Genomic DNA, 112,767 nt, shown 5'->3' with positions numbered 1-112,767 from the left:
CACCCCACACCGCCCGGCCGCCGGCGTGCTCCAGCAGGTAGCCGCCGGCCGCCGGGCCGACGAACGAGGCCAGCGACCAGGAGAGCGAGTACACGCCCTGGTAGCGGCCGCGGGCGCGAGCCGGCGACAGCTCCGCGACCAGGCCCATCATGGTCGGCGCCGCCATGATCTCGCCGATCGTCCAGACGGCCACGGTGAAGGCGTAGAAGCCGGCCGACCCGCCCGCCAGCGCGGTCAGGCCGAAGCCCCAGCCGGTGAGCAGGGCGCTCGCCACCAGCAGGCCGGTCCGGCTGCGGCCCTGCATGGCGCGGGTCAGCGGCAGCTGCAGGACCACGATGAGCACGCCGTTCAGGCCGATCACCAGGCCGTACTGGGCCGCCGAGATGCCCGCCAGCCCCATGTCCACCGCCAGCGTGGTGCTGCCCTGCTGGGCGACCACCGCCAGCAGCAGGTTCACCGCGACCAGCGCCATGAAGCGGCCGTCGCGGAACACCGTGCCGAGGCCGGTCCGCGGCTCCGCGGCGGACGCACCGGCCGGTGCCTCCGGCCGCTCCGGGCGCGACTCGGGGATGCGGACGAAGACCACGACCGCGCAGGCCAGCGTGGAGGCCGCGTCCAGCAGGAAGAGTGCGAGGTAGCCGTGCGCGGCGATCAGGCCGGCGACCGCCGCCGAGACGCCGAAGCCGATGTTGATCGCCCAGTAGTTCAGCGAGTACGCCCGCACCCGGTGCTCGGCCGGGACGATGTCCGCGATGATCGCCGAGACGGCGGGCCGCGAGGCGTTGCTCGCCAGGCCCACCAGGAAGGCCGTCACCGCGATCGCCACCCGGCCCTCGCAGAAGCCCAGCACCGCCGTGGACACCGCGGTGCCCAGCTGCGCGGCCAGCAGGGTCGGGCGCCGGCCCCAGCGGTCGGCGAGCACGCCGCCCGCCACCGCGGCGATCGCCGAACCCAGGCCGAACAGCGAGGCCACCAGACCCGCGTACGCGGGGGAGAACCCCCGGTCGCCGGTCAGATAGAGCGCCAGGAAGGTCACCACGAAGCCGCCGAGGCGGTTCACCAGGGTCGACGTCCAGAGCCACCAGAACGGGCGGGGCAGCCCGCCCACCGCCTCCGAGACGGTGCTGCGCAGACGGACGGCGGCGGACATCGGCGGCTCCCGGGCAGGGCTGACCGGCGCACGGAGGCAGGCAGGACGGGCCGGCCGACCGTGGCGGTAAGTGGCACAAGTGACAGCTGGACATTACCTGGGATGAGACGGTCCGACCAGCGGATAACCGCCTCCTCTAAACTGGCGCCCATGGCTGACACGACCTACCGACTCATCCTGCTCCGCCACGGCGAGAGCCAGTGGAACCAGAAGAACCTCTTCACCGGCTGGGTCGACGTCGACCTCAACGAGAAGGGCGAGAAGGAGGCGGCCCGCGGCGGCGAGCTCCTTCTCGCCGAGGGCCTCCTCCCCGACGTGGTGCACACCTCGCTGCTGCGCCGCGCCATCCGCACCTCCCAGATCGCGCTCGACAAGGCCGAGCGCCACTGGATCCCGGTCAGCCGCAGCTGGCGCCTCAACGAGCGCCACTACGGCGCCCTGCAGGGCAAGGACAAGGCCCAGACCCTCGCCGAGTTCGGCGAGGAGCAGTTCCAGCTCTGGCGCCGCTCGTACGACACCCCGCCGCCGGTGCTGGCCGACGACAACGAGTACTCGCAGGCCGGCGACGCCCGCTACGCCGAGATCCCGAGCGAGCTGCGTCCGCGCACCGAGTGCCTCAAGGACGTCGTCGAGCGGATGCTCCCGTACTGGTACGACGCGATCGTCCCTGACCTCGCCGCCGGCCGCACCGTCCTGGTCACCGCCCACGGCAACAGCCTCCGCGCGCTGGTCAAGCACCTGGACGGCATCTCCGACGAGGCCATCGCCGGCCTGAACATCCCCACCGGCATCCCGCTCGTCTACGAGCTCGACGCCGACTTCAAGCCGGTCACCCCGGGCGGCCGCTACCTCGACGCCGAGGCCGCCGCCGCCGCCATCGAGGCGGTCAAGAACCAGGGCAAGAAGTAGTAGAGATCGTGACCATGCCCCCGACCTGCGCATACGGCGCGGGGTGGGGGCATTTTCACGGCCTGGGCCCTCTGCGGGACCTCGGCGCGGTGGGCCCTGCGACGCCCGGTGGCACGCCGGAGGGGCGCAGGCCGCAGCCCACGCCCCTCCGGACCGGTGGAACAGCTCAGTTGACGGTGAAGAAGTAGTAGGCGGGAGCCGTCCGGGCCCCGTCCTTGGTGGTGCCGTAGACCTCCAGGGCGTACCAGCCGCTCTCGGTCGGGGTCCACGAGATCTGCGCCTCGCCGCGGCCGCCGGCCTTCACCGTGGTGCCCTCGCCCCAGTTGACGGAGTACGTGTAGCTGACCGCACCCTTGATCTTCGGGGTGAAGGCGAAGGTGCCGGGCACGCCCGCGCCGCCGCCCGAGCCGTTCTCGGGATAGACGTCCGAGGTCACGGTCGGGGAGGTGTCGGTGCCGCCGGTGCTCCACCACTGCTGCTGGCTCACCCAGCCGTTCGCGCTGGTGGAGGTGACGAGCAGCACGTCACCGTACGGGTCGTCCAGCGTGAGGTTCAGCTCGGCGATTCCGCTCGCGGACGCCTTGACGGTGGTCTTCGACTGGTTCTGCCCGAGGTGCTCGACGGTGTAGCCGATCACGGGGCTCACCGCCTGGAGACCCGGGTCGGGGGTGAGCTTGAAGGTCGCCTGCTTGCCGTACTGCGGCGAGTTGGAGACCTTGGTGACCGTCGGCGCATCCGGCTTGACCCAGATGTAGTAGGTCGTGGGCCGGGACATGTTGAACGCCCGGTCCAGGCCGGCCACCTGCAGGACCAGGAACCCGCTGTGCGGCGGCATCAGGTTCACCGTGGCCGAGCCGCCGAGGGAGTCCGCCCGGGCGAAGTAGTTCGGGCTGGTCTCGTACGGGTCGTGGTACTCCGGGATTCCGTGCTCCCCGATCGACGCGCCCCCGGCGACCGGGAACGTGCCGAACCAGGTGAACACGTAGCCGGCGATGTCACTCACACCGTTGGCACCGAACGTGAGCTTGATCGGGGAGCCGCCCTGGTTCTGCTGCCCCGCCGGGTAGTTCGGCGAGCTGACGGTCGGCTCCGCGCTCGGGAAGGTGTCGTCGGTGGCCACGTAGCACGGCGCCGACCAGTCGGAGGCGGCACTGCCGTCCGCGTCCACGCTCCGCGCCTGCCAGGCGTAGGTCTCGCCGTCGAGCAGCGGGGCGTTGTAGCCGCCCAGGGTGGCCGTCGCCTCGTTGCCCAGGTAGGAGTACGTCCGCTCGGCGGTGACGACCTGCGACGGGTCGGAGACCGGCCAGGCCCGGAACTGCGCGGTGACCCACCGGACGCCGGGATCGGTGTGGCCCGGGATGCCCTCCACGGTGAGACCGGCGCGCCCCGCGACGTACACGGGCTCGGTCTGGTCGGTGGAGCACGCCTGGTACGCGTTGTACAGGTCGGTCGGCGTCGTCGGCGTGCCGCCGGCCGCGTGCGCGGGCGCGGCAACGGCGAGCAGCGCGAGGCCGGCCGCGGCGACCGAGGCGAAGGCCGCACGGATGCGTGCGGCCGGGGTTCTGTTCACGTGGTGCCTCCCCTTGGAGCCCCGCCGGTGGCGTTCCGGTCGAACGCCGCTCGACGGGCGCGGGGAATGCTAGTGCACACGTACGAACGACTGTACGGGTTATCCGGGGCGGCGGTGACGGGGGGTCACGCTGCGGCCGACGGGTCGCCAGATCGGTTGTGGCGCAGACTGGTTCAGACCATTGACGGTCGGCGGCGGCGCTTCTAGCGTAGTGGTCCAGACCTGGCGCGGGCACGCCAAACCCCACACTGCGCGCTGCCCGCCGGGTGTTCCAGCACGTCCACGCACACGCACACTCCATCCACCCCCACGGAGGGAGCACCATGCGCAAGCGTCACATCCTCGCGGCCGTTGCCGCGGCCGTCGCCGTCCCGTTCGCCACCGCGATCCCCGCGCACTCGCACGGCTGGGTCACCACCCCGCCCGGCCGGGCCGCCCTGTGCGCGGCCGGCACCGTCGCCAACTGCGGCGACATCCGGTGGGAGCCGCAGAGCGTCGAGGGCCCCAAGGGCTTCCCGTCGCGCGGCCCGGCCGACGGCACCCTCTGCGCCGGCGGCAACAGCCGGTTCGCCCAGCTCGACGACCCGCGCGGCGGCGGCTGGCCCAGCACGAAGGTCAGCGCCGGCCAGCGGCTCACCTTCACCTGGAAGTTCACCGCCCGCCACGCGACCACGCAGTTCCGCTACTACCTCACCAAGCCCGGCTACAGCGCGAGCACCAAGCTGACCCGAGCCAACCTGGACGCCACGCCCTTCCTGACCGTCCCCTACAACGGCGCCCAGCCGCCCGCCACGCTGAGCCACACCGCCACCCTGCCGTCCGGCCGCACCGGCCACCAGGTGGTCCTGGCGATCTGGGACATCGCCGACACCGGCAACGCCTTCTACCAGTGCATGGACGTCACCTTCTGACCCGAGCTCCGAGGTCGTAGACGGAACTGCCCCGCCCGGACTGCACGGCCGGGCGGGGCAGTGTTGTCGCCCGCTCGCCTCCGGGCCCTCTGAACCCGGCGCCGACGGTCGTCGCTCCGTCGCTGCGCTCCCTCGCTCCTCACTTTCGGCACCGGCGGGCCCTACGGCTCGGGCGGTGTTTTCGCCGCTCGCAGGAGCCGTCAGTGGCCGCCGCAGCAGCCCCCGTCGGCGCCGCCGCACTGGCACGGTGCTCCGGACTGGCAGCCGCAGCCGCAGCCCGGCCCGCAGCCGCAGCCCGCGGCGACGACCGGCAGCAGCTTCGCGGAGGGCGGTGCGGCGGTGCCCGCCTCGGGCGTGGTCTGGGTCCGGGTTGCCTTCATCGCGCTGGCCTCCTCATCGACGGCGGTCGACGGCACGAGCGCAGTCGACGGCGCACCACGGCACGCGACACACGTCGGCATGCCTGGTACGAGTGAAGACCGGCCCCGGCCGGGGCGTCAACGGGCGCGCAGGGACAGGGCGCCCGCGCACGCGTGCGCCCCCGCCCCCGCACCGGCCCGTCCGACCACGGCCGGACGACCGCAACCGACGGGCCGCGACCGGCAGGCCGCGGGGAAGCCGTCAGTCCAGCTGGACGGCGGCGGCCGCAGCCACCTCCGCGGCGAACTCGGCCGCGTGCTCACCGGTCACCAGGTAGACCACCCGCTTGGCCACCGACACCGCATGGTCCGCGAACCGCTCGTAGTACCGGCCGACCAGGGTGACGTCCACCGCGGTCTCGATGCCGTGCTGCCAGCGGTCGTCCAGCAGGTGCGAGAACAGCTCGCGGTGCAGCGCGTCGATCGCGTCGTCGTCCCGCTCCAGCTCCAGCGCGGCGTCCACGTCCTTGGTGGAGATCACCAGGCCGGCCTTGGCGACCAGGCGCTGCGCCAGCTGCCCCATCTCCAGCACGATCGAGTGCAGGTCGTTGGGCACCGCCGACTCGGGGTAGCGCAGCCGGGCCACCTTGGCCACGTGCCGGGCCAGGTCGCCGCAGCGCTCCAGGTCGGCGCTCATCCGCAGGCTGGTGACCACGATGCGCAGGTCGGTCGCGACGGGCTGCTGCCGGGCCAGCAGGTCGATGGCCCGGTTCTCCAGGTCGTGGTGGAGGTTGTTGACCTTCTCGTCCGCGGCGATGACGCTCTCCGCCAGCGCCAGGTCGGCGTCGAGCAGCGCGGTGGTGGCCCGGCCCATGGCCGAGCCGACCAGCCGGGCGAGCTCGACCAGGCCGTCGCTGATCGAGTCGAGTTCCTCGTGGTACGCGTCGCGCATGCTTCTTCTCCTCCTGGCCGCCCGCCCCCGCTACAAGGGTCGGCCGGTCCGTCAGTAGCTCTGTCGGTGGCGGTGCCGACCGGTCCGTCCGGGGACGGCCGCTGCTGGTGGCGCGAATGGTAGCCGCGTCACCGCCCGCACGGGCTTGCACCGACCACACTGGCCCGTTCGGGCGACCGCGCACGACCTCCGCAGTGAACCGGCAGAGGACTGAAGGTGAATTCTCGGCAACGCGTGGCCGATCCCTTGATCGCACCCTTGGGGAGCCCTCCCACCTTGCGCTTAGGCTGAATGGCATGGACGTGAATGTGGCCACCGCCGCTGCCTGCGCCATAGCCGGGCTCGGCGTCGGTCTCACGGCCGCCATCGCCTTCCGCTGGAGCGAGCGCGAGCAGGCCCGCGGTTTCACCCCCAGGGGCGGCACCGCCGGCAGGGCCGGGAGCAGCGGGCTCCTGGCGTACGACACCCCTCTTCCACCCGGTGTGGACACCGTGCTCTCCGTGCTGCGCTCCTGCGCGATCGTGCTCGGGGAGGGGGACGAAGTGGTCAAGGCCAGCTCCGCCGCGTACGCGATGGGCCTGGTCCGCGGCGGCGCGATGGCCGTCGACCCGATGCTCTCGCTGGCCCGCGCGACACGCAGGGACGGCGAGATCCGCCAGGTCGAACTGGAGGTGCCCCGGCCGGGCGGCGCCAGAGCGGCCGAACCGCTGGCAGTCTCCGTCCGGGTCGCCCCGCTCGGCTCCCGGCTGGTGCTGGTGCTCGTCGAGGACCTCACCGAGCGCCGCCGGATCGAGGCGATCCGCCGCGACTTCGTGGCCAACGTCTCGCACGAGCTCAAGACCCCGGTCGGCGCGCTCTCCCTGCTCTCCGAGGCCGTCGCGGACGCCTCCGACGACCCGGAGGCCGTCCAGCGCTTCGCCGGCCGGATGCAGATCGAGGCGACCCGGCTGGCCAGCCTCGTCCAGGAGATCATCGACCTGTCCCGGGTCCAGGACGACCAGCGGCTGGTCGATCCCGAGCCGGTGCCGGTCGACGAGCTGATCGCCGAGGCGATCGACCGCTGCCGCCAGCCCGCCGCCGCCAAGCAGATCCTCATCGCCGCCGGCGGCACCGGCGGCCTCTACCTGCACGGCAACCGCGGCCAGCTTGCAGCCGCGCTCGGCAACCTCGTGGAGAACGCCGTCAACTACAGCCCGCCGCGGACCAGGGTGGCCATCGCCACCCGCCGCATCTCCAGCGCCGCCGTCCTCGGCGAGGCCGACGGCGAGCTGATCGAGATCTCGGTGACCGACCAGGGCATCGGCATCTCGGAGAAGGATCGCGAGCGCATCTTCGAACGCTTCTACCGGGTGGACCCGGCCCGCTCGCGGGCCACCGGCGGAACCGGCCTCGGCCTCTCCATCGTCAAGCACGTCGCGGCCTCGCACCGCGGCACCGTGGCGGTGTGGAGCGTCGAGGGCCAGGGTTCCACCTTCACCCTGCGGCTCCCGGCCGGGCAGGCCCCGGCCGGCGACCGCGAGACCGTCCCGCCCGCCGAGGCGGGCGGGACGACCGAACAGACCGCACCAACCCCCCTTCCTGCCCCGGAGGCCCGATCGTGACCCGAGTACTGGTGGTCGAGGACGAGGAGTCGTTCAGCGACGCCCTCTCGTACATGCTCCGCAAGGAGGGATTCGAGGTGGCCGTCGCGGCCACCGGCCCCGACGCGCTGGAACAGTTCGAGCGCAACGGCGCCGACCTGGTGCTGCTCGACCTGATGCTGCCGGGCCTGCCGGGCACCGAGGTCTGCCGCCAGCTGCGGGTCCGCTCCAGCGTCCCGGTGATCATGGTCACCGCCAAGGACAGCGAGATCGACAAGGTCGTCGGGCTGGAGATAGGGGCGGACGACTACGTCACCAAGCCCTACTCCACCCGTGAGCTGGTCGCCCGCATCCGCGCGGTGCTGCGCCGCCGCGGCGAGGACGGCAACGGCAACGGCGACGGCAGCGGCCCGGGCGCGCTGGAGGCGGGCCCGGTCCGGATGGACGTCGACCGGCACGTGGTGACGGTGGACGGCGCCAAGGTCGACCTTCCGCTCAAGGAGTTCGACCTGCTGGAGATGCTGCTCCGCAACGCCGGCCGGGTGCTCACCCGGATGCAGCTGATCGACCGGGTCTGGGGCGCGGACTACGTCGGCGACACCAAGACCCTGGACGTCCACGTCAAGCGCCTGCGCGCCAAGATCGAGCCGGACCCGGGCGCGCCGCGCTACCTGGTGACCGTCCGCGGCCTGGGCTACAAGTTCGAGCCGTAGGCCGGCCCGGACGGAGCAGGACGACCGACGGCCGAGGGCCCCGCACGGTGCGGGGCCCTCGGCCGTTTCGCGGAGTGCGCGGCTGCGCGGCGGCTCAGTGGGCCGCGGCGGCCGTCGTGGTCGGCGAACCGGTGGCGGTGGCCGAACCGGTCGCCGTGGCGGTCGGGCTCGCCGAGCCGGTGGCCGTGGCGGTGGCCGAGGCCGAGCCGGTCGGGGAGGCGGTGGCCGAGCCGGAGGGCTTGGCGGTCGGCTCGGCCGTGTGCTCGGCCTTGGGGCCGAAGGAGGCGTACAGACCGGCGGCCGGGACCACGCCGACCGGGACGCCGACCTTGCCGTTGGTCTTGAAGGTGAAGTCGGTCGCGGCGTAGCCGCCCACCGGCAGCTTGGCCGACTTGAGGTGGACGGCCGGCTGGCCCTCGCCGCCGAGCAGCACCGCGCCGCCGGCCGGGATGACGATCTCGGAGACGGCCGCGCCCTTGGCGTCGGTGAAGGTGGCGGCGCCCGCGCCCTCCACCGAGACGGCCTGCAGCACCTCGGGGGCGGAGCCGGTGTTGGCGATGTTGACCGTCAGGTTGGCCGGGCCGGCCTCGTCCGAGGAGGCGCCCTTCTCGGTCACCAGCACGATGTTGTTGAGGCGGAGGTCCTGGCCGATGGAGGTGGCCGCGGTGTCCGGCTTGATCTGCAGGGTCTCCGCGTCGTTGCCGGCCGCGCAGGCGGACAGCGGAACAACGGTGGCGAGGACGAGGGCGGCGATCGCGCCGCGTCGAAGGCTCCGGCTCACGGCGGCGGATTCTCCTTGGATGTGGATCACGGATGTGGATCACGTGGCGGTGGTCAGCGATCAGACTACCGACCGCTTACGCCCGCCTCCCACGGGGTGGCCCCGTGTCGCGGAGCGCCGTCCGTACGCACGCGCAGCACGCTCCGCCCGTGGTCCGGGACGCCCACGAACCGGCGCAGGTCACACGGGTCCGGTCGGGCGGTGTGACGGATAACGGTTCGGACACGGCGGCGGATCGGACGAAAACTCAAGATCCAATCATGGTTTCGGCGGTGTTGCCAGAGGTTTCGCGGAGCTGTCGTACCGCCTCCGACCTGCGGGAAGCCCCCCTCGAACACCGGTCGCAGCACGTAATGGGGGTGCTTGTCAAGCCCTGAGACCCGCCCTGACCTGCGAAAACGCCCTTCGGGTGCGCCGAGAAGCGTGTTATTCTGGAAAGCCACGGAAGGGGTCCTGTCACATGACGTTCAAGGTTGGCGACACGGTGGTCTACCCCCATCACGGGGCCGCGCTGATCGAGGCCATCGAAACTCGCCAGATCAAAGGTGTGGACAAGACCTACCTGGTGCTCAAGGTGCAGCAGGGAGACCTGACGCTGCGTGTGCCCGCCGAGAACGCAGAGTTCGTCGGCGTGCGCGACGTGGTCGGTCAGGAAGGTCTCGACCGGGTCTTCGAGGTGCTGCGCGCGCCGTACACCGAGGAGCCCACCAACTGGTCCCGTCGCTACAAGGCGAATCTCGAGAAGCTCGCCTCGGGCGATGTCATCAAGGTCGCCGAGGTGGTTCGCGACCTCTGGCGGCGCGAGCGCGAGCGCGGGCTGTCGGCCGGTGAGAAGCGGATGCTCGCCAAGGCCCGTCAGATCCTGGTCAGCGAGCTCGCGCTGGCCGAGAACACCAACGAGGACAAGGCGGAGACGCTGCTCGACGAGGTCCTCGCCTCCTAAGCGGCTTCGCAACGCTCGGCGCCCGATGTCGGTGCGCGATCCCGGTCACACGGCTGTCCGGGTCGCTCTCCGACACCTCGGGCGCTTCGGCGTGCCCGCACACAGCCCGGGCGCCGACCCGGGGCGAGCGGTGTGCCGCGTCACGCCCCGGCGGGGTCGGGCCGGGCCGTGCAGGCGCACGCGCTCGTACGACCGCCCCGCGCGGGTGGCCGCGCCCCTGGCCGCGCGTCGGTCTGGCACGCGCGGGGGTCGCGGACTCGTCGGAGCGGTTCGACCAGCGGTTTGACTAACGTGCAGTCGGAAGGGGTCCTCGGCGTACGCCGCACGGCGCACGCCAAGGCCATACCCACTTCGCCGAAGGAGCGAAACCTGAACGGGTCAGCAGCAGTTGCAGCGGCGGTGGTGCCCGCCGCCGGGCGCGGGGAGCGGTTGGGGCCCGGCGCCCCCAAGGCCCTGCGCGAACTCGGCGGGGTGCCCCTGCTCGTCCACGCCGTCCGGGCCCTCGCCCGCAGCCGGGCGGTCGGCCTGGTGGTGGTCGCCGCGCCGCCGGACGGCGTCGCCGAGGTGGTCGCCCTGCTGGACAGCCACGGGCTGGACGGCAAGGACGTCCGGGTGGTCGCCGGCGGCGCCACCCGCCAGGAGTCCGTCCGTCTCGGGCTGGCCGCCGTCCCGGCCGAGGTCGGGACGGTGCTGGTGCACGACGCGGCCCGCCCCCTCGTCCCGGTCGAGGTGGTGGACGCGGTGGTCGCCGCCGTCCGGGCCGGCGCCGACGCCGTGGTGCCCGCCCTCCCGCTCGCGGACACCGTGAAGCGGGTCGAGCCGCAGGCCGCCGGTGTGCCCGAGCCCGTCCTGGAGACCCCGGACCGGGCCGCGCTGCGCGCGGTGCAGACCCCGCAGGGGTTCCGCCGCGCGGTGCTGCACGAGGTCCACGAGAAGGCGGTCGCCGAGGAATCGGCGGGCGGCCTGCCGCCGGTCACCGACGACGCCGGGCTGGTCGAGCGCTTCGGCGGCCGGGTGGTCGTGGTGCCCGGCCACGAGGAGGCGTTCAAGGTCACCCGTCCGCTCGACCTCGTGCTCGCCGAGGCCGTGCTCGCCCGCAGGAGGGCCTCCGATGGCTTCTGAGCAGACCGCACCCGCCGCCCCCGTCATTCCGCTGGTCGGCATCGGCACCGACGTGCACGCCTTCGAGGCCGGCCGCCCGCTGAGGGTCGCCGGACTCGACTGGCCGGACGCCGGCGACGGCCTGGCCGGCCACTCGGACGCCGACGTCGCCGCGCACGCCGCCTGCGACGCGCTGTTCTCCGCGGCCGGCGTCGGCGACCTCGGCGCGCACTTCGGCACCGACCGCCCGGAGTGGTCCGGCGCCGCCGGCACCGTCCTGCTGGCCGAGGCCGCCCGCATCGTCCGCGCCGCCGGGTTCGAGATCGGCAACGTGGCGATCCAGGTCGTCGGCGTCCGCCCGAAGATCGGCAAGCGCCGGGCCGAGGCGCAGGCCGCGCTCTCGGCCGCGGTGGGCGCACCGGTCTCGGTCTCCGGCACCACCACCGACGGGCTCGGCCTGACCGGCCGCGGCGAGGGCCTGGCGGCCATCGCCACCGCGCTGGTCTACCGGGTCGGCTGACGCCGCACCGGCCGGCCCCGCGCGGCGGGAGCCGGCCGGCGGGCGGGCAGGGGGTTCTGACCGGCCGTCAACCGGGCGGCCCGGCACCCGCCCCCCGCCCACCGCAAGATCGTCGGCCCCCGACGGGCCGACACCCGGCCCCGGAGGCCGGGCAGTGGCGGATGTCGCGGGCGCCAAAGGTGGCGGGGCACCCCCTCGCGCCCACTACGCTTGACGCTGTGAGCCTTCGCCTGTACGACACCAGCACCCGCCAGGTACGCGACTTTGTCCCGCTTGTACCGGGCTGTGTCTCGATCTACCTGTGCGGCGCTACCGTCCAGGCCCCGCCGCACATCGGGCACATCCGGTCCGGCCTCAACTTCGACGTGATGCGCCGGTGGTTCGCCTACCGCGGCTACGACGTCACCTTCGTGCGCAACGTCACCGACATCGACGACAAGGTGATCGCCAAGGGCCGCGAGTTCGGCATCCCGTGGTGGCAGATCGCCTACGCCAACGAGCGCGCCTTCAACGACGGCTACACGGCGCTCGGCTGCCTGCCGCCGACCATCGAGCCGCGCGCCACCGGCCACGTGCCCGAGATGATCGAGATGATGCGCGGCCTCATCGAGCGCGGCCACGCCTACGCCTCCGAGGGCAACGTCTACTTCGACGTGAAGTCCTACCCGGACTACCTGGAGCTCTCCAACCAGCAGCTGGAGAACCTCCTGCAGCCGGAGAGCGAGGGCGAGACCGGCAAGCGGGACGCACGCGACTTCGCCATGTGGAAGCGGGCCAAGGAGGGCGAGCCCAGCTGGGAGACCCCCTGGGGCCGCGGCCGCCCCGGCTGGCACCTGGAGTGCTCGGCCATGGCGCACAAGTACCTCGGCCGCGCCTTCGACGTCCACGGCGGCGGGATCGACCTGATCTTCCCGCACCACGAGAACGAGATCGCGCAGTCCAAGGCCTACGGCGACGACTTCGCGGCGTTCTGGGTGCACAACGCCTGGGTCACCATGAGCGGCGAGAAGATGAGCAAGTCGCTCGGCAACTCGGTGCTGGTCTCCGACATGGTGCAGCGCTGGCGCCCGATCGTGCTCCGCTACTACCTGGCCTCCCCGCACTACCGCTCGATGATCGAGTACAGCGAGGAGTCGCTGCGCGAGGCCGAGACCGGCTTCGCCCGCATCGAGGGCTTCATCGAGCGCGCCGTCGAGCGCTGCGGCCCGGTGGACGCGGCCCCCGAGGTGCCGCTCGCCTTCGCCGAGGCGATGGACGACGACCTCGGCGTCCCGCAGGCGCTGGCCGTCGTGCACACCGCCGTCCGCCAGGGCAACAGCGCGCTGACCGCGGACGACAAGGACAGCGCGGTGGCGCGTCTCGCCGAGGTCCGTGCGATGCTCGGAGTGCTGGGCCTCGACCCGCTCGACGAGTTCTGGGCCGGCACCGGCCGCGGCGACGACCTGCACGGCGTGGTCGACTCGCTCGTCCGCCTCGTCCTGGAGCAGCGCCAGGCGGCCCGGGAGCGCAAGGACTACGCGACCGCGGACGCCATCCGCGACCAGCTCGGCCTCGCCGGGCTGGCCATCGAGGACACCCCGTCCGGCCCCCGCTGGACGATCAACCAGTAGGCCCCGCCCCACGGGCGGGACCGACCGACAAGTAGCCCCGACCGCCGGGGCGAGCGTGGGCCGCAGCCGGAACCCGACCGGCTACGGCCCATCCTCATGACGAACCTCAAGACGTAGAAGAGACAGGAAGTACAGCCATGGCCGGCAACAGCCAGCGCAGGAACCGCCGCAACCCCGGGTCGAAGAAGGGCGCGAGTGTCGGTACCGGCGGCCACAGCCGGAAGGCACTGCAGGGCAAGGGCCCGACCCCGCCCGGCGAGGAGCGCAAGGGGCACCCCAAGCAGCGCGCCGCCAACGCCGCGCTCAAGCGCGAGCGCGACGCCAAGTCCCGGGCCGGCATGCGCCGCGCCGGTGCCGGCCGGGGCGGGCGCGGCGGCGCCGGTGCCGCCGAGCTGGTGGTCGGCCGCAACTCGGTGGTCGAGGCCCTGCAGGGCGGCGTGCCGGCCAGCGCGCTGTACGTGATGCAGTTCATCGACACCGACGACCGGGTCCGCGACGCGTTCCAGGCCGCCAACGAGCGCGGCATCCCGCTCATGGAGGCCCCGCGCGCCCAGCTCGACCAGATGACCGGCGGCCTCAACCACCAGGGCCTGGTGCTGCAGGTCCCGCCGTACGAGTACGCGCACCCGGACGACCTGGTCGCCGAGGCCGCCGACGCCGGCGAGGACGCCCTGATCATGGCCCTGGACGGGGTCACCGACTCGCGCAACCTCGGCGCCGTGGTCCGCTCCGCCGCTGCCTTCGGCGCGCACGGCGTGGTCATCCCCGAGCGTCGCGCCGCCGGCATGACCGCCGGAGCCTGGAAGACCTCCTCCGGTGCCGCCGCCCGGCTGCCCGTGGCCCGTGCGACCAACCTGACCCGCGCCCTGGAGTCCTACCAGAAGGCCGGTCTGATGGTCGTCGGCCTGGCCGCCGACGGCGAGACCGAGATCGGCGACCTCGACGCGCTCACCGGCCCGGTGGTCATCGTCGCCGGCTCCGAGGGCAAGGGCCTCTCACGGCTGGTCTCCGAGACCTGCGACATCCGGGTCCGCATCCCCATGCCCGGCGAGACGGAGTCGCTGAACGCCGGCGTCGCCGCGGGCATCGTGCTCTACGAGGCCGCGCGGCTGCGCGCCCGCCGCGGCTGAGCCGGCCCCCGAGGGGGTCTGCTCGTCCGGAACGGACAGCTTCATGGGAGGAACCGATCGGGTCCGGCCGGGCCCGATCGGTTTTCTCATGATCACTTCAAATCCACGCCGCGAGTCCACCCGGGAGAGTGTCCTCCGGGGCCGTCACCCGGTTAGAGGGGTGTGGACACCAGAACACCTCGGCGCCCGGGACAGGGCGGCACGGCCGGAATAGATTCCGGTCCGGGCCTCAGCACGGTCAGGGTGCCGTCCGATCCCGCGAAGCTCAGCAGCACCCAGGCCAGCTTCCGCGTCCGGCTCGCCGCACCGGTGGCCCCCATGATCGACGTGCCGCTCGGCGCGGCCTTCGGCGACCCGTACGGCATCCAGACCGGCGCGTCCGGCCTCGGCGCCCGTCCGCTGGTCACGCCCCAGGTCGTGGTGCCGAGCGCGCAGATCCCCGCCCTCGCGGGGGTCGGTGCGGCGGTGCCGCGGCGCAAGGGCAGGGTCACCACCGTCACCTGGAGCGGCCAGGCGGCACCCGGCGACGTCGCCGCCACCCGGCTGCTGGAGGCCGCCCGGCTCACCACCGTGCCCGCCCCGGCGGGCGCCCCCGGCTCGGCAGCCCTCGGCGGCGGTACGGGCAACGGCCTGGGCGGCGGATTCGGCCACGGCGGCCGTAGCTCCTCCGTGCTCGACGAGACCCAGCCGCTGCACGCCGTGCCGCGGCAGTCCGGCCCGCCCCCGCTGCCGTACGAGCCGGTCACCCGGGGCTGGGCGCCGAGCGGCGAACTGCCCGAGGTGTCCGCCACCGCAGGGCCCGCCGACGCCAAGCACGCCTGGTACCCGGGCCGCCGGGTCGACCTCGGCCTCGTCCTGCTGCCGCTGCGGGTGGTGCTGGGCTCGCTCTCGGTCTACGCCGGCTTCAGCAAGCTCTGCGACCCGGTCTACTTCGACGGCGGCGAGCGCGGCTCGATGATGCGCTGGCTGTCCTCGCTGCACCCGTGGAAGGCCGCCGAACCACTGCTCGCGTTCGCGATGAACCACCCGGTCGGTGCCGGGCTGGGCGTCGCGTTCACCGAGATCGTGGTCGGCGTGCTCACCGTCCTCGGCCTCTGGCAGCGGCTCGCCGCCGGTGCGGCGATGACCCTCTCCGCGGCGCTGCTGTTCACCGTCAGCTGGCGGTCGGTGCCGGTCTACGACACCCCCGACCTGATCTTCCTGGCGGCCTGGAGCCCACTGCTCATCGCCGGGGCGCCGTTCGGCTCGCTGGACGGCCGGATCGCCCTGGACGCCTGGCGGCAGTACGGGCCCGACGCGCCCGGGGCCGTCCGCCGCCGGGTGCAGCGCCGCGGTTCGGTGGTGGCCGCGGTGGTCGTCGGGTTGACCCTGCTGGTCGGGTCGATGCTCGGCGCGGCCGTCCGCACCGGCACGGGCACCGGCCCCGGGCCGGTCAAGCAGCCCACCGACTACGGCTCGCCGATGTGGCCGGGCAACGGCAGCACCCCGCCGTCCCCGACGCCGAGCACCACGCCGTCGCCCAGCCGCTCCGCCTCCCCGTCCGCCTCGCCGTCGGCCTCGTCCTCGTCGAGCAAGGGTTCCAAGGCGAGGTCGTCCAAGACCGGCAGCGCCGGGGGCGGCACGGGCACCCCGGGCGGCCGGTCCACCAGCACCCGCAGTACCACCGGCGGCAGCCACGGCAGCGGGGGTTCGACCCCGGGGCCGGGCAGCTCGGGCCTGATCGGCGGCGTGCTCGGCAGCGGCCCGCTGGGCGGACTCTCCGAGCTCGGGATGGACCGCCCCACCGGCCCGGCGCCGGCGGCCTGACGGCGGTCGACCGGGTGCCCCCGACGGGGCTTCCGGGCGGCAGGAGGGGCCTCCCACCGCGATGGTGGGAGGCCCCTCCTGCCGTTCCGTCAGGAGCGGTCGGCGGTGCGGGCGGGGTGGCGGTCGGCGGCCGCCGCGGTCAGCCGGACGACCGGCCGGCGGCGAGCTCCTTGGCGGCCTCGGTGAGGTCCTTCGCGGTGTCGATCGCCCGCCAGTAGCAGCCCTGCGGCAGCTGGTAGCCGGCCAGCTTCTTGGCCCGGGCCAGCTGCGGGAAGGTGGTGCGCTCGTGGTCGCCGACGTCGGGCAGCAGCGCGCGGAACGAGGGTCCGAAGACGTACAGGCCCGCATTGATGAGGAAGGGCGACGGCGGGGCCTCGATGAAGTCCAGCACGTTGCCGAAGCGGTCGGTCTCCACCGCGCCCCACGGGATGCGCGGCCGGGCCAGGGCCAGGGTGGCCACGGCGGCCCGCTCGTGGTGGAAGGCGGCCATCTCGCGCAGGCTGAAGCGCGTCCAGATGTCGCCGTTGGTGGCGAACCAGGGCTCGTCCGGGCGGGGGAGCGAGGCCGAGGCGTACTTGAGGCCGCCGCCCCGGCCCAGCGGCTCGCTCTCCACGACGGTGCGGACGCTCAGCGGCAGCTCGGTCGTGTCCAGCCACTTTTGCAGCACCTCGGCGAGGTGGCCGCAGGAGATCACCACGTCGGTGACGCCCTCAGCGGCCAGCCAGGCCAACTGGTGGCCGACGATCGGGGTGCCCGTGCCGGGGATCTCCACCAGCGGCTTGGGGCGGTCGTCGGTGTAGGGGCGGAGCCGGGAGCCCTGCCCTCCGGCCAGGATCACCGCCTGGGTGACGGCGGGAGCGGCGGCCAGGGCCACGGGATCGTGCGCGGCCGCGAGCTCCGCGGCCATCTCGGCGGGCGTCTGATCAGCGGTCATAGCCAGAACAATAGGGTCCGCGCGGAGCGGACCCCATGGGTTCGACAGCACCGGGCCCGCCGTGCGCCCGGTTTCCGCCCGCCGCACGCCCGGTTTTCCGGGCGTGTCGCGGCAGCCGGGTGGGCCCGTTCTGCCGATCAGGCCGCCGTACCGGGCGGCCCGCGGCTGTCAGGAGGTGGCGCCGGCGGCGAAGGAGCCGTCGCAGACCGGGCGGGCGAAGGAACGGGCGCGCTGCACGTCCCCCTGGTACTTGCGGACCGCGGCGCGGCCCAGCTCCGAGGCGAGCTCGGTGCAGTACGGGGTGAGCGAGGGCTTCTCCCGCATGGTGCGCTCCAGCAGGTCCAGCGCGGTGCCGGGGTTGTGGGCGTCCAGTTCGCCCAGCAGGTCGGCGCGGAGCGCATCCTGCGGGGTGCCCGGGGTGGCGGGGCTGCGGCCGATGGTGCCGTCGCTGCTGGACGCCGCGACCACCTGCTGGTCGAGCCCGGTCGGCGGCGCCCACGGGACCCGGGTCACGGCAAGGGTGCCGGTGGTCACCAGGAGCACCGGCAGGGTGAGGGCCATGGTCTGGCCGATACGGCGTACGAGCTGTTTCACGCACAGGAGCGTAGCGGTGGGTGGTGGCAACGGCGCTCTCCGTTACACCAATGAGTGACCGGTGTCCCGTTTTGTTCCGTCATGTGGTTGACGCCGCCGCCCGCGCGGCGGGGGAGGGGGGACGCGCAGGGGCCCCGGCGGACGCATTCCGCCGGGGCCCCTGGTGCGGCCTCGTGGCGCGGCCCGCGGGTGCGGGCCGCGCATCGGGTCACTTGCTCAGGCGCAGGCCCGTGCTGGTGGAGAAGACGTGGGTCTCGCCGCCGGTCGGGACCACGTGGATCGTCTCGCCCTTCTGCGGGACCTGGCGGCCGTGGACGCGCACGACGATGTCGGTGTCGTCGCCGCCGATCTTGGTGGTGCCGTAGACGTAGCCGTCGGCGCCGAGCTCCTCGACGACGTTGACGGTGACCGCGACGCCCTCGATGCCGCCGCCGGAGACGATCTCGAAGTGCTCCGGGCGGATGCCGACCGTGACGGTCTTGTCGGTGCCGGCGCCGGTCAGGTCCTCGCGGGAGATGTTGATGACCGAGCCGCCGAACTTCACGCCGCCGTCGACCAGCGGGACCTCGACCAGGTTCATCGCGGGCGAGCCGATGAAGCCGGCGACGAAGACGTTGGCGGGCTTGTCGTACATGTGGCGCGGGGAGTCGACCTGCTGCAGCAGACCGTCCTTGAGGACCGCGACGCGGTCACCCATGGTCATGGCCTCGGTCTGGTCGTGGGTGACGTAGACCGTGGTGATGCCCAGGCGGCGCTGCAGGCCGGCGATCTGGGTACGGGTGGAGACGCGGAGCTTGGCGTCCAGGTTGGACAGCGGCTCGTCCATGAGGAAGACCTGCGGCTCGCGGACGATCGCGCGGCCCATGGCGACACGCTGGCGCTGACCGCCGGAGAGCGCCTTCGGCTTGCGGTCCAGGTACTGGGTGAGGTCGAGGATCTTCGCGGCCTCTTCGACCTTCTGGCGGATCTCGGCCTTCGACACGCCGGCGATCTTGAGCGCGAAGCCCATGTTGTCGGCGACGGTCATGTGCGGGTAGAGCGCGTAGTTCTGGAACACCATGGCGATGTCCCGGTCCTTCGGCGGCAGGTGGGTGACGTCGCGGTCGCCGATGCGGATGGCGCCGCCGTTCACGTCCTCCAGACCGGCCAGCATGCGGAGGCTGGTCGACTTGCCGCAGCCGGACGGGCCGACCAGGACGAGGAACTCGCCGTCCTCGACGTGCAGGTCCAGGGCGTCGACGGCGGGCTTGGTGCCGCCCGGGTAGAGGCGGGTCGCCTTGTCGAACGTGACAGAAGCCATGGCTGTGCTCTCCTTCACCGGCAGGAACGTGCCGGACGATCCGAGTAAAGGTTGGATTGTCGGAACCCGGCCCACTCCGTTCAGGAGTCGAACGGGGCAGGGCTCTCCGCGACCGTACCCGGACGTTCGTCCGGTTGTCAGCCCCCGCCGGTGGCCGAATTCGGCATCAGTCGGATCACAAGCCGGACACATCGCCCAAATCACCCGCCCGGCACCCCGTCCCACCGGCCAAAACAGACGGCGCCGCCCCGCATCCGCCCGCTACACTTCCCGTGGTACCGCCGTGGTCCACCGCGGACGGTCACCGTGCCTCCTTAGCTCAGCTGGCCAGAGCACCGCTCTTGTAAAGCGGGGGTCGTCGGTTCGAACCCGACAGGGGGCTCGCCCATATCGGCAGGTCAACGGCCTGCCGAACGCGAAAGGCCCCGGACCGGCGACGGTCCGGGGCCTTTCGACATCTCAAAGTGACATCAGCGGGCGGGGCGGCGGCGCTTCAACAGCCGGTCCATGTGGCTCATGGCCTCCCGCTGGTGCGCCTGCACCACGTGCGCGTAGATCTCCATCGTGACCGCGATCTGGCTGTGCCCGAGGATCGCCATCAGGTCCCGCGGCTGCACGCCGGCCGCGGCGAGCAGGGTCGCGCAGCCGTGCCGGGTGTCGTGCAGCCGGACCGGCGGCAGCGCCTCGGCCGCCGAGATCCGGGTGAACGACCGGCTGAGGTTCCGCGGCTCCACCGGCCGCCCGCTCGCGGTGGTGAACACGAAGTCCGACACCTGCCAGTCCTGCCTGTTGGCGAGGCGCCGGCGCTGCTGCTCGGCCTGCCGCATCCGCTGCCACCGGAGCGGCGCCACGCACATCAGCGGCAGCGGGATCACCCGCATCCGCCGGGACTTCGGGCTGTCCGCGTACAGCTCGCCGCCGACCCGCTGAAGCTGCTGGCGGACCGTCAGGGTGCGGTTCTCCAAGTCAATGTCGCGCCAGTGCAGTCCCAGGATCTCGCCGCGCCGCAGACCGAGCGCCACGGCCAGGACGAACGCTGGATACAGCGGATCGGTGCGGGCTCCCTCCAGGAACAGCAGGGTGTCGTCGAGGCTCCACGGCCGGGTCTCGCGGTACTGAACTCGTGGAGCCTGCACCAGCTTGGCGACGTTGCGCGTGATCAGCTCGTCCCGTACCGCCGCCGACAGGGCAGTCCGCAGCACCAGGTGCGACTCCTTGGCGGTGGCCGCCGACACCTTCTTGGTCACCGTGGCGATCAACCGGCGGACGTCGGCCGTCCCAACTCCCTCCAGGGACTTGGAGCCGAGCACCGGCAGCAGGTGCAGCCGGATGTGCATGTCGTACTTGTCGTAGGTGGTGCGCTTCCGGTTGGGCTTGATGAAGTGCTCCAGCCAGTACGGTAGCCACTCGGAGAGCTTGGCCGAGCGGGTCGGGGTGGGGACGTTCTGGCGGTCGCGCCGCACCAGTTCCTGGCGCTTCTCGTCGCACTCCAGCCAGGTCTTGCCGTAGACGTACTTGCGGGCCCGGGTGCCGTCGGGCTGCGGCACGTAGACGGCCGCCTGGTAGCGGCCGTCCTTGCGCTTGGTCACCGTGCCGGAGCCGTTGGGGTTCCGCTTCTTCGCCATCAGGCGTTTTCCTCCATCTTGGTGCGGATGTAAGCGGCGAGGGAGTCGGCCGGGATGCGCCGGCTGCGGCCTTCGGTGAAGGTGGCGAGCTTCTTGGCGCGGATGAGGTCGTAGACCTTGCTGCGGCTCATCCGGAGTGCGGCCATGACCTCGGGGACGGTGAGGACTTCGGGGATGGCGGTGGCCAAGGGTGGGTCCTTCCCGGTGTAGGGCGGAGGGCGGAAGGGCGCGCGTGTGTCCCAGGTAGGGATTTCTGCGTCACCGCGTCATCAGCGTCATTCGGGCCTCTGACCTGGGGTTTTAGGTGTCGCAGTGGCCGGGGCCTGCGTCACCGGTGCGTCACCGGCTGCGTCACCGTGACGCAGCCGGTGACGCAGGTGACGCAGGATGACGCAGAGCCGGCCGTCTGCGTCACCCCCAAAGCCGCAGGTCAGGGGCCGTTTTCTGGCGCGGGTGACGCAGGTGACGCAGCGTCTTCTCTCTTAGGAAAAAAAGAGGGGCGTCTGTAGGTACTTGGGCGTCGCTCAGAGCGAAAAGAGGAGCCGCTGCGCGGCGCGCTCTGGGGCGGCGCCGCCGCCGAACTGCAAGAGGAGCACCCCCTTCGCGGAGGCCGGTGCTCTTCTTGCTGTTCGGGGCGGCGGCCCGGTCACTGCAGCGGCGGCTGCTTGTGCGGTGGGGTGGGTGCCGGGCGGGTCATTTCGAGGTAGCGGCCCTCTTTTGTCCGGCCCGCCTCGATGAGCACCTGCCGCGCCGCCAGGGTGGGCTGGAGGCGCTTGAGCCGGTCGGAAAGCACCTTGCCGGTGGTCGGCCAGCCCTTGGGCAGGGCCCGGAGCTCCTCCCCGGCGTAGACGCGGCCGAGGCACGCCAGCCACTCGGTCGAGGTCATGCGCTGCGCGGTGCCCGGGGCGATGGTCTCGGCGTGCTGCAGGACGGTCTGCGCGAGCAGGTCACCCTCGATCACGTCGTCGTTCAAGTCGTCCAGACTCGCCCGGTACGCGGCCAGCGCCCCCAGGCCGGTCGCCGCGTCGAGCTGCGCACACAGGTGCGCGAAGTCCGCCATCCGCAGGTCCGTGGGCGTCTCCGCCTCCACCGCCCGGACCTTCACCGTCAGATCGAGCAGCGACCCGAGCACGACCGGCAGGGCTTCCTCGTAGTCCGCCCACAACTGCGCCTCGGTGACCCGGACGCCGGGCCGCTCCAGCCGCAGCGGCAGGAGCCGCTCGGCGAGGTCGGGCCGGATGACGCCGACGTCGATGCCGGTCAGCAGCAGGGGCCGCCGGTAGCCGACCCGGAACACGTCGCCGTCGGTGAACAGGGCGCGCTTGACGCTCTCGGCCCCGGTCACGATGCAGCACATCGCGTCCGACAGGTCGGGGGTCATGTGGGAGAGGTTGTCCAGGGCGGTCACCCATCCGGCCGCGACCGCCGCGATCAGGTTCTCCTCGTCCTTCGGGGCGCGGCGCAGGTCACCGCTCATCCCCTCGATGATCCGCACCAGCATCCGGCCGCCGGTCGACTTGCCCGCGCCCTGCGGACCGGTCAGGAACGGGGCCGGGACCGGCACGGACGGGCCGAGGCAGCCGATCAGCCACGCCATCGCCAGGCACTCGGAGCTGGCGTTGGCGAAGTTGCACAGACCGAACAGCAGGTCGATCCCCTTGCCGTCGGTGTCCTTCTCGGGCACCGGGAGTTCGCCGGTGAGCTGGGTGCGCCGCCAGCACACCTCCCGCGGGTCCGGGACGGCGGTGTCCCAGCCGTCCGGGTGGATCCGCACCGACAGGCCGTCCGCGCGGCCCAGGTCCAGCCACGTCGCCCCGCCGAACCCGGGGGCCACACGGATGTGGACCGGCTGCACCTCCTCCGACAGAGCGAGCGCCTCGATCAGGTCCAGCGCCTCCTTCAACGCGGTCCCGTTGAACACCCCGACGCCGTCCTTGAACAGGTTGACCATGAGTTCCTGGCGGTGGCTGCCGGTCGTGCCCTGCGAGCGGATCGGACGGGCCACCGGGTGGCCGTTGCGCTGCGCGTACACGGTGCCGTCCGCGGTGCGGAAGTACCGGAAGTGGGCTTGGGCGTAGTCGGCGATGACCTCGCGGGCCGGGGTCTTCTCCTCGTCGGCCATGGCTACATCCCCAGCCTGGTCAGGGCGTTGGTCCATGCGTCGGTGCAGTGCCGGAGCGATTCGCCCTTGGCCTGTGCGGCGGCGAACAGCCTGGCGGTGTGTGCCTCGGTCAGGCAGCCGCACTGGCCGTGCGTGGACAGCACCGCGAGGAACGCCCCGAATACGGTCGCGTGTACCGCGCTGGCCGCCTCGGTGATGCGCTGCTCGGCCATGGCAATGCCCCGCTCCAGGTAGGTGGGCGTGCGGTGCGGGCACCTTCCGCCCCGGGCCGGGGCGGGCACGGTGACCGAGGTCGGCCGGACCGGGGTGGGCTCCTTGACCAGCAAGGCGCGGACGGCGTCGGGAAGGGTGGTGAGGGGGCCGGTGCCGGGTCCGAGCCACCGGGCATAGGACATCGCGGACTTGATGTCCACGCCGGGCCGCACGCCGTTGGCGGAGGGCATGACGCCCCGGTAGATCCAGTGCTCGCCTCGGGCAGTGGGTACGGTCCGGGTGGCGGGCAGGTTGGCGTCTGCCCAGGCGATGGCGTCCTCGTTGTCGAGGTCCACGACGGTGAGGCCGGCGCCGCCGGGGTGGTAGGCCACTCCGGCGGACTGGCGCCAGGCCCGGCCCCACACGCGGGAGTTGAGGATGTCGGGGTCGGTGGTGGCGGCGGCCCAGCCGTGGCAGGGGGCCAGGCAGGTGCAGGGGCCGGGGGTCTTCATGTTCGGCCGACCGCCGCACGCGTTGTCCGCGCAGTCCCGGCAGTTGCCGAACGGCACCTTCCCGGCGCGCAACGGCATCGCGGGCAGCCCGGAGGCACCCAGGGAGAGCGCCACGTGCAGGTGCTCTCCCCGAATGTGGGTGGGTTGGGTCATGCTGGAGGTCTCCAGTTCTCTATGAGCGTGCTGGATTGGCGGCGGCCCCCTCCGGCCAGGAATCGGGGCCGCCGTTGTCGTGCGGTGCTAGGCCGCGCTGGAGCAGGGCCAGCAGGTGCCGAGCGAGGTCGGGATGACGTATCCGGCGTCGCGGCGGCAGGCGGGGCAGGTGCGGCGGGCGGCCATGGCGGCGGCGAGGGCGCGGGCCCGGCCGGGGGTCATCGGCCGGACGGGCTGGGCGAGGTCGACGCGGTAGAGGTAGCCGACCATGGTCCCGCCGGTGCGGCGGGCGAGGCGGGAGCGGCAGGTGATCTCGGCGACGGGGTCCTGTCCGCCGGGCCGCAGCCCGCGGGCGCGGAGCTGGCGGCGGGTGGCGAGACCGGCCGGTGCGCAACGCCATCGGTAGGTCGGCACGGTCGCCGCGGGGGTGTCCGGGGCGGTGGTCATCGGCCGGTGGGGGTGAGTTCGTGGGTGTGGCACAGGACGGGGCCGATGAGCCAGCCGATCCGGTCGACGGTCCAGCGGCCGCCGGTGAGGGGGCCGGGCGGGACCTCGTCGACGATCCGGCCGGTGCGGCCGACGGCGCGGGGGTCGTCCTCGCAGGAGGTGATCAGGACCTCGGCGTCAGCGGTGAACACGGTTGCCTCCAGGTGGTGGCCGGGAGGGAGGCAGGGGGCACCCCGCCGGGCCCGTTTCCGGGCCCGGCGGGGCACCTCGTAGCAGTGGGTCCCTGCCTCCCTGTCAGGGAGTCTTTGCAGATCAGGGCAGGTGGAAGGGGTCAGGGAGGGGGCGAGGGAGATCTCCCTGCCTCCCTGCCGGCTCCCTCTACGCGAAGCCGCCGTCGGCGCTGTCGTCGGCGGCCTGCTCGTCCCGCTTGGCGATGGCGTCGGCGACGCGCTGCCGGGCGACGACCATCTGTCCGTCGGACTTGTACGGCGCCGCCCCGGCAGCCTCCAGCAGCGCCTTGAGGTCGGCGAAGGTCCACTCCCGGTACTCGCCGGGGTTGCGGGCGGCGAGAGCGGCGAGGACCTCCTGGGTGCGCATCCGCGGGGCGTCGCCGATCACGGCGGCGACGTCCGCGAGCGCGTCGACCTCCTGCTCGGGCCGGTCGACGGCGGTGAGGGTGGTGACGCCGGCGCGGCGGGCCTTGGCGCGGTCGGCGACCTCGATGGCCTGCTCGCCGGAGATGAAGTGCGTGCGGATGGTGATGGACGACTGGCCCGGGGCCAGCTTCACCCCGTCACCGGCGACGACCACGGTGCCCTTGTCGAGGCCCTGGCGGAGCTTGTGCGGGGCGGCGCCGCCGTTGACGGCCTTGTCGCCGAGCGCCATCCGGGCCTGCTCCTCCGTGCCGAGCACGAGCGAGGCGCGGATGTGCGCGCCCTCGCGGACCAGCTTGGGGAGGTTCTGGTCGGTGGGGTCCTGGGTGCCCTGCCACAGGATGACGTTGACGGCCCGTCCCTGGTTGTGGAGCTTGCGAGCAGCCATGAAGTAGCGGCTGGTGGCCTTCGTCCCGCCGTACGGGCGCTTGTCCTCGCCGACCGCCGGGCACATGAACGCCACCTGCGCCTCGTCCACCAGCAGCACGATCGGCCGGAACCTCGGGTCGGTGCGCGCCATGTCGCGGGTGACGCCGTCGGTCGCGCCGGACTGCTCCAGCAGTGCGATCCGCCGCTCCATCTCCCGCACGCCCGCCTCCAGCATGTGGGTGGCCTCGATGACGTGCTGGTCGGTGGGGCCCTGGATCAGGACGGTGGCGAGGCCGTCGAACATCCGCCAGTCGCCGACACCCTTGAGGTCGGCGAGCCGGAACTCCACCGACGTGTCCAGCGCCAGCCACAGGGCCAGCGCCCGCAGGCTCGCGGTCTTGCCCTGGTTGGACAGGCCGGTGATGAGCAGGTGCCGCTGCAGCAGGCTCAACAGGGCGGCATCGCCGCGCAGGTCCTGACCCCACGGCGCCCGGCCGGTGTACAGGTCGGCCGTGACGTCGGGGTCGGTGACCAGCGGGGACGGGCCGATCGGCTCGTCCAGCGCCCCGGAGTCGGCGATCCACAGCCGGACGGTGCGGGCAGCCTGCGGGATCGTCACGAACACCTCGTGCTCGTGCCGGGACAGGTTCTCCGCGAGCTTCCGGCGGCGCTTCTGCACCTCGTCGGTGGAAACGCCGGAGGGGAGGGTGACGTCGACCTCGACACCGCATCCGGCAATCCGGATCGGGCCGAGCATCGCCGCCCCGGCGTCGCCCATCTCCTTGATGGCGTTCCGCAGCGGTGCCACGCCGAGGTCCCGCAGCGCGGTGACCACGACGGACGGGGTGATGGGGGCGCCGTCGGTGGTGGTCTTCCCGGCGGGCATCGCCCATGCCGGGGCGGCCTGCCGGTGTCGGCCGATCGCCCACAGCGAGGCGAGGAACAGCCACGGCCCGGCGACCGTGACCGGCCCCCAGATGATGCCGATCAGGACGACCACCCACCGGATCAGGTCGATCACGGTCATGGTCGGCACCACGATCTGGGAGATGTCCTTCTCCGCGATCGCCAGCACCACGCCGAGGGCGAGCAGGGCGCCCTCCGCGGTCGCGACCCCGACCGCGGCCCCCTTCGCCACCGCGATCGGGGAGGTGATGAGGTCCATGCGCCGCTTGTGCCGGGCGGCGCGGAACGCGGCGGCGCGGGTCTCCCACTCCAGCACCTGTTCCGGCTGGCCGGCGGCCTCGGCGGCGCGCATCATCCGCTCGTAGCGGGCCAGCGTCCGGCCGTCCCACGCCCGCCGCGCGGCGATACCCCCACCAGCGAGGACGTAGGAGCCATGCCGGACCACGAACCGGCCCGTGGTGCGGGTGCGCTCGTGCGTGGCGACGACCCGCACCGCGCGGCCCCCGCGCACCCACACCGGCACCCGCGGCACCATCGGCGCGGACGGGGCGGCCTGCGTCGTGGTGGTGGGCGGCTGATCGGTGTCGGGCTTGAGCAGGTGCACCTGCGGCCGGGTGGCGCGGTGCTCGTTGAGGTCGTGGACGGTCCCGAGGACGGGCCCGGTGGCGGAGCTGTCGGTCATGATGGGACTTCTCCTGTCTGCTACTGCGGGTCAGGGGGCCCGGGGCGGCCGGTCGATGCTTGGCGGCTTGGCGGCCGCCCCGGGGCGCTGCTACTTGCGGCGCTTGGCGTCGCGTTCGACCTGCCGGGCCTCGGCCCGCACCCGGGAGTCCTCCTGGATGCGGTCCATCTGGGCCTCGATGCGGGCGGTGGACTTGCCCCGCTGTTCCAGCCGGTTGGCCTTCGCGCACAGCCGGAACAGACGGGCGGCGTCGGCGACGTTGTCGGCGCCGAACTTCTCGTGGTCCAGCTCGAAGAACGACATGCTGTGGATCTCCCGTCAGGGGCGGGCCGGGGCTGTCCCGGCTCCCCACCCCCTCCCGGCATCCCGGGCGAGGGCGGGCAGCCGTCAGCCGCGGTGCATGTCGCGGATGATCCAGCGGATCACCAGAGCCGTCACCGCCAGCGACAGGGCGGCCATACCGGCGGCGACCAGGGCCGCGGTCGTCGCGAGCAGCACCGGGATCAGCACCGCGGCCGCCCCGGCACCGGCGGCCACGTACTGGCCGACCGGCCGCGCCGCGGGCGGGGCGGCCTGCTGGGGGACCGGCAGCGGGGCCGGGTGGCGGTGGGCGTTGATCTCTGCGACCAGGGCGGCGAGCCGTTCCAGGTCGGCGGCGGGAAGGTGCTCGTTCACGGTGACCTCCGGTCAGTTCGCCGCGGCCGCAGGATCATCGGCCACAGGGTCGGGGACGGCGGCGAGGCCGGGCCGGGAGACCGCGGCCCGCTCCGCCTTGAGCACGTCGCGCAGGAAGCGGGCCCGGTCGGCAGAGGTGCGGAGCGTGGTACGCAGTCGGTCCGCGGTCAGGTCCGACTCGGGCCAGTCGGCCGTGACCGTACGGGCCTCGACCAACAGCTCCTCCGGGGTGCGAGTCGGTCGGGTGGTGCGGGCCGACTTCGGCACCGTGCCGGTCGTCCGACGCGGCCGACTCTCAACCGCCGCCACCACCCGCACCGGACGCACCGGCGCCGCCTCGACCGTGGGCGAAGTCGGCTCCGTGAGAGACGCTGCGGCGGGTGCCAGGTCGGGCGACTCGTAGACCGACTCCGCCGTACCCGGGGCGGCCGATCCGCGCAGGTCAGACCCCGACCGATTTGCAGTGGTCTGGGTGTTTTCTGCGGGTTCGGGCTTGTGGTGGAGGACCTTGGCGACCAGGTCCGATCCGAAGTAGATCGACCCGACCGGCAGGCAACTGGCGAGCAGGACCAGGGCGTAGTGGGCGGGCGGCCAGTCGGCCAACCGGGCCCGGCCGCCGTCGTGCAGGGCGGGCACCAGACCGTGGACGTAGTTGAGGACCAGACTGGCGACGGTGTAGCCAGCCAGCACGCGGAGGGCGAACTTGCGGTCGGGTCCGGTGAGCATGAGGGCGGCGACCAGGGCGAGGGCCATCAGGCCGTCGACGACCATCGGGTAGACGAACGCGGCCTGCGGGTCGGCGCCGATCGCGGCGACCACGTCCCGCAGCGCGTTCCACGAGACGCGGAACGCCATGCCGACCACCGTGAGCAGGCCGAGGACCATCCAAAACTTGCCTGCTCGGCTCACCGGAACCACCTCCGGCGCGGCTTGTCGCCGTCCGTGGTGAAGCCGGCGTATCCGCCCTCGGGCGGCTCCGGGTAGCCCACCGCCTGTCCGGCGGCGAGCGCCGTGGCGGCGAGGACGGACGCCGCGACGGCGGCAGCCGGGTGGCCCTGGTTCGCGGCGGCGGACGACAGCAGGCCGCCGAGCGTCGCCGCGCGGCGGTCGCCGGCCGGGTTCCCGTTCCCGTCCATGCAGAACGAGATGGCCGCTCGCTTGGCGGCCTCACGCAGACGCCCCATCAGGCCGCCACCCCCAGCACCCGCCGCGGGCGGTTGACCGTGCGGCGGGTCGTGGTGAGGGGCACCGGGGCGGCGGCCATCAGACGCTCCGCGTAGGCGGCCAGCTCCGGGTCCTCCCGGCGCAGGTCCGCCAGCACCGCGGCGGCGGCGTCCATCCGGGCGGTGCGGTCGATCGCCGACTCACCGGACACGCCGGCGAACAGCTCCGAGTCCACGCCCAACGCCAGCTCCGCGAACTCCTCCGAGTTCGCGGCACACTGGCCTGCAACAATCGACTTCACGGGTCTACCTCTTCCAATGGCGGGTGGGCCCGTGAGGGGCTGCCGCGATCCCGGCCAGGAACGCGCGGCAGCCCCACCTCACGGGCCCGATGGCGACAGCCCGGCGCATCCGACGCCGTGGCTGTCCGTGGACGGGGAGGGAGTCGCACCCTCACCCCCGCAGGGGCCCACTACGGGCCGCCCAACTCGGTCTGCCTCCGCCTCACCCCGATCACCTCCTCGTGCGCTGCCGCGCAGGGTTCTCGGCGGGACCTATGGAGTTCTCAAGCAACACGCGCTTCCATCGGGGGGCTGTCACACCACCCCTCCGGGCGCATCGGCGCAGCTCAGGGCAGCCCAAAGAAGGGCTAAGGATTGCCTAGGGGGGATATCCCCTTGCCGCGATACCCAAGGTAGGCAGGCCGGTCCTTTGCGTCAAGCCCCCCTGGCGGTAGCCTTGCTATGCCCCCTAAGCAGAGAAGAGATCATCGTGCACGAGGAACTGGAGCGGGTGGCGGGCATCGCCCCGCCCGTCGACAGGGCCAAGGCGGCGATCGACCTGATGGCGGACTATCAGGGCCGCGTGGTCGAGCTGTCCCGAATCCGCAGGGAAGCCATCGAGGAAGCCTCAGCGTCTGGCATGACTCAGGCGGAAATCGCCGCCCTTCTCGGCGTGAGCCGCGGCAGGGTCGGTCAACTCGCCGCCGCCGGTCCACCCCCCGAGCGCGCGTTCTTCGGTGTCGGGCCCGTCACCATCCCGGTCGCAGGCAAGTACGAGGCCAGCAAGACCCCGGACCAGAACCCGAGCGAGGTCGTCACACGGGAAGACCTCAAGAACTTCGAGCACCTGCGGAAGCTCATGGCGGGCATGAAGCTCGAAGCCGACTACGAGGTGATCCCTCCCACTGGCATTGTGAACCTCAACCGCGAACACCTGGTGGTCATCTGTGGGCCCCGGTTGTCGCCGATCATCGCGCAGGTACTCGAAGGTGACGATTACCTCCGCTTCCGCAAAGACACCGCCTGGCACCTGGTAGACCTGAAGACCAACACCGAGTTCAGGTCACCACTGGACACGGACGGCACGGCTGGCGACGTGGGCTACCTGGCGCGTCTTCCGCGGTTGGATGGGAAGGGCACCTTCCTGTACATCGCCGGCATCCACGCGATCGGCGCCAACGGCGTCGTGCACTATCTGGAGAACCACTTGGCCGACCTGTACCGAGAGGTCAAGACGCGGCGCTTCTCCACGTTGATCTCGTGCCGATATGACCCCGAGACTCTGGACGTACTGGAGAGCACCCGCGTGACTCCGATCTACCGGCACGAGGCCTGACATGCGAGTCTCGCTCGCAACAGAACCCGGCGGAACCGGGCCGAATGAGGACTGGGTCGCCGCGACACCGTCAGTTGCTGTGGTGCTAGACGGGCTAAGCACGGCAGGGCTCGATACGGGATGTGAACACGGTGTGCCCTGGTACGTGGCCAGCCTTGGCGGTCGCATCATCGCCGAACTGGCAGCACCCGACAGGTCTCTCGTCGAGGGACTGGCGCGGGCGCTCGATCAGGTGGCGCAGCTACATCCCCAGTGCGACTTGAAGAACCCGGGCACGCCGTCCGCCACCGTGTCCATCCTGCGAGAAGAAGCGGACCAGTACAGTCACCTGATCCTCGCGGACTCCCCTGTGGTCTACGAAGGTGTCGACGGCTACTCCGTTCACACTGATCTCCGCGTGGACTCGGTGGTGCCGGATCTCCGGGCGGAGACCGAGCGCTACGCGACAGGATCACCCGAGCACCTCGATAGCGTCAGACGCATGATCACGGCTCAGCGGCTTACTCGGAACACCCTGGGTGGCTACTGGGTCGCAGCTGGAGGCCCCGAAGCTGCTGAGCATGCATTGACGGGCTCTGTGCTGCGGGAGAGTGTGCGCTCCGCGGCCGTCATGTCGGACGGTGTGTCCCGACTGGTAACTGAATACAGGATGGTCGGGTGGGACGACGCGTTTGCCATGCTCCGTGAGGGCGGTCCCGCCCGCCTGATCAGCAAGGTGAGGGAAGTCGAAGCGACAGATCCCGACGGCCAGCGATGGCCACGTTACAAGGCCGGGGATGATGCTGCCCTCGCCTACTGCGAGATCTAATTTAATTCAGATCAGACACTCCCGGGACGGCGCCCGGTCGATGAGCCAGTGCTGGGCAAGCGAGACAAGGCCTGGTAGGTCATGGCGGCGCGGACAGTCCCGGCGGATCGGTAGCGGCGTGACCACGGCGCGAAGTCGAGCCCTCTCCCGCTCATGGGGAGGGGGCTCGACGGTTGGGCGTGGGTCTATCCGACTGCGATGTGGATGTTGCCGGTGCCGATCGGGTCGGGGGTGGCGTGGAAGGTGTTGCCGGTTGCGTCCGAGACATTCGTCCCGGTGTAGGTAACCGACTGCAGGTACAGGGTCTGGCCGTTCGGGCAACTGAAGCTACCCGGGCCAGGCGGGCCGACCGTCAGGCTCCCGGTGGTCTGTCCGTTGCGCACAGGGAAGGTGCCTGTGGTGTTGAGGGATTGCGACACGGTTGTCTTGTTGCCGGCCTTCGGGTGGTTGCCTCCGTTGTTGAAGCACTGGTAGACGGCGGACGCGTTGTCCACCGTGAGTGAGATCTGGACACTGCTCGTGCCGGTGCCGAGGCCGGCGTCCTTGAACGCGGTCGTCAGGGCGCCTGTCGTGCTGCTGACACTGTTGTTGGCGAACAGGAAGTGCGGGCTGTCGGCGAATGCCGGAGCGACGCCCAGAGCGATTCCGAAGGTCGCGGCAGCAAGCACGGTAGCGATACGTCGCATGGTTTTCTCCTCGGTGGCTCAATTCAGATCGAGAAGTGTTGATCCATCACCTCCTTCGGGATCAATAATTGCATTGTGAACCAGGCGCCCTGTTTTCCGGTCATGGACTACGCTAGGTATTGACGGAAAATGTCACAAGGGGTAGCGGCTCTTGAAATAGAATTGGGGATCGTAGTCAGGAGCCGTCGGCTCTCCTGCGCTCGTGTTCACCAATGGCGCGACGGGGCTGGCGTGTTGCTTGCCCAGTGCTATGGGCACAACGTCTCGGAGCGTCCCGCGAGGAGGTCGCACCGTGGGTCGTCGACACGCCCCGTAAGCGAAAGGAGACGGCGCTGCGGCAGATGCGCGACTCCCTTCTGCCCGCCGCGGACGCCGCCGGCAGGGCGATCCGCAGCGGGTGCTCGACTATGTGGGCGCCGCCGCGCACCGGCACCCGGCCCGCTGGGGCGTCAAGCGGCGACACGGCGGGCTCCACGACCAGGTGCACCCCGAGCGCCGGTCGAGTCGCCGACATCGGCATCCGACATCAACGGCAACGCACGTTGCCAAGCAGCCCCATCCGTAGCTGCGATGGTTTCCTGCCTGCTGAGACCGGTGCTGCACCAGGGCGAAGTGGCATGTCGAGCTTGTAAAGCGGGGGTCGTCGGTTCGAACCCGACAGGGGGCTCCAGAACGGACATAATTCCGGGGCATGTCGGACACTGGTCCGGGTATGACCCAGCGCTCTGAAAAGCGGTGCTCACGGATCTTGGAGGCCGTTGGCCTGCACGGGAGTGCAGGCCAACGGCCTCCTTCGTCGCCTGCGCTGAAGCTGCCGGGGCGTGGGTCGATGGTTGAATGTCTGGCTCGCCGAGGCGCGCTCACCTTGTGGGCGCCGTCGTGGCGCGGGTCAAGGGCGCCACAGCCCGCACTGGCCGGTGGGCCGGTGGCGCGCCTGCCCTCGGAGCCGGGCGTGCTACCGGCGGGTCTCTGCTTGCGCGCGGAACTGGCGGACGTGGTCCGCGGCCTTGGCGAGCCCGGTCGTGCTGTCGCCGTCGACGACGGTCACGTAGGTGTTTCCGTCCAGCCACGCACAGATGGTCGAGCTGAACTGGTGGTTGCCGAACGCGTCCGTCGATTCGATCTTCGTGAAGGTGACCTTGCATTTCATGACGCCGCCCAGCGGTCCCGGGTCCGCGTCCTTGACCTCGCCATGGGTCACCTTCATGCCCGGCACGTCCGCCGAGCCGTCATTCATGTCGGTCAGCGCCTCGGTGCGGTCCTCCTCGGAGAACGGGACGTCGCTCTCGACCGCGAAGACCTCCATGTGGTTCTCCCCGAACTGGCCGCTCTTGTACGTGGTCACGATGACGTGCTTGTGCGGGTCGTCCTGCGCTATGGCCTCGGCCCGCTGCCGCATCGCCGCGGTCCCGGGGGCATCGTCGTCGCGCTTCATCCCGAGGAAGGTGTCGGGCAGGTGGAGGCGACCCATCGTCTGGTTCCCCGCGCCCGGCGCCTGCTTGCCCGAACCCGCCCCTGCGTCGCCCACCGCCGGTGGGGCCGCACCTCCGGCCGGAGTCGCCGCAGCACCCGCCGGGGCCGTGCCGGGTTGCGTGGTGTCCCCCGACCTCGTCACGGCGAACGCCGCGCCGGCCAGGACGATCGCGCCGACGATCCCCAGCGCGATCCACGGCCCGGTGCGGGAGGGCCGGGCCGGTGCCGGCTGGTTCCCCCCGACCGGCGGTGGCCCGTACGCGTGCGGAGGCGGACCGTAGGCGGGTGGGAACGAGGGTGGTGGCGGGACGTTCCCGTCCGGCGGCTGTGCGGGTAACCCGGATGGCTGCTCGTGCATCTGCGAACTCCTGGACGTCGAGTGGCGATGTGGTGGAGGAACTGTGGGTCTGGAGGGAATATGCCTCAGCCGTGGGTGCCCCCGCACAGCCCGGACGATCACTGTTTCCGATCTGTAGCACACGCCGCCCCGGCGTTCCTGACCATCAGTCAGTACTCGTCCAGTCAGTACTCGTCGTTGCGGTGTCCTGCTCGGCGCTCCGGTCACCGCCTCAGCGACGGCCGCGGCCACCTGTAGCTGCACACCGTCCACGCTGTCGTGGTGTTCACCCTGATATTCCAGGGGGCGCCTTCGTCAGTACCAGCGAGTCGACGGTGGTACCGCCGTCGATCATCGTGTACCGCAGGGTGCCGTCCGGAAGGAGCTCCAGCTCCCGCTGTCCGGCGGCGCTGCATTTCACGCCCTTGGACTCGATCAGCCGCGAGGTGAAGCGCAGCTTGGTGCTGGACGCGGAGGTCAGCGTCCATGCCGCGTCGCAGTGGCCGCCTGCGGTGATCACATAGCCCTCGGCGGCGTTCGGGTCGTTGACCCGGGTGTTGTGGACTGTCACGGTGACCGCGTCCGTGCGGCCCACCTGCGCTCCCCAGATGCCGATGAAGGCGGCCCGGTCGCCGTTCGCCTCCGGGTCTCCGGACGGCGACTTCGACGCGGGCGGGTCCGACGCGCGGTCGGTCGCCTCGTCGCTGCCCGGAGTGGCCGAGCCCGGTGGGGCGGCTCCGGCCGAGGAGGTGGCCTTGGCGCCCGAGGTGCCGCCGGACCGGTCCAGTCGGGTGATGCCGTAGCCGACCGCGGCCGCCACCAACAGCGTGCCGACCGTGATCCCCGCGATCGGCCGACCGCGCCGCCCGGGCGCCGGTGGCGGGGCCGGTGGGCCGTAGGGCAGTGGTTCGGCGGGGCCGTAGACGCCCGGGGCCGGCGGCCCGAACCCCGGCGGCGGGGGCGGGGTGGTGACGGTGTCGTGGGTCCGGTGGCCGGAGAGCGGGGCGGGGGGCGTCGGGGCGGGGGCCGGGCCGTCGGTCTCCAGGTCGAGCAGGCGGACGGCGGTACGCCCGACGGAGGCGGCGAGGTCGGCGGGCAGCCAACTGCTGCTGCCGAGTCGGCCGGCGGCGCTGGCGTCGGGGTCGAGGCGTTCGCGCAGCTGCTGCGGGGTGGGCCTGGCCTCGGGGTTCTTGGCCATGCAGGCGAGGATGACGGCGCGCAACGGATAGTCGAGCGTGGACAGGTCGGGCTGTTCGTGCAGCACCCGGTAGAGAAGGACAGCGCCGCTGACGCCGTCTCCGAAGGGCGGGCGGCCGCTGGCGGCGAGGGCGAGCACCGCGCCGAGCGAGAACATGTCGCTGGCCGGTCCGGCGGGTTGCCCCTGGGCCTGTTCGGGGGACATGAAGCCGGGTGAGCCGACCACGTGCCCGGTTCGGGTGAAGCCGGTGGAGGCGTCCAGGGCGCGGGCGATGCCGAAGTCGATCAGCCGGGGGCCGTCCAGGGTGAGCAGCACGTTGGACGGTTTGACGTCGCGGTGGACCAGGCCCAGGGCGTGGACGTGGGCGAGCGCCTCGGCGAGGCCGACGCCGAGCAGCCGGGTGGTGGGTTCGGGCAGTGCGCCGTGCTCGTTCACGGCGGCGGCCAGCGAGGGGCCGGCCACGAAGCCGGTGGCGACCCAGGGCTGGGGGCCCTCGGTGTCGGTGTCCAGAACGGGGGCGGTCCACGCTCCGCCGACCCGGCGGGCGGCGGCGACCTCCCGGCGGAACCGCTCCCGGAACTCGGCGTCCCGGGCCAGGTCCGGCCGGACCGCCTTCACTGCCACCGTGCGGCCGCCGGGAGTCCGCCCCAGGTAGACCCGGCCCATGCCACCGGCGCCGAGCCGCCCCAGCAGTCGGTAGTCGCCCAGCTCCTGCGGATCGTCCGGCTCCAGCGGCTGCATGCTCTCACTCCATCGGCCGAAAACTTGTTCCCGTGCAGAAGGTAGCGGTTGTGGGGTCGTACGGAGGAGAAACTGAGGTTGCCGCAGAATGGGCCGCCGGACGTCCGGTGCCGGTGATGCCGGCTCCTTCGAGTGGGTCGTCCATGCTGCGCGCGCCGCCCCTGGCGACGTTCGTGGCCGTTCGGGCTTCCTCAGGCGTGGAGCTGCGTGAGCGGATGGCGCAGCGGGAGTCATCCAGGGGTGGATCACGAAACCAGGCGCATGGCGCTGACCTGCAGGTCGGTTCGAACCCGACAGGGGGCTCAGCGCCAAGAACGCCGGAAGGGCCGGCTCGACATGGCTCTTCCTTCCGGACCGGGATCAAGGAAACGCGCTTGTCGGACAGTTGTGCGGGCGGTAGCGGCGCGCGAGATGCCGCTCGGTTCGGCAATCCTGCGACAGGTCCCCCCAGGGCAAGAAGCATGCCGGCGGCTTGACTTGGTCGTTGAGATTCCACCGCCGGGTGGGCGACCTCGGCCGAGCGTTCGGTCGAAGTGCGGCACGAGTGGCCCACCCATAGCGTGAAGGCGTCGGGAGAAACCACTTCGAACGGTTTGTCCCCATCCTCCAGGGAGTCATCGTGCTCTACGTCATGACCCTCAGCTGGCAGCCCGGGCTCACCCCGGAGCAACGCGACGGTGCGCTGGCCCGCCGCGCCCAGTGGCAGTACCCGGACGGTCTCACGGTGCTGGGTGAGTACTGGACCGCGGCCGAGAATCCCGCGCTCGTGGCGGTGTTCGAGGCCGAGAACTTCTCCCCGTTCATGGACATCGGCCTGACTTGGGGTGACGTCTTCCAGATCAATACGTATCCGGCGGTCACCGCCGAGGAGGGGATGAAGCTCGGTCTTGCGGCGATGGAGCGGCGAGGTGCGTGAATCCACCGCCCACGCAGGGTGATCACGTCCTGCCGTCCGGAGGCGGTTGCCTCAACCAGTGCATCGGTCATCGTCCCCAGGGCGGGCGAGGTGCCCCACGCCAATCCCTGTGAAGCGGGGTCGTCGGTCCGAACCCGGCAGGGGGCTCAGCTCCATGAACACCGGAAGGGCCGGCTCACGAGGGTGATCCTCGGGAGCCGGCCTTCCTGGCTGTTCGAGCGGTACGGACGGCCGGCCAGGGCATCCCCGCTCACGTGCCGGACGGAGCTGCGCTTCCGGTGCTCCGGCGGGGAGCCGGTCAGTGGTGCCAGGCGCTCCAGCGGCCGGCGGCGTTGCGGTCGCGCTGCCAGTGCATGCCGACGTTGTCCCGGATGATGACGCCGAAGGCGTCCCTGCCCTGGCGGACGAGCGTGGGGCGGATCGTCGAGTAGCCGTCCAGCGTGGTCCAACGGCTCAGCCCGCCACCGGGGTTGGTCCAGCGGGTCCAGACGGCGCGGTCGGTCCCGATGGCGAAGATCTCCCGGGTGCCGTTGCCGAACTCGAAGAGCGCCTTGCCGTTCTCGTACTCGCCGCCGCAGTAGAACGTGCACCCGAAGAATTCGTCGGTGCAGGTGCTCACTCCCGGGCCGCCAGGGCGGGCGCCGGCGCGGAGACCAGCCCTGCGGTGGCCAGTGCTGCCGCGGCGAGGAGGGCGGGACGGGTCGTCTTCACGGTCTTCTCCGGATCGGTCTGCGGGTGGAGGGGGGCTGCCTGCTCTGCGGGCCGGCCGGTCATCCGGCCTGGGCGGGGGTCTGCTTGATCCGGTCGACGATCGCGCGGGTCATGACGGCATGGGTGAACACCACCGTGCCGGGCTTGATCAGGCCCTCACCGGAGGTTCCCTCCACCTGGACGGTGCGCTCGCCGAGGAAAGCGAGGGTCTTGTCGTCGAAGATCCATTCGGTGCGCTGGCCGGAGGTCTCGTCCAGGCGGGCGACCGCGACCCCGTGCCGGCCGGCGGCGTCGACCGCGTCGTCCACCTTGACCACCCCGGGGATCTTCGCTGCGGCCTTGTAGAGCGCGACCGTGAGCGCGGCCGGCGGGTAGCTCTCGCGCAGCAGGTCACCGATCGTGGTGAACGCCTCCTGGTCGGGGGTGCGGCCCTTGCCCCGGGTCTCCGTGTAGATCTTCCGCAGCAGCACGTCGGGGTCGGTGGGCAGAGCGGCGAGGTAGTTGTACGTGGGGGCGTTGAGGGTCGCCTTCGGCATCTGGCCCGTCTCGGTGGGCCCCGCCAGGGTGATGCCCCCGGGACCGGTGGTGCCGGCCTCGATCAGCCAGCCCTTGGTGCCGTCCGGGGAGTTCCAGGTCTGGCGCAGGTGCAGCTCGTCGCCGACCAGGCTGCTCTTGCCGTTCACGCTCTGCACGTGGGAGCCGGCCGACTTGGTACCGATGTAGACGAACTGGTCCTCGCGCACCGGCGACGGACCGGAGACGGTCGCGGCGGCCAGCGAGATGCGGTCCAGGAGCTGCGTGGCACCCTTGGGGTCGGCGGTGCCGATCCGGGTGGTCAGCACCGGGCCGGAGGCGACCCCGGAGCCGTTGTCGGCGGCGCCCCGGTCGCCGAGGACCTGGACGCCGGTCGCGATGGTGCCGGCCAGCACGCAGGCTGCCGCGGGCAGGAGGAACGCACGGCGAAGGAACGGGCTGCGCGGGTTCGTGGTGGAACCGGGCCGGGCGGGGGCCGCGGCGGAGCGAAGGTCGTCGTGGATCCGGGTCATGAGGCGCTCCTTGTGGAACTGGTGGCGGCCCGCCGGCAGTTCCCGCTCCGCGGACGGCAGGAGGTGCTCGATCTCCCCCCGCTCGGCCGGGTGGGGCTGGGAAAGGTTGGCGTTCATCGGATTCCTTCCTGTGCGGGCCGGACCGCGTTCGCGCGGTCGCCATGTGTCTGTCGCGGGCGACCGGCGAGTTCCCACCTGTTCTTCTTCAGTTCCGCGTCGGCGAGCTTGCGCAGCTTCGTGCGGGCCCGGGACAGCCTGGAGCGAACGGTGCCGAGCGGGACGCCGAGGACCTGAGCGGCTTCGGCGTACTCCAGGCCCTCCCACAGGCACAGGAGGAGGACTTCGCGTTCGGGCCGCCGCAGCGCACCCAGTTGCCTCAGCGTGACGGCGATGCGCAGCCGGTCGTCGAGCCGGCCGGCGACCTCCTCGGCGTGGTCGGGTACGAGTGGTACCGCCGCGGCGGCGGCAGCGGCCGCGGCCCGGTAGCGCCGATTGCTGCGGCAGTGGTTGCGCGCGAGATTGGTCGCAACGCCCAGCAGCCACGGCCGGAGTGAGCCCCCTTCGGGTTCCACCGCGTCGTGCAGCCGCCACGCCTCCAGGAAGGTCGCCGACATGACGTCCTCGGCCACGGACCAGTCCCCGGTCAGGCGGAACGCATGGTTGTAGACGGTGCGGGCGTAACTGTCGAAGAGCTCCGCGAAGGCATCGGGGTCCCCGGCCCGCACCCGGGTTCGCATGTCTGTGGTCACCCCTGTCGGCTGTCCGGCATCACGGGCGGGTTCCCGTGACGCGCATCACAGCCGGCCCCGGCGGGAGCGGAAGGGCCCGGCCAACCCCCGTTGGCCGGACGGAAACTGTGCACGGCGCAGGCTACGCCGCGCCGAACTCGAACAGGACGAAGCCTGCGTACCAGCCGGAGGCGGCTGCCGCGACGGCCAGCACGACGGTCAGCGAGGGCAGTGCGAGGCGGCGCAACGCCGTGGCGATCGGAATGACCAGGGGGAAGGCCACCAGCAGGTAGCCGGGGGCGTGCTCGAAGAGCCGACCGGTGCCGAGGCCCAGGATCAGGACCAGCGCAGCGTAGAGGGTGAGCACCAGCGGCGGACGCAGCCGGAGCAGCAGCAGTAGCAGGCAGGGGGCGGCGAGAAGCGTCAGCAGGCCGAGCAGATCTGCTGTGGGGTGGGAGGACGTGCCGCGGTCGAGCAGTAGATCGGTGACGGCGTGCCGGGTGTTGTGGCCGAAGTGGCTCAGCCATGCGTCCTGCTTCGCCTCGGCGTAGCCGAACAACTCGCCCGTGCGGTCGCCGACCCGGAGGAGGTGGCCGAGCAGGCCGAGCGGCGCGATCAGGAGCGCGACCAGCGGGCCGGTGATCTTCTGGCGGCGGACCAGCGCGCCCAGGGCGGACAGGCCGACGACCGCGATCAGCGCGGCGGCAGCGGGGTGGCTGAGACCGGCGAGGAGGGCCAGTGCTCCGGCCGTGAACCAGCGCCGGGTCATCAGCGCGTAGCAGGTCCAGGCGGCCAGCGCGACGAACAGGGACTCGCCGAAGACGGCCCACTCGAGACCGGAGCCGGGGAACACCGCCCAGAGGCCGGCCGCGATCACACCCGCCCGGTTGCCGCGCAGCCGTGCGGTGACCGCGAAGACGCCGGCGGCGGCGGCGAACGAGAAGGCCACGGAGAGCAGCATCCCGGCGCCGTAGGTACCCGGGCCGGTGAGGGACACCAGCCGGATCAGACCGGGGTAGAGCGGGAGGAAGGCGGCGGAGTCCCACTGGCCGGCCGGTGGGAGCAGGTGGAACTGGTAGCCGTGGGCCGCGATCTGCTGGTACCACCAGCCGTCCCAGGAGCCGACGACGTCCCAGACGTGGGTGCCGCCGCCGAAGCGGGAGTCCTTGGTGCGGTACCGGCCGGAGGCGGCCAGGAGTTCCATGAGCACCGCGAAACCGATCAGCTTCAGCATGCCGTAGGCGATCAGCGCGGACAGGTAGCCGCTGGGTCTCGCGGAGGGGCCGGTGGGTGCCCCGTCGGAGTCGGGGCCGGCTCCCCGGCTGCCCGTGGTCTCGGAGGTCCCGGTCGTCGCGTCCCTGGGCTTGAGGATGCCGGCGCCGGGGCTCAGGCGATCGGGGTCCACGCGCTCGGGGTCCGGGCTCGTGGGGCTCTTGCGCCGGGGTCCGGTGACTCCGGAGCCCGGACCGGGAGGACGGTTCCGTTCGGGGTTCGTGAACCGGGAATCCCTGTTCGTCGGTGGGCTGGACCTGGTGGGCTCGTCCAGCCGTCTGCCTGGTGTCGAGTTCATGGCGCCGCAGGCTAGCGGCAGGTTCTCCGACAGCCCGTTCCCGCACCGATTCCGCCCACTACCCGACCACCGCCGCCACAACGCAGCTGCGTCCGTCCCGACCGGCGCATCGGCTTATGTGCAGGTCAACGGCCTGCCGGTGCGGAGGGCCGTGCGGTGGACCGGCACGTCGGCCACCGACCCGGGGTCGGCGGCCGACCGGTGCAGTGCGGTCAGGCGCACTTCACCGCGGTGTTGAACAGCGACATCGCGGTGACCTTGCCGCCGTCGACCGCGAAGACCAGCTCCCAGTCCTGTGCGCCGTCGACCGGCAGAGTGTAGCCGCCCTCGATGGCCTTGACCGCGGGGTGCGCCTTCTTCAGGTCGTCCTCGGTGGAGCCGGTGCCGAGGCCTTCGGCGGTACGGGCCTTCGGCGGGGCGACCAGCTGCTTGAGCTGCCCGGTGGTGCCGAACTTGGCGCCGCCGACCGCCTCGAAGGCCTTCTCGCGGGCGACCAGGAGCTTGGTCTCGTCGGCGATGGCGGTGGTGGAGTCGGCGAGCAGCTGTGCGACCTCCGCCGAGCGCTTGGCGTCCTCGGCGTACTCCTGCGCCGAGGCGCCGGCACCGGCCCGCTTGGCGTCCGCATCGGCCTTGGCCTTGTCCGCCTTGTCGCCGGCCTCCTTCGTCTTCGCCGCGGCCGCCTTCTCCGCGGCGATCACGGCGGGGTCGGGGGCCGGGCCGTCGTGGTACGCGAAGACCGTGCAGCCGGTCAGGGCGGACATCGGCGCGCTCTGCAGGGCGCCGCTGCCCAGCGCGGCGTCCTTGGTCGTGCCCGGGCCGAGGCCGCGGTAGCCCTTCGGGCCGAACACCTCTGCCCGGGCCGAGGCGGAGCCCTTGCCGGCTCCCTTGTCGGAGCCGGCGCAGGCGGTACCGCCCACGGCCACCGCGGCGGCGACCAGGGCGGCGCACAGCAGCCGGGTGCGGCCGCCGCGGTACCCGGCCCGTCGTGCCGGTGCCTGCGACGGCTGCTCGAACCGGGCCTGCTGCTGTGCATTCGTCATGTAAGAACCTCGTGTTGCGCAAAAGACGGTGACGATCGTGGGCGGGGACGCCCGGTGCGGCGCTGCAGCGCCGACACGCTGCTCCGTACCTCTGCGGTGCCATGGGCCCGCTGCCCCCTGGCCGCCCGTCCAGCGGACAGCCGGCCGACAGCATGTCAGGTGCTTCGCAGGCGCTCAAACGGTTATCCGACCATCCGTCAGTCTGTGAGGAGTGCTCCGCGCGCCCGGGACGGCACGGACCGCCGCACTCGGCTCCGGCCAAGCTGCTCGGGGCGTCCCGTGGCCTCTGCCGGCAGCAGGACGCACTCTCCGGCCCGCGCCCTGCCGCCGGGCGCTGCGGCCACCCGCCGTGTGTCCCGTTCACTGCGTGACGGGCGCGCCGGAGCCGGGCGGCGGTCGTACGGTGGACAGGGGGTCGGAGACGCCTGGCGGCAGGCGTGAGACCCGCGGGAGGCCGCGATGCCCGGTTCTGTCACGATCGGCCACACCGATGCGCTGGTGATGCTCAGCCACGACGATGCCAAGCGGCTGTCGGCGATGCTCGGGGAGATGGCGCACATGTTGGAGGCGTCCGGCGCGAGCCGGCTCGGTGATGCCCAGGTCGCCGGGCTGTGCGAGGGCAAGGCGCAGTCCCGCGGCGAACTCACCGAATGGTGCCGGCACCTTTCGCAGTACCTGGCCGAGCACCTGTGAGGTGAGGCTGCTCAGCGCGGGGTACGGGCCGCGAGGCCGTCGAGCAGGGCGTCGACCTCGGCGGTGATCAGGTCCAGGGCGGCGGTCGGGTCGGCCGCCCTGGCCAGCAGCATGCCCGCTTCGCAGAGCGCGCCGAGCAGCAGGTGGGTGCGGATCGTGGGGTCGTCGGCCGGCGCCGCCCTGGTGAGGCCCTGGCGCAGCAGGGCGGTGGAGTGCGCCTCCTCGACGGCGCGGACCTCGTCCCAGCCGAGGACGGCGGGCCCGTCGAGCAGCAGGATCTGCCGTACCGCGGGGTCGAGGCAGCTGCGGAGGAAGGCGTGACAGCCGGCCCGTACGGCGGCCCAGGGTTCGAGGCCGGCGGCGGCCTCGGCGAGGCGGCGGGCGCGCTGTTCCTCGGCGCCGGTGAAGACGGCCCGGAGCAGGGCGGGCTTGCCGTCGAAGTGGTGGTAGACGGCGCCCTTGGTGAGGCCCGCGGTGCGGGCGATGTCGTCGATGGAGGTGGCGGCGTACCCCGAGGTGCCGAAGTGCTCGGCGGCCGCGGCGACGATCTGCCGCGTAGTGGTCTCGGACCTGTCCGCCTGGGTGCGCCGTGCCATGCCGTCCGCCGTCTTCCGCTGCCGGTGTTGACACGCATACTAGCGGTACGTAACTTGCATACCCGAAGTACGTACTCAAGGTATGCAACTGGACAGGGGTGGCGGGCATGGCCGATGCACATGGGGACTTCGTGGCGCGCTGGGCGGACTTCTGGGACGCGCCGGACCCGGCCCGGCTGGGCGGGCTGAGCGCGCCGGACATCGTGCTGCGCTGGCCCGGGCGGGCCGAGCCGATCCGGGGCCTGGAGAGCTGGTCGCAGCAGGTCGCCGGTGCGCTGGCGCGCTTCCCCGACCTGCGGCTCGAGGTCGTCGCGGACGCCGGGAACGGCTCGGTCTCCTTCATCGCCTGGCGGGCCGGGGCAACGGTGGAGGGCCGGCCGGTGCAGTGGGAGGGCGTGGACCGGATGGAACTGCGCGACGGCCTGGTCGTCGATTCGACGGTCGTTTTCGACACCGCGGCCCTGCGGGCGGCCGCGACGGAGTAGGTTCCGGGGTATGGAGCAGTTGTCCTGGGTCGCGGTGCCGACGCCCCTGCCCAGCGGGCCGATGCGCTTCGCCGTCACGCCGGTCGGCGTCGCCGCGGCCTCGTACTCCGGCGAGTCGGTGGCGGGGCTGCAGGCCGGCGTGCCGGAGTGCACCGAGCAGCGGGTGGTCGACATGCTGACCGGGCGGCTCGAGGAGTACTTCGGCGGCCGGCGCAGAGAGTTGGGCCTGCCGATCGACTGGAGGTTCGCCTCCGGCCCGCACCGGGTGGTGCTGGAGCGGCTGTTGGCGGACACCGGCTACGGGCACACCATCACCTATGGCGAACTCGCGGCCCGCAGCGGCGTCTTCGAGGACGTGTCGGAGCCCGGCCTGGCAGCCAGGACGGTGGGGCAGATGATGGGTGCCAACCCGCTCGCGCTGCTGGTGCCCTGCCACCGGGTGGTGGCCGCGGACGGCCTGGGCGGCTTCGGCGGCGGCCCGCACGGGATCGAGATCAAGCGCTGGCTGCTGACCCTGGAGGGCGTGCTGCCGCCCACGCTGGACTGGGACGGACCGGCCGGCTGACCGGGCCGTTCTGTCGCCCGCTCGCCTCCGGGCGCTGTGTTGTCGCCCGCTCGCCTCCGGGCCCTCCTGACCCGGCGCCGACACTCGTCGCTCCGTCGCTGCGCTCCCTCGCTCCTCCCTTTCGGCACCGGCGGGCCCTTCGGCTCGGGGCGGGTGTCGCCCTCGCGTCGGCGGGCCCTTCGGCTCGGGGCGGGTGTTGCCCTCGCGTCGGCGGGCCCTTCGGCTCGGGGCGGGTGTTGCCCTCGCGTCGGCGGGCCCTTCGGCTCGGGGCGGGTGTTGCCCTCGCGTCGGCGGGCCCTTCGGCTCGGGGCGGGTGTCGCCCTCGCTCCTCGCTTTCGGCACCGGCGGGCCCGCCCGCGCGTCGGGAGTCCGTGCGCTGTGGGCGGGCCGGTGCCTCAGACGGCGGCGGCCGGGGTGCGCTCCCAGTCGCGGGTGCGCTGCCGCGGCAGCACCGGCTGGATGCCGGAGACCAGGGTGTACTCGGTGTCGAGCAGGTCCGCGGGGAACGCGGTGACCGGCGACTCGCCGAGTGCGAGCTGCACCGCGGTCCACGGCAGGTTCAGACCGCAGAGCCGCAGCTGGTGCAGCCCGCCGGAGGGCCGGGTGTTGACGTCGAGGACGACCGGGCGGCCGTGGTGGTGCCGGTACTGGACGTTGGACAGGTAGGAGACCTGGAAGGTCTCGATCAGCCGGCGGGTGGGCTCCAGGTAGCGGGGGTCGGTGGTGAACGTCCGGCGTCGGCGGGTCTTGGTGCGGCCGACCGCGGCGAGCAGACGGCCGTCCGGGGCGGCGAGGCAGTCGACGGAGATCTCGGGGCCCTCCAGCAGCGGCATCACCAGCAGGTCGGCGGGCTCCGGGCTCTGCTCCAGGGCGTGCAGGACGAGGTCGAGCTGGACGCTGGCGTCCGGGAAGCCGGAGAGTCGGCGCAGGCTGAACGGCTCCCGGGTGAGCACCCGGAAGCCCTCGCCGCCGGCCCCGGAGGCGGGCTTGAGGCAGGCGGTGGAGCCGTCCGCCTCGATCTCCTCGACGGCGGCGACCAGCTCGTCCGCGGTGCGGACGTGCCGCCACAGCGGCACCGGGAGGCCGGCCGCGGCCATCGCGGCGTAGCCGTCCGCCTTGCTCTCGAAGGCGGCGATGGCGGGCGCGGTCGGGCACACCAGGGCGGTGCCGATCGCCTCGAAGTCGCGGCGGCGCAGGGATATCGCGAGCTGGCCCAGGCGGGGGAGGAAAACGTCTATGCTGTGGCGGGCGCAGAATTCCAGGGCGAATTCCACATAGGCCTCGGGGGAGAGGCCATCGGGTTCGAGCGACCCGAAGTCCGCGGCAGCGAGCACCGGGGAGTCCGGGTCGACGTGCGTCGCGTGGATCTCGACCGGGCGCGGGGCGGCGCGCAACAGGTCGATGAAGAAGACGTTCTCGGCGTAGGTACGGTTCAACCAGACGCGAACGGGGGCGCTCACGGAGTTCTCCCTGGAAAAGGGCGCAGCAGTGGGAGGGCGCGGTCGGGGGCGGCCTGCCTGCCGGCGTCATGCCGCGCTCTTGAGGTGGCACCTTAGCGCTCTGGCCGGGCCGGGTGTACGGGGGGTGGGGGGTCGACGTGGCGGTCGATCAACATGCGTGGGCATCAGGGTAGTTGGTGGTCGATGACAGGACTGTGACGGCAACTTCCGGCATGTTGCGATCAGATGAAATCGCGATCGGTCGGAGTGTGCGCACGGGTGCCGGACCCGGGAATGATGGACGTGCTCATGGCAGGCGGCGGACGACGTGCGGGCGGCCCGGGACGGACGGGCGCTGCCGGCGGCGGGTCGTGCCGCTCCGCGCGGTTTTCCGCGGGGATTTTTCGGTCGGTTCCGTCATTTTCGAGCACGCACTCTATTCGTACTATTTGCAGGCTTCAATTGACCACTCGTACGAGTGATTGCGGGCGGGGCCGAACGGGCGTCAGCATTGTTCGACAAAGCGGCGCGTCCGGCGCGCGCATGTCTCGTGCGAAGGGTCCGCGATTCTCGATGTCGACCGATACCAGCATCGGTGTTCCTGTGCAGGGGGGCGAGCCGCAAACGCGGCAGCAGTCCAGCCTGAGCACGGCCGGTGCGCGGAATCTGGCCAGCACCACCAAGTCGGCCCCGCAGATGCGGGAGATCAGCTCGCGCTGGCTGCTGCGGATGCTCCCCTGGGTGCAGGTCTCCGGCGGCACGTACCGGGTGAACCGGCGGCTGAGCTTCGCGGCCGGCCGGGGCAGGGTCGCCTTCGAGCGCACGGGCTCCCGGGTGCAGGTCTTCCCGCCCTCACTGTGCGAGCTGCCGCTGCTGCGCGGCATCGAGGACGGCGCGCTGCTGGCCGCCCTGGCCGGCGGCTTCGTCCAACGGGAGTTCCGGGCCGGCGAGCAGCTGGCCGCCGAGGGCGGCCCGGTCGACGAGCTGCTGCTGATCGCGCACGGCAAGGTGGAGCGGCACGGCACCGGGCCGTACGGCGAGCCCACCGTGCTGGGCTCCCACGCGGACGGGGACCACCTCGGCGACGAGGCCCTGCTCGGCAGCGGCGCGGTCTGGCCGGCCGGCCTCCGGGCCGCGACCGCCGGCACCCTGCTCTCCCTCCCGCGTGCGGTCTTCGAGCGGCTGGCCGACGGCGCCCCGGAGCTGCGCGAGCGCGCCCGGGCCCTCGCCGAGAGCGCCGGCCGCCCGCAGAACAAGCATGGCGAGGCCGCGATCGAGCTCTCCGCCGGCCACGTCGGCGAGCACGAGCTGCCCACCACCTTCGTCGACTACGAACTCGCGCCCCGCGAGTACGAGCTGAGCATCGCGCAGACGGCGCTCCGGGTGCACACCCGCGTCGCCGACCTCTACAACCAGCCGATGGACCAGACCGAGCACCAGCTCCGGCTGACCGTCGAGGCGCTGCGCGAGCGCCAGGAGCACGAGCTGGTCAACAACCCGGAGTTCGGCCTGCTGGCCAACGCCGACCACGGCCAGCGCATCCAGACCCACTCCGGGCCGCCCACCCCCGACGACATGGACAACCTGCTCAGCCGCCGCCGCGGCACCAAGTTCTACCTGGCCCACCCGCGGGCCATCGCCGCCTTCGGCCACGAGTGCAACAGGCGCGGTGTCTACCCCGGCTCGCTGGAGGTGCAGGGCAGCCGGGTGCCCGCCTGGCGCGGTGTGCCGATCTTCAGCTGCAACAAGATCCCGATCATCGGCGGCGACACCAGCTCGATCCTCGCCATGCGCACCGGCGAGGACAACCAGGGCGTCATCGGCCTCCACCAGACCGGGATTCCCGACGAGTACGAGCCCGGCCTCTCGGTGCGCTTCGCCGGCATCGACGAGAAGGCGGTCATCTCGTACCTGGTCACCGCCTACTACTCCGCGGCGATCCTCGTGCCCGATGCGGTCGGCGTCCTGGAGAACGTCGCCCTGTCCGGCCCGCGCGACTGACGGCCCGCCGGGCCGCCGAACAACAGCAGCACCGAGCAGTACCAACGGCACGGACGGGGGCAGGCCGCCGCCCGTGCCGCCACACCGAGGGGGAGGACCACATGGCGATCTTCGCGCCCGAGCGCGACCACACCGACGGGCACGAGACGGGCAACGTCCTGGCCCGCGCCCGCAGCACCGTCGACCCGGGCCTGCGCGCCGCCGTCGACACCCTGCCGGGCATGATGCGCCGCATCGCGGGCTACCACTTCGGCTGGTGGGAGGCGGACGGCACTCCCAGTGCCGCGGGCTCCGGCAAGGCCATCAGGCCCGCCCTCGTGCTCGCCGCCACCCAGGCCGCCGGAGGCGCCCCGGGCAGCGCCGTCCGGGCCGCCGCCGCCGTCGAGCTGGTGCACAACTTCACCCTGCTCCACGACGACGTCATCGACCGCGACCGCACCAGGCGCCACCGCCCCACCGCCTGGCGGGTGTTCGGCACCACCGAGGCCATCCTCGCGGGGGACGCCATGCACTCCCTCGCCCTCCGCGTCCTGGCGGAGGACACCCACCCCGCCGCACCGGCAGCCGTCCGGCGGCTCGCCGACTGCGTGGTCGAGCTCTGTGCCGGCCAGCAGGCCGACTGCAGCTTCGAGCAGCGCAGCGACGTCACCCTCGCCGAATGCCTCGCCATGGCCGAGGGCAAGACCGGCGCCCTGCTCGGCTGCGCCTGCGCCCTGGGCGCGCTCTACGCCGGGGCCGGGGAGGCCGCCGCCGACGTCCTGGACGCCTTCGGCCGGGAGATCGGCCTGGCCTTCCAGCTGATCGACGACCTGATCGGGATCTGGGGCGACCCGGCCGTCACCGGCAAGCCGGTCGGCGCCGATCTCGCCGCCCGGAAGAAGTCCCTCCCGGTGGTGTACGCGCTGAGTTCCGGCACACCGGCCGCGGCCGAGCTCGCCGCGCTCTACTCACTGGACCGCCCACTGAACGCTGCCGAGCTCGAGCAGGCAGCAGCAGCGGTGGAGCGGGCCGGCGGCCGCAGCTGGGCCCAGGGCGAGTCCTGCGAGGGGATGGCCTCGGCGATCGCTCACCTCGCCGAGGCCATCCCCGATCCGTCCGCGGCCGACGACCTGCTCGCCCTCGCCGAGCTGGTCACCCGCCGCTCGCACTGATCGGGGCGAGCCCGCGGACGTACCGCCGGCCGCAGTGCCCCTCTCCTCGGCGACGCCCAGCGGCGGGCCGATCCGGGTGTGCGGGGTGGCCCAGGGCCGCGTTCGCCGCCGGGCAACGGTTGCCGCGCCGCGGCCCGGGCAGGACCTAGTCTCGCTTCATACCGATTTGTCCCGAACAGGCAGCGTTGGGGAGTGAGACGGCATGGGTAACCCGGTCCTGGTGGATGCGGACACGGTGCGCGGCACGGCGGCGGAGGCCTGGATCTGGGGGCTGCCCCTGCTGGAGAACTACCGGACGCTCTACGCACAGGCCGTCGACGACGCCGACCCCCGCTACACCGGCGGCTTCGGTGTCTTCCGCCACTACCCGCACCCGGCCGCCCAGGACGACACCGACGCCGCCGCGCCCGACCACGACACCCCGTACTCCTGGGCCTGGCTCGACCTGCGGGCCGAGCCCTGGATCCTGGAGGTCCCGGCCACCGACCGGTACCACGTGCTGCCGGTGCACGACCTCGACACCTGCTACGTCGGGTTCGTCGGCTCCCGCACCACCGGCGGCCGGGCCGGCCGCCACCTGATCGCCGGGCCGGGCCGCCACGGCACGTCGGCCGAGGGCTTCGACAGCGTCCTGCGCGCCGACACCGAACTGGTCGGCATCGTCGGCCGGACGCACCTGGCCGGCCCGGAGGACGTCGACGCCCTGGAACAGGTCCAGGCCGGCTACCGGCTCCGCCCGCTGAGCGCCGACCGCGGCACCGCACCGCCCCCGCCCGCGCCGGACCCGGTCTGGCCGGTCTGGCGCGAGGAGGTCCTCGACAGCCTGGAGTTCTTCTCCTTCCTCGACTTCCTGCTCGGCTTCTTCCCGGTGCTCCCGGCCGATGCCGACCTCCGCCGCCGCCTCGCCGAACTCGGCGTCGGCACCGGCGACTTCGAGCAGGCCGCGCTGCCACTGGAGATCCGGGACGCCATGGTCCACGGCATCGCCGACGCACACGCCCAGCTGGCCGCGGAGGCCGCCGACAGCCGTGACTCCACCGGCCTCTTCGGCACCCGCGCCCAGCTCGGCACCGACCACCTCGGCCGGGCGATCGGGGTGTCCACCGGCCTGTACGGGCTGCCGGCCGAGGAAGCCTGGTACACCGCCTGGGTCTCCACCGGTGAGTCCGGGCCGGACGAGGGGACCGGGGAGCCGCTGGACGGCTCGGCCCACGCCTACGTTCTGCGCTTCCCGCCCGGCGGCCGCCCGCCCGCACGCTACTTCTGGTCGGTCGCCGTGTACGGGCTCCCCGAGCGGCTGCCCGTCGACAACCCGATCGACCGGTACGCCGTCGGCGACCGCACCCCCGGCCTGGTGGAGGACGAGGACGGCGCACTCACCCTCCACCTCCGGCGCGACCGCCCCGAGGAGCCGCAGGAGCAGGCCAACTGGCTGCCCGTCCCGCCCGGCCCCTTCACCGTCCTGCTGCGGGTGTACGGGCCCGAGCCGACCGTCCTCGACGGCCGCTGGCAGCGTCCCCCGCTGACCGTGCGGCCCTGACCGGGCCGCCCCGCCGACGCGGCGTCAGCCCCCGGCAGCCGGAAGAATCCCGGCCGGCCTGTAACGCCATGCCCTGCCGACCGCGTCGTACAGGCAGGGACGTGCAGGGACGGACGGGACGCAAGGGGCGGGGGCGACGGTATGGCCAGGGGTGGGCCCGGGCACAGCATCAGGGACGAGGAGTTCCTCGACTTCGCGGCCACGCGCTCCAGTCACCTGTACCGGTCGGCCTGCCTGCTGACCGGCGGCGACACCCATCTCGCCGAGGATCTCGTCCAGGAGACCCTCGGCAAGATGTACGCCGTGTGGCGGCCGGGCGGCGGCCGGCGGCCAGGCACCCGGCGGATCGACAACCCCGCCGCGTACGCCCAGGGCGTCCTCTACCGCCTGTTCCTCACCCACGTCCGGCGGCGCAGCAGTTCCGAGCGGCCCGTCGGCGAGTTGCCGGACCGGCCCGGGCCGGACCGCGACTCCTCGCTGCGGCTCACCCTGATCGAGGCACTGGCCGACCTGTCCCCGCGGGACCGCGCCGTACTGGTGCTGCGCTACTGGGAGGACGTCAGCGTGGAGGAGACCGCCGAACTCCTCGACGCCAGCCCCGGTGCCGTCCGCACCCAGACCTCGCGCGCCCTCGGCCGCCTCCGCCTGCTGCTCGGCGATGCCCTGCCCGACCTCGCCCTGCGCTGACGCCCTGCACCGCCCGCCCCGAGCCCTGCATTCCGAGACCTGCCCGAGCCGACCGCAGAGACGGTGAACCAGTCATGTCCGAACCACCCGAGGCCCTTCCCGAGGAGGAGCTCGTCCAGCTCTTCCGGGAGGCCGGTGACGGATTCGTGCCCGACCTCCCGCGGATCGCGCTCGGCGCCGTCGAGCGCGGTCGGGTGCTGCGCCGCCGCAGAGCCTCCGCCGTCGTCGGCGGGGCGGCGGCGCTCGTCCTGATCGCCGGCGGAGGCGCGCTGGTCAGGGCGCTCCCGGAGTTCCATCAGTCCGGCGGGCGGACGGTGATCGGGGCCTCGCCGACCCTCGGGCTGCCCGCCGGCATGACGGACCAGGAGATGGTGACCGCACTGCGGCCGCACCTGACGGGCTGGCGGATCGTCGACGTCCAGGGCACCGGGACGGCCGGTGCGGCCCGGACCGGGGCCGTCCCGCTGGCGGAGGTCACCGTGGACGACGGCAGCGGGCCGGCCGGGCTCCGGACGGCGGTGTGGCGCGATCCCTCCCGGGCGGTGCTGCAGACGATCGTCTGCACGAAGCAGCAGCCCGAGGTGTCGTGCAGCTGGGAGACACTGCCGGACGGCTCCGCCGCGATGACCTGGAAGTCGAGCGACCGGGGGACGGGCGCGAAGACCTGGTGGTGCCTGCTGGCCACGCCGTCCGGCAAGCGGGTGTCGGTGACGGAGTGGAACTCGGTCCAGCCGGGCGGCGCGATCAACCGCCCGGATCCGCCGCTGAGCATCGAGAAGCTCCGGGCGATCGCCGTCGACCCGGTGTGGGACCGGGCCGTGGACGCCTCCGCCGACTGGTCCTCCCACCACTCGGCAGGCTCCGGCGACCGGGGCTGATCCGGCCCTGCCGGCCCTGCCCCGACCCGGATCGGTGCCCGGTCGGGGCAGGACCGGCCGGTCACGGCTTCGCGCCGCCGCCTGTGCCGGGGCCGCCTCCGGAACCGCCGTCCGCACCGCGGTGGCCCGTGCCGTGCGAGGGGCCGCCCGCGTCGCCGTCGGCCGGCGGCGGGGAGGCCGAGCCCTGAGCGGGAGTCGGGTCGCCGCCCGGCGCCGGGTTCGACGGACTGCCGTTGGACGGACTGCCGCCCGGGGCCCGGTCACCGCTCGACTGGCCACCGCTCGACTGGCCCCCGCCCGGCGTACTCCCGTCCGACGGCGTCCCGCTCCCGGACGGCGGCTCGGGGCTCCGGCTCCCGCCGGTACCGCCCGCACCGCCGTCCGAGGGCTCGGCGGGGGCGGAGGAGCCGCCCGCGGGGTCGCCGGACTGTCCGCCGCGCTGGGTGGGCCCGCCCTCCAGAGTGACCACGGCCTCGGACGGCGGCAGCGCGATCCGCGCCGTCCAGTGCCCGGCGGGCACCCGCTCCTCGTCCACGGTCACCGTCACGGTGATACGCCGGCCCGGCTCCAGGGTGCCCTCGTCGCGGCTGAGCCGGAGCCAGTCGACCCCGACCTCCGTGTGCCAGTGGATGGTGGTGCCGCCGGAGTTGGTGAGGGTGATCACCGTACGGCTGCCCCACTCGCTGGCCTCCACGGTCAGCTGTCCGGGCTTCGCGGGCGGTGCCGACGGGACGGGGGCGAGGTCGGCGGCGGCCAGCGCCTGCGAGCCGTGCGACGGCACGGGGACGACCGCACCCTCGAAAGCCGGGAGCAACGTTTCTGCACCGACCGACCCGGCCAGCTGCAGCCCGTCGGACGCCGCATCCTGCCCACCGGCACCCGGCAGGCCCGACCCGTCCGGCTGCTCCGCCCCGGAGGCGTCCGGCGCCCCGGTCAGCGAGTCCACCCGGACGGAGGAGACCGGCGTCGCGGCGCCGACGTTCTCCCCGCCGCGGTAGGCCGCCCACAGCGCCGCCACCGGTGCCGTCAGCACCGCCGCCAGCACGCCCGTGGTCACCACCCGCTGCCGGACCATGGCGAGCCCGGCGGAGGGGGCGCGGTGCCGGGGGAAGCCGCGCTGGTCGAAGCGGATCGGTGCCGCGCCCTGCTCGGGCGAGACCAGCCGCCGTCCGGCCGCGGCACCCGCCAGGAAGGCCGCGCCCGCCGCACCGCCCGGCACCTGCGCCGCCGTGGTGCCCACCCGCACCGTCACCGGGGCGGTCAGCAGCGGCAGGCCCGCCGGGCCCGCCGGCCCGGGCTCCAGCTCGCCCGCCACCCGCCCGGCGGTGCCGCGGCAGGTCGGGCAGTCCACCACGTGCTGCACCAGCTCGCGGCGGAGCGCCGGGCCGAGCACCCAGCCGCTTCGGCCCTCGGCGCCCGTCCCGCCGAGCTGGGCGAGCTCGGGGCAGGTGTTCGCGCCCAGCACCAGCAGGGCCGCCCGGGTGCGGGCGACCTCGGCGCCCGCGGACTCCAGCAGTTCCTCGGCGGTCGGCGCCGGCAGCCCCAGGACGGCGGCGACCTCCGCCGCAGCGAGCCCGTGACGGACCGCCAGCTCCAGTGCCTCCCGCTGCTCCGGGCCGGTGCCGGCCGCCTCCGGCCAGGCCAGTTTGGCCAGCTCCGTACGCCGCTGGGCGACCACTGCCGCGCCGGGAGCACCGCCCGTGCCGATCGGGCCGGCACCGGCCGCACCGCCGCCGGCAGGACCGGAGCCGGCGGGGCCGGAGCCGCCCGAGCGGGCCCTGCCGCCTCGGGCGGCCGAACCCCTCCCGCCGGCCCGGCGCGCCGCCGCGGACGCGCTCCGGCGCACGGTGTCGACCGCCCGCGCGGGGCCGGCCGCGTCACGGCCGTGCCGGGCGCCCCCGGTCTCGCGGGTGGGGGAGGGGTCGGCGGTGTCGGAGGTGTCGAAGGCGGCGTCCGCCCCGTGCTCCAGGCGGCGCAGGCAGCAGTGCCGCGCCAGTGCGTACAGCCAGGCCCGGCGCAGGGCGGGGTCGGCCAGTCGGTCGCCGTGGCGCAGGGCCAGGTCGCGGACCTCGCCGACGGCGGCCACGGCCGCGTCGTGCTCGCACAGGACGGAGAGGCAGTAGGTGAACAGCCCGTCCACGTGCCGGCCGTAGGCGTGCAGGACCGGTGACCCGGCAGCCACCGGGCTTTCAAGCAAGCTCGTCACGCGTTCGACGGTAGGGACGGTGCCCGGCCGTTCCCGGGGTTTCCGCGGGCTTGTACTTCTTTCGGGTAACAGCACCGACCAGACCGTGACCCGGCGCGGGGACGGGCGTGTGCGGGCGGGTGCGCGCCGCCGGTGTGATGCACCTGCCCGTCCCGCCCATGGCCCCGCCGCCGGGCCTGTCCGGTGCGCCCGGAGGGCCCGGACCGTGCGGGGCGGCCCGCACTGTCGGACCCACCGGCTACGGTTGGCCGCATGGCTGCCCGCACCAAGACCACCGCCAAGCCGCGCCCGGCGTACCGCTGCACCGAGTGCGGCAACCAGCTCCCCAAGTGGGTCGGCCGCTGCCCGGAGTGCAACTCCTGGGGCACGGTCGAGGAGTACGGCGCCGTCCCGCTGCGGACGACCGCCGCGGGCCCGGTCAGCTCCCCGGCGAAGCCGATCGGCCAGGTCGACGGGCAGGTGGCGACCGCCCGCACCACCGGCGTGCCCGAGCTCGACCGGGTGCTCGGCGGCGGCCTGGTGCCCGGCGCGGTGGTGCTGCTCGCGGGCGAGCCCGGCGTGGGCAAGTCCACCCTGCTGCTGGACGTCGCCGCGAAGGCGGCCAGTGAGCGGCACCGCACGCTGTACGTCACCGGCGAGGAGTCCGCGGGCCAGGTCCGGCTGCGCGCCGACCGCATCAACGCGCTCTCCGAGCACCTGTACCTGGCCGCCGAGTCCGATCTGGGGGCGGTGCTCGGGCACATCGAGGCGGTCAACCCCGGGCTGCTGATCCTCGACTCGGTGCAGACCATCGCCTCCGCCGAGCTGGACGGCGCCCCCGGCGGCCCGGCCCAGGTCCGCGAGGTGGCCAACGCGCTGATCCGGGCGTCCAAGGACCGCGGCATGGCCACCCTGCTGGTCGGCCACGTGACCAAGGACGGCCAGATCGCCGGTCCGCGCCTGCTGGAGCACCTGGTCGACGTGGTGCTGAGCTTCGAGGGCGACCGGCACGCACGGCTCCGCATCATCCGCGGGGTCAAGAACCGCTACGGCGCCACCGACGAGGTCGGCTGCTTCGAGCTGCACGACGAGGGCATCGCGGGGCTGGCCGACCCGTCCGGCCTCTTCCTGACCCGCCGTGACAAGCCGGTTCCCGGGACCTGCCTGACCGTCACCCTGGAGGGGCGCCGCCCGCTGGTCGCCGAGGTGCAGGCGCTGATGGTGGATTCGCAGATCCCCTCGCCGCGCCGGACGACCTCCGGCCTGGAGTCGCCGCGGATCGCGATGATCCTGGCCGTGGTGGAGCGGCACGGCGGGGTGAAGCTCGGCAAGCAGGACATCTACACCGCCACGGTCGGCGGCGTGAAGCTCACCGAGCCCTCCGCGGACCTCGCCATCGCCCTTGCGGTGGCCAGCTCCTCCTCCGACACCCCGCTGCCCAGCAACCTGGTCGCGATCGGCGAGGTCGGCCTGGCGGGCGAGGTGCGCCGGGTGACGGGTGTGCAGCGCCGGCTGGCCGAGGCGCACCGGCTCGGCTTCACCCATGCGCTCGTCCCGCCGGACCCGGGCAAGGTCCCGCCGGGCATGAAGGTGGTCGAGGTGTCCGACATCGGCGAGGCGCTGCGGGCCATTCCGGGCCGCCGCCGCAGCTCCGGCCGGCCCCGGTCCGAGCAGTCCGCACCGCCCGTCGCGGCCCCGCGCGGCAGTGCCGGCGATCCGGCGCGGGCGGCGCTGGAGCGGTACGTCCCGGCCCACCCGGAGGAGCTGATGGAGGGGTGGGAGCCGGTCGGCGCGGACGAACTCGACTGACTCCGGCCCCGCTATTGCCGCACGCAGTTAGACTTTGCCCTGTCTAATGGGCAATCGGTAATTGGTGCAGTAATAAGCGAGAGACCGTCGGGCGCCGCGCCACGCGGTCCGGCTCGACCGGAGGAGTCACGTGGCAGCCAGCGACCGGGCGGACAAGTCCCCCCGCGAGGAGGCCCTGCTGCGGGCTTCCCTCAGTGCGATCGCGCCGGGCACGGCGCTGCGGGACGGCCTGGAGCGGGTGCTGCGGGCCAACACCGGCGGGCTCATCGTGCTCGGCTTCGACAGGGGCGTCGAGTCGCTGTGCACCGGCGGTTTCGTGCTGGACGTGGAGTTCACCGCCACCCGGTTGCGCGAACTCTGCAAGCTCGACGGTGCGGTGATCCTGGACAAGGACATCACCAAGATCGTGCGGGCCGGAGTCCACCTGATGCCGGACTCCACCATCCCGACCGACGAGACCGGCACCCGCCACCGCACCGCCGAGCGGGTGAACCGGCAGACCGGGTTCCCGGTGGTCGCGGTCTCGCACTCGATGCGGCTGATCGCGATGTACGTGAACGGCTCCCGCCGGGTGCTGGAGGACTCGACGACCGTCCTCTCCCGTGCCAACCAGGCACTGGCCACGCTGGAGCGCTACAAGCTCCGCCTCGACGAGGTCGCCGGCACGCTCTCCGCGCTGGAGATCGAGGACCTGGTCACCGTCCGGGACGTCGCCGCGGTCGTCCAGCGGCTGGAGATGGTCCGGCTGATCGCCGCCGAGATCGCCGGCTACGTGCTGGAGCTCGGCACCGACGGCCGGCTGCTCTCGCTGCAGCTCGACGAACTCATCGCCGGGGTCGAGCCCGAGCGCGAGCTGGTCGCCCGGGACTACTTCCCCGAGCGGGCCGCCAAGAAGGGCCGCACCGTCACCGAGGTCCTCGCCGACCTGGAGGCGCTCACCCACGCCGAGCTGCTCGACCTGCAGACGGTGGTCAAGGCGCTCGGCTACTCGGGCTCGCTGGAGTCGCTGGACTCGGCGGTCTCGCCGCGCGGCTACCGGCTGCTGGCGAAGGTCCCCCGGCTGCCCAACACCGTCATCGAGCGGCTGGTCGAGCACTTCGGCGGCCTGCAGAAGCTGCTCGCCGCCAGCATCGACGACCTGCAGACCGTCGAGGGCGTGGGGGAGACCCGGGCCCGGTCGGTGCGCGAGGGGCTGTCCCGCCTCGCGGAGTCCTCGATCCTGGAGCGCTACGTCTGACGGTGCGCGGCCCGGCCGCCCGGAGCACCGCCGGCCCGTCCGGTGGGGCGGACGGGCCGGCTGCTGCGACCACTCTCCCCTTCTGGCAGGGGCGCGACAAAGAGGCTTTCCCGAGACCGCACACACTCCTCACAGCGGCACCGCGTCCCCTCACAGCCCCCTGACGTGCGACGGCCCGCCCCGAGCTGCGGGGCGGGCCGTCGGCCGCGGCACGGCGCGGGCTCAGTCCTCCAGGCGGACGGACGTCCGGGCGGAGACCGGGCCGCCGGCGGGGGCGGTCAGATCGGCCTGGACGAGGTAGTTGCCGGGCCCGGCGGGCGCGGCGTCGGCAGAGGCGCACTGCGGCTTGCTGCGGCTGCGGTTCCAGGTGAAGCTCTCGGTCAGCCCGGCGCCGGCGGCCAGCTGCACCCAGGCCGCCTGTCGGTTGGCCGGGCAGTCGCCGGAGGACCAGACCCGCTCGCCGCTGCTGGCGGTGACGGTCAGCGTCGAGGCCGTGCGGCCGAGGTCCACCCGGCAGCCGGAGCCCGAGGTGTTGCGGACGGTCAGCGAGAGCCGCGGCTTGACCGTCGAGGTGTACGAGTTCTGGGCGCTCGCCAGCTCCAGCGAGACCTGGGAGGCCGAGCACACCGGCAGGGCCATCACCTCGGAGGTGTTGGTCGGCGGCTGCCCGGCGCCGCCGCCGGTCGAGGTGCCGCCCCCGGTGCCGGCCGCGCCCGAACTCCCGCTGCCCGTACCGCCGGTGCTCACGCTGACGTCGTCGCCCGAGGTGCCCGCGGAACCGGAGGGGCCGGCCGTGGAGGTGCCGCCGCCGGTGCTGCCGCCCCCGCCGCCGGGGCGCGAGGTGATGGCGGAGCCGGTCGGACTCGCCCCCGGTGTGATCGACTGCACCGGTGCGGCCTGCGCCGTCTTCTTGCCCCCCTGGGCGTCCTTGTCACCTGATCCGGCGACGAGCCAGGCGACCAGCGCGATGACGACGGCCAGTGCGGCGAGCACGACGAGACGCCGTCGCCAGTAGATCGAGGCCGGCAACGGTCCCACGGGTTGACGCAGAGAGGGCACGCGCAAACTCTACGAGACTGTGTGCACCCGTTGATGCATCAACACTGTACGGGGATCACTTCCTTCACATGATCCGCCATTTGCTCCGGACGGGCGCGGGCCGTTCGGGGTATTCCCGGGCCTGTCCGGGCTCCGGGCGCAGCCCTATAGTCGCGTCATGGCGACCGACCAGCGCACCGAACCCGATCCCGCCCGAATGATCGCCGAGGCGCGCCGCGCCTTCTTCGTGGTGTTCGGCCTCCTCTGCACGGTCTGGGCGGTGCAGATCGCCAACTGGCTCGCCGACTACGACCTCACCCTCGACTTCGGCATCCGCTCGCACCGGATCGACCGGGCCGCGGACGTCCTCGCCGCGCCCTTGCTGCACGTGAACTGGCAGCACGTGGAGAGCAATTCGGGGCCGCTGTTCGTCTTCGGCTTCCTCGCCGCCTACCGCGGGGTCAAGAAGTTCCTCGGGCTGACCCTGCTGGTGGCGCTCACCAGCGGGGCGGCGGTCTGGCTCTTCGAGCGGGAGAGCGTGGTGACCGTCGGAGCGAGCGGCCTGGTCTTCGGCTACTTCGGCTACGTGGTGCTGCGCGGCCTGATCGACCGGAACCTGATCGACAGCCTGATCGGCCTGGTGATGGCGGCCTCCTTCGCCTACATCCTGACCACCGCCGTCCCCGGCACCCCGGGCGTGAGCTGGCTGGGCCACCTCGGCGGACTGGTCGGCGGCCTCTTCGGCGCCTGGCTGTTCCGCGACCGCGGCGCCCGCACCGCCCGCCGTGCGCCTGCGGCAGCCGCGCCTGCGACCGGCGCGGCGTCGGCAGCCGCGGCCGGCGCCGCTCCTGGTCAGGGCACCGGCAACCGCCTTCCGGAGAGCCCGCGCGCGGCGCTGCTCAAGGAACTGGACGACCTCGGTCTCTGACGGCCCTGCCCGGGGGAGCCCCTGCCCCGGGCGCCGCCGTCGGCCCGGACGCGTCCGGCGGCGTGGGAGGATCGGAGTGCCATGGTTGCCATCAATGCCACTCCCGCCCGGCTGCACTCCACCGTCATCGGCTGGTACGAGGCCAACGCCCGCGACCTGCCCTGGCGGACGCCGTCCGCCACCGCCTGGGCGGTGATGGTCAGCGAGTTCATGCTCCAGCAGACCCCGGTGAAGCGGGTGCTGCCCGCGTACGCGGCCTGGCTGGAGCGCTGGCCGACCCCGGCCGACCTGGCCGCCGATGCACCGGGCGAGGCCGTCCGGATGTGGGGCCGGCTCGGCTACCCGCGCCGTGCGCTGCGGCTGCACGGTGCGGCCGTGGCCATCACCGAGAAGCACGGCGGCGAGGTGCCGGAGGACCACGCCGCGCTGCTGGCCCTGCCGGGCGTCGGCGAGTACACGGCGGCCGCGGTCGCGTCGTTCGCCTTCCGGCAGCGGCACGTGGTGCTGGACACCAACGTCCGCCGGGTGTTCGCCCGGGCGGTCACCGGCGTCGAGTACCCGGCACAGGCGACCACCGCGGCGGAGCGCCGCACCGCCACCGAGTACCTGCCGGCCACCGCGGACACCGCCGCCACCTGGGCGGTCGCGGTGATGGAGCTCGGCGCGCTGGTCTGCACCGCCCGCGGTCCCGAGTGCGCCTCCTGCCCGCTGCTCGCGGACTGCGCCTGGCAGCGGGCCGGCCGCCCGCCGTACGAGGGCCCGGCCCGGCGCGGGCAGACGTACGAGGGAACGGACCGCCAGGTGCGCGGGAAGCTGCTCGCGGTGCTGCGCGAGGCGCACGGCGAGGTGCCGCAGGCCCGGCTGGACGCGGTCTGGCCGGACGCCGTACAGCGGGCCAGGGCCCTGGACGGGCTGGTCTCCGACGGCCTGGTCGAGCCGGTCGCGCAGGGCGTCTACCGCCTGCCGCACTGATCTCCGCAGGACGTGCCGCCGAAGGCGGTCGGGCATGCCACAAGGGGCGCGGGGAACCGCGCGAGTCGGGAGGTGCGGTGCCGCACCTCCCGCCCCGCGCGGTTCCCCGCGCCCCTGGGCGTCCCTGGATCAGACCGCTTCGAGCTGCGTCTCCGGCTTCTGCGTGCCGGCGCCGCGCAGCGGCACCTCGCGCAGGAACAGCGCCGCGGCGACCGCGACCAGGCTGATCACGGCGCCCCACAGGAACACGGTGTGCATGCCGTTGGAGACGGCGTGGTGGTAGGCGTCCTGGACGGGTGCGGGCAGCTTGCGCAGCGCCTCGGGGCCCATCTGGCCGAGGTTGGCGCTCTTCGCGCCGTCCGCGCCGCCGAGCCGCTCCTTCATGGTGGCGGTGACCTGGTGCGTGAAGAGCGCGCCGAACAGCGCCACACCGATCGAGCCGCCGATGGTGCGGAACAGCGTGGCGGTGGAGGAGGCCACGCCCATGTCCTTGAGCTCGACGCTGTTCTGCGCGACCAGCATGGTCACCTGCATCAGGAAGCCCATGCCGGCGCCCAGCACGACCATCCAGCAGGCCGAGGTGAACCGGCTGGTGTCGGTGCCGAGGGTGGAGAGCAGCAGCGAGCCGCCCGCCATCACCGCGGTGCCGATGATCGGGTAGATCCGGTACTTGCCGGTCTTGGTGATGGCCTGGCCGACCACCAGCGAGATCACCAGCATGCCGAACATCATCGGCATCAGCAGCAGGCCGGAGTTGGTGGCCGAGGCGCCCTGGACGGTCTGCTGGTAGAGCGGCAGGAAGGTCACCGCGCCGAACATCGCGAAACCGACGACGAAGCCGATCACCGAGACCAGCGTGAAGTTGCGGTTCTTGAACAGCGACAGCGGGAGCATCGGCTCCTCGACGCGCTGCTCGACGTAGCAGAAGCCGATCAGGGTGGCGACGGCGAGCGCGCCGAGGCCCAGGATCTGCTTGGAGCCCCACTCGTACTCCTGGCCGCCCCAGGTGGTGACCAGGACCAGCGAGGTGATGCCGACGGTCAGCAGCAGCGCGCCCAGGTAGTCGATCCGGGCGGTGGAGCGGGTGGTCGGCAGCTTCAGGGTGATCACGATGAAGGCCAGCGCGAGCACGCCGAGCGGCAGGTTGATGTAGAACGTCCAGCGCCAGCTCAGGTGGTCGGTGATGAAGCCGCCGATCAGCGGGCCGCCGATGGTGGCGAGCGCCATCACCGCGGCGAACATGCCCTGGTACTTGCCGCGGTCGCGCGGCGGGACCAGCGCACCCATGATCGACATCACGCCGACCATCAGGCCGCCGGCGCCGAGGCCCTGTACGGCGCGGAAGGCGATCAGCTGGCCCATGGTGCCGGACAGGCCGGAGAGCGCGGAGCCGAGCAGGAAGATCGCGATCGAGAGGACGAAGGTGCCCTTCCGGCCGAACATGTCGCCCAGCTTGCCCCAGATCGGGGTGGAGGCCGCGGTCGCCAGCGTGTAGGCGGTGACCACCCAGGAGAGGTGCTCGGCGCCGCCGAGGTCGCCGACGATGGTGGGCATCGCGGTGCCGACGATCAGGTTGTCGAGCATGGCGAGCAGCATCGCGACGACGAGGCCGATCATCACCAGGCGGATCTCGCGCGGGGTGCGGGGGACGTCGTCCGAGACCTCCGGGGCCCCGGCTGCGGGACCTTCCGCGGCTTTTTCTACCTGTTGGTGTGACATCGAAGCGTCTCCCCGAGAGCGGCCTGCCGCGTGGTCCGCGGCTTACTTACTTGTCGACCGGCTAGTTGTCCGGTCGCGTCGCACGGTAAGTTGTCCCCCAGCCGGACGTCAAGCCGGTTTCGGCGGACCGCCCCCGGGCAGGGAGAATGGACCCTGGAGGTGCGCCGGAACCGGAGCGCTACCGCCACCCACCGCAGCCACGAGGCAGGCCAGCCACCGATGAGTACGACGCAGAGCCCCCGCAGCGACACCCGAGCGCGGATCATCGAGGTGGCCCTGGAACTCTTCGCGTCACAGGGCTACGAGAAGACCTCGCTGCGGGAGATCGCGGACCGCCTCGGCGTCACCAAGGCCGCGCTGTACTACCACTTCAAGACCAAGGACGACATCGTCCACGGCATCGTCGGGTCCATGGCCGCGCCGATAGACGAGGCGATCGCCTGGGGCCGCGAACGCCCCTGGTCCCCGGAGCTGCGGGACGAACTGGTGCGGCGCTTCGCCGCCGGCATGGCCGACCGCGCCCCGCTGCTGCGCTTCTTCCACGAGAACCAGCCCGCGCTGCGGGAGTCCGCGGCCGGGCTGGAGTTCAAGGACCGGATGCTGGCGATGATCGGGCTCATCCAGGGCCCGAACGCCACCTTCCGCGAGCGGCTGCGCGCCACCGTCTCGCTCTTCTCGATCAACTCGGCGTTCTTCCTGCTCAAGCAGGACGACACCGAGTCCGGTGAGGCGGCCGCCGCCTGCGCCGAGGCCCCGCCGGCCACCCTCGCGGAGGCCATGGAGGCGGCCGTCGAGCTCGCCCTGGAGATAGCGTCCGGCATCTCGGCCGGTGCCGCCGCCCCCGCCGCCGGAGCGACCGCCTCCTGACGTCCGCCCCGGCGGTCGTCGGCCCCTCCCAGGGCGCAGGGTGCGATCAGAAGTTCTTCGCGCCGTGCGCCGAGAGGTACTTGATCGGGTCGATCACCGCGGCGTACCGGTTGGCGGTGCGGATCTCGAAGTGCAGGTGCGGGCCGGTCGAGTTGCCGGTGCTGCCGGACAGGCCCACCCGGTCGCCGGCCTTCACCTTCTGGCCCGCGTGCACGCCGAGCTTCGACAGGTGTGCGTACTGGGCGAAGTGACCGTCCGCCAGCTTCAGCACGACCTGGTTGCCGTACGCGCCGGCCCAGCCGGCCGACACCACGGTGGCGTTGCCGACGGCGACCAGCGGGGTGCCGGTGCGCACCGCGAAGTCCACACCGGTGTGGAAGCCGGCCGCGTAGCCGTGGTTGGTCTTGTGGTACGGGTTGCTGGTCGGCGCGCCCGGGGCGGGGGAGGACCAGTCCGGCTGCGCGGGGGCGGGCGCCGGGGCGGGCTGCGCCTGCTGGGCCGGCTGCGGCTGCGGGGCGGCCTGCTGGGCCGGCGCCGGCGCGGCCGGCTGGGTGGGCTGTGCCTGCTGCGCGGGCTGCGGCTGGGCCAGGTTGCTCGCCACGCCGACCGAGTCCTGGGCGGAGACCGAACGCGGCTGCTTGTAGGTGCTCGGCTCGGACACCTGCACCACGCGGCCCTCCTGCTGCGGCGCCGAGGAGGCGGTGAAGACCGAGCTGCCCGGGACCGTCGGGTGGACGGTGGCCTGCGCCGAGGCGTGGCCCGGCAGCAGCAGCGCGCCCAGCGCCAGCGCGGCGACACCGCCCGAGGCGACCTTCGCCCGGTTGCCCAGCCGCGGGGAGGCCGCCGCCGCCCGCACGCCCGACAGGTCGCCCGTCCGACCGGCTCCCAGCAGGCCCGACAGGCCGCCCTCGCGGCCGGCCTCCAGCGCGCGGGAGGTCAGGGAACGGGCGTTGAGCATGGCCGCGGCGGTGCCGGCGGAGGCCGTGCGGACGATACGACGGGTGGCGTCGGAGAACGAAGGCATGGTGGCTGGACCTCGCGGAAGGGGGCGGTGCGCAGCGGAGCCGCACGGCTCCCTGGCGGGGACCACTCCGGTGTAATCGCTCTTCCGGAGCGGCCCAAACGGTGTGACCTACGACGGTCCGTCGTGCTGGACACCCCGCGGCCCACCCTCCGCCCCCGTGTCCCGGGCTCCGGGCGGCGCCGCCACTACTACCGGCGCTCGTACCGGCCCGGGGGCCTGTGACCACTGCCACCGCGGTACCCCTGTCGCCCGGGGGCCAATCGTGACCCGGGCCACAGCCGGGCACCGTTCCGGGGCGTGGCGCGCCCTGCGGCGGTCGCGTCCGGTCCGGACGGGGCGGAGGAGAAGCGGTACGGCAACTTCCCGCCCTCCTCGCTCCATCCGGCGCGCCGGGCGGGGATCTGGGCGAGGATCGGGGAGTGAACGAGGAATTCCAGCGGCGTCGCTTCGCCGCCTTCCGGTCCAGCGGCCGGCTGCTCTCGGGCAGCCGGCCAGCATCCGCGAGCGGATGGCGGCCCTCGCCGCCGACGCCGACCAGGTGTACGACCTCGACCAGCGGCCCGACGCGTACGGCGACGGCGCCGTGCGGGCCCTGGAGGAGAAGGTGGCGGCGCTGCTCGGCCGCCAGGACGCGGCCTTCTTCCCGACCGGCACCATGGCGCAGCAGGTGGCGCTGCGCTACTGGGCGGACCGCACCGGCAGCCGAGTGGTCGCGATGCACCCGCTGGCCCACCCCGAGCTGCACGAGCGGCGGGCCGTCACCCGCCTCACCGGCCTGCACACGGTGTGGCCGACCACCGCGCCGCGCCTGCCGACCCCGGACGAACTGCGCTGCTGCGAGGAGCAGTTCGGCACGCTGATGCTGGAGCTGCCGCTGCGCGACGCCGGGTTCGTGCTGCCGTCCTGGCAGGACCTGTCGGAGACGGTCGAGGCGGCCCGCGGGCTCGGGGCCAGGGTGCACCTGGACGGTGCCCGGCTGTGGGAGTCGACCGGTCACCTGGGCCGTACGCTGCCGGAGATCAGCGCGCTGGCCGACTCGGTGTACGTCTCCTGCTACAAGTCGCTGGGCGGCCTCAGCGGGGCCCTGCTGGCCGGCGACGAGCAGTTCGTCCGGGAGGCCAGGGTCTGGCGGCACCGGTACGGCGGCCGGCTCTTCCAGCAGTGGCCGGCGGCGCTGGCGGCGCTGGCCGGGCTGGAGCGCGAACTCCCGCGGCTGCCCGGCTATGTGAGGCACGCGAAGACGATCGCGGCGGCCCTGGCGGAGGCCCCGGGCGCCCGGGTGGACCCGTTGCCGCCGCACACCCACCAGTTCCGGCTGTGGCTGCCGCACACCGCGGACGCCCTCACCGAGGCCACCCTGCGGCTGGCCGAGGAGCAGGGGATCGCGCTGTTCTCGTTCTGGGACGAGCCGGGTGCGCCCGGTCTGGCGATGACCGAGGTGACGGTGGGCGGTGCCGCCCTGGAGTGGACGGCGGACGACGTCGCCAAGGCGATGGGCGAGCTGCTGGCGATGCTCTGAGCCCGGAAGCGCACGTCGGGCGTCCGCCGGGGAATGCACGTCGGCCCGGTTCCTCCCGCCGGAGGAACCGGGCCGACGCCGTTTCAGCTGTCAGTACCCGAGGGTGCCGATCAGAAGGCCGGGCGGACCATCAGGATGGTCTCCAGCTTGTTGGAGCTGTTCCACAGCACGTCGATCGCGGTACGGGTGTCCGGGACCTTCACGCTGCTGTACGGGGTCTTCTCGTCCCAGTACTTCTTGGTGTGGTCGTTGAAGGTGCTGACGCCCGGCGCGCTCGGGATGCTGGTGAGCACGTCGGCGCGGTGCAGCTGCAGACCGTCGGTCTTCTCGAGCCCGAAGGTGGAGTCGTAGCCCTGGATGCGCGCACGCATCGCGGTGCCGTCGGCCCACTTCAGCGGGGTCGGGTGCGAGTCGACCGGCAGGATCAGGCCGGAGCCCGGGTGGTCGGTGACGTTGTTGTCGGACTGCGAGGTGTCCCACAGCCAGATCAGGATGCCGTTCTGGTTCTGGTAGTGGTCCACCCAGTCCGGGCGGGCCGCGGAACCGAACACGTACGGACCGGTCTTCAGCGTGGTGTCGTAGGACACGTACTGACGGTTCTCGACGAGGTAGTACTGGGCGTAGTCCTTGGAGAACTTGCCCGTGATCCGCGAGAAGCCGGTGGCGGTCCAGCCGTTGTCGCCCTGCTCGGCGTCGTCGTTGAACAGCGCGGAACCGTCGGCGGTGACCGCGATGTTGTCCAGCGCGAGGCCCTTCATGTGCAGGCCGCCGTCGGTGGTGTAGTGGAAGCGGACCTTGACGGCCTTGCCGGCGTAGGCGTTCAGCGAGTAGGACAGGTCGCCCCACTTGCCGCCCGAGTTGCCGGTGAGGGCCGGCGCGTCGGCGCCGTCCTTCTGCAGGGCGGTGCCGTTGAAGGTGCCGTCGAGGGCGGTCCAGTGGGCGCCGCCGTCGGTGGAGACCTCGGCGTAGCCGTAGTCGTAGTCCTGCTCGATGTCGTACCAGGCCTTGGCGGACAGGGTCGCCGAGGTCTTGCCGGTCAGGTCGACATCACGCACCAGCGAGACGTTCAGGTCGTCCGCGCTGCCGCTCCACCACTCGTTCGCACCCGCGAACGGGGTGTTGATCTCGGTGGTGACGGTCTTCTTCGGGAGGTCCACCACCACGGCCTGCGGGCGCTTGGTGTTGTACTCCGCCGGACCGGTCCAGTGGAAGGACAGCTTGTTGGCGGCGGCCTTGTCGTACTTCAGCCACCCGAGCTGCATCTTGCTCCAGGCGTCGAGGTCGCCCGGCTTGTCACCGATCTCGGTCTTGCCGTCGCCCAGCCAGGAACCGGAGGACATCAGCGACCAGAAGCCGACCGAGTTGTCGTCCTTGCCCGTGGTGTCGTACAGGTCCGGCAGGCCGAGGTCGTGGCCGTACTCGTGGGCGAAGACACCGAGGCCGCCGTTCTCGGGCTGCATGGTGTAGTCGCCGACCCAGAGGCCGCTGGCGCCGACCTGGGTGCCACCGAGCTTGTTGTTGTCGGGGCCGGTCTTGCCCGCGAGGGCGCCGTACGCGTAGCTGCGGTGGGCCCAGAGCGCGTCGGTGCCCTGGACGCCGCCGCCGGCGGACTGGTCCTCACCGGCGTGCACGATCTGGAAGTGGTCGATGTAACCGTCGGGCTCGTTGAAGTTGCCGTCGTGGTCGAAGTCGTACCGGTCCCACTGGTCGTACTGCGCGATGGTGGCCTTGATCTGCTCGTCCGTCTGGCCCTTGGCCTTCTGGTCGGCGACCCAGGCGTTGATGCCGTCGCGGATCAGGTCCTGCGCGTTGTTGCAGACGTGCTGGCCGCAGTAGTCCGAGCCGTAACGGGCCTCGTTCCACGGCACCTTCACCCAGTCGGTGACCTGGCCGTCGACCGAGTAGCGGCCCGAGGACTGCTTCTCGTAGAAGGTCTTCAGCGAGTCGCCGTCACGGGAGAAGTACAGGTCCTGGTAGTGCTTCTGGTTGTAATCGGCACGCCAGGCAGTGGAGTTGTCCTTGGCGCGGTCCGGCTGCGCAATCAGGTTGTGCGCCGGGCCGGGCTGGCCGCCGTACTTGACCTTGCCGTCGGCCGTGGTGGTGGTGTTGTCCACCTGGTCGCCGAACTCGACGAGGATCGTGAAGATCTTGTCCGTGCGCTCACGGGCAAGCTCGACGTACTTGTCGCGGCCCAGCTTCACCGAGGTGCTGCTGCCGTGCTTCTCGATCTTGGCGGTGCCCGCCAGGAGCTGCTCGGTGGCGGCCTTCTGCGCGGCCTCGACCTTCTCGGTCAGCGGGCCCGGCAGGTCGTGGTCGACCTTGAGCGCCTGCGCATCGGCAGGGTCGTGCGTGACGGGGGCCGGAGTGGCGGCGGTGGCCGTCCCGGGCAGCAGGCCCGTGCCCAGCGCGGCCGTGACCGCGATGGCAGCAGTGGCCGCAGCGGCCCTCTTGGATATCTTCAACGTGGTGACGTCCTCCCCTTGCCGGCATGCTCTTGGCGCGCCGGCGAACCAATGAAAGACAGGTGGACGACATTTGATCCAAGCCACCGGGAAAAAGAAAGACCTTGACCATGCATGATCACGACGCTATCCTCCGGCGGCCGTGATCAACTGACGATCAGTCAAGAGTAAAGCCCCGCCTGCAGTTCAGGGCATCCATCGCACCCGTACCAGCGTGCGTGTCGCCCTGCCGGGGCGCCGAACAGGGCGAAATCACAGGTTATGGATGTCTAAACAGTTTTGAAACTGAAAAGGACTCGGCCCCGACGTTCCCGTCGGGGCCGAGTCCTTTTGCGTACTACCGGTTACTTCGTCAGGTCCGGGCCGGGCGAGCCCACGGCGGCCGGAGTGTCGGCCACCGGCGACTTCTCCTCGCCGCGGAAGGTGAACTTCGCTTCCTTGCCCTCGCCCTCGGTGCCGACGACCACGATGTGGCCGGCGCGCAGCTCGCCGAAGAGGATCTTCTCGGACAGGTGGTCCTCGATCTCCCGCTGGATCGTCCGGCGCAGCGGACGGGCGCCCAGGATGGGGTCGTAGCCCTTCTTCGCCAGCAGCTTCTTGGCCTCGACGCTGAGCTCCAGGCCCATGTCGCGGTCCTTCAGGCGCTGGTCCACCTTGGCGATCATGAGGTCGACGATCTGGATGATGTCGTCCTCGGACAGCTGGTGGAAGACCACGATGTCGTCGACACGGTTCAGGAACTCCGGCCGGAAGTGCTGCTTGAGCTCCTCGCTGACCTTCGCCTTCATCCGCTCGTACCCGCTCTGGGCGTCGCCCGTGGCCGCGAAGCCCAGGTTGAAGCCCTTGGAGATGTCCCGGGTGCCGAGGTTGGTGGTCATGATGATGACCGTGTTCTTGAAGTCGACCACGCGGCCCTGGGAGTCGGTCAGGCGGCCGTCCTCCAGGATCTGCAGCAGCGAGTTGAAGATGTCCGGGTGGGCCTTCTCCACCTCGTCGAAGAGGACGACGGAGAACGGCTTGCGGCGCACCTTCTCGGTCAGCTGGCCGCCCTCCTCGTAGCCCACGTAGCCGGGCGGGGAGCCGAACAGCCGGGAGACCGTGTGCTTCTCCGAGAACTCGGACATGTCGAGCGCGATCAGCGCGTCCTCGTCGCCGAACAGGAACTCCGCCAGCGTCTTGGACAGCTCGGTCTTACCGACACCGGACGGACCGGCGAAGATGAACGAGCCACCGGGGCGCTTCGGGTCCTTGAGGCCCGCACGGGTGCGCCGGATGGCCTGGGAGAGCGCCTTGATGGCGTCCTTCTGGCCGATGACGCGCTTGTGCAGCTCGTCCTCCATGCGCAGCAGGCGGGAGGACTCCTCCTCGGTCAGCTTGAAGACCGGGATGCCGGTGGCGGTGGCCAGGACCTCGGCGATGAGCTCCTCGTCCACCTCGGCGACGACGTCCATGTCGCCGGCCTTCCACTCCTTCTCCCGCTTGGCCTTCGCGGTGAGCAGCTGCTTCTCGTCGTCGCGCAGCGAGGCGGCCTTCTCGAAGTCCTGCGCGTCGATCGCGCTCTCCTTCTCGCGGCGGACCTCGGCGATCTTCTCGTCGAACTCGCGCAGGTCCGGCGGCGCGGTCATCCGGCGGATGCGCATCCGGGAGCCGGCCTCGTCGATCAGGTCGATCGCCTTGTCCGGCAGGAAGCGGTCCGAGATGTACCGGTCGGCCAGGGTGGCGGCGGCGACCAGGGCGGCGTCGGTGATCGAGACGCGGTGGTGCGCCTCGTACCGGTCGCGCAGACCCTTGAGGATCTCGATGGTGTGCGGCAGCGACGGCTCGGCGACCTGGATCGGCTGGAAGCGGCGCTCCAGCGCGGCGTCCTTCTCCAGGTGCTTGCGGTACTCGTCGAGCGTGGTGGCACCGATGGTCTGCAGCTCGCCGCGGGCCAGCATCGGCTTGAGGATGCTGGCGGCGTCGATGGCGCCCTCGGCGGCGCCCGCGCCGACCAGGGTGTGCAGCTCGTCGATGAACAGGATGATGTCGCCGCGGGTGCGGATCTCCTTGAGCACCTTCTTCAGGCGCTCCTCGAAGTCACCGCGGTACCGGGAGCCGGCGACCAGGGCGCCGAGGTCCAGGGTGTAGAGCTGCTTGTCCTTGAGCGTCTCCGGAACCTCGCCCTTGACGATCGCCTGGGCCAGGCCCTCGACGACGGCGGTCTTGCCGACGCCGGGCTCGCCGATCAGCACCGGGTTGTTCTTGGTGCGGCGGGACAGCACCTGCATGACCCGCTCGATCTCCTTCTCGCGCCCGATCACCGGGTCGAGCTTGGCCTCGCGGGCGGCCTGCGTCAGGTTGCGGCCGAACTGGTCGAGGACCAGCGAGGTGGAGGGGGTGCCCTCGGCGGGGCCGCCGGCGGTCGCGGACTCCTTGCCGCCGCCGGAGTAACCGGAGAGCAGCTGGATGACCTGCTGCCGGACCCGGTTGAGATCGGCGCCCAGCTTCACCAGGACCTGGGCGGCGACGCCCTCGCCCTCGCGGATCAGGCCGAGCAGGATGTGCTCGGTGCCGATGTAGTTGTGGCCGAGCTGAAGGGCCTCGCGGAGCGACAGCTCCAGGACCTTCTTCGCCCGGGGGGTGAAGGGGATGTGGCCGGACGGGGCCTGCTGCCCCTGGCCGATGATCTCCTCGACCTGCTGCCGGACCGCCTCGAGCGAGATCCCGAGGCTCTCCAGGGCCTTGGCGGCGACACCCTCACCCTCGTGGATCAGACCCAGGAGGATGTGCTCGGTGCCGATGTAGTTGTGGTTGAGCATCCGGGCTTCTTCCTGAGCCAGGACGACAACCCGCCGCGCGCGGTCGGTGAACCTTTCGAACATCGTTTTCGCTCCTCAGAGCGGTCGGCCAGTTCGGGGTCCGTCCCCGCCCTGTCCTTCCGCATGCTAGTCCCGCTCAGCGGCGCGGCCCACGGACAACCCCACTCGCGTGGGGACATCATGCTGCGCGACCAGCCGACACCAATCCCAACCTGATGCTGGGAGACGGTGTTCCCACAGGGGGCCCCGATGCACCCGATGACCGCTACGCCATCGGCGAACAGAGACCCCTGTGATGGGACGGCCGGCCGCGCGAACTGCCTCGGCCGGGGCCCTGCGACCCCGCCCACCTGCATTCATACCCGGTATCCGGGGGAGATTCGCGCAGTTTCCCCGGTGGCGCTGTTCGCCTGGCGAGAAGTCCGGCCCGGAGCGCCGGTCGGCGCGGCGGGAATGACGGCGCATCAGGCCGCCCGCCCTCGGTCGGGCGGTCGGCGGGGCCTGCGGGTACCGCCGGTCGGACGCCTCCCGCGAAGCCGTTCCGCTCCCTACAGCGTTGCACAGCCCGGGGTGCTCCCGCCGCCCGTCATCGGACCGGCCGATCATGCACCTGCCATGACAATGGCAGGCGATCGGCCGGTTCCGGTGCGCCGGGGCCCGGCCGCGCAGCCGTCCCTCAGGACGCGTGCGCCTTGTCGTACTGCGCCTTGATGTCGCTCGGGACGCGACCACGGTCGTTGATCTCCAGGCCGTTCTCCTTGGCCCAGCTGCGGATCTTGGCGGTGTCGGCGCCGGAGGCGGCCGACCGGCCGGTGCTGCGGCCGCCGGTGCTGCTGCGGCGGCTGCCGGCGATCCGGCCGCTCTGCTTGCGGCCCTTCTCCACGTACGGGGCCAGCAGATCGCGGAGCTTCTCGGCGTTGTCGCTCTTCAGGTCGATCTCGTAGGCAACGCCGTCGAGCGCGAACATCACGGTCTCGTCCGCGGAGCCGCCGTCGAGATCGTCTTCAAGAATGACCTGCACCCTCTGTGCCACGGGCTTCCCTTTCCGAGTAAACGAGTCATTGCCTAGGCAAAGGAAACCGCCTTTTCCCGGAAAACACAAACCCCTACCCGATCGGGATGCGTCCCGCAAGGCTCACAAGGGCGCGCTCAGAGGCGCAGCAGCATGCGCGAGTTGCCCAAGGTGTTCGGCTTCACCCGCTCCAGGTCAAGGAACTCCGCGACTCCTTCGTCGTACGAGCGCAACAGTTCTTCATAGACTTCCGTGGCCACGGCCGCCGGGTCTGACGTACGATCGTCGGTTTCCTCGATCTCGACGAAACCGTGTTTCGCGAAGAACGCCACCTCGAACGTCAAGCAGAAAATCCGACGGATGCCGAGCCACCGCGCGGTCTGCAGCAGCTTCTCCAGCAGCAGGTGCCCGAGGCCCAGTCCCTTGCAGGACGGGTCCACCGCAAGGGTGCGGACCTCCGCCAGGTCCTCCCACATCACGTGCAGCGCACCGCAGGCGACCACCGTTCCGGTGTCGTCGCGTTCGGCCACCCAGAACTCCTGCACGGATTCGAACAGTGTGACCGTGGGCTTGTCGAGCAGAATGCCGTCGCGCGAGTAGGCGTCGATGAGTGCCCTTACGGCCCGCACGTCGGTGGTCCGCGCCCGGCGGATGGTGACCTCCATGCCGGGACGTTATCGTGCCGCGGTACCCCCGGTCTCCCCGGTGCCCCGGCCGCGCTCCGGGCGGTCCGGTCCGGCGGGCAGCACCGCGGCCACCCGGAGGGCGTCCCGCAGTGCCTCGCGCTGCTCCGGCGACATCAGCCCGAAGAAGTGCACCAGCGCGGCGGCCGGATTGTCGCTCGTCGCCCAGGCGTCGTTCATCAGAGCGGCGGTGTACGCCTCGCGCGAGGAGACCGGCTCATATCGATAGGCCCGGCCGGCCTGTTCCCGGCGCAGCCAGCCCTTTCTGTACAGCTTGTCGAGCACGGTCATCACCGTGGTGTACGCGATATCGCGTTCCGTCCGCAGATCCTGCAGAACCTCGCGAACCGTGACCGGGCGGTTCCACTGCCAGACCCTGGTCATGATGTCGTTCTCGAGTTCTCCGAGTTGCCGCACCATAGTCCGGCCAGGATAGGAACTGATTCGGACAAAGTCGGCGATTCGGCAAGCGGACCGGCGCGCCGCCACCCCCGTGGCGGGGGCGGCGGCGCGCCGGTGGTGTCCTGCGGGCCCGCAGCGGCTATTCCGCGGCGCGTCCGGCCGTGGCGGCCATCGCGTCGGCGGCGGCGTCCTCCTTGGCCTTCTGGGCGCCGCCCTGGCTGCGGATGATCGCCCGCACCAGGAATCCGAAGCCGATCGCCATGACCAGCGGCGGCACGATCGCGCTGACGTAGTCCATCAGGTCACTCCTCTTCTGCTTCTGCGTCGTCCGCAGCGGCGGCGCCGCTGCTCTTGGCCTCGGGCTTCACCAGCGGGAAGAGCACCGTCTCGCGGATGTTCTTGCCGGTGAGCAGCATGATCAGGCGGTCCACGCCGAGGCCGAGGCCGCCGGTGGGCGGCATCGCGTACTCCAGGGCGCGCAGGAAGTCCTCGTCCAGCTGCATCGCCTCGACGTCGCCGCCGGCCGCCAGCAGCGACTGGGCGGTCAGGCGGGCGCGCTGCTCGACCGGGTCGATCAGCTCGGAGTAGGCGGTGCCGATCTCGGTACCGAAGATCACCAGGTCCCACTTCTCCGCGACGCCCGCGATCGAGCGGTGCTGGCGGGTCAGCGGGGAGACCTCGGTCGGGTAGTCCCGGATGAAGGTCGGCCGGATCGCGTGGTGCTCCAGCAGGCGCTCGATCATCTCCAGGACGATCTGGCCGTGGCCCCACTCCTTCTCCCACGGCACGCCGGCGCCGTCGGCGAGCTTGCGCAGCTCCTCGACCGACGTCTCCGGGGTGATCTCGGTGCTGAGGTGCGCGGAGATGCCCGGGTAGACCGAGACCTCCTCCCAGGGCTCGGCGAGGTCGATCTCGTGCTCCTGGCCGTCCGGGCCGACGCCCTTGACCACGGTGGTGCCGAGGGCGTCCCGGGCGGCGTTGACGATGATCGCGCGGATCAGCTCGGCCTGGGTGTCGTAGTCGCCGTAGGCCTCGTACGACTCCAGGGCGGTGAACTCCGGGTTGTGGGTCGCATCGGCGCCCTCGTTGCGGAAGTTCCGGTTGATCTCGAAGACCTTCTCGGCGCCGCCGACCACCAGGCGCTTGAGGTAGAGCTCGGTCGCGATGCGCAGGTAGAGCTCGATGTCGTAGGCGTTGATGTGCGTCTTGAACGGGCGGGCGTTGGCGCCGCCGTGGATCGGCTGCAGCATCGGGGTCTCGACCTCGAGGTAGCCGCGGTCCTCGTAGGTGCGGCGGATCGAGCGGATCACCCGGGTGCGCAGCTGGAGCATCTCGCGCGCCTCGGGGTTCACGATCAGGTCCACGTACCGCTGGCGGACCCGGGCCTCCGGGTCGGTCAGGCCCTTGTGCTTGTCCGGCAGCGGGCGCAGGCACTTCGCGGTGAGTTCCCAGCGGTCCACCATCACGCTCAGCTCGCCGCGGCGGGAGGTGATGACCTCGCCCTCCACGCCGACCTGGTCGCCGAGGTCGATGTCGGTCTTCCAGGCCGCCAGCCGCTCCTCGCCCAGCTTGTCGAGCGACAGCATCACCTGGAGGTCGCCCGAGCCGTCGCGCAGCGTGGCGAAGCAGAGCTTGCCGCCGGTGCGGGCCAGGATGACGCGGCCGGTGATGCCGACCCGCTCGCCGGTCGCGGTGTCCGCGGGGAGGTCGGGGTGCTTGGCGCGGAGGTCGGCAATGGTGGACGTGCGGGGGAAGCCGACCGGGTAGGGGTCGACGCCTGCCGCCCGGAGCCGGTCCAGCTTGTCGCGCCGCACGCGCATCTGCTCGGGGAGGTCGTCGGTCGCGTTGACGGTGCTCTGATCGCTCACCCCACAAGGGTAGCCACCGCCGGGCCGCGCTCCCGCACCGGTTTCGCGCGGCGGCCCCGGAGCGCCGCAGGGGCGCTCCGGGGCCGCCGGTGCGGAAGGGGTGTTACTGGTGGGCGCCCTTGCGGCGGCGAGCGGCCAGGAACACCGCGCCGCCGATCAGCACCGCGCCGGTGCCGGCCGCGGCGATGGTGCCGAGCCCGGACGCACCGGTGAACGCGAGGGCACCTCCGCCGGACGAGGCCGAGCCCGCACCCGCGCTCCGCGAGGCCGAGGCGGACGGCGAGGCGTGGGTGGAGGGCGAGGCGCTGCCGGTCGGCGTGCCGGACGAGGCGGAGGCGCTCGGGGAGGCCCCCGGGGTGGGCACGGAGCCGTCGGCCCTGGTCCCGAGCGTCACCCGGGTCAGGTCGTTGCCCGGGTTGTGGTCCCACGGCATGACGGCGGAGGGGTGGCCGGGCTCGTTGGAGCTCCGGGTGTTCTGCAGCGAGACCACCGCGACCGGGTCGGCGGCGGTGACCTTCAGGTCGAAGTCGTAGGTCTTCTGGAAGCCGGCGGGCACGTCCCAGGGCGCGCCACAGGACCACTTGACCGGGTTCTTGACCTCCTGGCCGTTCTCCCAGCGGACGGCGTTGCAGCCGGCGGGCTCCTTGGCCACGGTGACGCCCTTGGGGAACACCACGAGGACGTTCGGCGCGGACTCGCCGCCGCTGCGGTCGTAGAGGTGCCCCGGGCCGCTGTTGCGCAGGCCGACCGTCAGCTTCCCCTGGTGGCCGTCGGCACCGGGCTTCCACGCGCCGATGGCCGAGAAGTCGGCGGTGTTGTCCACGTCCAGCGCGATCGACACCATGTTCTCGGCGTACTGCGTGGCGTTCGGCGGGCCGGGCTTGGTGGCGTCCGACTCGGGCTTGCCGGCGGTGAGCCGCTTGCCGGCGGGGCCGTGCACGAAGGTCATGTTCTTGCGGTACCAGGCGGTGTCCTCGCCCTCGCCGGGGAGCACCGCGATGTCGACGTAGCTGTGCAGTGCGCTGCTGTCGACGCCGAACTTCATCGGGTCGACGGTCACCGTCTCACCGGGGGCGACCGAGGTGTTGATCGTGCAGATCGCCACCTCGTAGGAGGAAGCCTGGCTGCCCGAACCGGTGGCGTAGTCGCAGTTGGCGAACTGCCGTTCGGGCTTCACCCCGGCGATGCCGCTGAGGACGAGGACCAGCCGGCCGCTGGGGAGCGAGCCCTGGTTCACCACCTGGACGGACGGGGTGATCGTGGAGCCGGGCTTCACGCCCGTCAGCTGCTCCTTGGTCTTCACCCGCAGGTCCGGTCCGCCGACCGAGACGAGCACGTCGGCGCTGACCGTTCCGGCGTCGGTGGTCTCGGTGACCTTGAGGTGGCCGGTCTTGCCGAGCTCGGCGCCCTTGAGGGCGGTGAGCTGCGGGTTGATCTGGTGGTTGAGCTTGCCGTCCGGCGAGTAGAGCGAGCCCTTACAGGTGGTAACGGCGCCCTGGACGGTGCAGGAGGAGCCGCCGCCGAGGCTCGGGGCGAACTCCGCCAGGCCGGTCAGGCCGCTGGTGTCGAAGATGTACGTGATGTCGTGCGCGCCGGTCTTCACGGTGCCGGTCAGGTCCAGCGTGACGTGCTTCGCCACCGGGTCGCCGCTCGTGGGCGCCGGGACGAGGGACACCGCTTCCGGAGCGTCGAGCACGAGGTCGGCGGCGAATGCCGGTGCGGCGGCGGAGCCGCCGAGTGCGACGGCTGCGACGGCCGTCGCCAGGGCAAGGGCGCGCGTGCGTCCGATGCGCATTTTCCCCCCAGGGACTTCGGTTCTGTGTACGGCGCAGACCCTAGGGCGACCTCGGGGGAGTCGCGGGCAGATGAATCGGACAGTTCGGGACGTGACCGTTCGTACCGGCAGCGAGTGTTGTCGATCTGTGACCCGAAATTCCCGCAAACCCATTGCAGAGTCGACACATCGATGCGCGGCGGCCCCGGAGCGCGTGGGGGACGCTCCGGGGCCGCCGCCGAACGGGGGTCTCAGCCGGTGCCGGTGGCGAGCTCGGTGTCCTCGTCCTCGGGGGCGGGCGGCTGGGGCTGCTGCTGCTTGGCCTTGGGGCGGCGGCCGAAGAGTTCGGCGGGGGTGGGCATCCGGTGGGGCCGCGGCTGCTCGCCGTCGGCCGGCGGCCTGGGGTTGCTGCTCATCGGGATGCGTCCTCCAAGGTGGGTGGCGGGCAGGGGTTCGGCCGCCGGGCTCGGGACGGCCGCCAGGTGGCGCTGGCCGGAGGTGAGCGAGAGCCGCTCGCGGACCTCGGCCTCGGCCAGCGCGTGGCACCGGCCGGCCAGCCGCGAGCGGCGGGCGTGCTCGGCGGGGCCGCAGGGCAGCCGGGAGAGCGAGCGCAACGCGGAGAGGTCGTCGGGGGTGGGGAGGTATCCGTCCGTGACGGCCTCCTCCAGCCGTTCCAGGTAGCCGCGCGCACTGCCGGGCAGGGCCGCGCGGTAGCGGGCCAGGTCGGCGAGCAGGAAGCTGCGCAGCCGCCCGCCCTCGCGGACCGCCTCGTCGATGGACTCGGTCAGCTGCAGCGCCTCGTGGACGTCCTCCGCCCACGGCGCGGCGGACGGGACGGGCGGGTGCAGCCGGTCGGGCAGGACCGGGTGGAGGGCTTGGGCAAGGGCGCGGCGCAGCACGCGGACTTCGTCGGCGCTGAAGGCCATGCCGCCGCGCGATCCGTGTGGCGTAGGCATGAGGTGACAGTACGTGGCGTACGTCCGATTTCGGACGATTGGCGCCGCAGTTGTCCCGATTGGCGTATCTGCCGCTGATCCGACCTGCCGACGGCCGGTACCGTGTCCGACCGGCCGTCAGCAGCGTTGGGCACAGGGCCCGTTCAGGGCTTGTTGCGCTCCCAGATCAGCCGGAGGCCGATCAGCGTGAGCCAGGGCTCGTGCACGTCCACGGTCTCGGCCTCGCCGAGGACCAGTGGGGCCAGACCGCCGGTGGCGATCACCTGGACGTCGTCCGGGTCCTTGGCGAGCTCCCGGGCCATCCGGTTGACCAGCCCGTCGACCTGCCCGGCGAAGCCGTACAGGATGCCGGACTGCATCCCTTCAACGGTGTTCTTGCCGATGACGTTGCGGGGGCGGGCCAACTCGATCTTGCGGAGCTGTGCGCCGCGCATGCCGAGCGCCTCCACCGAGATCTCGATGCCCGGGGCGATCGCACCGCCCACGTAGTCCCCGCGGGCGTTGACGGCGTCGAAGGTGGTCGCGGTGCCGAAGTCCACCACGATGCACGGGCCGCCGTAGAGGTGGTTGGCGGCCAGCGCGTTGACGATGCGATCGGCGCCGACCTCCTTGGGGTTGTCCATCAGGACGTGCACCCCGGTCTTCACCCCGGGCTCCACGATCACCGCGGGCACGTCGCCGTAGTAACGGCGCGTCACCTCGCGGAGCTCGTGGAGCACGGCGGGCACGGACGAACAGATCGACAGCCCCGCCACCCGGTCGTCGGCGGACACGATGGGGTGAGCACCCATCAGACCCTGCAACAGCACCGCCAGCTCGTCCGCGGTGCGCCGCGGGTCGGTGGAGATCCGCCAGTGTTCGACGATGTCCTCACCGTCGAACAGGCCGAGCGTGGTCTGGGTGTTGCCGACGTCGATGGTGAGGAGCACAGGATGGCTTTCTGTCGAGAGACGGGGTCAGGCGCGGAGGTCCAGGCCGATGTCGAGGACGGGCGACGAGTGCGTCAGGGCCCCGACGGCCAGGTAGTCGACACCAGTCTCTGCGACCTCGCGCGCGGTGGCCAGGGTCAGTCCGCCGGACGCCTCCAGCTTCGCCCGGCCGCCGACCAGGGCGACCGCCTCCTTGAGCTGCGGCACGGTGAAGTTGTCGAGCAGGATCAGGTCCGCCCCGGCCTCCAGCACCGGCGCGATCTGCTCCACGGTGTCGACCTCGACCTCGACCGCGAGGTCCGGGTACGCGGCCCGCACCGCGCGGAAGGCCTCGGCCACACCGCCGGCCGCCACCACGTGGTTGTCCTTCACCAGCGCGGCGTCGGACAGCGCCATCCGGTGGTTGGCGCCGCCGCCGCAGCGGACCGCGAACTTCTCCAGTGCGCGCAGGCCGGGCGTGGTCTTGCGGGTGTCCCGGACGACCGCGCCGGTGCCCTCCAGGGCGTCCGCCCAGGCCCGGGTGGCGGTGGCGATCCCGGACAGGTGGCAGAGCAGGTTCAGCGCGCTGCGCTCGGCGGTCAGCAGGTCGCGGGTGCGGCTGCGGACGGAGAGCAGCACCTGTCCGGCCTCGACCCGGGCGCCGTCCTCGACGTGCCGCTCGACCTCGAACTCCTCCTCGCAGACCAGCGAGACCACGGCCTCGGCGACCCGCAGGCCCGCCACCACGCCTGCCTGCCGGGCGGTGAAGTCGGCGGTGGCGACGGCGTCCGCCGGGACGGTGGCCACCGAGGTGACGTCCTCCCCGCCGGCCAGGTCCTCGCCGAGCGCGAGCATCGCGATGTCCTCGACCTCGACCGGGTCCAGGCCGGCCTCCTCCAGCAGCGCCGCCAGCGCCGGGTCCAGCCCGGTCTCGTACGCCTCGCCCTCGCCGCAGGCGCAGCCGTCGCCGCAGCCGCCGGCGGAGGCGAGCGGAAGTTCGTCGTGGGTCATCGTGGTGCTCCTAGTTGATTGGCTGGGTCACGCCGGAGGGCGGGGGTCACCCCTGTACGCACGGGTGTCCGTCGGTGTCGAGGGTGGTGACCAGGTGGTGCTGCCAGCGGGCGTCGTCGCGGTCGGGGAAGTCCTCGCGCCAGTGGCAGCCGCGGGTCTCCTCGCGGCGGGCCGCGGCGGCGACCAGTGCGGTGGCGACCAGGTGCAGGTTGGCGGCCTCCCAGGTCTCCACCCGGGGGTCGGCCGGCTTGCCCTCGTCCAGGTAGGCGGAGGCCTCCCCGGCGAGGACGGCGAGGCCCTCGGCGGTGGCGGCCATCGACCCGGCCGAGCGCAGCACGCCGGCCCCGCGGGACATCAGCCGCTGGATCTCGGCGCGCGCCTCGGGGGCGAGCAGCGGCACGGTGCGGGCGTCCAGGGCGGCGGCGACGTCGACGGCCCGCTCGGGCAGGTCGCCGGCGGCGTGCCGCGCGGCCAGGTCGGCGGCGATCCGCTCGGCGAAGACCAGGCCCTCCAGCAGGGAGTTGGAGGCGAGCCGGTTGGCGCCGTGCACGCCGGTGCAGGCGACCTCGCCGCAGGCGTACAGGCCGGGCACGGTGGTGCGGCCGGTGAGGTCGGTGCGCACGCCGCCGGAGGCGTAGTGGGCGGCGGGGGCGACCGGGATCAGGTCGGTGACCGGGTCGATGCCGTGGGCCCGGCAGGAGGCGAGGATGGTCGGGAAGCGGTGCTCCCACATCTCGGCGCCGAAGTGCCGGCCGTCCAGGTACATGTGCTCGGCGCCGTGCAGCTGCATCTGCCGGGTGATCGCCTTGGCGACGATGTCGCGCGGGGCGAGCTCGGCGAGTTCGTGCTGCCCGAGCATGAAGCGCTCGCCGGAGGCGTCGACCAGGTGCGCGCCCTCGCCGCGGACGGCCTCGGAGACCAGCGGCTGCTGGCCCTCGGCCTCGGCACCGAGCCAGAGCACGGTCGGGTGGAACTGGACGAACTCCAGGTCGGCTACCTCGGCCCCGGCGCGCAGCGCGAGGGCGACGCCGTCGCCGGTGGAGACCGCAGGGTTGGTGGTCGCGGAGAAGACCTGACCCATGCCGCCGGTGGCGAGCACCACGGCGCGGGCCCGGATGGCGCCGACGCCGTCCCGCTGGCCCTCGCCCATGACGTGCAGGGTGAGGCCGGCGGCGTGCCCGTCGGCGTCGGTGAGCAGGTCGAGGACGAGCGCGTGCTCGATCAGCTCGATGCCCGGGTCGTTGCGGACGGCGGCGACCAGTGCGCGGGATATCTCCGCGCCGGTGGCGTCGCCGCCGGCGTGCGCGATCCGGCGGCGGTGGTGGCCGCCCTCGCGGGTGAGCAGGATCGAGCCGTCCTCGTCCTGGTCGAAGGCGGCGCCGACGGCGATGAGCCGGCGCACGGCGTCCGGGCCCTCGGTGACGAGGGCGCGCACCGCGTCCTCGTCGCACAGGCCGGCGCCGGCGACCAGGGTGTCGTCGAGGTGCTGCTCGGGGGTGTCGCCCTCGCCCAGGGCGGCGGCGATGCCGCCCTGGGCCCAGCGGGTGGAGCCGTCGTCCAGCATCGCCTTGGTGACCACCGTGGCCCGCAGGCCGGCCCGGCGGACGTTGAGCGCGACGGTCAGGCCCGCGACGCCGGAGCCGACCACGACGACGTCGGTGGTCGCGGTCCAGCCCGGGGCGGGGGCGGTCAGGCGGTACGGCATGGCTTCACTTGCTCCTTCAGCGCGCGGCGTCGGCAGTCGCGCCGTCCGCATCACGGTACGCCCGGTCGCCGCGGAGCAGGCCACTGCCCTCGGGCGCCTCGGCCGGGTCTCCGCCCATGCCGGTGATCCGGTTGTCCCCGTCGACGAAGACGACCTTGGGCAGGTACGCCTTGGCCTCGGCGGTGTCCATCTGGCCGTACGCGATGAGGATCACCAGGTCGCCGGGGTGCACCAGGCGGGCGGCGGCACCGTTGATGCCGATCACGCCGGAGCCGCGCGGGCCCGCGATGGTGTACGTCTCCAGGCGGGCGCCGTTGTTGATGTCGACGATGTGGACGAGCTCGCCGGGGAGCAGGTCCGCGGCGTCGAGGAGGTCCTCGTCGACGGTGACGGAGCCGACGTAGTGCAGGTCGGCCTGGGTCACGGTGGCCCGGTGGATCTTGGACTTGAGCATGGTGCGGAGCATCTGGTCACGCCTCCTGGTGGGACCCCCGGCCGGGCCGGGGGAGAGTGCATGCCTACGGGGGGGTCGAACGCGGTGGTGCTACCGGACGATGACGCCGACGTTGTCGATCAGGCGGGTCGGACCCACCTTGGCGGCCACGGCCAGTACTGCCTCGCCCGTGAAGTCGTCCGGCGCCTCGGTGAAGGAGTCCGGGTCGATCAGGGCGAGGTAGTCAAGGGTGACACCTTCGGCGCCGTCCAGGACGCCGGCGGCCGCCTCGCGGACCGCCTTCGCGCCCTTGGCGCCCGCGTCGCGGCCGGCGAACAGCGCCCTGGACAGGGCCAGCGCGTGGCCGCGCTCGGTGTCGGAGAGGAAGCGGTTGCGGGAGGAGAGCGCCAGCCCGTCCTCCTCGCGGACGGTCGGGACGCCGACGATCTCCACGTCGAAGTCCAGGTCGGCGACCATCCGGCGGACGATCGCCAGCTGCTGGGCGTCCTTCTCGCCGAAGAAGGCGAAGTCCGGGTCGGTGATGTGCAGCAGCTTGGCGACGACCGTCAGCATGCCGTCGAAGTGGCCCGGGCGGGTGGCGCCCTCGAAGCCGTCGCCCATCGGGCCCGCGGACAGCCGCACCAGCGGCTCGCCGTTCGGGTACATCTCCTCGACGGTCGGGGCGAAGACCACGTCGGCGCCCATCTCGCGGGCGAGCTCGAGGTCGGCGTCCAGGGTGCGCGGGTAGCGGTCGAGGTCCTCGCCGGCGCCGAACTGCAGCGGGTTGACGAAGACCGTCACCGCCACCCGGCCGTCCCGGCCGACCTGCTTGCGGGCCGCCCGGACCAGTGCGGCGTGGCCGGCGTGCAGCGCGCCCATGGTCATCACGACCGCGTTGTCCACCGGCTGCTCGTCCGGCCAGAACGCCGCCTCGAACTCGCCGACCGTCCGCGTGAGCACGGTGGTGCGGGGGGCCTTCGCCTTCGCCGGCTGCTTGCCGCGTGCCATCAGGGGGTCTCCTCGTTCAGTACGTCGAGCAGCGCCGCCGCCGCCCCTTCCTTGAGCGATCCGCCCCGGACCGCCCGCTGCGCGGTGGCCCGGGCCATCGCGCGGTACGCCTGCCCGATGTCCGGGGACACCGTGTGCAGCTGCTGCAGGTGCCGCCGGACCGTCCCGGCGTCGCCGCGGGCGACCGGGCCGGTGAGTGCGGCGTCGCCGGACCGCAGCGCGTTGTCCAGGGCCGCGCCGAGCAGCGGCCCGAGCAGCTGCCCGGGCTCGGCGACCCCGGCGCCGCGCAGCAGCTCCATCGCCTGCGCGACCAGGGTGACCAGGTGGTTCGCGCCGTGCGCGAGCGCCGTGTGGTAGAGCGGGCGGACCTCCTCGGGCACCCACTCCGGCTCGCCGCCCATCTCCACGACCAGCGCCTCGGCGACCGGCCGCAGCTCCTCGGGCGCGGTCACGCCGAACGGGCAGCCTGCCAGCCGGGCGAGGTCCACGGAGGTGCCGGTGAAGGTCATCGCGGGGTGCAGGGCCAGCGGCAGCGCCCCTGCGCGGACGGCCGGCTCCAGGACGGCGACGCCGTGCGCGCCGGAGGTGTGCACCACGATCTGGCCGGGGCGGATCGCCCCGGTCGCGGCCAGCCCGACCACCAGGTCGGCCAGCGCGTCGTCGGGCACGGTCAGCAGCACCAGGTCGGCGGCGGCCAGCACCTGCGGCGGGGAGACCAGCCGGACCCCGGGCAGCAGCGCCTCGGCACGGCGGCGGGAGGCCGCCGACACCCCGGAGGCGGCGACCACCTTGTGGCCGGCCAGCTGCAGGGCGGCGCCCAGCGCGGGACCGACCCGGCCGGTGCCGACCACGCCGACGGCGAGCCGGGCGGGCCGGTTCTCCGGGTCCAGCGGATCGCCGAAGGGGTCGGTCGGCCCGAGGGCCGGGGCATTGTCGGACGCGCTCACCGCTCGGCCCTCGTCATTGCTTCCCGTTCCAGTCCTGTGCAGGTACCAGACGTACCGCTCCATCGTACGGTGCGGCCGGATCGGCCCGGCCGCGCGGGCCCGGCCCGCGGTATCTCCACGGAAGCTTCACAACGCACCGGGGGACCGGGACGCTACGGGCGGGTAACTTGGCGCAGTCCAAGCCCCGGGACCCCGAGGGAGACCATGCCCAGACGCCTCGGCCGTGCCCTCCCGCGCCGCCCCCGCACCATCCGTACCCGGATCATCGCCCTGGTGCTGATCCCCCTGGTCGCCCTGGTCGGCCTGTGGACCTTCGCCATGGTCTCCATGACCGGCGACCTGCGCGCCCTCGTCCGGCTCAAGGACGCCTACGGGTACTTCGGCAGCCCCGTGGACACCGCCGTCGGCCAGATGCAGATCGAGCGCCGGCTGGCCGCCGAGTACCTCGGCTCCGGCGGCGACCCGGCCGCCCTCGCCGCGTACACCGCGCAGGAACGGGCCACCGACGAGAAGGTCCGCGCCATGCGGGCCGCCGCCGAGGACCCCGACCGGCAGGACGAACTCACCGCCGAGCAGCGGGACACCCTCACGGCGATGCTCACCGCCGCCGACGGCCTCGCCCCGCTCCGCCAGGCCGTCATCACCCGCTCCCTCGCCTGGGACACCGCGGTCGACCGCTACACCGCCGCCGTCGAACCCGCCTTCGCCGTCCAGTCCGCGCTCACCGCACTGCAGGCCGGCCTGCTCGCCCGCGAGGCGCAGACCGTGATCGAACTCGTCCGGGTCCGCGAATTCGTCTCCCGCGAGGACGCCCTCGGCTCCGGCGCCCGGGCCGCCGGCTCCTTCACCCCCGCACAGTTCCGCGCCTTCACCGCCGCCGTCGAGGACCGCAGGATCTTCCAGCGCACCTACGTCGCCGCGCTGCCCGCCGACTCCCGGGCCGCCTTCGAGGCCTTCGCCGCCGACCCCCGGTACACCGCCCTGGTGCGCGCCGAGGACGGCGTCCTGGAGTCCGGCGCCGACGCGGCCGCCCGCGCCGTCGACCGCGAGGGCTGGCGCACCACCATGGACCCGGTCGTCCGCCGCTACATGGAGCTGTGCAAGGACGCCGCCCTCAACTCGGCCGCCCGCGGCCGCGCCTACGCCGGCGACCAACTGCTGAGGGCCGGCCTCGCCGGCGGCGCCGGACTGCTCGCCGTGGCGCTCTCCGTCTGGTACTCGGTGCGCACCGGCCGCCGGATCACCCGCCGGCTCGCCCGGCTGCGGATCGCCGCCGACCGGCTCGCCACCCGCCAGCTCCCCGACGTCGTGCGCCGCCTCGCCGCCGGCGAGACCGTCGACGTGGAACGGGCCGCCCCCCGCCTCGCCTTCGCCGCCGGGGAGAACGAGGACGAGATCGGCGACCTCGGCCGCGCCCTCAACCACGCCCGCCGCGCCGCCGTGGAGGCCGCCGTCGAACAGGCCCGGCTGCGCTCCGGCATCTCCGGCGTCTTCGTCAACATCGCCCGCCGCAGCCAGGCCCTCGTCCACCGCCAGCTCAAACTGCTCGACGCCATGGAGCGCCGCGCCACCGACCCCGACGAGCTCGCCGACCTCTTCCGCGTCGACCACCTCGCCACCCGGATGCGCCGCCACGCCGAGGGCCTGATCATCCTCTCCGGCGCCGCCCCCGGCCGGATGTGGCGCAGGCCCGTCCCGCTGGTCGAGGTCGTCGGCTCCGCGGTCGGCGCCGTCGAGGAGTACGAGCGGGTGGTCGTCCCGCCGATGCCGCCGGTCTTCGTCGCCGGCCCCGCCGTCGCCGACCTCGCCCACCTGGTCGCCGAACTCATCGAGAACGCCACCGCCTTCTCGCCCCCGCACACCCAGGTCACCATGCGGGCCGGCGAGGCCGCCCACGGCTGCGTCCTGGAGATCGACGACCGCGGCCTCGGCATGGACGAGCACGAGCTCGCCGCCGCCAACCGCACCCTCGCCGAACCGCAGGAGTTCGACCCCACCCGCACCGAGCGGCTCGGCCTGTTCGTCACCGGCAGGCTCGCCCGGCGGCACGGCTTCGGGGTGTCGCTGCGCCGCTCGCCGTACGGCGGCACCACCGCCGTTGTCCTGATGCCGAGGACCGTCCTCGCCGACCCGCCCGAGCCCGAGCCGGACCCCGATCCCGGGCCGCGGCCCGAACCGCTGCCCGCACCGGAGGCCGGGCCGGAACCCGCCGACACCCCGGGCGCCGCCGTCCTGCCGATGCGGCGCGCCCTGCCCACCCGCACCCGCCAGGCCTCCCTCGCCCCCCAGCTGAAGGCCCCGGACACCGCACCCGGCACCGAGCCGGACCCGGCCGCCGGGGCGCCCGCCCGAGCACCCGCCGAGATCTCGGCCGAGCAGATGGGCGCCCTCTTCGGCGCGTTCCAGCGCGGCCTCGACCGGGGCCGGACCGCCGACGCCCGTACCCCGCACCACCCGGAGGACGAACGATGAGCACGCCCGAGACCACCGAGCAGGGCAGCGGCGGCCTGGACTGGCTGCTGGAGGACCTGGCCGACCGCACCGAGCACGTCCGCCAGGCCGTGCTGCTCTCCTCGGACGGCCTGCCCACCGCCGCCTCCGCCGGCATGAGCACCGAGGACGTCGACCACCTCGCCGCCGTCTGCTCCGGCTTCCACAGCCTCGCCCGCGGGGTCGGCAACCGCTTCGCGGCGGGCGGCGTCCGGCAGACCATGGTGATGCTGGAGGAGGCCTTCCTCTTCGTCACCCCGGCCGGCGAGGGCAGCTGCCTGGCCGTGCTCTGCGACCCGCAGGCCGACGTCGGCCAGATCGCCTACGAGATGTCGATGCTCGTCCGCCGGGTCGGCCGCCACCTGGCCGTGCCCGCCCGCGCCGCCGAGCCGGCCCGCGGCTGACGGGCGGGCCCATGAGCGGACACTGGTACGACGACGAGGCCGGCCCTATGGTCCGGCCGTTCACCCTCACCGGCGGGCGCACCCGGTCCGCCGCCGCCGAGCGGTACGACCTGCTGGCCGAGGTCTCCGCGGTGCCGGACGCCGAGCCGGCCACCCCGCTCGACCACGCCCGCAGCATCCTGCTGGAACGCGTCCGGGCCCGGCCGAGGCCGCTCGCCGAACTCGCCGCCGACGCCGACCTGCCGCTCGGCGCCCTGCGGGTGCTGCTGGGCGACCTCGTCCAGGGCGGCGTGGTCAGGGTCGGCCCCGGGCCGGCCGAGGCCGCCCGGCCGGACGTCCGGCTGCTGCGCGAGGTGATCCAGGGCCTGCGGCGCCTCTGAGCCGACCGCCCGGGCGTCGTTTTCTTCGGGCCGGGCCCGGTTCAGTCCGTGGCGCCGGCCCGGACCAGGCCGTTCTCGTAGGCGAGCACCACGGCCTGGACGCGGTCCCGCAGGCCCAGCTTGGCGAGGATGCGGCCGACGTGCGTCTTCACGGTGGCCTCCGACAGGGTCAGCCGGGCCGCGATCTCACTGTTCGACAGGCCCTGCGCCACCAGTAGGAACACCTCCCGCTCGCGGTCGGTGAGCGGCCCCAGCACCGGCGATCCCGGCGTGGTCGAGGGCGTCGGCAGCACCTGTGCGAAGCGGTCGATCATCCGGCGCGTGGTGGTCGGCGCGACCACCGCGTCGCCGCCGTGCACGGCGCGGATCGCCGCGACCAGCTCGGTCGGCGGGACGTCCTTCAGCAGGAAGCCGCTCGCCCCGGCCTTCAGCGCGGCGAAGGCGTACTCGTCCAGGTCGAAGGTGGTGAGGATCAGTACGTGCGGGGCTCCCGGGATCGGCACCCCGGAGGCGTCCAGGCAGATCTGCCGGGTGGCCTGCACACCGTCCATGCGCGGCATCCGGACGTCCATCAGCACCACGTCGACCTCCGCCCGGGCGAGCCGCTCCAGCGCCTGCGCGCCGTCGCCCGCCTCGGCGGCGATCTCGATGTCGCCCTGCGACTGCAGGACCATCCGGAAGCCCGTGCGGAGCAGCTCCTGGTCGTCGACGAGCATCACACGGATGGTCACGGTCGGTTCTCCTTCACCTGCGCCGCGGGCGGGGCCGCGGCGGTCACGAGGCCGTCTTGAGGGGGAGGACGGCCCGGATGCGGAAGCCGCCGCCGGGCCGCGGGCCGACGTCGAGGCTGCCGCTCACCATGCCGACGCGCTCGCGCATGCCGATCAGACCATGGCCGGGGCCGTCGGCACCACCGGCGTCGAGCTGCTCCGCGGTGCTGCCGCGGCCGTCGTCCTCGATCAGCACCTCCAGGTCGCGGTCGCCGAAGTCCACCGCGACCCGCGCCCGGGCCCCCGGGCCGCCGTGCTTGCGCACGTTGGTCAGCGCCTCCTGGACGATCCGGTACACCGTCAGCTCCAGGCCGCGGGGCAGCTCCCGCGGCTCGCCGGAGGTGGCGAAGTCCACCGGGAGGCCGGCCGTGCGCACCTGCTCCAGCAGCTCCGGCAGCTCCTCGACGCCGGGCTGCGGCACGTACTCCTCGGCCGTCTCCGAGGTGCGCAGCACCCCGAGCAGCCGGCGCATCTCCACCAGCGCCTGGCGGCCGGTGCCGGCGATGGTGGCGAGCGCCTCCTTCGCCTGCTGCGGTGAGTTGTCCAGCACGTAGGCGGCGCCGTCGGCCTGAACGATCATCACCGAGACGTTGTGCGCGACCACGTCGTGCAGTTCCCGGGCGATCCGGGCGCGCTCGGCGGCCACCGCGACCTTCGACTGGGCGTCCCGCTCGCGCTCCAGCCGGGCTGCGCGGTCCTCCAGCTCCACCAGGTAGGCGCCGCGGACCCTGGTCAGCCGGCCCCACGCCCAGCACAGCACGAACGGCGTCGACATCAGCACCGCCACGAACACCATCTGCCAGGTGCTCGGCCCCGCCGGGGCCGGGTCGCCCGGCGGGCTGTCCGTGCTGCTGTCGAACCGCCACAGCGTCAGCGGCCCGGCCACCAGGCCCACCGACAGCACCAGCCGCGAGGCCCAGGGCGAGCCGAAGGCCGCGCCGGTGTACGCGAAGACCAGGTAGCCGATGGAGGAGCCGCCCGGCACGATGTCCAGGACGAGCTGCCCCAGCCCGAGCGCGGTGCCCCCCGCCGCGGCCAGGTCCGGGTACCGGCGCCGCACCACCATCAGGGCGGCGATCGCCAGCGACACGGCCAGGCCCCCGTACAGCTGCCGGTCGGACTCCGAGAAGTCGGACAGCAGCCCCAGCAGGAGGACCACCAGCGCCCAGACGGAGTCGACCACCATCGGGTGACGGCGGAGCCAGGCGTTCAGTCGATGCACGATCCAAGCCTAGGCAGTCGGGGACCACCCCCAGGTCCGCCGCGAGAGCGATCCGGCATCCGCCGCAGGGTGGAGACGCCCCCCACCGGAACGCCCCTCCCGGCAGGTACCGTCCACACCCATGACCTGGATGCGGTGGCGGCCCGCCATGGAACGCGCACTCTACGGCGCGGACGGCTTCTACCGGGGCCCCGAGGGCCCGGCCGGGCACTTCCGCACCTCGGTGCACGCCTCCCCGCTCTTCGCCGGCGCCGTCGCCCGGCTGCTGGCCGAGACCGACGAGGCGCTCGGGCACCCCGCCGAGCTCGCCCTCGCGGACGTCGGCGCCGGCCGCGGCGAACTCCTCACCGGCGTGCTCGCCGCCCTCGACCCGGAGCTCGCCGCCCGGGTCCGCCCGTACGCCGTCGAACTCGCCGACCGTCCGGCCGGACTGCCGGACGAGGTGGTGTGGGCGGACACCCTGCCGACCGGACTGACCGGGCTGCTGTTCGCCAACGAGTGGCTCGACAACGTGCCACTGGACATCGCCGAGGCCGACGAGGACGGCGTGCTGCGGTACGTCGAGGTCGGCGCCGGGGGAGAGGAGCGGCTCGGCGGGCCGCTGGAGGGGGCCGACGCGGCCTGGGCGGCCCGCTGGTGGCCCGACGGCGAGCGCATCGAGATCGGCCGCACCCGCGACGAGGCCTGGGCCTCGGCGGTCGCCGCCCTCGACCGCGGCCTCGCGGTCGCCGTCGACTACGCCCACAGCGCCGCCGACCGCCCGCTCTTCGGCACCCTCACCGGCTTCCGGGCCGGCCGCGAGGTGCGGCCCGTCCCCGACGGCAGCTGCGACGTCACCGCGCACGTCGCCCTGGACTCGGCCGCCGCCCCCGCCGTCCACAGCCTGTGGACGACGCAGCGCACCGCCCTGCACGCCCTCGGCGTGCACGGCGGGCGGCCGCCGCTCGCCCTCGCCTCCACCGACCCGGCGGCCTACCTGCGGGCCCTCGGCGGGGCCGGCGAGGCCGCCGAGCTGACCGACCCGGCCGGCCTCGGCGGCTTCGGCTGGCTGGCCCAGACCGTCCGCATGCCGGTACCGCGGAGCCTGGAGGGACTCCCCGCGCCCGCGGGGTGGCAGACTCTGTTGCCATGAGGGAGACCACGGTCGGCATCGGCGCAGGTGCGCAGCAGCTCACGGGCGAGCTCGGCACCAGCGACATGGTGCTCAACATCGGCCCGCAGCACCCGTCCACGCACGGCGTGCTGCGGCTGAAGCTGGTGCTGGACGGCGAGCGCATCGTCGCCGCGGAGCCGGTCATCGGCTACATGCACCGCGGCGCCGAGAAGCTCTTCGAGGCCCGCGACTACCGCCAGATCGTCATGCTGGCGAACCGGCACGACTGGCTCTCCGCCTTCTCCAACGAACTCGGCGTCGTCCTCGCCGTCGAGCGGATGCTCGGCATGGAGGTCCCCGAGCGGGCGGTGTGGATCCGCACCCTGCTCGCCGAGCTCAACCGGGTGCTCAACCACCTGATGTTCCTCGGCTCCTACCCGCTGGAGCTCGGCGGCATCACCCCGATCTTCCACGCCTTCCACGGCCGCGAGGAGCTCCAGCACGTCCTGGAGGAGGCCTCCGGCGGCCGCATGCACTACATGTTCAACCGGGTCGGCGGCCTCAAGGAGGACCTCCCGGCCGGCTGGCTCGGCCGCGTCCGGCAGGCCGTCGCCGCCGTCCGCAAGCAGCTGCCGGTCTACGAGGACCTCGTCCTCGGCAACGAGATCTTCCGCGGCCGCACCGCCGGCGTCGGCGTGCTCACCCGCGAGCAGGTCCACGCCTACGGCGTCAGCGGGCCGATCGCCCGGGCCAGCGGCGTCGACTTCGACCTCCGCCGCGACGAGCCCTACCTCGCGTACGGGGAGCTCGCCGACCTGCTCACCGTCGTGGTCCGCGAGGAGGGCGACTGCCTCGCCCGCTTCGAGTGCCTGCTGGAGCAGACCGCCAACTCCCTCGACCTCGCCGAGGCCTGCCTCGACCGCCTCGCCGGGATCGCCCCGGGGCCGGTCAACCTGCGGCTGCCCAAGGTCCTCAAGGCCCCCGAGGGCACCACGTACGCCTGGACCGAGAACCCGCTCGGCATCAACGGCTACTACCTGGTCTCCCGCGGCGACAAGACGCCCTGGCGGCTCAAGCTCCGCTCCGCCTCGTACAACAACATCCAGGCGCTGACCGAACTCCTGCCCGGCACCCTGGTCGCCGACATGGTCGCCATCCTCGGCTCGATGTTCTTCGTCGTCGGCGACATCGACAAGTAGAGGGAGACCCGTAGGGACGAGGGGACTGCGCAGTTCTCCCCCAGCCTTCGGCCGGGAGGTGCCCCCCCCACGCCCCTACGGTCTGCCCGCCGGGTGCCCCTACTCGTCCGCGGGGTGCGGGGCGAGCTTCTTGTGGCCCTTGGTGGCGATGCGCTGCTCGCAGAGGGCGGCCAGGACGTCGTAGGCCTCGACGCCCATGAGTTCGGTGAGCTCGGCGCGGTAGCCGACGTACACCGGGTCGGGGGCGTTGTGCGCCTCGGGGCTGCCGGTGCACCACCAGTGCAGGTCGTGGCCGCCCGGGCCCCACCCGCGGCGGTCGTACTCGCCGATGGTCACCTGGAGGTAGCGGGTGTCGTCGGGCCGGTCGATCCAGTCGTAGGTGCGGCGGACGGGCAGCTGCCAGCAGACGTCCGGCTTGGTCTCCAGCGGCTCGAGGCCCTCCTTCAGGGCCAGGATGTGCAGCGCGCATCCGGCGCCGCCGGGGAAGTCCGGGCTGTTGCGGAAGAGGCAGGCACCGTCGATCCGGCGGGTCTGCCGGTCGCCGTCCTCGTCGAACATGGTGATGCCGCCGTCCAGCCGGATGCGGCCCTTGGCGTCGGTGCCGTGCGGGTGGTTCTCCCACATCTCCGGGGTGAGCCGGGCGGCGTGGCCGGCGACCCGCTGCTCGTCCTCCTCGTCGGACCAGTGGGCGCCGAGGGTGCAGCATCCGTCGGAGGCGCCGCGGCCCTCGCGGATGCCGTGGCACCCCCGGCCGAAGATGCAGCCCCAGTTGGAGGTGAGCCAGGTCAGGTCGCAGCGGAAGACCTGCTCGTCGTCGGCCGGGTCGGTGAACTCGGCCCAGGCGCGCGGGAAGTCCAGCGGAACCTCGGGCCGGAGGGTCGGCATCGCCAGGTCGACGACGGTGCCCGCGGTCGCCTCCGAGCCGTTCTTCCTGGACTTCTTGTGCTTTGCGGTGTCTGCTGCTGCCACGCTGCAAGGGTATGGCCTCGCCGCGGTGGACCGGGGGCGGGCGGCCCGCGCATTGGTGGCACACCGGCCCGGCACGCGCCGCGCACCGGCCGCGCACGGGTCGTGCGCAGCCGTCCGGCCGGTCGTGAAGGCAAGGTGAAAAGGCTCACCACGGCACCGGCGGCCCACCGCCCGGGGCCTAGGATGGCGGGCTGCAGACGGCTGCGTACGGGGACGAGCCGCGAGGACGGGGGACGGGGATGGCCGACAAGGTCCTGATCAAGCCTTGGGAACTGCACGGCGAGGGGCGGGAGTTCGAGAACGTCTCGAACGACTTCGCACGGGCGGCACTCGAACTGGAGAACGGCCTCGCGGCGCTCGGCACCCCCTGGGGGCGGGACGAGCCGGGCGAGGGCTTCGGCACGGCCTACGAGGGCGCCCGGGAGGGCGTCCTGGCCGGCCTGCAGGGCCTCGCCGACCGGATCGGCGGCATCGGCACCGGCCTGCACACCATGGCCGACAACGCCGAACAGGCCGACCGGGGCAACGAGCAGGCCTTCCGGGTCCTGCACCCGGGAACCGGCCCGGGCCCCACCGCGCTCTGAGTCGACGGACCGTCAAGCCGCACCACCGAAGGGGGACCACATGCCCAGGAACCTGCCCGCGGAGCTGGCCCCGGTCATGGCCCGGCTCGGCCGCCACTGGCCGGAGGCCGACGAGGACGCGCTGCGCCGCGCAGGCGGCCTGTGGCGGGAGTTCGGCACCGAGGCCGAGCGCCTGGGCCGCCGCGGCGCCTCCGCCGCGGAACGCGTCACCGGGGAGAACTCCGGCCCCGCCGTCGAGGCCTTCGCCGACCACTGGCGCGGCTTCAGCGGCGGCGGCCGCGGCCACCTCGACGACGCACACGCCGCCGCGGACGCGCTGGCCGGGGCCTTCGACAAGGCCGCCGCCGCCGTCGACAGCTGCAAGGCCGAGCTGATCGCGGTGCTCACCGAGCTCGCGGAGGAGGTCGCGGAGGCCGACAAGGCCGAGGCCGCGGCCGCCGCGCAGGTGAAGGCCGCCCGGGCGGAGGGGCTGTCCGGGCTGGTCGGCCAGGTCGTCGGGGCGGTCAAGGGAGCGGCGGCGGAGGCCGGCGAGGCGATCGCCGTCGAGGCGGCGAAGATCAAGGTCACCGCGCTGCTCGCCGAACTCGGCCGGGAGATGAAGGACGGCCTGCAGGCCGCCCTCAAGGAGCCCGCCGTCACCGCCCTGGAACGGATAGCGCAGGCAGACGGCGCCGGGAAGCACGGCGAGTTCCGCACGCTCAGCGCCGCCCGCTCCGGCGGCGGCCTCACCGGGCAGCTGGCCGGCTCCGCGGTCGGCGGGGCGGCCGTCGTGGCGGGTGTCCGCGGCGTCTCCGCCGCCCTCAACCCGGACGGCAGCGTCGCCACCGACGAGCAGGGCCGCCCGGTGCTGGTCGGCCCCGACGGCAAGCGCCTCCCCGGCCTCGACGGGGTCGCCGTGGCCACCGACGAGGAGGGCCGCCCCGTCCTCGGCGCGGACGGCAGGCCGGTGGTGGTGGACGCGGCCGGCAACCGGGTGACCGGCCTGGCGCTCGGCGCCGACGGCAAGCCGCTCACCGACGCCGCGGGCCGGCCGCTGACCGTCGCCGCCGACGGCACCGTCGGCGACACCGGGCTCGCGCTGGTCGTCGGCAAGGACGGCAGGCCCGTCCTCGACGAGCACGGCCGCCCGGTCATGCTGGACGCCGAGGGCAACCCGGCCGGCGGCCTCGCGGTCGGTACCGACGGCAAGCTCCTCACCGACGAGAAGGGCCGCCCGCTGGTCGCCGGCGTGGACCGGGACGGCCGCCCGCTGGTCGACGCCGCCGTCGGCCCGGACGGTGTCCGGCTCGGCGCGGACGGCCTCCCGGTGGCCGCCGCCGACCTCGGTACCGGCCCCGGCCCGCACGGCGGCCACGGCCTGCCCGGCGAGGGCCCGGAGACCGACGCCCCGGGCGCCCCCGGCGGCACCGGCCGACCCGGCCCGGTGGGCCTCGAGGTCGACGCGGCCCCCGCCGGCACGGGAGTGCAGGCGGGCATCCCGCCGGTCGCACAGGCGCCGCTCGGCGACGGCGGCGGCCACCGCACCGCCTCCGCGGGGAACAGCGGCGGCGGCTGGAACAGCACCCCGGGCGGCAGCCACCACACGCCGGCCCCGCCGGTGTACGAGCCGGACGGCTACGACCTGCCGCCCGCGGGACCGCGCCCCGGCCCGGTCTCGGTGCACACCGACTCGGTGGTGGTCACTCCGCCGTCGCTGCCCGTCCACGGCGCCCCGGTCGAGAGCGGCCCGGCGGCCCCCGGCCCCTGGCGCGGCGACCCGGTCGGCACCGGTCCGTCGGCCGGTGCGGGAGCCGGCTCCGGCTTCCCGCTGGGGCCGGTCGGCGGCGCCCCGACCGGCGGTGCGGTCGCACCCCCGGTCGGCGCCCCGGTGGGCGGCGCGGCCGGTGCGCCCGGCACACCCGTCGGCACCCCGGTCGGCGGCCCCGCGGGCCCCGGCACCCCGGGTGCCACCGGCACGCCGGGCGCACCCGGTGCCGGTGCACCCGGTGCCGCGGCGCCCGGTACGGCAGCGCCCGGCGCGGCCGGCCAGCCCGGTGCCCAGGGCGGCTCCTCCGGCGTCGTCGGCGCGGTCGTCGGCGGCCCCGGTGCGGCTGCCCGCACCCCGGCCGGCTCCGGCGCGCCCGGTGCCGGCGGGACGGCCCCGGCCCCGCTGCCGTTCCGGCTCGGAGAGGCCGGCGACATCCGCCGCCGGCCGGAGACGATGGGCCTGGAGCCGCACACCGGACCGACCGTCGTGCCGGTGCTGCACCCCGGCCAGGTCGCCGCGGCCTACCTGGCCGCCCGCGCCGGCCGGTCCGCGGAGAGCGCGCCCGCCGCGCCCGCCCCCGTACGCGGTATCGCCGACGGGCGCCCCCACGGCATCCCCGGCGGGCTCGGACCGGTCGACCCGGCCCACCAGGCCGAGGTCGAGCGGCTGGTGCCGCGCCGCCCCGACGGCACGCCCGAGCTCCACCCCGACCCGGCCGCCGGCTGGACGGAGGCGCTCAACGGCGGCGGCCCGCGGGAGCCCGGCCGCGCCAACAACACCGTCGACGTGGCACTCTCCTCGGTCGACACCTACTCCGGCCTGCCGGTCTGCTCCGCCCCCCGGCTGCCGGACGGCCCGGCCGGGGAGTACGGCGGCCGCGACCGCGCGGAGCGCGAGCTCGGCACCCAGTTCCTCGACCTCGGCGACGGCGAGGGCGGCTTCGCCCGGGTCGCCGAGACGCTGCTGCGCTCCGGCCCCGGCGCCCAGGCGGTGCTGCTGACCCTGGACGGCTTCCGCCGCTCGCACGTGTGGAACGCGGTCAACCACGGCGGCCGGCTGACCTGGATCGACCACCAGACCGGACGCAGCGGCGCCGAACCGCTGCACAGCGCCGAGCACGGCCTGTGGGCGATCGCCCTGGACGCCCGCTGCCACCCGCTCGACGTCGTGGACGCCAGGACCACCGCACCGGCCGCCGAGGCCGGGCCCGCCGCAGAGCCCGAGCCTGCGGGGCCCGGCCCTGCCGCGACAGGCCCCGCGGCCGGGGCGCCCCAGGCACCGCCCGCACCGCAGCCGGAGGCCGCGCCGGAACCGGCCCCCGAACCCGTCCGCCCCGCCGAGCCCGCCCCGCCGCGGTCCCGGCTCACCATCCACCGCACCGCCGCCGGGAGCGCCCGCCGATGACCACCCGCGAGCAGGCCCTGGAGGCCGCCCACCGCTGGATCAACGGCGCGCTCCCCGCGGAGGGCGCACGCCGCGTGCACAGCCACGAGTTCGAGCACGGCTGGGTGGTGTGGCCCGAGCCGCCGCCCGTCCACGTCAACCCCTTCACCGGGGTGCGCCGCGCCCCGGAGGAGATCGGCGCCGCCTGCGGCGTCGTCGACCGGCTCACCGGCGGGCTCACCGTCTGGCCGTCCGTCCCGGTACCGGACGTCGTCCGGATGTACCGGGACTACCTCGGCGCAGGCGACTACGACCCCTCGCTGCCGCCCGCCACCGGACCCGGCACCCGGGCCACCGTCCGCTACCGCGACGCGCTCGGCGAGGTGCAGACCCTGGTCGTGCAGTCCGCGACCGGCCACGCCCACCCCGCGCTGCGCGCCGCCGAACGCCTCGAGGAGCAGGGCGTGCCCGCCGAGGACCTGCTCGGCGTGCACACCGACCTGCGGCCCGCCGCCCTGCCCGGCGGTTACGCCGCGCACGCGCTGGCCGCCGCGCTGCCCGGTGTCCGGCTCACCCACGACCTCGCGTACGGGCCGTGGTTCGACCGCCGGGCCGAGGCCGTCCGGGCACTGCCCCCGCAGGACGGCGTGCGGCCCAACCGGGTGCCGTTCCCGCGCTCGGTGCCGCCGGCGCAGCCGGAGAGCGGCCAGGCACTGGCCGACCGGCTGGCGGCCCGGTTCGGACCGCAGGGCGTCCGCCGCTTCGACACCGAGGCGGTGGTGCTCGCCGACCTGCCGGAGGCCGTCGCCCGACCGCTGCTGCAGGTCGGCCTGCCCGTCGTGGTCGAGGGCTTCTTCGAGCTGCACCACCCCGAGCCGGACGGCGTCCACGACGGCACCCGCACCGACCCGGTGCTGCCCGAGGCAGCCGCCCGGATCGCCGCGCTCGGCCGCGGCGGCCGGGCCACCGAGGCCGCCCGGCAGGCGCTGCTCGGCCAGGTGGTGCTCGGCACCGACGGCTGGTCGCTGATCACCGTCGACACCCTGCAGGGCCGCGTCCGGGCGATCGACCCGGACACCGCGGCCGCCCGCTACTGCAACGCCGACCTGACCGCCTTCGTCCGCTGCCTGGTGCTGCTCGCCGAACGCCTCCCGGCCCTGCGCGGCCTCCACCCGTACGCGGCCGGCCCCGCCGTCGCCGAGCTGCAGTGGGCGCTGGCCGCCGTCGACCGGACGGTGTTCACCGACCCCGAGAACTGGTGGGCCGTGATCGTCGAACAGCTCTGGCACGGCCTGCTGTGACCGACCCCGCCCGACCGATCCCCCGGCCGACCGGCATCGGCGCAGCCCTGCTCGTCACCACGGTGCTCTCCCCGCTGGTCTCCTGGCTGATGGCGCTGCTGCTGGTCCGGTCGTGGCGGGACTGCCTCGGCTTCCTGGACGCCTCGGCCGGGGTCAGCCTGAACGCGACGCTGCTGTTCGGGGTCGTCGCCCAGTGGATCGCCGGGGTGGTCGCCGGCTACGGCACCGCCATGGTCGACCTGGAACGCCGGGACATGCCGCGGCGGCCCACCGTGGTCGGGGCGGCCGTCGCGGCGGTGCTACTCGTCGCCTTCCTGGTCCTCGCCGGCACCTTCGATCCGTCCGACAACGGCCACTGCCCGGGCCGCGCCGACTACTAGTGCCGGGTCAGGCAACCTTCGCCCCGTCGCGACCCGACGCATCCCGCCTGGACGCACCGCCGAAGCACCCGAGTACGTCCAGTACGAGGGCGCTCCGGCGGCACGCCCAGCCGGGCGCCTCGGGCCGCTCCTTGACGGGCGAAGGTTGCCTGACCCGGCACTAGGGCAGCGACGTGGGGGGATCCGGGCAGGTGAGCGGCCCGGATCGCGTAGCGTGGACCGCTATGCGACTCGGTGTCCTCGACGTAGGTTCCAACACCGTCCACTTCCTCGTGGTGGACGCGCACCCCGGTGCTGCCCCCATCCCGGCGTATTCGCACAAGGCCGAACTGAGGCTGGCCGAGCTGCTGGACGACACCGGGGCGATCACCCCGGAGGGCGTGGACCGGCTGGTCTCCATGGTGGCCTCCTCGATCTCGGTCGCCGAGGACAAGGGCGTCGTCGAGATACTGCCGTTCGCCACCTCGGCCGTACGGGAGGCCGCCAACGGCGAGGCCGTGCTGCGCCGGGTCGCCGACGAGACCGGGATCGAGCTGCGGGTGCTGTCCGGCCAGGACGAGGCCCGGCTGACCTTCCTGGCCGTCCGCCGCTGGTTCGGCTGGTCCTCCGGGCGGCTGCTCAACCTCGACATCGGCGGCGGCTCGCTGGAGATGGGCTGCGGCCTCGACGAGCAGCCCGACATCGCGGCCTCGCTGCCGCTCGGCGCGGGCCGGCTCACCGCGCGCCTGCCCGGCGACATCGCCGACGCGGACGACGTCCGCGAACTGCGCCGCCACATCCGTGCCGAGATCGCCCACGTGGTCGGGGAGTTCACCAGACAGGGCCCGCCGGACCACGCCGTGGCCACCTCCAAGACCTTCAAGCAGCTGGCCCGGATGGCCGGTGCCGCGTCCGCCGACGCCGGTCCGCGGGTGCCCCGGCGGCTCACCCGCAGCGGCCTCGCCGCCTGGCTGCCCCGGCTCGCCGGGATGACCGTCGCCGAGCGGGCCCGCATCCCCGGCGTCTCCGAGGGCCGGGCCCGGCAACTGCTCGCCGGCGCGCTCGTCGCCGACGCCGCGATGGACCTCTTCGGCCTCGACGAGCTCGACATCTGCCCGTGGGCGCTGCGCGAGGGCATCATCCTGCGCCGGCTGGACGCCCTGGACACCCCGGCCGACCGGAGGCCCGCCCTCACCCCGTGACGCCGCGGCCCGGCGGCCCCCCAGGGGGCGGCCCGCGCCCCGGACGGCGGCCCGCCGGGTGAGACCTGGCCCACGCTTCCTCCGGCTCTGCACCCATTCGTCCGCGCCGCCGCATACCCTGTGTCCCGTGGCGGAAGCACCGGACGAGGACGCATCGCCGGCCGGCCGCGCGGCCGAGGACGGCGCGCGGCGGGCTCCCGAGCCGCGCCGGGCCAGGGCGGCCACGCCGCGGCTGCGCACCGCCGAGAAGGAACGCACGCTCGGCGAGCGGGCCGCCGCCGTGTCCCGCACCACCAAGGGCGCGGCCGGCCGCACCGCGAAGGGCGCCGCCTCCCGGACGGCCCGCTCCGCGAAGTCCGTGCAGTCGGCCACCGCCGCGAAGACGGCCAAGGTGGCGAAGGTCGCCCGGGCCGTGAAGGAGGCCCGCCGCAAGGAGCCGGGCCGGGCGCCGCTGCTGCGCACCACCGACCGGCTGGTGCTGCCCCCGCACCCGGGGGTGCACGTCCCCGACACCAAGGTGGTGCTGTCCACCGCCTCCGTGTACCCGTCGACCACCGAGACCGCCTTCGAGCTGGCCGGCCGGCTCGGCTACGACGGCGTCGAGGTGATGGTGTGGAACGACCCGGTCAGCCAGGACGTCGAGGCGCTGCGGCGGCTGTCCGACGCCCACGGGGTGCCGATCCTCGCCGTGCACGCCCCCTGCCTGCTGATCACCCAGCGGGTGTGGACGACCGACCCGTGGACCAAGCTCGTCCGTGCCAGGGCCGCCGCCGAGCGGCTCGGCGCCGACACCGTGGTCGTCCACCCGCCGTTCCGCTGGCAGCGCCAGTACGCCCGGGACTTCGTCGCCGGGATCGGGCGGATGGCCGGGGAGACGGACGTCCGCTTCGCCGTGGAGAACATGTACCCGTGGCGGTACAAGGACCGCGAGATGCTCGCCTACGCGCCCGGCTGGGACGTCACCGAGGAGGAGTACCGGCACTTCACCATCGACCTCTCGCACGCCGCGACCTCCCGCATCGACGCCCTGGAGATGGCCGACCGGATGGGCGACCGGCTCGCCCACATCCACCTCGCCGACGGCTCCGGCTCCGGCAAGGACGAGCACCTCATCCCGGGGCGCGGCAAGCAGCCCTGCGCGGCCCTGCTCGAACGCCTGGCCCGGACCGGCTTCGAGGGGCACGTGGTGCTGGAGGTGAACACCCGGCGCTCCGGCTCCGCCGCCGAGCGGGAGGCCGACCTCGCCGAGGCACTCGCCTTCACCCGCCTCCACCTGGCCACCCCGGCCCGCACCGCCCCCCGCCGGGCCGTGCGGTCCCCCGAGCCCTGAGGCCTCCCCGGAGGCCCGTGCGGCCCGCTCCGGCGTAGGGTGGGGTCCGGACGCGAAGGGGCTCGTGGTGACGGATCTTCAGCAGCAGGCGCATGCGCTGTCGTTCGGCCCGGTGGCGGAGCAGTACGACGCGGCGCGGCCCTCCTACCCGGCCGGGCTGTTCGACGGGCTGGAGCGGCTGGCGGGCCGACCGCTCGCCGGGGCGGACGTGGTGGACGTGGGCGCCGGGACGGGCATCGCCACCCGGCTGCTGGCGGCCCGCGGGGCCCGGGTGCTCGCCGTGGAGCCGAGCGGCGGGATGGCGGCCAGGCTGCGCGCGGTGTCCCCGGAGATCCCGGTGGTCAAGGGCGTCGGCGACGACCTGCCCTGCCACGACGACTCGGCGGACCTGGTGACCTACGCCCAGGCCTTCCACTGGACGGAGCCGGAGCGCTCGGTGCCCGAGGCGCTGCGGGTGCTGCGCCCCGGTGGCGCCCTCGCCCTCTGGTGGAACGTCAAGGACCGCGCCGAGGGGTGGATCGCCGAGCAGGAGGCGCGACTGTCCGAGGCGCTGCCCTCGTACCACTTCTACGGATCCTCGCTCGCGGCGTTCGCCGAGCCGCTGGCCGGGCACGGCCTCGCGGTGGAGACCCTGCGGCTGCACTGGGCGCGGCAGGTCACCGTCGACAGCCACCTCGCCGACCTCGGCTCGCGCTCCTACTTCGCCGTGCTGCCGACCGAACAGCAGGCGCCGGTGCTGGCGGCCGAGCGGGCCGCGCTGCTGGCCGACCACCCGGACGGCCTGCTCACCGAGCCGTACGTGCTCGACCTCTTCGTGGGGCGCACGGCCGGGTGACGCGCTGACCGCATGGCGGACAGCGCGTCCGCCGCCCGGACCGGGGGGCGTAACCTCGGTAGGACAGCGGTCCTGCACCCTCTTCCACCAGCGCAGCGGCCGCCCGCAGGCCCCGAAGGAGTGGAGCGCATGCCCGAGCTGAGGTCCCGTACCGTCACCCACGGCCGCAACATGGCGGGCGCCCGCGCCCTTCTCCGGGCCGCCGGCGTAGCCCGGGAGGACTTCGGCAAGCCGATCATCGCGGTGGCCAACTCCTTCACCGAGTTCGTGCCCGGCCACACCCACCTGCAGCCGGTCGGCCGGATCGTCTCCGAGGCGATCAAGCAGGCGGGCGGCATCCCGCGCGAGTTCAACACCATCGCGGTCGACGACGGCATCGCGATGGGCCACGGCGGCATGCTCTACTCGCTGCCCTCGCGCGACCTGATCGCCGACTCGGTGGAGTACATGGTCAACGCGCACTGCGCGGACGCCCTGATCTGCATCTCCAACTGCGACAAGATCACCCCCGGCATGCTGATGGCCGCGCTGCGGCTGAACATCCCGACGGTCTTCGTCTCCGGCGGCCCGATGGAGGCCGGCAAGGCCACCCTGGTCGACGGCACCGTCCGCAAGCTGGACCTGGTCGACGCGATCTCCCAGGCGGTCAACGAGAACGTCTCCGACGAGGACATCGCGATCATCGAGGAGAACGCCTGCCCGACCTGCGGCTCGTGTTCCGGCATGTTCACCGCCAACTCGATGAACTGCCTCACCGAGGCGATCGGCCTCTCGCTGCCCGGCAACGGCTCGGTGCTGGCCACCCACACCGCCCGCCGCGACCTCTACGAGCGGGCCGGGCAGACGGTCGTCGAGATCACCGAGCGGCACTACCACCAGGACGACGCGTCCGTGCTGCCGCGCAACATCGCCACCCGCGCCGCCTTCGAGAACGCCATGGCCCTCGACATCGCGATGGGCGGCTCCACCAACACGATCCTGCACCTGCTCGCCGCCGCCCAGGAGGCCGAGCTGGACTTCGACATGCGGGCCATCGACGCGATCTCCCGCAAGGTGCCCTGCCTCTCCAAGGTCGCGCCCAACGGCTCGTACTACATGGAGGACGTGCACCGGGCAGGCGGCATCCCGGCGATCCTCGGCGAGCTGTACCGCGGCGGCCTGCTGAACGAGGACGTGCACACCGTGCACTCCGACTCGCTCGCCGAGTGGCTGAAGACCTGGGACGTCCGCGGCGGCTCGCCGTCCGCCGAGGCGGTCGAGCTGTGGCACGCCGCCCCCGGCTGCAAGCGCACCTCCGAGGCCTTCGCGCAGTCCGAGCGCTGGGAGTCCCTGGACACCGACGCCGCCAAGGGCTGCATCCGCAGCGTCGAGCACGCCTACTCCGTCGAGGGCGGCCTGGCCGTGCTGTACGGCAACCTCGCCGAGGACGGCTGCATCGTGAAGACCGCCGGCGTGGACGAGTCGATCTGGACGTTCAGCGGCCCCGCCGTCGTCGTCGAGTCGCAGGAGGACGCCGTCGAGGCGATCCTCGCCAAGCGGGTCAAGGAGGGCGACGTCGTCGTCATCCGCTACGAGGGCCCCAAGGGCGGCCCGGGCATGCAGGAGATGCTCTACCCGACCTCCTTCCTCAAGGGCCGCGGCCTCGGCAAGGCCTGCGCGCTGATCACCGACGGCCGGTTCTCCGGCGGCACCTCCGGCCTGTCCATCGGCCACGCCTCCCCGGAGGCCGCGTCCGGCGGCACCATCGCCCTGGTCGAGGACGGCGACATCATCGCCATCGACATCCCCGGCCGGAAGATCAACCTGGAGGTCTCCTTCGAGGAGCTGCACGAGCGCCGGCTCAAGCTGGAGGCCGAGGGCGGCTACAAGCCGAAGAACCGTCAGCGCCAGGTCAGCCAGGCCCTGAAGGCGTACGCGGCGATGGCCACCTCCGCCGACAAGGGTGCCGTCCGCGACATCAGCAAGCTGGGCTGAGGCCGCAGCAGCGGACCGGAAGGGCGGCCGTACCCCGCGGGGTACGGCCGCCCCTTCCGCCGTCCGGCCCCCCGGCCGGGCGACAATGGGTGCCGTGAACCAGCGCACCCCGGGCGGGAAGCCCGCCGCAGGCCCCGAGCCCGAGCCGATCCGGTTCTTCGGCACCACCTGGGTCGACCACGGCGGCGGCTACTGGCTGCGCCGGGTACTGGTCTCGCTCGGCGCCCTCGTCTGCACGGCCGCCGCCGCACTGGTGCTGCGGTTCGCCGTCGCGGGGGTGGCGCTCTCCGACGCCGGCCGCTTCGTCGACGTGCTGCTGATCGGCGCGGTCGCGATCTGCTCCTGCCTGGCCGCGATCCGCACCTGGAAGACCCTCGCCGAGGGCCGCCACACCCTGGACGGCTGGATGGCCGAGGACCGCTCGCTCGGCGCGGTCTGGCTCATCGGCGGGGCCGGCGCGCTCGCCGCCTACTTCTTCCGGAGCCTGGTCGAGGCCCCGGGCGAGGCCGTGCACCGCGCCGCCTACGAAAAGGCCCGCCGCGGCCGCCGCTGACGGCGCCCCGAGGGCGTGTCTTCAAAGGTCATGGGTGGTCACTTCAGGGGCGCGTGGGGGCACCCATGACCTTCGAAGACGGCTCCTGGCGGTGCCCCTACCGGGAAAAGGCGCGGTCGAGGTCCTCGAAGAGGTCTTCGGGCTCCTCCAGGCCGACCGAGAGACGCAGCAGGGAGGGGTGCGGGCGGGCCTCGGGGGCGACCGGGCGGTGGGTCAGCGAGGCCGGGTGCTGGATCAGGGTGTCCACGCCGCCGAGCGACACCGCGTGGGTGATCAGCTCGCAGCCCGCCGCGGTGCGCGCCGCGGCCTCGTACCCGTCGCGGAGCGAGAAGGCCAGCACCGAGCCGGCGCCGGACATCTGGCGGCCGACCAGACCCTGCGGGTCGCAGTCCGGCAGGCCCGGGTAGTAGACCTGCTCGACCTCGGGGCGGGCGCTCAGCCAGGCCGCCGTCTTGGCGGCGTTCGAGGCCTGGTGGCGCACCCGCAGCGGCAGCGTCTGCAGTCCGCGGTGCAGCAGGTAGGCGGCGAGCGGGTGGAGGATGCCGCCGGTCACCGCGCGGACCCGGCGCAGCCGGGCCGCCCACTCGGCGTCGGTGGCGACCGCGCCGGCCAGCACGTCGCCGTGGCCGCCGAGGTACTTGGTGGCGCTGTGCAGGACGAGGGTGGCGCCGTGGTGCACGGGCTGCTGCAGCACGGGCGTGGCGAAGGTGTTGTCGACCAGCAGCGGCACGTCCCCGCACTGGGCGGCGACGGCGGCCAGGTCGACCAGGTCCAGGGTGGGGTTGGCGGGGGTCTCCACGATCACCAGGCCGGTGTCCGGGCGGATCGCCGCGGCGACCTCGCCGGCGAGCGCCCAGGTGACCTCGGTGCCGAGCAGGCCGGTGGCCAGCACGTGGTCGGTGCCGCCGTACAGCGGCCGTACCGCGACGACGTGGCCGCGGCCCTCGGCGCGGGCGGCGAGCAGGCAGGCGGAGAGGGCGGCCATGCCGGAGGCGAAGGCCACCGACTGCTCGCAGTCCTCGAGTTCGGCGAGGGCCTGCTCGAAGCGGGCGGTGGTGGGGTTCCACAGCCGCTGGTAGACGGCGCTGCCGCCCTCGGGGAGCAGCCCGCCGGTGGCCAGTGCCTCGTAGCTGTCGCCGCCGGTCTCCACGCCGGGAAGCGGGTTGGTGGTGGAGAGGTCGATCGGCGGGACGTGGGTCCCGAGGCCGCGCAGGTCGGTTCTGCCGGCGTGGACGGCCCGGGTGTCGGCGTGGGGCATGGGTGGCTCCTCGGCGGGTGGGGGGGTGGCCCCATGGTGAAGAGTCCGCCGGTCAGCGGCCACAGTTCGGCAGAAGATTCGAGTACCGGCCGGTAGGTCTTGCGGATGTTCGAGTAGGGGGACGATCGTGGGCCCCGTGCCGAAGAATCCGCAGCGCGAACTCGCCCCCGTCGACCGGGCCATCCTGCGGCTGCTGGTCGCCGACGCCCGGATGCCCAACAACGCCATTGCGGAGGCGGTGGGCATCGCCCCGTCCACCTGCCTGGGCCGGATCCGGGCGCTGCGGGAGCGCGGTGTGATCCGCGGTTTCCACGCCGAGGTGGAGCCGGCCGCGGTCGGTCTCGGCATCCAGGCGATGATCGCGGTGCGGCTGCACGCGCACACCAAGGAGCAGATCAGCAGCTTCGCCGGCGGCATACCCCGGCTGCCGGGCGTGGTGGCCGCCTACCACCTGTCCGGCGCCGACGACTACCTGCTGCACGTCGCGGTCGCGGACACGGACGCACTGCGCGACTTCGTGCTGGACCACCTCACCGCGCACCCCGCGGTGCAGCACACCGAGACCAGCCTGATCTTCGGTCACGTCCGGGGCGCCGCCCCCACGGCGGGCGACTGACCCCGGACGGTTCGTCAGATCCGCGACAGCGTTCCGCAGCCCTCGTGGTCGTCCAGCTTGCGGTTCGGGTCGTAGGGGTCGACGGTCGGTCCGGTGTGCGGTTCGTCGGTGCCGAGGCCGAAGTCGATGCTGAAGTCCGTCTCCAGGTAGCCGCTGCCCGTCGCGCAGACGTTGTTGCCCAGGTCGGCGAGCCACTTGTGCAGGAACAGCTTGCCGCGCTGCACCTTGTACCGGTCCGGGTTGTAGAACCGGAAGTCCTGCTGGCGCCGGACGATCTCCCGCTCGACCCGGGTGCCGTCGCCGGCCTTCCAGGCCACCGGCTTGGCCGTGCCGCTGCCGCCGGCGCTCTGCCCGGGCCGCGGCGCGCCGGCGTCCGGGCCGGGCCGCAGGGCGTACACGAAGATGTAGTCGGTGTGCACCATCAGGCCGCGGTCGCCGTCGCTCTCGAAGGTCATGGTGCCCTGGGCCTTCACCACGTCGGTGACCGGCACCGCCCGGCGCGGGTCGAAGCGGCTCAGCCAGGTGGTGGCGTCCAGGTCCGCGGTGGGGTGGGCGAGTGCCTTCTCCAGGTCGGCGCGAGAGCCGCGGTCCAGCATGGCGAGGGCCGCGGCCGGGGTCTCGCCGCGGATGGTCTTCGGGTCGACGTTGGTGAGGACGAGGTACTGCCGGACCTCGGCGAGCAGGTCGGCCACCTCCTCCTTGTCGAACACGCCTACGGCCTTCGCCTCCGGCAGGACCAGGGCATCCGCCCCGGCCTTCCAGGTGTCGGCGGGCGAACCGGCCCAGGGGCGCTCGACGGTCGGGGTGTCCGGATCGGCGGTCGGCGGCGCGGCCGTCGCCGAGGCGCCGGGGCCGCCCGCCGACGCCGCCGAGGAGTCCCGGCCCCGCTCGTACCAGCCGTGCAGCCGGTCCACGTTCAGCGCGGCCAGGGTGACGGCGGCGGCGAGCACCACGAACAGCGGGGTCTGCCAGTTGCGCTTCCGGCGCCGGCCCCACGGGTCGACCGGCTTCGGACGGCGCCCGAAGCGCCTGCGCGGTGCCGACGGCGCGGGGTCGGCGGAGGCCCGCCACGGCTCGGGCTGCGGCGGCTGCCGCTTCCACTTGGCGGCCAGCATCCGGGCCCGGCCCGACTGCTCCTTGACGGCGGCACCGCGGACGAAGTCCTCGTCGAGTACGAGGCCGTCGAACGGGTCGTCGGGGCGGGGCGCGGGATCTTCGACTATCGGCACGCCGCACAGTATGCAGACGGCCCCCGACACACCTTCCGCCGGGTGGGCCCCGTCCGCGCGGCGGCCCCGGCCCGGGGCGGAAGGCCGTTCCGCTCCGGGCCGTCAGCTGTCCGTGCGTCAGGGCCGTCCGGCCCCGGCCGGGGTGGCGGCGGTCAGCCCCGCTTGCGGGCCTGCTTGACCGAGCCGACCACGCCGGCGATCGCCAGCAGCAGTCCGGCCGGGAGCAGCGAGGCGAACAGCGCGGCGGACAGTCCGGAGCTGCCGAGCAGCGTCATCGCCAGGGTGTCCAGCACCCACAGCGCGCCCGCCGCGGGCAGTGCGGACTGCCAGGGGTGCTCGTCGGCCCAGCGCTGCAGCCGCCGGTCGCCGGTGTCCCGGCGCAGCCGGCCGCCGACCGTGCCGACGAGGAAGAAGAAGAACAGGCCGAGTCCGGCGGGCCCGGCGAGGATGTCCAGGGACCAGTTCCCGGTGACGATGTTCACGCCGAGCGCGGCACCGCCGACCACCGTGCCGACGGCCGCGGCCGTGCGCCACGGGCCGAGAGTCGCCGCGGCGACGGCGACCTGACGGCTCTCACTTCGCGACAAATCTCCGTTTCCCATGCCTCCACCGTGCGCCCGGCGGTCCCTGGAAATCCATAGGGGGTATCCCCGAGTTTCCCCCGAGGCCGGGCTGGCGGCGGGGCGGCGCTTCGGCGCCCTTGACGCGGACGGGGGCCGATCCGTGCCAGGCTGTCATCCGACCTGTCCACCTACCAAAGGCAGAGCATGACGACGGTACGGCTGACCACCAACCTCGGCGCGATCGACCTGGAGCTCGAGGATGCCAAGGCGCCCGCGACGGTCGCCAACTTCGTGCAGTACGTCCGCGAGGGGCACTACGACGGCACGGTCTTCCACCGTGTGATCGACGGTTTCATGATCCAGGGCGGCGGCTTCACCCCGGAGATGAAGCAGAAGCCGACCCGGGCGGCGATCGCCAACGAGGCGGAGAACGGCCTGACCAACGACACGTACACCGTGGCGATGGCGCGCACCAGCGACCCGCACTCGGCGACCGCCCAGTTCTTCGTGAACGTGAACGACAACGCGTTCCTGAACTACAAGAGCAGCACCCCGGCCGGCTGGGGCTACGCGGTCTTCGGCCGCGTCGTCGCGGGCCAGGACGTGGTCGACTCGATCAAGGGCGTGCGCACCGGCAACCGCGGCGGCCACGGGGACGTCCCGATGGAGCCGGTCGTGATCGAGAAGGCCGAGATCCTCTCGGAGGGCTGACGGCCCGTCGGCGCCGCCCGCATCGACGGGCGGCGCCGACCAGATTCGTATGAACATCACTTGAATTGGGTCTCCCGGCGGGCCGCCGCTCGCTAGCCTGCGGCCGTCCCGTCCCCACAGCCGAGAGACTCCCCATGCTGATCCTCGCCGTCCTGCTCGTCGCCGCCGGCGCCACCCTGCTCGTCCTCCGGCGGCGCAGGGTCCTCACCGGCCGCGCCGTCACCGCGGGCGGCCTGCTGGCCTCCGTCCTCGGCCTGCTGGCCGGCCTGGCGACCTTCGTGCACGTGGTCGAGCCGTACGAGGTGGGCGTGCTCACCACCCTCGGCAAGGTCGGCGGGACGTGGCAGCCGGGCCTGCACCTCAAGTCGCCGCTGACCGACGTCACCACCTTCCCGACCCGCCCGTCCGACCTCGACCTCACCGGCAAGGACACCGTGGAGGTCCGGTCCTCCGAGGGCGGCGTGCTGTACGCCGACCTGACCGTGAAGTGGTCGATCGACCCCCGGCACACCCAGGCGCTCTACAAGCTGGCGGGCAGCGCCGACGCCGTCCAGCGTCGGCTGGTCTACCCGGACAGCCGGGAGATCGTCCGCAACGTCTTCGCCAGGCACACCGGCGTCGAGGGCTACAGCTCGCAGCGCGAGGCGATCGCCGCCGAGATCGAGCGGCTGGTCACCGAGCGGCTGGCGCCCCGCGGCATCCTGGTCAACGGCGTCAACCTGCGCAACGTGAAGCCCAGTGACAGCCTGCAGCAGGCGATCGACCAGAAGCTCAAGCAGGACCAGGCCACCGCCCAGGCCGAGGCCGCCGTGCGCACCGCCAAGGCGGAGGCGGAGAAGCGGAAGATCGAGTCCGAGAGCACCGCCGCCGCCAACACCGTCATCGCGAACTCGCTGACCGACAGGATCCTGATGAGCCAGTGCATCGAGGCGTTCAAGGCCGCCGCCGAGAAGAACCCGGTGTACGCCAGCCCGTGCGGCACGGCCGGCTCCCCGGTGATCGTCGACGGCACCAAGCGCTGACCGCCGCACCGCACCGGCACGCGCCGGCCGTCCGGGGGACCCCCGGACGGCCGGCGCGGCTCAGAGCGCCCAGTCCACGGTCAGCGTGGCCTTCGCACCGCGCTGCAGGAAGACGTACGCGGTGGAGGCGAGCGCCTGGTCGAAGCGCAGCCGCAGCTGCACCGTCGAGCCCGGCCGGATCGCGGCCAGTCCCGCCGGGGAGAACTCGCCGGACGTCCGGCTGCCGGTGGTGAACCGCGCCACGGTCGCCGCCGAGTCCGCACTCGCCGCGGCCGCCCAGTCGTCCGTCCCGGTGGTGCAGGCCGCGCCGAAGCACCCGCCGCGCACGTCGACCGCCAGCTGCGCGGCCGCCCACGGGTCGCCGCTGCCGCTGCCGTACGCGACGGTCAGCCGGGCGCCGGTGACGGTGGCCCCGGCCGGCACCGCCGAGGTGTCGAAGGAGAGCAGCGCACGGTTCTGCTTGCCGTCGGTGCCGCGGCCCACCGCGAGCCCCAGGCTGTCGGCGAGCGTGCCGAGGGCGGGCGAGCCGCCGTCCGCGGCGGCCTTCACATAGCCGTCCCGGGCGGTGTCGTCGGAGAGGACGGTGCTGGCCGTCCCGCCGGTGGGCGACGGGGAGGGCGTGGGCGTCGGCGAGGGGGTCGGGTTCGGCGCGGAGCCGTCCAGCCCCCAGAACCGCCCGATCCGGTACGAGGCACAGAGGTCGGCGTCCAGCACGTACGCGCCGGCGGTGCCGCACTGCTCGGCCCCGCTGCCCGGGTCGACGGGCTGGCCGTGGTCCATGCCGGTGATCGAGTACACCTCGACCCGGTCGGCGCCGGACGCGTCCCGGTACACCTGGTGCGGGTAGCCCGCCACGGTGTCGCTCACCGCGGGCGTCTGGCCGGTGCCGGTGACGTCCGTCCACTGCTTCATCAGCTCGGTGAGGTTGACCGGCTTCACCACCGAGTCGGACGAGCCCTGCCACAGCGACACCTTCGGCCGCGCCCCGGTCCACCCCGGGTACGCCTGGCGGACCAGGTCGCCCCACTGCTGCGGGGTCTTCGAGGTGCCCATGGTCATGCAGTTCACCGAGGCCTCGACGGCCGTGGTGGCGCAGCGGTACGGGATGCCGGCGACCACGCCGCCGCCCGCGAACACGTCCGGGTAGTCGGCCAGCAGAGCGGCCGTCATCGCCCCGCCCGCGGACAGGCCGGTGACGTACACCCGGGCCGGGTCGCTGCCGAGGTCGGCGACGGTCTTCGCGACCATCTGGCGGATCGACAGCGCCTCGCCCGAGTCCCGGCCGAAGTCGCCGGGCTGGAACCAGTTGAAGCACTGCGAGGAGTTGTTGGCGGACTGCTGCTGCGGCATCACCACGGCGAAGCCCCAGGCGTCCGCCCAGTGCGTCCAGCCGGCCGCCTCGCCGTAGGACGCCGACTGGGTGCAGCCGTGCAGCGCCACCACCACCGGCCGCCCGCCCGGCAGACCGGCCGGTGCGTAGCGGTACATCAGCAGATTGCCCGGGTTCGAGCCGAACCCGGTGACCTGGACGGTGCCCGCGGCACGGGCGGTGCCGGGCCCGAGCCCGAGCACCGCGCCGGCCGTCACGGCGAGCAGCGCGAGCGCCGCCCACCACCGTCTCCTCAGCGTTCCGTACGTCATGTGCGGCTCCTTGCAGGTGGGGGAGAGGCGACCGTAAGGGCGCCGCCCGGCCGCCCGGCACGGTGCGGACGGACACCCCGGGGCCCGCCGGGTGGCGGCGCGCCCCATTGCCCGGCTCCCCGGCCCCGCGGCACCGCCCGCGACGCGCTGCCCACGGTTCGGACGCCGCCCGCCCGCCCGCCCCCGCCGGTGCGAGGATGGCCGCAGCACCGTACGAAGGAGCGGCCCCATGCCCAGCAGCGCATCCGGACAGAAGATCGCCTTCCTCGGCACCGGCAAGATCGGCGAGGCCCTGCTCTCCGGCCTGCTGCGGGCCGGCGAGGACCCGGCCGACGTCCTGGTGACCGCCCGCCGCCCCGAGCGCGCCGCCGAACTCGCCGCCCGCTACGGCGTCACCGCGGTCAGCAACGCCGAGGCCGCCAAGCTCGCCGACACCCTGATCCTCGCGGTGAAGCCCCAGGACATGGGCACCCTGCTCGACGAACTGGCGCCGCACATCGCCCCCGACCGGCTGGTCGTCTCCGCCGCCGCCGGCATCCCCACCGCCTGGTTCGAGGAGCGGCTCGCCGCCGGCACCCCCGTCGTCCGCGTCATGCCCAACACCCCGGTGCTGGTCGACGAGGGCATGAGCGTCATCTCCGGCGGCTCGCACGCCTCCGAGGCCCACCTGGAGCGCACCGAGGCGATCTTCCGCTCGGTCGGCAAGGCCATCCGCCTCCCCGAGGCCCAGCAGGACGCGGCCACCGCGCTCTCCGGCTCGGGCCCGGCGTACTTCTACTTCCTCGTCGAGGCGATGACCGACGCCGGCATCCTGCTCGGCCTGCCCCGCCAGGTCGCCCACGACCTCATCGTGCAGTCCGCGATCGGCGCCTCGATCATGCTGCGCGACTCCGGCGAACACCCCGTCAAGCTCCGCGAGGCGGTGACCTCCCCGGCCGGCACCACCATCGCCGCCATCCGCGAACTGGAGAACCACGGCGTCCGCGCCGCCCTCCTCGGCGCCCTGGAGGCCGCCCGCGACCGCTCCCGCGAGCTGGCCGGCGGCGGCAAGTAGCCGCCTCGGCCCGGCACCGGAGCCCCGGTGCCGGGCCGGTAGGCTCGACCGGGTGAGCTACGACCTGGTGATCTTCGACAACGACGGGGTGCTCGTCGACAGCGAGCCCATCTCCAACCGGGTGCTGGCCGAGTACCTCACCGAACTCGGCTACCCGACCACCGTCGAGGACTCCTACCGGGACTACATGGGCACCGCCGCCCACCGGGTGCACGACGTCATCCTGGAACGGCACGGCGACCGGCTGCCGGAGGGCTTCGACGACCTCTTCCACGCCCGGGTGTTCGCCGCGTTCGAGGCCGAACTCACCCCGGTGGCCGGGGCGGAGACCCTCCTGAAGACCCTGCAGCAGTCCGGCGTCCGGTACTGCCTCGCATCTTCCGCCCACCACTCGTGGATCCGCACCGCACTCGACCTCACCGGGCTGCGCGGCCACCTCCCCGAGGAGCACATCTTCAGCGCCCAGGACGTCGGCGTCGGCAAGCCCGCCCCCGACCTCTTCCTGCACGCCGCCCGCACCATGGGCGTGCCGCCCGAGCGCTGCCTCGTCCTGGAGGACAGCCCCAACGGCGTGCTCGCCGCCCGTGCCGCCGGCATGGACGTCCACGGCTACGCCGCCCTCACCGACCCCGCCAAACTGACCGCCGCCGGCGCCACCGGCCTCTTCACCGCCCTCACCGCCGTCCCCGCCCTCCTGGGCAAGCGCGACTGACGCAGGGGCGCGTGGGGGCACCTCCCGCTGTTCCCCGCGCCCGTTATCGGCCGACCCCCTCCCGGAACGGCCCGCCAGGGCCTACGCTCTCGCCACCACACGTCGGTACCCACCAGTAGCGGGGGCTCCATGGCCGAGACCACCGGACGGCTGCGGCAGGCCCGCGCAGCCCTCGCCGCGAGCTTCCTGCTGCAGGGCGCCACCTTCGCCCTGCTGGTCAGCTGCATCCCCGAGATCCAGCGCCGCTACGGGCTGGACGACTCGCTGCTGCCGGTCTTCCTCGCCGCGGTGCCGATCCTCGCCGGCGTCGGCTCCGTCGCCTCCGAGCGGCTGGTACGGCTCAGCAGCCCGCGCGCCGTCCTCCGCACCGTGCAGCCCGCCGTCTGCCTCGCCCTGGCCGCCGTCGGCGTGGGCACCGCCCTGTGGCAGCTCGCCCTCGCCCTGGCCGCCTTCGGCCTCCTCGTGGGTGCCCTCGACGCCTCGATGAACATGCTCGGCGTCGGCCTGCAGCACCGCTACGGGCGCAGCATCATGCTCGGCTTCCACGCCGCGTTCAGCCTCGGCGGGATCGCCGGCGCGGCCGTCGCCGGCCTCGGCGCGCACCGCGGGGTGCCGCTGAGCGCGCTGTTCGCCGGATCGGCCGCGGTGCTCGTCCCGCTGGCCCTGCTGGCCGGCACCCGCTTCGCCGGCCCGGCCGAACTCGGCGACGCCGTCGAGGAGGCCGCCCTGGCCGCCGGGCGGGCCGTGCCGTGGCGCCCGCTGCTGCCGCTCTGCCTCGCCATGGCGGTCGCCTACATCGCCGACGCCTCGGTCTCCAACTACAGCGTCAAGTACCTCACCGACACCCTGCACAGCCCCGACGACGTCGCCAAGCTGTCCTACCTCGGCTACATGGTCGCGATGCTGGCCGGCCGGGCCGTCGGCGACCGGGCAGTGCAGCGCTTCGGTGCCGTGCCGGTGGTGCGGGCGGGCGCCGCGACCGCCGCCCTGGGCTTCGCCGCCGCCGCGGTGGCCCCCGCGCCCTGGGCCGGGATCGCCGCCTTCACCCTGCTCGGGCTCGGCATCTGCGCGATCATCCCGCAGGTCTTCGCCGCCGGCGGCCGCCTGATGCCGGCCGACTCGGACGCCGCGGTCGCCCGGCTCAACCTGTTCAACTACGTGGGCTTCCTGGTGGGTTCGCCGCTCGTCGGGGCCATCGGCGACGCCGGCTCGTACCGGGCCGCGATGCTCGCCCCGATGCTGCTCGTGCTGGCGATCCTGCCGCTCGCCGGTCACTTCGCCCCCGTACCGGCACCCGGGGCCAAGCAGCCCGCCGAGGCGCGCTGACCCCGTGCGTCCCGGCAGCCGCCACCCACTACGGTGGAGGCATGCCCGACGCCGAGCGTGACACCCCCTGCGGCCTGCACCTCTACTGGGACGACGCGGTGGCCGCGTACGACTTCGGCCCCGGCCACCCGATGGACCCGACCAGGCTCGTCCTCACCAAGCACCTGGTCGACGCGTACGGGCTGAGCAGCGGGCCGGGAGTCACGGTGCGCTCCGCACCCGCCGCCGGCGACTCTACGCTGCGCCTGGTGCACACCGCCGAGTACATCGCCGCCGTCCGCAAGGTCGCCGCCGATCCGGCCCTCAC

General features: G+C 73.2%; 104 protein-coding genes and 1 tRNA gene (2 of these 105 running past the window's edge). 49 read left to right on the top strand and 56 right to left on the bottom strand.

All coding sequences use genetic code 11. From position 1 onward, the window contains the following. Positions 1–1,150, bottom strand: partial view of an MDR family MFS transporter gene (locus tag ACQ614_RS16405; protein WP_431679308.1) — the 5' portion only. Its footprint begins 119 nt before the window's first position; only the first 1,150 of its 1,269 coding nucleotides appear in the window; its start codon is at positions 1,148–1,150; its stop codon lies off the left edge, out of view. A gap of 150 nt (positions 1,151–1,300) precedes the next feature. Between ACQ614_RS16405 and ACQ614_RS16400 the strand changes: the two genes are divergently transcribed. Next, complete coding sequence (locus tag ACQ614_RS16400; protein WP_431679307.1) at positions 1,301–2,059, top strand: phosphoglyceromutase; 759 nt, start codon at positions 1,301–1,303, stop codon at positions 2,057–2,059. A 166-nt stretch (positions 2,060–2,225) separates the two neighbouring features. Here ACQ614_RS16400 and ACQ614_RS16395 read toward each other — a convergent pair whose 3' ends face one another. Further along, entirely contained in the window at positions 2,226–3,629 is a 1,404-nt protein-coding gene (locus tag ACQ614_RS16395; RefSeq protein WP_431679306.1) for a hypothetical protein, read from the bottom strand. Positions 3,630–3,952: 323 nt separating this feature from the next. Between ACQ614_RS16395 and ACQ614_RS16390 the strand changes: the two genes are divergently transcribed. After that, positions 3,953–4,540 carry a lytic polysaccharide monooxygenase auxiliary activity family 9 protein gene (locus ACQ614_RS16390; protein ID WP_431679305.1) on the top strand — a complete coding sequence of 196 codons (588 nt, stop codon included), beginning with the start codon at positions 3,953–3,955 and terminating at the stop codon, positions 4,538–4,540. Positions 4,541–4,740: 200 nt separating this feature from the next. On the opposite strand, the gene ACQ614_RS16385 is transcribed toward ACQ614_RS16390, so the two are convergent. Next, on the bottom strand, positions 4,741–4,920 hold the full coding sequence (locus tag ACQ614_RS16385; protein ID WP_431679304.1) for a hypothetical protein: 180 nt from the start codon (positions 4,918–4,920) through the stop codon (positions 4,741–4,743). Positions 4,921–5,161: 241 nt separating this feature from the next. Further along, the gene (gene phoU / locus ACQ614_RS16380; protein WP_431679303.1) at positions 5,162–5,851 is read right to left on the bottom strand and encodes a phosphate signaling complex protein PhoU; all 690 of its coding nucleotides are present in this window, start codon (positions 5,849–5,851) and stop codon (positions 5,162–5,164) included. 296 nt (positions 5,852–6,147) lie between these two features. Here phoU and ACQ614_RS16375 point away from each other — a divergent pair, with 296 nt between their 5' ends. Further along, the gene (locus ACQ614_RS16375; RefSeq protein WP_431679302.1) at positions 6,148–7,452 is read left to right on the top strand and encodes a sensor histidine kinase; all 1,305 of its coding nucleotides are present in this window, start codon (positions 6,148–6,150) and stop codon (positions 7,450–7,452) included. Further along, positions 7,449–8,144 carry a response regulator transcription factor gene (locus tag ACQ614_RS16370; RefSeq protein WP_363499251.1) on the top strand — a complete coding sequence of 232 codons (696 nt, stop codon included), beginning with the start codon at positions 7,449–7,451 and terminating at the stop codon, positions 8,142–8,144. Before ACQ614_RS16375 ends, ACQ614_RS16370 begins: the two co-directional genes overlap by 4 nt. A gap of 94 nt (positions 8,145–8,238) precedes the next feature. On the opposite strand, the gene ACQ614_RS16365 is transcribed toward ACQ614_RS16370, so the two are convergent. Continuing rightward, entirely contained in the window at positions 8,239–8,925 is a 687-nt protein-coding gene (locus ACQ614_RS16365) for a DUF461 domain-containing protein (protein WP_431679301.1), read from the bottom strand. Positions 8,926–9,385: 460 nt separating this feature from the next. Between ACQ614_RS16365 and ACQ614_RS16360 the strand changes: the two genes are divergently transcribed. From ACQ614_RS16360 to ACQ614_RS16335, 6 genes are all read left to right on the top strand, one after another. Then, positions 9,386–9,868 (top strand): CarD family transcriptional regulator, encoded by a 483-nt coding sequence (locus tag ACQ614_RS16360; protein ID WP_014136563.1) that lies wholly within the window; start codon positions 9,386–9,388, stop codon positions 9,866–9,868. 342 nt (positions 9,869–10,210) lie between these two features. After that, the gene (gene ispD / locus ACQ614_RS16355; RefSeq protein WP_431683942.1) at positions 10,211–10,990 is read left to right on the top strand and encodes a 2-C-methyl-D-erythritol 4-phosphate cytidylyltransferase; all 780 of its coding nucleotides are present in this window, start codon (positions 10,211–10,213) and stop codon (positions 10,988–10,990) included. Further along, positions 10,980–11,489: a 2-C-methyl-D-erythritol 2,4-cyclodiphosphate synthase gene (gene ispF / locus ACQ614_RS16350; RefSeq protein ID WP_431679300.1), complete on the top strand. Its 510-nt coding sequence runs from the start codon at positions 10,980–10,982 to the stop codon at positions 11,487–11,489. The genes ispD and ispF overlap by 11 nt, the downstream gene beginning before the upstream one ends. Before the next feature lie 218 nt (positions 11,490–11,707). Then, positions 11,708–13,099, top strand: a complete 1,392-nt coding sequence (cysS, locus tag ACQ614_RS16345; RefSeq protein ID WP_431679299.1) for a cysteine--tRNA ligase — start codon at positions 11,708–11,710, stop codon at positions 13,097–13,099. Between the two features lie 137 nt (positions 13,100–13,236). Continuing rightward, positions 13,237–14,229, top strand: a complete 993-nt coding sequence (rlmB, locus tag ACQ614_RS16340; protein ID WP_431679298.1) for a 23S rRNA (guanosine(2251)-2'-O)-methyltransferase RlmB — start codon at positions 13,237–13,239, stop codon at positions 14,227–14,229. Between the two features lie 243 nt (positions 14,230–14,472). Next, complete coding sequence (locus ACQ614_RS16335) at positions 14,473–16,035, top strand: DoxX family protein (protein WP_431679297.1); 1,563 nt, start codon at positions 14,473–14,475, stop codon at positions 16,033–16,035. Positions 16,036–16,174: 139 nt separating this feature from the next. Here the strand turns inward: ACQ614_RS16335 and ACQ614_RS16330 are convergent, their stop codons facing one another. The 3 genes from ACQ614_RS16330 to ACQ614_RS16320 form a co-directional block, all read right to left on the bottom strand. Then, positions 16,175–16,942 (bottom strand): nucleotidyltransferase family protein, encoded by a 768-nt coding sequence (locus ACQ614_RS16330; protein ID WP_431683941.1) that lies wholly within the window; start codon positions 16,940–16,942, stop codon positions 16,175–16,177. A 195-nt stretch (positions 16,943–17,137) separates the two neighbouring features. Further along, positions 17,138–17,563, bottom strand: coding sequence for a hypothetical protein (locus tag ACQ614_RS16325; RefSeq protein ID WP_431679296.1), 426 nt, complete (start codon positions 17,561–17,563; stop codon positions 17,138–17,140). Positions 17,564–17,771: 208 nt separating this feature from the next. Next, positions 17,772–18,863: an ABC transporter ATP-binding protein gene (locus tag ACQ614_RS16320; protein WP_431679295.1), complete on the bottom strand. Its 1,092-nt coding sequence runs from the start codon at positions 18,861–18,863 to the stop codon at positions 17,772–17,774. A gap of 308 nt (positions 18,864–19,171) precedes the next feature. Here ACQ614_RS16320 and ACQ614_RS16315 point away from each other — a divergent pair. Continuing rightward, positions 19,172–19,245: transfer RNA gene (locus tag ACQ614_RS16315), tRNA-Thr, on the top strand. Positions 19,246–19,333: 88 nt separating this feature from the next. Here the strand turns inward: ACQ614_RS16315 and ACQ614_RS16310 are convergent. The 12 genes from ACQ614_RS16310 to ACQ614_RS16255 all read right to left on the bottom strand — a co-directional run bounded on the left by ACQ614_RS16310 (position 19,334) and on the right by ACQ614_RS16255 (position 28,664). After that, a complete protein-coding gene (locus ACQ614_RS16310; RefSeq protein ID WP_431679294.1) occupies positions 19,334–20,488 on the bottom strand; it encodes a site-specific integrase in 1,155 nt (384 codons plus the stop codon). Continuing rightward, entirely contained in the window at positions 20,488–20,676 is a 189-nt protein-coding gene (locus tag ACQ614_RS16305) for a helix-turn-helix domain-containing protein (RefSeq protein WP_363506634.1), read from the bottom strand. The genes ACQ614_RS16310 and ACQ614_RS16305 overlap by 1 nt, the downstream gene beginning before the upstream one ends. 458 nt (positions 20,677–21,134) lie before the next feature. Next, positions 21,135–22,610: an ATP-binding protein gene (locus ACQ614_RS16300; RefSeq protein ID WP_431679293.1), complete on the bottom strand. Its 1,476-nt coding sequence runs from the start codon at positions 22,608–22,610 to the stop codon at positions 21,135–21,137. 2 nt (positions 22,611–22,612) lie between these two features. Then, positions 22,613–23,467 (bottom strand): bifunctional DNA primase/polymerase, encoded by an 855-nt coding sequence (locus tag ACQ614_RS16295; protein ID WP_431679292.1) that lies wholly within the window; start codon positions 23,465–23,467, stop codon positions 22,613–22,615. An 87-nt stretch (positions 23,468–23,554) separates the two neighbouring features. Next, on the bottom strand, positions 23,555–23,914 hold the full coding sequence (locus ACQ614_RS16290) for an RRQRL motif-containing zinc-binding protein (protein WP_431679291.1): 360 nt from the start codon (positions 23,912–23,914) through the stop codon (positions 23,555–23,557). After that, entirely contained in the window at positions 23,911–24,105 is a 195-nt protein-coding gene (locus ACQ614_RS16285) for a hypothetical protein (RefSeq protein ID WP_431679290.1), read from the bottom strand. The genes ACQ614_RS16290 and ACQ614_RS16285 overlap by 4 nt, the downstream gene beginning before the upstream one ends. Before the next feature lie 187 nt (positions 24,106–24,292). Continuing rightward, a complete protein-coding gene (locus tag ACQ614_RS16280) occupies positions 24,293–26,524 on the bottom strand; it encodes an FtsK/SpoIIIE domain-containing protein (RefSeq protein WP_431679289.1) in 2,232 nt (743 codons plus the stop codon). A gap of 90 nt (positions 26,525–26,614) precedes the next feature. Beyond that, positions 26,615–26,827: a hypothetical protein gene (locus ACQ614_RS16275; protein ID WP_431679288.1), complete on the bottom strand. Its 213-nt coding sequence runs from the start codon at positions 26,825–26,827 to the stop codon at positions 26,615–26,617. A gap of 84 nt (positions 26,828–26,911) precedes the next feature. After that, positions 26,912–27,199, bottom strand: a complete 288-nt coding sequence (locus ACQ614_RS16270; RefSeq protein WP_431679287.1) for a hypothetical protein — start codon at positions 27,197–27,199, stop codon at positions 26,912–26,914. Positions 27,200–27,211: 12 nt separating this feature from the next. Next, positions 27,212–28,108 (bottom strand): DUF2637 domain-containing protein, encoded by an 897-nt coding sequence (locus tag ACQ614_RS16265; protein ID WP_431679286.1) that lies wholly within the window; start codon positions 28,106–28,108, stop codon positions 27,212–27,214. Next, complete coding sequence (locus ACQ614_RS16260; RefSeq protein ID WP_431679285.1) at positions 28,105–28,383, bottom strand: hypothetical protein; 279 nt, start codon at positions 28,381–28,383, stop codon at positions 28,105–28,107. Before ACQ614_RS16260 ends, ACQ614_RS16265 begins: the two co-directional genes overlap by 4 nt. Next, on the bottom strand, positions 28,383–28,664 hold the full coding sequence (locus tag ACQ614_RS16255) for a hypothetical protein (protein WP_431679284.1): 282 nt from the start codon (positions 28,662–28,664) through the stop codon (positions 28,383–28,385). The genes ACQ614_RS16260 and ACQ614_RS16255 overlap by 1 nt, the downstream gene beginning before the upstream one ends. A gap of 469 nt (positions 28,665–29,133) precedes the next feature. Between ACQ614_RS16255 and ACQ614_RS16250 the strand changes: the two genes are divergently transcribed. Together ACQ614_RS16250 and ACQ614_RS16245 are read left to right on the top strand one after the other, a co-directional pair. Further along, positions 29,134–29,979, top strand: a complete 846-nt coding sequence (locus tag ACQ614_RS16250; RefSeq protein WP_431679283.1) for a sigma factor-like helix-turn-helix DNA-binding protein — start codon at positions 29,134–29,136, stop codon at positions 29,977–29,979. Position 29,980: 1 nt separating this feature from the next. Next, positions 29,981–30,787, top strand: coding sequence for a hypothetical protein (locus ACQ614_RS16245; protein WP_431679282.1), 807 nt, complete (start codon positions 29,981–29,983; stop codon positions 30,785–30,787). 185 nt (positions 30,788–30,972) lie between these two features. Here the strand turns inward: ACQ614_RS16245 and ACQ614_RS16240 are convergent, their stop codons facing one another. From ACQ614_RS16240 to ACQ614_RS16230, 3 genes are all read right to left on the bottom strand, one after another. After that, positions 30,973–31,473 carry a hypothetical protein gene (locus tag ACQ614_RS16240; RefSeq protein ID WP_431679281.1) on the bottom strand — a complete coding sequence of 167 codons (501 nt, stop codon included), beginning with the start codon at positions 31,471–31,473 and terminating at the stop codon, positions 30,973–30,975. A gap of 955 nt (positions 31,474–32,428) precedes the next feature. Beyond that, a complete protein-coding gene (locus ACQ614_RS16235; protein WP_431679280.1) occupies positions 32,429–33,001 on the bottom strand; it encodes a hypothetical protein in 573 nt (190 codons plus the stop codon). Between the two features lie 568 nt (positions 33,002–33,569). Continuing rightward, on the bottom strand, positions 33,570–35,222 hold the full coding sequence (locus ACQ614_RS16230; protein WP_431679279.1) for a serine/threonine-protein kinase: 1,653 nt from the start codon (positions 35,220–35,222) through the stop codon (positions 33,570–33,572). Between the two features lie 619 nt (positions 35,223–35,841). Between ACQ614_RS16230 and ACQ614_RS16225 the strand changes: the two genes are divergently transcribed. Continuing rightward, positions 35,842–36,138 carry a DUF3303 domain-containing protein gene (locus ACQ614_RS16225; protein WP_431679278.1) on the top strand — a complete coding sequence of 99 codons (297 nt, stop codon included), beginning with the start codon at positions 35,842–35,844 and terminating at the stop codon, positions 36,136–36,138. Between the two features lie 298 nt (positions 36,139–36,436). Here ACQ614_RS16225 and ACQ614_RS16220 read toward each other — a convergent pair whose 3' ends face one another. From ACQ614_RS16220 to ACQ614_RS16200, 5 genes are all read right to left on the bottom strand, one after another. Then, on the bottom strand, positions 36,437–36,757 hold the full coding sequence (locus tag ACQ614_RS16220; RefSeq protein WP_431679277.1) for a hypothetical protein: 321 nt from the start codon (positions 36,755–36,757) through the stop codon (positions 36,437–36,439). 151 nt (positions 36,758–36,908) lie between these two features. Beyond that, complete coding sequence (locus ACQ614_RS16215) at positions 36,909–38,012, bottom strand: CU044_5270 family protein (RefSeq protein WP_431679276.1); 1,104 nt, start codon at positions 38,010–38,012, stop codon at positions 36,909–36,911. After that, the gene (locus ACQ614_RS16210; RefSeq protein WP_431679275.1) at positions 38,009–38,632 is read right to left on the bottom strand and encodes an RNA polymerase sigma factor; all 624 of its coding nucleotides are present in this window, start codon (positions 38,630–38,632) and stop codon (positions 38,009–38,011) included. The genes ACQ614_RS16215 and ACQ614_RS16210 overlap by 4 nt, the downstream gene beginning before the upstream one ends. Positions 38,633–38,765: 133 nt before the next feature. Beyond that, entirely contained in the window at positions 38,766–40,028 is a 1,263-nt protein-coding gene (locus tag ACQ614_RS16205) for a hypothetical protein (protein WP_431679274.1), read from the bottom strand. A 377-nt stretch (positions 40,029–40,405) separates the two neighbouring features. After that, complete coding sequence (locus ACQ614_RS16200; RefSeq protein ID WP_431679273.1) at positions 40,406–41,233, bottom strand: hypothetical protein; 828 nt, start codon at positions 41,231–41,233, stop codon at positions 40,406–40,408. Positions 41,234–41,692: 459 nt separating this feature from the next. Between ACQ614_RS16200 and ACQ614_RS16195 the strand changes: the two genes are divergently transcribed. After that, the gene (locus tag ACQ614_RS16195) at positions 41,693–41,926 is read left to right on the top strand and encodes a hypothetical protein (RefSeq protein WP_431679272.1); all 234 of its coding nucleotides are present in this window, start codon (positions 41,693–41,695) and stop codon (positions 41,924–41,926) included. 11 nt (positions 41,927–41,937) lie between these two features. Here ACQ614_RS16195 and ACQ614_RS16190 read toward each other — a convergent pair whose 3' ends face one another. Continuing rightward, positions 41,938–42,522, bottom strand: coding sequence for a TetR/AcrR family transcriptional regulator (locus tag ACQ614_RS16190; protein WP_431679271.1), 585 nt, complete (start codon positions 42,520–42,522; stop codon positions 41,938–41,940). A gap of 107 nt (positions 42,523–42,629) precedes the next feature. Here ACQ614_RS16190 and ACQ614_RS16185 point away from each other — a divergent pair, with 107 nt between their 5' ends. Further along, a complete protein-coding gene (locus tag ACQ614_RS16185) occupies positions 42,630–43,007 on the top strand; it encodes a nuclear transport factor 2 family protein (protein WP_431679270.1) in 378 nt (125 codons plus the stop codon). 10 nt (positions 43,008–43,017) lie between these two features. Next, positions 43,018–43,572: a methylated-DNA--[protein]-cysteine S-methyltransferase gene (locus ACQ614_RS16180; protein ID WP_431679269.1), complete on the top strand. Its 555-nt coding sequence runs from the start codon at positions 43,018–43,020 to the stop codon at positions 43,570–43,572. A 395-nt stretch (positions 43,573–43,967) separates the two neighbouring features. Here ACQ614_RS16180 and ACQ614_RS16175 read toward each other — a convergent pair whose 3' ends face one another. Next, complete coding sequence (locus ACQ614_RS16175) at positions 43,968–45,032, bottom strand: ATP-grasp domain-containing protein (RefSeq protein WP_363499841.1); 1,065 nt, start codon at positions 45,030–45,032, stop codon at positions 43,968–43,970. 552 nt (positions 45,033–45,584) lie between these two features. Here ACQ614_RS16175 and ACQ614_RS16170 point away from each other — a divergent pair. The 5 genes from ACQ614_RS16170 (at position 45,585) to ACQ614_RS16150 (ending at position 51,268) form a co-directional block, all read left to right on the top strand. After that, complete coding sequence (locus ACQ614_RS16170; RefSeq protein ID WP_431679268.1) at positions 45,585–47,012, top strand: family 2B encapsulin nanocompartment shell protein; 1,428 nt, start codon at positions 45,585–45,587, stop codon at positions 47,010–47,012. 101 nt (positions 47,013–47,113) lie between these two features. Beyond that, entirely contained in the window at positions 47,114–48,163 is a 1,050-nt protein-coding gene (locus tag ACQ614_RS16165) for a family 2 encapsulin nanocompartment cargo protein polyprenyl transferase (protein ID WP_431679267.1), read from the top strand. Positions 48,164–48,365: 202 nt separating this feature from the next. Continuing rightward, positions 48,366–49,703, top strand: a complete 1,338-nt coding sequence (locus ACQ614_RS16160) for a DUF1254 domain-containing protein (protein WP_431679266.1) — start codon at positions 48,366–48,368, stop codon at positions 49,701–49,703. Between the two features lie 141 nt (positions 49,704–49,844). Then, entirely contained in the window at positions 49,845–50,390 is a 546-nt protein-coding gene (locus ACQ614_RS16155) for a SigE family RNA polymerase sigma factor (RefSeq protein WP_431679265.1), read from the top strand. Between the two features lie 74 nt (positions 50,391–50,464). Continuing rightward, a complete protein-coding gene (locus tag ACQ614_RS16150) occupies positions 50,465–51,268 on the top strand; it encodes a hypothetical protein (protein WP_431679264.1) in 804 nt (267 codons plus the stop codon). Between the two features lie 61 nt (positions 51,269–51,329). Here ACQ614_RS16150 and ACQ614_RS16145 read toward each other — a convergent pair whose 3' ends face one another. Beyond that, a complete protein-coding gene (locus ACQ614_RS16145) occupies positions 51,330–53,474 on the bottom strand; it encodes a sigma-70 family RNA polymerase sigma factor (RefSeq protein WP_431679263.1) in 2,145 nt (714 codons plus the stop codon). A gap of 252 nt (positions 53,475–53,726) precedes the next feature. Here ACQ614_RS16145 and radA point away from each other — a divergent pair, with 252 nt between their 5' ends. Further along, a complete protein-coding gene (radA, locus tag ACQ614_RS16140) occupies positions 53,727–55,262 on the top strand; it encodes a DNA repair protein RadA (protein ID WP_431679262.1) in 1,536 nt (511 codons plus the stop codon). 178 nt (positions 55,263–55,440) lie between these two features. Next, positions 55,441–56,499, top strand: coding sequence for a DNA integrity scanning diadenylate cyclase DisA (disA, locus tag ACQ614_RS16135; protein WP_431683940.1), 1,059 nt, complete (start codon positions 55,441–55,443; stop codon positions 56,497–56,499). A gap of 222 nt (positions 56,500–56,721) precedes the next feature. Here the strand turns inward: disA and ACQ614_RS16130 are convergent, their stop codons facing one another. Next, complete coding sequence (locus tag ACQ614_RS16130; RefSeq protein ID WP_431679261.1) at positions 56,722–57,537, bottom strand: hypothetical protein; 816 nt, start codon at positions 57,535–57,537, stop codon at positions 56,722–56,724. A 178-nt stretch (positions 57,538–57,715) separates the two neighbouring features. Between ACQ614_RS16130 and ACQ614_RS16125 the strand changes: the two genes are divergently transcribed. Then, positions 57,716–58,465, top strand: coding sequence for a rhomboid family intramembrane serine protease (locus ACQ614_RS16125; protein ID WP_431679260.1), 750 nt, complete (start codon positions 57,716–57,718; stop codon positions 58,463–58,465). An 81-nt stretch (positions 58,466–58,546) separates the two neighbouring features. Beyond that, positions 58,547–59,437 (top strand): A/G-specific adenine glycosylase, encoded by an 891-nt coding sequence (locus ACQ614_RS16120; protein WP_431679259.1) that lies wholly within the window; start codon positions 58,547–58,549, stop codon positions 59,435–59,437. A gap of 129 nt (positions 59,438–59,566) precedes the next feature. Here the strand turns inward: ACQ614_RS16120 and ACQ614_RS16115 are convergent, their stop codons facing one another. Continuing rightward, a complete protein-coding gene (locus ACQ614_RS16115; RefSeq protein ID WP_431679258.1) occupies positions 59,567–61,156 on the bottom strand; it encodes an MDR family MFS transporter in 1,590 nt (529 codons plus the stop codon). 219 nt (positions 61,157–61,375) lie between these two features. Here ACQ614_RS16115 and ACQ614_RS16110 point away from each other — a divergent pair, with 219 nt between their 5' ends. Next, complete coding sequence (locus ACQ614_RS16110; protein ID WP_431679257.1) at positions 61,376–62,023, top strand: TetR/AcrR family transcriptional regulator; 648 nt, start codon at positions 61,376–61,378, stop codon at positions 62,021–62,023. Between the two features lie 46 nt (positions 62,024–62,069). Here ACQ614_RS16110 and ACQ614_RS16105 read toward each other — a convergent pair whose 3' ends face one another. Next, positions 62,070–63,047: a M23 family metallopeptidase gene (locus tag ACQ614_RS16105; RefSeq protein WP_431679256.1), complete on the bottom strand. Its 978-nt coding sequence runs from the start codon at positions 63,045–63,047 to the stop codon at positions 62,070–62,072. 508 nt (positions 63,048–63,555) lie between these two features. Here ACQ614_RS16105 and ACQ614_RS16100 point away from each other — a divergent pair. Further along, positions 63,556–64,566 (top strand): threonine aldolase family protein, encoded by a 1,011-nt coding sequence (locus ACQ614_RS16100; RefSeq protein WP_431679255.1) that lies wholly within the window; start codon positions 63,556–63,558, stop codon positions 64,564–64,566. A 110-nt stretch (positions 64,567–64,676) separates the two neighbouring features. On the opposite strand, the gene ACQ614_RS16095 is transcribed toward ACQ614_RS16100, so the two are convergent. From ACQ614_RS16095 to ACQ614_RS16025, 15 genes are all read right to left on the bottom strand, one after another. Then, positions 64,677–67,028 carry an immune inhibitor A domain-containing protein gene (locus ACQ614_RS16095; RefSeq protein WP_431679254.1) on the bottom strand — a complete coding sequence of 784 codons (2,352 nt, stop codon included), beginning with the start codon at positions 67,026–67,028 and terminating at the stop codon, positions 64,677–64,679. Positions 67,029–67,372: 344 nt separating this feature from the next. Beyond that, entirely contained in the window at positions 67,373–69,889 is a 2,517-nt protein-coding gene (locus tag ACQ614_RS16090; RefSeq protein WP_431679253.1) for an ATP-dependent Clp protease ATP-binding subunit, read from the bottom strand. Between the two features lie 613 nt (positions 69,890–70,502). After that, the gene (locus tag ACQ614_RS16085) at positions 70,503–70,859 is read right to left on the bottom strand and encodes a histone-like nucleoid-structuring protein Lsr2 (RefSeq protein ID WP_431679252.1); all 357 of its coding nucleotides are present in this window, start codon (positions 70,857–70,859) and stop codon (positions 70,503–70,505) included. Positions 70,860–70,975: 116 nt separating this feature from the next. Then, the gene (locus tag ACQ614_RS16080; protein WP_431679251.1) at positions 70,976–71,503 is read right to left on the bottom strand and encodes an amino-acid N-acetyltransferase; all 528 of its coding nucleotides are present in this window, start codon (positions 71,501–71,503) and stop codon (positions 70,976–70,978) included. A gap of 9 nt (positions 71,504–71,512) precedes the next feature. Further along, positions 71,513–71,941, bottom strand: coding sequence for a BlaI/MecI/CopY family transcriptional regulator (locus ACQ614_RS16075; RefSeq protein WP_431679250.1), 429 nt, complete (start codon positions 71,939–71,941; stop codon positions 71,513–71,515). Positions 71,942–72,062: 121 nt separating this feature from the next. After that, positions 72,063–72,221: a hypothetical protein gene (locus ACQ614_RS16070; RefSeq protein ID WP_431679249.1), complete on the bottom strand. Its 159-nt coding sequence runs from the start codon at positions 72,219–72,221 to the stop codon at positions 72,063–72,065. Between the two features lie 4 nt (positions 72,222–72,225). Further along, on the bottom strand, positions 72,226–73,791 hold the full coding sequence (gene lysX / locus ACQ614_RS16065; RefSeq protein ID WP_431679248.1) for a bifunctional lysylphosphatidylglycerol synthetase/lysine--tRNA ligase LysX: 1,566 nt from the start codon (positions 73,789–73,791) through the stop codon (positions 72,226–72,228). 103 nt (positions 73,792–73,894) lie between these two features. Further along, positions 73,895–75,586, bottom strand: a complete 1,692-nt coding sequence (locus ACQ614_RS16060) for a hypothetical protein (protein ID WP_431679247.1) — start codon at positions 75,584–75,586, stop codon at positions 73,895–73,897. Between the two features lie 230 nt (positions 75,587–75,816). After that, positions 75,817–76,521, bottom strand: coding sequence for a hypothetical protein (locus tag ACQ614_RS16055; protein WP_431679246.1), 705 nt, complete (start codon positions 76,519–76,521; stop codon positions 75,817–75,819). 143 nt (positions 76,522–76,664) lie between these two features. After that, positions 76,665–77,450, bottom strand: a complete 786-nt coding sequence (locus tag ACQ614_RS16050; protein ID WP_431679245.1) for a type III pantothenate kinase — start codon at positions 77,448–77,450, stop codon at positions 76,665–76,667. A 27-nt stretch (positions 77,451–77,477) separates the two neighbouring features. Beyond that, a complete protein-coding gene (gene nadC, locus ACQ614_RS16045; RefSeq protein ID WP_431679244.1) occupies positions 77,478–78,440 on the bottom strand; it encodes a carboxylating nicotinate-nucleotide diphosphorylase in 963 nt (320 codons plus the stop codon). 46 nt (positions 78,441–78,486) lie between these two features. Continuing rightward, entirely contained in the window at positions 78,487–80,145 is a 1,659-nt protein-coding gene (locus ACQ614_RS16040; protein ID WP_431679243.1) for an L-aspartate oxidase, read from the bottom strand. 16 nt (positions 80,146–80,161) lie between these two features. Beyond that, positions 80,162–80,611: an aspartate 1-decarboxylase gene (panD, locus tag ACQ614_RS16035; RefSeq protein ID WP_363492053.1), complete on the bottom strand. Its 450-nt coding sequence runs from the start codon at positions 80,609–80,611 to the stop codon at positions 80,162–80,164. 78 nt (positions 80,612–80,689) lie between these two features. Continuing rightward, entirely contained in the window at positions 80,690–81,586 is an 897-nt protein-coding gene (gene panC, locus ACQ614_RS16030) for a pantoate--beta-alanine ligase (protein ID WP_431679242.1), read from the bottom strand. Beyond that, positions 81,586–82,533, bottom strand: coding sequence for a Rossmann-like and DUF2520 domain-containing protein (locus ACQ614_RS16025; RefSeq protein ID WP_431679241.1), 948 nt, complete (start codon positions 82,531–82,533; stop codon positions 81,586–81,588). The genes panC and ACQ614_RS16025 overlap by 1 nt, the downstream gene beginning before the upstream one ends. A gap of 204 nt (positions 82,534–82,737) precedes the next feature. On the opposite strand from ACQ614_RS16025, the gene ACQ614_RS16020 reads away from it, so the two are divergent. Genes ACQ614_RS16020 through ACQ614_RS16010 form a run of 3 tightly spaced genes read left to right on the top strand, consistent with a single transcriptional unit; the run spans position 82,738 to position 85,807 of the window. Continuing rightward, positions 82,738–85,005 (top strand): sensor histidine kinase, encoded by a 2,268-nt coding sequence (locus ACQ614_RS16020; protein WP_431679240.1) that lies wholly within the window; start codon positions 82,738–82,740, stop codon positions 85,003–85,005. Then, positions 85,002–85,427 carry a roadblock/LC7 domain-containing protein gene (locus ACQ614_RS16015; RefSeq protein WP_363492059.1) on the top strand — a complete coding sequence of 142 codons (426 nt, stop codon included), beginning with the start codon at positions 85,002–85,004 and terminating at the stop codon, positions 85,425–85,427. The genes ACQ614_RS16020 and ACQ614_RS16015 overlap by 4 nt, the downstream gene beginning before the upstream one ends. A gap of 11 nt (positions 85,428–85,438) precedes the next feature. Then, a complete protein-coding gene (locus ACQ614_RS16010; protein ID WP_363492060.1) occupies positions 85,439–85,807 on the top strand; it encodes a DUF742 domain-containing protein in 369 nt (122 codons plus the stop codon). 41 nt (positions 85,808–85,848) lie between these two features. On the opposite strand, the gene ACQ614_RS16005 is transcribed toward ACQ614_RS16010, so the two are convergent. Both ACQ614_RS16005 and ACQ614_RS16000 read right to left on the bottom strand, forming a co-directional pair. Then, positions 85,849–86,538 carry a response regulator gene (locus ACQ614_RS16005; RefSeq protein WP_431679239.1) on the bottom strand — a complete coding sequence of 230 codons (690 nt, stop codon included), beginning with the start codon at positions 86,536–86,538 and terminating at the stop codon, positions 85,849–85,851. Between the two features lie 43 nt (positions 86,539–86,581). Continuing rightward, positions 86,582–87,799 (bottom strand): sensor histidine kinase, encoded by a 1,218-nt coding sequence (locus ACQ614_RS16000; RefSeq protein ID WP_431679238.1) that lies wholly within the window; start codon positions 87,797–87,799, stop codon positions 86,582–86,584. A 121-nt stretch (positions 87,800–87,920) separates the two neighbouring features. On the opposite strand from ACQ614_RS16000, the gene ACQ614_RS15995 reads away from it, so the two are divergent. Together ACQ614_RS15995 and ACQ614_RS15990 are read left to right on the top strand one after the other, a co-directional pair. Then, positions 87,921–88,931 carry an SAM-dependent methyltransferase gene (locus ACQ614_RS15995; RefSeq protein ID WP_431679237.1) on the top strand — a complete coding sequence of 337 codons (1,011 nt, stop codon included), beginning with the start codon at positions 87,921–87,923 and terminating at the stop codon, positions 88,929–88,931. Beyond that, positions 88,928–90,091: an NADH-quinone oxidoreductase subunit D gene (locus ACQ614_RS15990; RefSeq protein ID WP_431679236.1), complete on the top strand. Its 1,164-nt coding sequence runs from the start codon at positions 88,928–88,930 to the stop codon at positions 90,089–90,091. The genes ACQ614_RS15995 and ACQ614_RS15990 overlap by 4 nt, the downstream gene beginning before the upstream one ends. Positions 90,092–90,190: 99 nt before the next feature. Here ACQ614_RS15990 and ACQ614_RS15985 read toward each other — a convergent pair whose 3' ends face one another. Further along, positions 90,191–91,060 (bottom strand): hypothetical protein, encoded by an 870-nt coding sequence (locus tag ACQ614_RS15985; protein WP_431679235.1) that lies wholly within the window; start codon positions 91,058–91,060, stop codon positions 90,191–90,193. 239 nt (positions 91,061–91,299) lie between these two features. On the opposite strand from ACQ614_RS15985, the gene ACQ614_RS15980 reads away from it, so the two are divergent. From ACQ614_RS15980 to ACQ614_RS15940, 9 genes are all read left to right on the top strand, one after another. After that, positions 91,300–91,644, top strand: coding sequence for a WXG100 family type VII secretion target (locus ACQ614_RS15980; protein ID WP_431679234.1), 345 nt, complete (start codon positions 91,300–91,302; stop codon positions 91,642–91,644). 40 nt (positions 91,645–91,684) lie between these two features. Then, positions 91,685–94,795, top strand: a complete 3,111-nt coding sequence (locus ACQ614_RS15975) for a toxin glutamine deamidase domain-containing protein (protein WP_431679233.1) — start codon at positions 91,685–91,687, stop codon at positions 94,793–94,795. Continuing rightward, entirely contained in the window at positions 94,792–96,075 is a 1,284-nt protein-coding gene (locus ACQ614_RS15970; RefSeq protein ID WP_431679232.1) for an SUKH-4 family immunity protein, read from the top strand. Before ACQ614_RS15975 ends, ACQ614_RS15970 begins: the two co-directional genes overlap by 4 nt. Then, positions 96,072–96,455, top strand: a complete 384-nt coding sequence (locus tag ACQ614_RS15965) for a hypothetical protein (protein ID WP_431679231.1) — start codon at positions 96,072–96,074, stop codon at positions 96,453–96,455. Before ACQ614_RS15970 ends, ACQ614_RS15965 begins: the two co-directional genes overlap by 4 nt. Positions 96,456–96,679: 224 nt before the next feature. Further along, complete coding sequence (locus ACQ614_RS15960) at positions 96,680–97,636, top strand: Ppx/GppA phosphatase family protein (RefSeq protein ID WP_363492072.1); 957 nt, start codon at positions 96,680–96,682, stop codon at positions 97,634–97,636. Positions 97,637–98,108: 472 nt separating this feature from the next. Then, on the top strand, positions 98,109–98,966 hold the full coding sequence (locus ACQ614_RS15955) for a sugar phosphate isomerase/epimerase family protein (RefSeq protein WP_431683939.1): 858 nt from the start codon (positions 98,109–98,111) through the stop codon (positions 98,964–98,966). A 67-nt stretch (positions 98,967–99,033) separates the two neighbouring features. Further along, complete coding sequence (locus ACQ614_RS15950; RefSeq protein ID WP_431679230.1) at positions 99,034–99,801, top strand: class I SAM-dependent methyltransferase; 768 nt, start codon at positions 99,034–99,036, stop codon at positions 99,799–99,801. Positions 99,802–99,930: 129 nt separating this feature from the next. Next, positions 99,931–101,775 carry a dihydroxy-acid dehydratase gene (gene ilvD, locus ACQ614_RS15945; protein ID WP_431679229.1) on the top strand — a complete coding sequence of 615 codons (1,845 nt, stop codon included), beginning with the start codon at positions 99,931–99,933 and terminating at the stop codon, positions 101,773–101,775. 94 nt (positions 101,776–101,869) lie between these two features. Next, positions 101,870–102,328: an EamA/RhaT family transporter gene (locus tag ACQ614_RS15940; protein WP_431679228.1), complete on the top strand. Its 459-nt coding sequence runs from the start codon at positions 101,870–101,872 to the stop codon at positions 102,326–102,328. Positions 102,329–102,425: 97 nt separating this feature from the next. On the opposite strand, the gene ACQ614_RS15935 is transcribed toward ACQ614_RS15940, so the two are convergent. Next, the gene (locus ACQ614_RS15935; protein ID WP_431679227.1) at positions 102,426–103,586 is read right to left on the bottom strand and encodes a trans-sulfuration enzyme family protein; all 1,161 of its coding nucleotides are present in this window, start codon (positions 103,584–103,586) and stop codon (positions 102,426–102,428) included. 136 nt (positions 103,587–103,722) lie between these two features. Here ACQ614_RS15935 and ACQ614_RS15930 point away from each other — a divergent pair, with 136 nt between their 5' ends. After that, positions 103,723–104,202 (top strand): Lrp/AsnC family transcriptional regulator, encoded by a 480-nt coding sequence (locus ACQ614_RS15930; protein ID WP_363492077.1) that lies wholly within the window; start codon positions 103,723–103,725, stop codon positions 104,200–104,202. 14 nt (positions 104,203–104,216) lie between these two features. On the opposite strand, the gene ACQ614_RS15925 is transcribed toward ACQ614_RS15930, so the two are convergent. Then, entirely contained in the window at positions 104,217–105,431 is a 1,215-nt protein-coding gene (locus tag ACQ614_RS15925) for a hypothetical protein (RefSeq protein WP_431679226.1), read from the bottom strand. Between the two features lie 152 nt (positions 105,432–105,583). After that, positions 105,584–106,033, bottom strand: a complete 450-nt coding sequence (locus ACQ614_RS15920) for a hypothetical protein (RefSeq protein WP_431679225.1) — start codon at positions 106,031–106,033, stop codon at positions 105,584–105,586. A 165-nt stretch (positions 106,034–106,198) separates the two neighbouring features. On the opposite strand from ACQ614_RS15920, the gene ACQ614_RS15915 reads away from it, so the two are divergent. Together ACQ614_RS15915 and ACQ614_RS15910 are read left to right on the top strand one after the other, a co-directional pair. Further along, entirely contained in the window at positions 106,199–106,705 is a 507-nt protein-coding gene (locus ACQ614_RS15915) for a peptidylprolyl isomerase (protein WP_431679224.1), read from the top strand. A 134-nt stretch (positions 106,706–106,839) separates the two neighbouring features. Continuing rightward, entirely contained in the window at positions 106,840–107,727 is an 888-nt protein-coding gene (locus ACQ614_RS15910) for a prohibitin family protein (RefSeq protein WP_431679223.1), read from the top strand. A gap of 60 nt (positions 107,728–107,787) precedes the next feature. Here ACQ614_RS15910 and ACQ614_RS15905 read toward each other — a convergent pair whose 3' ends face one another. After that, positions 107,788–109,368 (bottom strand): extracellular catalytic domain type 1 short-chain-length polyhydroxyalkanoate depolymerase, encoded by a 1,581-nt coding sequence (locus ACQ614_RS15905; RefSeq protein WP_431679222.1) that lies wholly within the window; start codon positions 109,366–109,368, stop codon positions 107,788–107,790. Positions 109,369–109,597: 229 nt separating this feature from the next. On the opposite strand from ACQ614_RS15905, the gene proC reads away from it, so the two are divergent. The 4 genes from proC to ACQ614_RS15885 all read left to right on the top strand — a co-directional run. Continuing rightward, the gene (gene proC / locus ACQ614_RS15900) at positions 109,598–110,422 is read left to right on the top strand and encodes a pyrroline-5-carboxylate reductase (protein ID WP_263104809.1); all 825 of its coding nucleotides are present in this window, start codon (positions 109,598–109,600) and stop codon (positions 110,420–110,422) included. Positions 110,423–110,474: 52 nt separating this feature from the next. Then, entirely contained in the window at positions 110,475–111,134 is a 660-nt protein-coding gene (locus ACQ614_RS15895; RefSeq protein ID WP_431679221.1) for an HAD family hydrolase, read from the top strand. 129 nt (positions 111,135–111,263) lie between these two features. Further along, positions 111,264–112,460, top strand: a complete 1,197-nt coding sequence (locus ACQ614_RS15890) for an MFS transporter (RefSeq protein ID WP_431679220.1) — start codon at positions 111,264–111,266, stop codon at positions 112,458–112,460. 41 nt (positions 112,461–112,501) lie between these two features. Beyond that, positions 112,502–112,767 carry the 5' end (the start) of an acetoin utilization protein AcuC gene (locus ACQ614_RS15885; protein ID WP_431679219.1) on the top strand. The gene runs 934 nt beyond the window's last position, so only the first 266 of its 1,200 coding nucleotides appear in the window; its start codon is at positions 112,502–112,504; its stop codon lies beyond the right edge, outside the window.

Source organism: Kitasatospora dryopteridis (assembly GCF_050749075.1).
In the GTDB taxonomy this organism is placed as follows: Bacteria; Actinomycetota; Actinomycetes; order Streptomycetales; family Streptomycetaceae; genus Kitasatospora.
This window is presented reverse-complemented; position numbering and strand designations above follow the sequence as displayed.

Excerpts from the sequence above, each read along its gene's own strand:
- ACQ614_RS16010 (WP_363492060.1), top strand. The coding sequence starts at position 85,439 with ATGAGCGGACACTGGTACGACGACGAGGCCGGCCCTATGGTCCGGCCG.
- ACQ614_RS16310 (WP_431679294.1), bottom strand. The coding sequence starts at position 20,488 with ATGGCGAAGAAGCGGAACCCCAACGGCTCCGGCACGGTGACCAAGCGC.
- ACQ614_RS16120 (WP_431679259.1), top strand. The coding sequence starts at position 58,547 with ATGGTTGCCATCAATGCCACTCCCGCCCGGCTGCACTCCACCGTCATC.
- ilvD (WP_431679229.1), top strand. The coding sequence starts at position 99,931 with ATGCCCGAGCTGAGGTCCCGTACCGTCACCCACGGCCGCAACATGGCG.
- ACQ614_RS16105 (WP_431679256.1), bottom strand. The coding sequence starts at position 63,047 with ATGCCTTCGTTCTCCGACGCCACCCGTCGTATCGTCCGCACGGCCTCC.
- ACQ614_RS15920 (WP_431679225.1), bottom strand. The coding sequence starts at position 106,033 with ATGGGAAACGGAGATTTGTCGCGAAGTGAGAGCCGTCAGGTCGCCGTC.
- ACQ614_RS15890 (WP_431679220.1), top strand. The coding sequence starts at position 111,264 with ATGGCCGAGACCACCGGACGGCTGCGGCAGGCCCGCGCAGCCCTCGCC.
- ACQ614_RS15915 (WP_431679224.1), top strand. The coding sequence starts at position 106,199 with ATGACGACGGTACGGCTGACCACCAACCTCGGCGCGATCGACCTGGAG.
- ACQ614_RS16165 (WP_431679267.1), top strand. The coding sequence starts at position 47,114 with ATGGCGATCTTCGCGCCCGAGCGCGACCACACCGACGGGCACGAGACG.
- rlmB (WP_431679298.1), top strand. The coding sequence starts at position 13,237 with ATGGCCGGCAACAGCCAGCGCAGGAACCGCCGCAACCCCGGGTCGAAG.
- ACQ614_RS16240 (WP_431679281.1), bottom strand. The coding sequence starts at position 31,473 with ATGCGACGTATCGCTACCGTGCTTGCTGCCGCGACCTTCGGAATCGCT.
- nadC (WP_431679244.1), bottom strand. The coding sequence starts at position 78,440 with ATGACCCACGACGAACTTCCGCTCGCCTCCGCCGGCGGCTGCGGCGAC.
- ACQ614_RS16215 (WP_431679276.1), bottom strand. The coding sequence starts at position 38,012 with ATGAACGCCAACCTTTCCCAGCCCCACCCGGCCGAGCGGGGGGAGATC.
- ACQ614_RS16115 (WP_431679258.1), bottom strand. The coding sequence starts at position 61,156 with ATGTCACACCAACAGGTAGAAAAAGCCGCGGAAGGTCCCGCAGCCGGG.
- phoU (WP_431679303.1), bottom strand. The coding sequence starts at position 5,851 with ATGCGCGACGCGTACCACGAGGAACTCGACTCGATCAGCGACGGCCTG.
- ACQ614_RS16160 (WP_431679266.1), top strand. The coding sequence starts at position 48,366 with ATGGGTAACCCGGTCCTGGTGGATGCGGACACGGTGCGCGGCACGGCG.
- ACQ614_RS16080 (WP_431679251.1), bottom strand. The coding sequence starts at position 71,503 with ATGGAGGTCACCATCCGCCGGGCGCGGACCACCGACGTGCGGGCCGTA.
- ACQ614_RS16195 (WP_431679272.1), top strand. The coding sequence starts at position 41,693 with ATGCCCGGTTCTGTCACGATCGGCCACACCGATGCGCTGGTGATGCTC.
- ACQ614_RS16100 (WP_431679255.1), top strand. The coding sequence starts at position 63,556 with ATGGCGGCCCTCGCCGCCGACGCCGACCAGGTGTACGACCTCGACCAG.
- ACQ614_RS16155 (WP_431679265.1), top strand. The coding sequence starts at position 49,845 with ATGGCCAGGGGTGGGCCCGGGCACAGCATCAGGGACGAGGAGTTCCTC.
- ACQ614_RS15970 (WP_431679232.1), top strand. The coding sequence starts at position 94,792 with ATGACCACCCGCGAGCAGGCCCTGGAGGCCGCCCACCGCTGGATCAAC.
- panD (WP_363492053.1), bottom strand. The coding sequence starts at position 80,611 with ATGCTCCGCACCATGCTCAAGTCCAAGATCCACCGGGCCACCGTGACC.
- ACQ614_RS16210 (WP_431679275.1), bottom strand. The coding sequence starts at position 38,632 with ATGCGAACCCGGGTGCGGGCCGGGGACCCCGATGCCTTCGCGGAGCTC.
- ACQ614_RS16385 (WP_431679304.1), bottom strand. The coding sequence starts at position 4,920 with ATGAAGGCAACCCGGACCCAGACCACGCCCGAGGCGGGCACCGCCGCA.
- ACQ614_RS16185 (WP_431679270.1), top strand. The coding sequence starts at position 42,630 with ATGGCCGATGCACATGGGGACTTCGTGGCGCGCTGGGCGGACTTCTGG.
- ACQ614_RS16055 (WP_431679246.1), bottom strand. The coding sequence starts at position 76,521 with ATGCCTACGCCACACGGATCGCGCGGCGGCATGGCCTTCAGCGCCGAC.
- radA (WP_431679262.1), top strand. The coding sequence starts at position 53,727 with ATGGCTGCCCGCACCAAGACCACCGCCAAGCCGCGCCCGGCGTACCGC.
- ACQ614_RS16180 (WP_431679269.1), top strand. The coding sequence starts at position 43,018 with ATGGAGCAGTTGTCCTGGGTCGCGGTGCCGACGCCCCTGCCCAGCGGG.
- ACQ614_RS16110 (WP_431679257.1), top strand. The coding sequence starts at position 61,376 with ATGAGTACGACGCAGAGCCCCCGCAGCGACACCCGAGCGCGGATCATC.
- ACQ614_RS16075 (WP_431679250.1), bottom strand. The coding sequence starts at position 71,941 with ATGGTGCGGCAACTCGGAGAACTCGAGAACGACATCATGACCAGGGTC.
- ACQ614_RS15935 (WP_431679227.1), bottom strand. The coding sequence starts at position 103,586 with ATGCCCCACGCCGACACCCGGGCCGTCCACGCCGGCAGAACCGACCTG.
- ACQ614_RS16020 (WP_431679240.1), top strand. The coding sequence starts at position 82,738 with ATGCCCAGACGCCTCGGCCGTGCCCTCCCGCGCCGCCCCCGCACCATC.
- ACQ614_RS16070 (WP_431679249.1), bottom strand. The coding sequence starts at position 72,221 with ATGGACTACGTCAGCGCGATCGTGCCGCCGCTGGTCATGGCGATCGGC.
- ACQ614_RS16360 (WP_014136563.1), top strand. The coding sequence starts at position 9,386 with ATGACGTTCAAGGTTGGCGACACGGTGGTCTACCCCCATCACGGGGCC.
- ACQ614_RS16280 (WP_431679289.1), bottom strand. The coding sequence starts at position 26,524 with ATGACCGACAGCTCCGCCACCGGGCCCGTCCTCGGGACCGTCCACGAC.
- ACQ614_RS16245 (WP_431679282.1), top strand. The coding sequence starts at position 29,981 with ATGCGAGTCTCGCTCGCAACAGAACCCGGCGGAACCGGGCCGAATGAG.
- ACQ614_RS15980 (WP_431679234.1), top strand. The coding sequence starts at position 91,300 with ATGGCCGACAAGGTCCTGATCAAGCCTTGGGAACTGCACGGCGAGGGG.
- ACQ614_RS16275 (WP_431679288.1), bottom strand. The coding sequence starts at position 26,827 with ATGTCGTTCTTCGAGCTGGACCACGAGAAGTTCGGCGCCGACAACGTC.
- ACQ614_RS15995 (WP_431679237.1), top strand. The coding sequence starts at position 87,921 with ATGACCTGGATGCGGTGGCGGCCCGCCATGGAACGCGCACTCTACGGC.
- ACQ614_RS16200 (WP_431679273.1), bottom strand. The coding sequence starts at position 41,233 with ATGACGAATGCACAGCAGCAGGCCCGGTTCGAGCAGCCGTCGCAGGCA.
- ACQ614_RS15990 (WP_431679236.1), top strand. The coding sequence starts at position 88,928 with ATGAGGGAGACCACGGTCGGCATCGGCGCAGGTGCGCAGCAGCTCACG.
- ACQ614_RS16060 (WP_431679247.1), bottom strand. The coding sequence starts at position 75,586 with ATGCGCATCGGACGCACGCGCGCCCTTGCCCTGGCGACGGCCGTCGCA.
- ACQ614_RS16230 (WP_431679279.1), bottom strand. The coding sequence starts at position 35,222 with ATGCAGCCGCTGGAGCCGGACGATCCGCAGGAGCTGGGCGACTACCGA.
- ACQ614_RS15910 (WP_431679223.1), top strand. The coding sequence starts at position 106,840 with ATGCTGATCCTCGCCGTCCTGCTCGTCGCCGCCGGCGCCACCCTGCTC.
- ACQ614_RS16320 (WP_431679295.1), bottom strand. The coding sequence starts at position 18,863 with ATGGCTTCTGTCACGTTCGACAAGGCGACCCGCCTCTACCCGGGCGGC.
- ACQ614_RS16090 (WP_431679253.1), bottom strand. The coding sequence starts at position 69,889 with ATGTTCGAAAGGTTCACCGACCGCGCGCGGCGGGTTGTCGTCCTGGCT.
- ACQ614_RS16150 (WP_431679264.1), top strand. The coding sequence starts at position 50,465 with ATGTCCGAACCACCCGAGGCCCTTCCCGAGGAGGAGCTCGTCCAGCTC.
- ACQ614_RS16295 (WP_431679292.1), bottom strand. The coding sequence starts at position 23,467 with ATGACCCAACCCACCCACATTCGGGGAGAGCACCTGCACGTGGCGCTC.
- ACQ614_RS15975 (WP_431679233.1), top strand. The coding sequence starts at position 91,685 with ATGCCCAGGAACCTGCCCGCGGAGCTGGCCCCGGTCATGGCCCGGCTC.
- ACQ614_RS16170 (WP_431679268.1), top strand. The coding sequence starts at position 45,585 with ATGTCGACCGATACCAGCATCGGTGTTCCTGTGCAGGGGGGCGAGCCG.
- ACQ614_RS16300 (WP_431679293.1), bottom strand. The coding sequence starts at position 22,610 with ATGGCCGACGAGGAGAAGACCCCGGCCCGCGAGGTCATCGCCGACTAC.
- ACQ614_RS16015 (WP_363492059.1), top strand. The coding sequence starts at position 85,002 with ATGAGCACGCCCGAGACCACCGAGCAGGGCAGCGGCGGCCTGGACTGG.
- ACQ614_RS16290 (WP_431679291.1), bottom strand. The coding sequence starts at position 23,914 with ATGACCACCGCCCCGGACACCCCCGCGGCGACCGTGCCGACCTACCGA.
- ACQ614_RS16330 (WP_431683941.1), bottom strand. The coding sequence starts at position 16,942 with ATGGCCGCGGAGCTCGCGGCCGCGCACGATCCCGTGGCCCTGGCCGCC.
- ACQ614_RS16260 (WP_431679285.1), bottom strand. The coding sequence starts at position 28,383 with ATGGGGCGTCTGCGTGAGGCCGCCAAGCGAGCGGCCATCTCGTTCTGC.
- ACQ614_RS16390 (WP_431679305.1), top strand. The coding sequence starts at position 3,953 with ATGCGCAAGCGTCACATCCTCGCGGCCGTTGCCGCGGCCGTCGCCGTC.
- ACQ614_RS16190 (WP_431679271.1), bottom strand. The coding sequence starts at position 42,522 with ATGGCACGGCGCACCCAGGCGGACAGGTCCGAGACCACTACGCGGCAG.
- panC (WP_431679242.1), bottom strand. The coding sequence starts at position 81,586 with ATGGCACGCGGCAAGCAGCCGGCGAAGGCGAAGGCCCCCCGCACCACC.
- ACQ614_RS16040 (WP_431679243.1), bottom strand. The coding sequence starts at position 80,145 with ATGCCGTACCGCCTGACCGCCCCCGCCCCGGGCTGGACCGCGACCACC.
- ACQ614_RS15960 (WP_363492072.1), top strand. The coding sequence starts at position 96,680 with ATGCGACTCGGTGTCCTCGACGTAGGTTCCAACACCGTCCACTTCCTC.
- ACQ614_RS15905 (WP_431679222.1), bottom strand. The coding sequence starts at position 109,368 with ATGACGTACGGAACGCTGAGGAGACGGTGGTGGGCGGCGCTCGCGCTG.
- ACQ614_RS16400 (WP_431679307.1), top strand. The coding sequence starts at position 1,301 with ATGGCTGACACGACCTACCGACTCATCCTGCTCCGCCACGGCGAGAGC.
- proC (WP_263104809.1), top strand. The coding sequence starts at position 109,598 with ATGCCCAGCAGCGCATCCGGACAGAAGATCGCCTTCCTCGGCACCGGC.
- ACQ614_RS16375 (WP_431679302.1), top strand. The coding sequence starts at position 6,148 with ATGGACGTGAATGTGGCCACCGCCGCTGCCTGCGCCATAGCCGGGCTC.
- ispF (WP_431679300.1), top strand. The coding sequence starts at position 10,980 with ATGGCTTCTGAGCAGACCGCACCCGCCGCCCCCGTCATTCCGCTGGTC.
- ACQ614_RS16125 (WP_431679260.1), top strand. The coding sequence starts at position 57,716 with ATGGCGACCGACCAGCGCACCGAACCCGATCCCGCCCGAATGATCGCC.